At 70.9% G+C, this 115,054-nt stretch carries 97 protein-coding genes, 1 tRNA gene and 2 pseudogenes (2 of these 100 cut by a window edge); 43 read left to right on the forward strand and 57 right to left on the reverse strand.

What is annotated here, in order from left to right:
- The 3 genes from ACFYY7_RS08560 to ACFYY7_RS08570 form a co-directional block, all read right to left on the reverse strand.
- Positions 1–1,479 carry the 5' portion of a protein kinase gene (locus ACFYY7_RS08560; protein ID WP_388658740.1) on the reverse strand. It extends 1,032 nt beyond the left edge of the window, so the window shows 1,479 of its 2,511 coding nt (coding positions 1–1,479); it begins with the start codon at positions 1,477–1,479; the stop codon falls past the left edge of the window.
- 270 nt (positions 1,480–1,749) lie between these two features.
- Complete coding sequence (meaB, locus tag ACFYY7_RS08565) at positions 1,750–2,709, reverse strand: methylmalonyl Co-A mutase-associated GTPase MeaB (RefSeq protein ID WP_266729654.1); 960 nt, start codon at positions 2,707–2,709, stop codon at positions 1,750–1,752.
- Positions 2,710–2,776: 67 nt separating this feature from the next.
- Complete coding sequence (locus ACFYY7_RS08570) at positions 2,777–3,979, reverse strand: acetyl-CoA C-acetyltransferase (RefSeq protein ID WP_388658743.1); 1,203 nt, start codon at positions 3,977–3,979, stop codon at positions 2,777–2,779.
- A gap of 134 nt (positions 3,980–4,113) precedes the next feature.
- Here ACFYY7_RS08570 and mce point away from each other — a divergent pair, with 134 nt between their 5' ends.
- The 7 genes from mce to ACFYY7_RS08605 all read left to right on the forward strand — a co-directional run bounded on the left by mce (position 4,114) and on the right by ACFYY7_RS08605 (position 13,791).
- The gene (gene mce, locus ACFYY7_RS08575) at positions 4,114–4,542 is read left to right on the forward strand and encodes a methylmalonyl-CoA epimerase (protein WP_072486742.1); all 429 of its coding nucleotides are present in this window, start codon (positions 4,114–4,116) and stop codon (positions 4,540–4,542) included.
- Between the two features lie 164 nt (positions 4,543–4,706).
- Positions 4,707–8,600, forward strand: coding sequence for a polarized growth protein Scy (gene scy / locus ACFYY7_RS08580; RefSeq protein ID WP_388658746.1), 3,894 nt, complete (start codon positions 4,707–4,709; stop codon positions 8,598–8,600).
- 184 nt (positions 8,601–8,784) lie between these two features.
- Positions 8,785–9,723, forward strand: coding sequence for a cellulose-binding protein (locus ACFYY7_RS08585; RefSeq protein WP_266729657.1), 939 nt, complete (start codon positions 8,785–8,787; stop codon positions 9,721–9,723).
- 97 nt (positions 9,724–9,820) lie between these two features.
- Positions 9,821–10,822, forward strand: coding sequence for an ABC transporter ATP-binding protein (locus ACFYY7_RS08590; RefSeq protein WP_376307678.1), 1,002 nt, complete (start codon positions 9,821–9,823; stop codon positions 10,820–10,822).
- A gap of 5 nt (positions 10,823–10,827) precedes the next feature.
- Positions 10,828–11,607 (forward strand): ABC transporter permease subunit, encoded by a 780-nt coding sequence (locus tag ACFYY7_RS08595; RefSeq protein WP_388658749.1) that lies wholly within the window; start codon positions 10,828–10,830, stop codon positions 11,605–11,607.
- A gap of 196 nt (positions 11,608–11,803) precedes the next feature.
- Positions 11,804–12,922, forward strand: a complete 1,119-nt coding sequence (locus ACFYY7_RS08600; RefSeq protein WP_388658751.1) for an ABC transporter ATP-binding protein — start codon at positions 11,804–11,806, stop codon at positions 12,920–12,922.
- Entirely contained in the window at positions 12,919–13,791 is an 873-nt protein-coding gene (locus ACFYY7_RS08605; protein WP_388658754.1) for an ABC transporter permease subunit, read from the forward strand. Before ACFYY7_RS08600 ends, ACFYY7_RS08605 begins: the two co-directional genes overlap by 4 nt.
- A 25-nt stretch (positions 13,792–13,816) precedes the next feature.
- On the opposite strand, the gene ACFYY7_RS08610 is transcribed toward ACFYY7_RS08605, so the two are convergent.
- A complete protein-coding gene (locus ACFYY7_RS08610) occupies positions 13,817–14,146 on the reverse strand; it encodes an ATP/GTP-binding protein (RefSeq protein WP_266729662.1) in 330 nt (109 codons plus the stop codon).
- Between the two features lie 220 nt (positions 14,147–14,366).
- Between ACFYY7_RS08610 and ACFYY7_RS08615 the strand changes: the two genes are divergently transcribed.
- Positions 14,367–15,410 (forward strand): LLM class flavin-dependent oxidoreductase, encoded by a 1,044-nt coding sequence (locus ACFYY7_RS08615; protein ID WP_388658757.1) that lies wholly within the window; start codon positions 14,367–14,369, stop codon positions 15,408–15,410.
- Positions 15,411–15,484: 74 nt separating this feature from the next.
- Here the strand turns inward: ACFYY7_RS08615 and ACFYY7_RS08620 are convergent, their stop codons facing one another.
- On the reverse strand, positions 15,485–15,877 hold the full coding sequence (locus ACFYY7_RS08620) for an SCO5389 family protein (protein ID WP_124716348.1): 393 nt from the start codon (positions 15,875–15,877) through the stop codon (positions 15,485–15,487).
- 270 nt (positions 15,878–16,147) lie between these two features.
- On the opposite strand from ACFYY7_RS08620, the gene nucS reads away from it, so the two are divergent.
- Positions 16,148–16,819, forward strand: coding sequence for an endonuclease NucS (gene nucS / locus ACFYY7_RS08625; RefSeq protein WP_259931854.1), 672 nt, complete (start codon positions 16,148–16,150; stop codon positions 16,817–16,819).
- A 92-nt stretch (positions 16,820–16,911) separates the two neighbouring features.
- Here nucS and ACFYY7_RS08630 read toward each other — a convergent pair whose 3' ends face one another.
- The 4 genes from ACFYY7_RS08630 to ACFYY7_RS08645 all read right to left on the reverse strand — a co-directional run bounded on the left by ACFYY7_RS08630 (position 16,912) and on the right by ACFYY7_RS08645 (position 21,850).
- Entirely contained in the window at positions 16,912–19,395 is a 2,484-nt protein-coding gene (locus tag ACFYY7_RS08630) for an ATP-binding protein (protein WP_388658760.1), read from the reverse strand.
- Between the two features lie 239 nt (positions 19,396–19,634).
- Complete coding sequence (locus ACFYY7_RS08635; RefSeq protein ID WP_072486732.1) at positions 19,635–19,958, reverse strand: STAS domain-containing protein; 324 nt, start codon at positions 19,956–19,958, stop codon at positions 19,635–19,637.
- Between the two features lie 234 nt (positions 19,959–20,192).
- The gene (locus ACFYY7_RS08640; RefSeq protein WP_388658763.1) at positions 20,193–21,041 is read right to left on the reverse strand and encodes a 3-hydroxyacyl-CoA dehydrogenase family protein; all 849 of its coding nucleotides are present in this window, start codon (positions 21,039–21,041) and stop codon (positions 20,193–20,195) included.
- A 167-nt stretch (positions 21,042–21,208) separates the two neighbouring features.
- On the reverse strand, positions 21,209–21,850 hold the full coding sequence (locus ACFYY7_RS08645) for a TetR/AcrR family transcriptional regulator (protein ID WP_388658765.1): 642 nt from the start codon (positions 21,848–21,850) through the stop codon (positions 21,209–21,211).
- 99 nt (positions 21,851–21,949) lie between these two features.
- Here ACFYY7_RS08645 and ACFYY7_RS08650 point away from each other — a divergent pair, with 99 nt between their 5' ends.
- From ACFYY7_RS08650 to ACFYY7_RS08660, 3 genes are read left to right on the forward strand one after another with little or no spacing between them, the layout of a single operon-like run.
- Positions 21,950–22,750 carry an ABC transporter ATP-binding protein gene (locus tag ACFYY7_RS08650; protein WP_388658768.1) on the forward strand — a complete coding sequence of 267 codons (801 nt, stop codon included), beginning with the start codon at positions 21,950–21,952 and terminating at the stop codon, positions 22,748–22,750.
- Between the two features lie 36 nt (positions 22,751–22,786).
- The gene (locus ACFYY7_RS08655) at positions 22,787–23,536 is read left to right on the forward strand and encodes an ABC transporter permease (protein WP_388658770.1); all 750 of its coding nucleotides are present in this window, start codon (positions 22,787–22,789) and stop codon (positions 23,534–23,536) included.
- Positions 23,537–23,575: 39 nt separating this feature from the next.
- A complete protein-coding gene (locus tag ACFYY7_RS08660; RefSeq protein ID WP_259931864.1) occupies positions 23,576–24,148 on the forward strand; it encodes a cob(I)yrinic acid a,c-diamide adenosyltransferase in 573 nt (190 codons plus the stop codon).
- Positions 24,149–24,181: 33 nt separating this feature from the next.
- Here ACFYY7_RS08660 and ACFYY7_RS08665 read toward each other — a convergent pair whose 3' ends face one another.
- A complete protein-coding gene (locus tag ACFYY7_RS08665; protein ID WP_388658774.1) occupies positions 24,182–24,733 on the reverse strand; it encodes a hypothetical protein in 552 nt (183 codons plus the stop codon).
- Positions 24,734–24,883: 150 nt separating this feature from the next.
- Between ACFYY7_RS08665 and ACFYY7_RS08670 the strand changes: the two genes are divergently transcribed.
- The 4 genes and pseudogenes from ACFYY7_RS08670 (at position 24,884) to ACFYY7_RS08685 (ending at position 29,955) form a co-directional block, all read left to right on the forward strand.
- Entirely contained in the window at positions 24,884–26,080 is a 1,197-nt protein-coding gene (locus tag ACFYY7_RS08670; RefSeq protein ID WP_388658777.1) for a sensor histidine kinase, read from the forward strand.
- On the forward strand, positions 26,077–26,727 hold the full coding sequence (locus ACFYY7_RS08675) for a response regulator (protein WP_388658780.1): 651 nt from the start codon (positions 26,077–26,079) through the stop codon (positions 26,725–26,727). Before ACFYY7_RS08670 ends, ACFYY7_RS08675 begins: the two co-directional genes overlap by 4 nt.
- Positions 26,728–26,897: 170 nt before the next feature.
- Positions 26,898–28,775, forward strand: coding sequence for a glycosyl hydrolase family 18 protein (locus ACFYY7_RS08680; RefSeq protein WP_388658783.1), 1,878 nt, complete (start codon positions 26,898–26,900; stop codon positions 28,773–28,775).
- Between the two features lie 200 nt (positions 28,776–28,975).
- Positions 28,976–29,955, forward strand: a pseudogene (locus ACFYY7_RS08685) (IS5 family transposase).
- A gap of 19 nt (positions 29,956–29,974) precedes the next feature.
- Here the strand turns inward: ACFYY7_RS08685 and ACFYY7_RS08690 are convergent.
- The 25 genes from ACFYY7_RS08690 to ACFYY7_RS08810 form a co-directional block, all read right to left on the reverse strand.
- Positions 29,975–30,421 (reverse strand): DUF2550 domain-containing protein, encoded by a 447-nt coding sequence (locus ACFYY7_RS08690; protein ID WP_266733551.1) that lies wholly within the window; start codon positions 30,419–30,421, stop codon positions 29,975–29,977.
- Positions 30,422–30,562: 141 nt separating this feature from the next.
- Complete coding sequence (locus ACFYY7_RS08695) at positions 30,563–30,937, reverse strand: F0F1 ATP synthase subunit epsilon (RefSeq protein WP_259931878.1); 375 nt, start codon at positions 30,935–30,937, stop codon at positions 30,563–30,565.
- 110 nt (positions 30,938–31,047) lie between these two features.
- The gene (gene atpD, locus ACFYY7_RS08700; RefSeq protein ID WP_388658785.1) at positions 31,048–32,490 is read right to left on the reverse strand and encodes a F0F1 ATP synthase subunit beta; all 1,443 of its coding nucleotides are present in this window, start codon (positions 32,488–32,490) and stop codon (positions 31,048–31,050) included.
- Positions 32,490–33,404, reverse strand: coding sequence for a F0F1 ATP synthase subunit gamma (locus ACFYY7_RS08705; RefSeq protein WP_351260794.1), 915 nt, complete (start codon positions 33,402–33,404; stop codon positions 32,490–32,492). The genes atpD and ACFYY7_RS08705 overlap by 1 nt, the downstream gene beginning before the upstream one ends.
- Positions 33,405–33,407: 3 nt before the next feature.
- A complete protein-coding gene (gene atpA, locus ACFYY7_RS08710; protein ID WP_093543999.1) occupies positions 33,408–34,979 on the reverse strand; it encodes a F0F1 ATP synthase subunit alpha in 1,572 nt (523 codons plus the stop codon).
- A 138-nt stretch (positions 34,980–35,117) separates the two neighbouring features.
- Positions 35,118–35,933: a F0F1 ATP synthase subunit delta gene (locus tag ACFYY7_RS08715; protein ID WP_351260796.1), complete on the reverse strand. Its 816-nt coding sequence runs from the start codon at positions 35,931–35,933 to the stop codon at positions 35,118–35,120.
- Positions 35,930–36,475 carry a F0F1 ATP synthase subunit B gene (locus tag ACFYY7_RS08720; protein WP_388658790.1) on the reverse strand — a complete coding sequence of 182 codons (546 nt, stop codon included), beginning with the start codon at positions 36,473–36,475 and terminating at the stop codon, positions 35,930–35,932. The genes ACFYY7_RS08715 and ACFYY7_RS08720 overlap by 4 nt, the downstream gene beginning before the upstream one ends.
- 38 nt (positions 36,476–36,513) lie before the next feature.
- Positions 36,514–36,741 (reverse strand): ATP synthase F0 subunit C, encoded by a 228-nt coding sequence (gene atpE, locus ACFYY7_RS08725; RefSeq protein ID WP_030386954.1) that lies wholly within the window; start codon positions 36,739–36,741, stop codon positions 36,514–36,516.
- A 72-nt stretch (positions 36,742–36,813) separates the two neighbouring features.
- Complete coding sequence (gene atpB, locus ACFYY7_RS08730) at positions 36,814–37,650, reverse strand: F0F1 ATP synthase subunit A (protein ID WP_259931969.1); 837 nt, start codon at positions 37,648–37,650, stop codon at positions 36,814–36,816.
- A 210-nt stretch (positions 37,651–37,860) separates the two neighbouring features.
- A complete protein-coding gene (locus tag ACFYY7_RS08735; protein WP_388658793.1) occupies positions 37,861–38,298 on the reverse strand; it encodes a hypothetical protein in 438 nt (145 codons plus the stop codon).
- 262 nt (positions 38,299–38,560) lie between these two features.
- A complete protein-coding gene (locus tag ACFYY7_RS08740; protein WP_388658796.1) occupies positions 38,561–39,949 on the reverse strand; it encodes an MraY family glycosyltransferase in 1,389 nt (462 codons plus the stop codon).
- 120 nt (positions 39,950–40,069) lie between these two features.
- Positions 40,070–41,335, reverse strand: coding sequence for a serine hydroxymethyltransferase (gene glyA / locus ACFYY7_RS08745; RefSeq protein ID WP_388658799.1), 1,266 nt, complete (start codon positions 41,333–41,335; stop codon positions 40,070–40,072).
- Positions 41,336–41,649: 314 nt separating this feature from the next.
- Positions 41,650–42,291 (reverse strand): protein-tyrosine-phosphatase, encoded by a 642-nt coding sequence (locus ACFYY7_RS08750; RefSeq protein WP_388658802.1) that lies wholly within the window; start codon positions 42,289–42,291, stop codon positions 41,650–41,652.
- The gene (locus tag ACFYY7_RS08755) at positions 42,288–42,935 is read right to left on the reverse strand and encodes an L-threonylcarbamoyladenylate synthase (RefSeq protein ID WP_266729677.1); all 648 of its coding nucleotides are present in this window, start codon (positions 42,933–42,935) and stop codon (positions 42,288–42,290) included. Before ACFYY7_RS08755 ends, ACFYY7_RS08750 begins: the two co-directional genes overlap by 4 nt.
- 64 nt (positions 42,936–42,999) lie before the next feature.
- The gene (prmC, locus tag ACFYY7_RS08760) at positions 43,000–43,845 is read right to left on the reverse strand and encodes a peptide chain release factor N(5)-glutamine methyltransferase (RefSeq protein WP_326767849.1); all 846 of its coding nucleotides are present in this window, start codon (positions 43,843–43,845) and stop codon (positions 43,000–43,002) included.
- Positions 43,846–43,885: 40 nt separating this feature from the next.
- Positions 43,886–44,962 (reverse strand): peptide chain release factor 1, encoded by a 1,077-nt coding sequence (gene prfA, locus ACFYY7_RS08765; RefSeq protein WP_356088300.1) that lies wholly within the window; start codon positions 44,960–44,962, stop codon positions 43,886–43,888.
- 155 nt (positions 44,963–45,117) lie between these two features.
- Positions 45,118–45,342, reverse strand: a complete 225-nt coding sequence (rpmE, locus tag ACFYY7_RS08770) for a 50S ribosomal protein L31 (protein WP_003966263.1) — start codon at positions 45,340–45,342, stop codon at positions 45,118–45,120.
- 142 nt (positions 45,343–45,484) lie between these two features.
- Entirely contained in the window at positions 45,485–46,588 is a 1,104-nt protein-coding gene (locus ACFYY7_RS08775; RefSeq protein ID WP_388658806.1) for an LCP family protein, read from the reverse strand.
- A 389-nt stretch (positions 46,589–46,977) separates the two neighbouring features.
- Positions 46,978–48,993: a transcription termination factor Rho gene (gene rho, locus ACFYY7_RS08780; RefSeq protein ID WP_388658808.1), complete on the reverse strand. Its 2,016-nt coding sequence runs from the start codon at positions 48,991–48,993 to the stop codon at positions 46,978–46,980.
- Between the two features lie 384 nt (positions 48,994–49,377).
- Positions 49,378–50,295 carry a homoserine kinase gene (gene thrB / locus ACFYY7_RS08785; protein ID WP_351260809.1) on the reverse strand — a complete coding sequence of 306 codons (918 nt, stop codon included), beginning with the start codon at positions 50,293–50,295 and terminating at the stop codon, positions 49,378–49,380.
- Between the two features lie 320 nt (positions 50,296–50,615).
- Positions 50,616–51,686, reverse strand: a complete 1,071-nt coding sequence (gene thrC / locus ACFYY7_RS08790) for a threonine synthase (RefSeq protein ID WP_388658812.1) — start codon at positions 51,684–51,686, stop codon at positions 50,616–50,618.
- A gap of 6 nt (positions 51,687–51,692) precedes the next feature.
- On the reverse strand, positions 51,693–52,994 hold the full coding sequence (locus ACFYY7_RS08795) for a homoserine dehydrogenase (RefSeq protein WP_384751820.1): 1,302 nt from the start codon (positions 52,992–52,994) through the stop codon (positions 51,693–51,695).
- Between the two features lie 95 nt (positions 52,995–53,089).
- Positions 53,090–54,481: a diaminopimelate decarboxylase gene (lysA, locus tag ACFYY7_RS08800; RefSeq protein WP_388658815.1), complete on the reverse strand. Its 1,392-nt coding sequence runs from the start codon at positions 54,479–54,481 to the stop codon at positions 53,090–53,092.
- Between the two features lie 26 nt (positions 54,482–54,507).
- Positions 54,508–55,506 carry an ArgS-related anticodon-binding protein NrtL gene (gene nrtL, locus ACFYY7_RS08805; protein ID WP_388658818.1) on the reverse strand — a complete coding sequence of 333 codons (999 nt, stop codon included), beginning with the start codon at positions 55,504–55,506 and terminating at the stop codon, positions 54,508–54,510.
- Positions 55,507–55,561: 55 nt separating this feature from the next.
- Positions 55,562–55,975: a response regulator gene (locus ACFYY7_RS08810; protein WP_388658821.1), complete on the reverse strand. Its 414-nt coding sequence runs from the start codon at positions 55,973–55,975 to the stop codon at positions 55,562–55,564.
- 240 nt (positions 55,976–56,215) lie between these two features.
- Between ACFYY7_RS08810 and ACFYY7_RS08815 the strand changes: the two genes are divergently transcribed.
- The 4 genes from ACFYY7_RS08815 to ACFYY7_RS08830 all read left to right on the forward strand — a co-directional run bounded on the left by ACFYY7_RS08815 (position 56,216) and on the right by ACFYY7_RS08830 (position 59,836).
- A tRNA-Arg gene (locus ACFYY7_RS08815) sits at positions 56,216–56,287 on the forward strand.
- A gap of 149 nt (positions 56,288–56,436) precedes the next feature.
- A complete protein-coding gene (locus ACFYY7_RS08820; RefSeq protein ID WP_388658824.1) occupies positions 56,437–57,069 on the forward strand; it encodes a hypothetical protein in 633 nt (210 codons plus the stop codon).
- 93 nt (positions 57,070–57,162) lie between these two features.
- On the forward strand, positions 57,163–58,203 hold the full coding sequence (locus tag ACFYY7_RS08825) for a helix-turn-helix transcriptional regulator (RefSeq protein WP_388658827.1): 1,041 nt from the start codon (positions 57,163–57,165) through the stop codon (positions 58,201–58,203).
- A gap of 202 nt (positions 58,204–58,405) precedes the next feature.
- Positions 58,406–59,836 carry an MFS transporter gene (locus ACFYY7_RS08830; protein ID WP_388658830.1) on the forward strand — a complete coding sequence of 477 codons (1,431 nt, stop codon included), beginning with the start codon at positions 58,406–58,408 and terminating at the stop codon, positions 59,834–59,836.
- A gap of 15 nt (positions 59,837–59,851) precedes the next feature.
- Here the strand turns inward: ACFYY7_RS08830 and ACFYY7_RS08835 are convergent, their stop codons facing one another.
- On the reverse strand, positions 59,852–60,229 hold the full coding sequence (locus tag ACFYY7_RS08835) for a hypothetical protein (RefSeq protein WP_351260820.1): 378 nt from the start codon (positions 60,227–60,229) through the stop codon (positions 59,852–59,854).
- 266 nt (positions 60,230–60,495) lie between these two features.
- On the opposite strand from ACFYY7_RS08835, the gene ACFYY7_RS08840 reads away from it, so the two are divergent.
- A complete protein-coding gene (locus ACFYY7_RS08840; protein ID WP_388658833.1) occupies positions 60,496–62,697 on the forward strand; it encodes an ATP-binding protein in 2,202 nt (733 codons plus the stop codon).
- 421 nt (positions 62,698–63,118) lie between these two features.
- Here ACFYY7_RS08840 and ACFYY7_RS08845 read toward each other — a convergent pair whose 3' ends face one another.
- On the reverse strand, positions 63,119–64,372 hold the full coding sequence (locus tag ACFYY7_RS08845; protein WP_388658836.1) for a hypothetical protein: 1,254 nt from the start codon (positions 64,370–64,372) through the stop codon (positions 63,119–63,121).
- A 360-nt stretch (positions 64,373–64,732) separates the two neighbouring features.
- On the opposite strand from ACFYY7_RS08845, the gene ACFYY7_RS08850 reads away from it, so the two are divergent.
- Complete coding sequence (locus ACFYY7_RS08850) at positions 64,733–67,957, forward strand: BTAD domain-containing putative transcriptional regulator (RefSeq protein WP_388658838.1); 3,225 nt, start codon at positions 64,733–64,735, stop codon at positions 67,955–67,957.
- A gap of 35 nt (positions 67,958–67,992) precedes the next feature.
- Here the strand turns inward: ACFYY7_RS08850 and ACFYY7_RS08855 are convergent, their stop codons facing one another.
- Both ACFYY7_RS08855 and ACFYY7_RS08860 read right to left on the reverse strand, forming a co-directional pair.
- On the reverse strand, positions 67,993–68,193 hold the full coding sequence (locus tag ACFYY7_RS08855) for a hypothetical protein (protein ID WP_388658840.1): 201 nt from the start codon (positions 68,191–68,193) through the stop codon (positions 67,993–67,995).
- Positions 68,194–68,348: 155 nt separating this feature from the next.
- Entirely contained in the window at positions 68,349–68,507 is a 159-nt protein-coding gene (locus ACFYY7_RS08860; protein WP_388658842.1) for a hypothetical protein, read from the reverse strand.
- A 208-nt stretch (positions 68,508–68,715) separates the two neighbouring features.
- On the opposite strand from ACFYY7_RS08860, the gene ACFYY7_RS08865 reads away from it, so the two are divergent.
- Positions 68,716–70,677, forward strand: coding sequence for a protease pro-enzyme activation domain-containing protein (locus ACFYY7_RS08865; RefSeq protein ID WP_388658845.1), 1,962 nt, complete (start codon positions 68,716–68,718; stop codon positions 70,675–70,677).
- 118 nt (positions 70,678–70,795) lie between these two features.
- On the opposite strand, the gene ACFYY7_RS08870 is transcribed toward ACFYY7_RS08865, so the two are convergent.
- The gene (locus ACFYY7_RS08870) at positions 70,796–71,869 is read right to left on the reverse strand and encodes a Ku protein (RefSeq protein ID WP_388658847.1); all 1,074 of its coding nucleotides are present in this window, start codon (positions 71,867–71,869) and stop codon (positions 70,796–70,798) included.
- A 61-nt stretch (positions 71,870–71,930) separates the two neighbouring features.
- Between ACFYY7_RS08870 and ligD the strand changes: the two genes are divergently transcribed.
- The 8 genes from ligD to ACFYY7_RS08910 all read left to right on the forward strand — a co-directional run bounded on the left by ligD (position 71,931) and on the right by ACFYY7_RS08910 (position 81,867).
- The gene (gene ligD / locus ACFYY7_RS08875; RefSeq protein WP_388658850.1) at positions 71,931–72,827 is read left to right on the forward strand and encodes a non-homologous end-joining DNA ligase; all 897 of its coding nucleotides are present in this window, start codon (positions 71,931–71,933) and stop codon (positions 72,825–72,827) included.
- Between the two features lie 216 nt (positions 72,828–73,043).
- Positions 73,044–75,227, forward strand: coding sequence for a HEAT repeat domain-containing protein (locus tag ACFYY7_RS08880; RefSeq protein WP_388658853.1), 2,184 nt, complete (start codon positions 73,044–73,046; stop codon positions 75,225–75,227).
- Positions 75,224–75,547: a zinc-ribbon domain-containing protein gene (locus tag ACFYY7_RS08885; protein ID WP_388658856.1), complete on the forward strand. Its 324-nt coding sequence runs from the start codon at positions 75,224–75,226 to the stop codon at positions 75,545–75,547. Before ACFYY7_RS08880 ends, ACFYY7_RS08885 begins: the two co-directional genes overlap by 4 nt.
- 120 nt (positions 75,548–75,667) lie before the next feature.
- The gene (locus ACFYY7_RS08890) at positions 75,668–76,468 is read left to right on the forward strand and encodes a hypothetical protein (RefSeq protein WP_388658859.1); all 801 of its coding nucleotides are present in this window, start codon (positions 75,668–75,670) and stop codon (positions 76,466–76,468) included.
- Positions 76,469–76,521: 53 nt separating this feature from the next.
- Positions 76,522–77,829 carry an ATP-binding protein gene (locus ACFYY7_RS08895; RefSeq protein ID WP_388658862.1) on the forward strand — a complete coding sequence of 436 codons (1,308 nt, stop codon included), beginning with the start codon at positions 76,522–76,524 and terminating at the stop codon, positions 77,827–77,829.
- Positions 77,830–77,964: 135 nt separating this feature from the next.
- Positions 77,965–79,344, forward strand: a complete 1,380-nt coding sequence (locus ACFYY7_RS08900; RefSeq protein WP_388658865.1) for an FtsW/RodA/SpoVE family cell cycle protein — start codon at positions 77,965–77,967, stop codon at positions 79,342–79,344.
- Positions 79,341–80,798 (forward strand): peptidoglycan D,D-transpeptidase FtsI family protein, encoded by a 1,458-nt coding sequence (locus ACFYY7_RS08905; protein WP_388658867.1) that lies wholly within the window; start codon positions 79,341–79,343, stop codon positions 80,796–80,798. The genes ACFYY7_RS08900 and ACFYY7_RS08905 overlap by 4 nt, the downstream gene beginning before the upstream one ends.
- Positions 80,799–80,802: 4 nt before the next feature.
- Positions 80,803–81,867, forward strand: coding sequence for an amidase family protein (locus ACFYY7_RS08910; protein ID WP_388658870.1), 1,065 nt, complete (start codon positions 80,803–80,805; stop codon positions 81,865–81,867).
- A 25-nt stretch (positions 81,868–81,892) separates the two neighbouring features.
- On the opposite strand, the gene ACFYY7_RS08915 is transcribed toward ACFYY7_RS08910, so the two are convergent.
- Both ACFYY7_RS08915 and ACFYY7_RS08920 read right to left on the reverse strand, forming a co-directional pair.
- Positions 81,893–82,789 carry an ADP-ribosylglycohydrolase family protein gene (locus tag ACFYY7_RS08915; protein WP_388658872.1) on the reverse strand — a complete coding sequence of 299 codons (897 nt, stop codon included), beginning with the start codon at positions 82,787–82,789 and terminating at the stop codon, positions 81,893–81,895.
- 222 nt (positions 82,790–83,011) lie between these two features.
- A complete protein-coding gene (locus ACFYY7_RS08920; protein WP_376628107.1) occupies positions 83,012–84,121 on the reverse strand; it encodes a ferritin-like domain-containing protein in 1,110 nt (369 codons plus the stop codon).
- 177 nt (positions 84,122–84,298) lie between these two features.
- Between ACFYY7_RS08920 and ACFYY7_RS08925 the strand changes: the two genes are divergently transcribed.
- The 5 genes from ACFYY7_RS08925 (at position 84,299) to ACFYY7_RS08945 (ending at position 90,547) form a co-directional block, all read left to right on the forward strand.
- A complete protein-coding gene (locus tag ACFYY7_RS08925) occupies positions 84,299–85,234 on the forward strand; it encodes a diiron oxygenase (protein WP_376314242.1) in 936 nt (311 codons plus the stop codon).
- Between the two features lie 39 nt (positions 85,235–85,273).
- Positions 85,274–86,026: a TetR/AcrR family transcriptional regulator gene (locus ACFYY7_RS08930; protein ID WP_388658877.1), complete on the forward strand. Its 753-nt coding sequence runs from the start codon at positions 85,274–85,276 to the stop codon at positions 86,024–86,026.
- Between the two features lie 17 nt (positions 86,027–86,043).
- Entirely contained in the window at positions 86,044–86,310 is a 267-nt protein-coding gene (locus ACFYY7_RS08935) for a hypothetical protein (protein ID WP_189542227.1), read from the forward strand.
- Between the two features lie 84 nt (positions 86,311–86,394).
- Positions 86,395–89,058, forward strand: coding sequence for a PQQ-binding-like beta-propeller repeat protein (locus ACFYY7_RS08940; RefSeq protein WP_388658880.1), 2,664 nt, complete (start codon positions 86,395–86,397; stop codon positions 89,056–89,058).
- Between the two features lie 319 nt (positions 89,059–89,377).
- Positions 89,378–90,547, forward strand: a complete 1,170-nt coding sequence (locus tag ACFYY7_RS08945; protein ID WP_388658883.1) for an NlpC/P60 family protein — start codon at positions 89,378–89,380, stop codon at positions 90,545–90,547.
- 224 nt (positions 90,548–90,771) lie between these two features.
- Here the strand turns inward: ACFYY7_RS08945 and ACFYY7_RS08950 are convergent, their stop codons facing one another.
- The 6 genes from ACFYY7_RS08950 to ACFYY7_RS08975 all read right to left on the reverse strand — a co-directional run bounded on the left by ACFYY7_RS08950 (position 90,772) and on the right by ACFYY7_RS08975 (position 96,529).
- The gene (locus ACFYY7_RS08950; protein WP_388658886.1) at positions 90,772–92,010 is read right to left on the reverse strand and encodes a tyrosine-type recombinase/integrase; all 1,239 of its coding nucleotides are present in this window, start codon (positions 92,008–92,010) and stop codon (positions 90,772–90,774) included.
- A gap of 455 nt (positions 92,011–92,465) precedes the next feature.
- Entirely contained in the window at positions 92,466–92,687 is a 222-nt protein-coding gene (locus tag ACFYY7_RS08955) for a helix-turn-helix domain-containing protein (protein WP_344509030.1), read from the reverse strand.
- 251 nt (positions 92,688–92,938) lie between these two features.
- Positions 92,939–94,633, reverse strand: a complete 1,695-nt coding sequence (locus ACFYY7_RS08960; RefSeq protein ID WP_382926445.1) for an ATP-binding protein — start codon at positions 94,631–94,633, stop codon at positions 92,939–92,941.
- Positions 94,630–95,364, reverse strand: coding sequence for an HNH endonuclease (locus ACFYY7_RS08965; RefSeq protein WP_382926448.1), 735 nt, complete (start codon positions 95,362–95,364; stop codon positions 94,630–94,632). Before ACFYY7_RS08965 ends, ACFYY7_RS08960 begins: the two co-directional genes overlap by 4 nt.
- Entirely contained in the window at positions 95,358–96,149 is a 792-nt protein-coding gene (locus tag ACFYY7_RS08970; RefSeq protein ID WP_382926451.1) for a hypothetical protein, read from the reverse strand. Before ACFYY7_RS08970 ends, ACFYY7_RS08965 begins: the two co-directional genes overlap by 7 nt.
- Positions 96,146–96,529 (reverse strand): hypothetical protein, encoded by a 384-nt coding sequence (locus ACFYY7_RS08975; protein ID WP_382926454.1) that lies wholly within the window; start codon positions 96,527–96,529, stop codon positions 96,146–96,148. Before ACFYY7_RS08975 ends, ACFYY7_RS08970 begins: the two co-directional genes overlap by 4 nt.
- A gap of 153 nt (positions 96,530–96,682) precedes the next feature.
- Between ACFYY7_RS08975 and ACFYY7_RS08980 the strand changes: the two genes are divergently transcribed.
- Positions 96,683–97,453 (forward strand): GntR family transcriptional regulator, encoded by a 771-nt coding sequence (locus ACFYY7_RS08980; protein WP_382926457.1) that lies wholly within the window; start codon positions 96,683–96,685, stop codon positions 97,451–97,453.
- A gap of 23 nt (positions 97,454–97,476) precedes the next feature.
- Positions 97,477–98,022: a GNAT family N-acetyltransferase gene (locus tag ACFYY7_RS08985; RefSeq protein WP_382926459.1), complete on the forward strand. Its 546-nt coding sequence runs from the start codon at positions 97,477–97,479 to the stop codon at positions 98,020–98,022.
- A gap of 210 nt (positions 98,023–98,232) precedes the next feature.
- On the opposite strand, the gene ACFYY7_RS08990 is transcribed toward ACFYY7_RS08985, so the two are convergent.
- Together ACFYY7_RS08990 and ACFYY7_RS08995 are read right to left on the reverse strand one after the other, a co-directional pair.
- Positions 98,233–98,451, reverse strand: coding sequence for a YozE family protein (locus ACFYY7_RS08990; protein ID WP_382926462.1), 219 nt, complete (start codon positions 98,449–98,451; stop codon positions 98,233–98,235).
- Positions 98,452–100,031: 1,580 nt separating this feature from the next.
- A complete protein-coding gene (locus ACFYY7_RS08995) occupies positions 100,032–100,463 on the reverse strand; it encodes a hypothetical protein (RefSeq protein WP_382926465.1) in 432 nt (143 codons plus the stop codon).
- Positions 100,464–101,777: 1,314 nt separating this feature from the next.
- On the opposite strand from ACFYY7_RS08995, the gene ACFYY7_RS09000 reads away from it, so the two are divergent.
- The gene (locus ACFYY7_RS09000; RefSeq protein WP_388658894.1) at positions 101,778–102,629 is read left to right on the forward strand and encodes a hypothetical protein; all 852 of its coding nucleotides are present in this window, start codon (positions 101,778–101,780) and stop codon (positions 102,627–102,629) included.
- Between the two features lie 385 nt (positions 102,630–103,014).
- Here the strand turns inward: ACFYY7_RS09000 and ACFYY7_RS09005 are convergent, their stop codons facing one another.
- From ACFYY7_RS09005 to ACFYY7_RS09025, 5 genes are all read right to left on the reverse strand, one after another.
- On the reverse strand, positions 103,015–104,253 hold the full coding sequence (locus ACFYY7_RS09005; protein WP_356088322.1) for a styrene monooxygenase/indole monooxygenase family protein: 1,239 nt from the start codon (positions 104,251–104,253) through the stop codon (positions 103,015–103,017).
- Positions 104,254–104,615: 362 nt separating this feature from the next.
- Positions 104,616–105,266 (reverse strand): ATP/GTP-binding protein, encoded by a 651-nt coding sequence (locus ACFYY7_RS09010; protein ID WP_266729720.1) that lies wholly within the window; start codon positions 105,264–105,266, stop codon positions 104,616–104,618.
- Positions 105,247–105,657 (reverse strand): DUF742 domain-containing protein, encoded by a 411-nt coding sequence (locus ACFYY7_RS09015; protein WP_266729721.1) that lies wholly within the window; start codon positions 105,655–105,657, stop codon positions 105,247–105,249. Before ACFYY7_RS09015 ends, ACFYY7_RS09010 begins: the two co-directional genes overlap by 20 nt.
- Complete coding sequence (locus ACFYY7_RS09020) at positions 105,654–106,130, reverse strand: roadblock/LC7 domain-containing protein (RefSeq protein WP_383715133.1); 477 nt, start codon at positions 106,128–106,130, stop codon at positions 105,654–105,656. Before ACFYY7_RS09020 ends, ACFYY7_RS09015 begins: the two co-directional genes overlap by 4 nt.
- A complete protein-coding gene (locus ACFYY7_RS09025) occupies positions 106,127–109,012 on the reverse strand; it encodes a nitrate- and nitrite sensing domain-containing protein (protein WP_388658898.1) in 2,886 nt (961 codons plus the stop codon). Before ACFYY7_RS09025 ends, ACFYY7_RS09020 begins: the two co-directional genes overlap by 4 nt.
- A 365-nt stretch (positions 109,013–109,377) precedes the next feature.
- On the opposite strand from ACFYY7_RS09025, the gene ACFYY7_RS09030 reads away from it, so the two are divergent.
- Positions 109,378–110,160, forward strand: a complete 783-nt coding sequence (locus ACFYY7_RS09030) for a hypothetical protein (RefSeq protein WP_388658901.1) — start codon at positions 109,378–109,380, stop codon at positions 110,158–110,160.
- A 115-nt stretch (positions 110,161–110,275) separates the two neighbouring features.
- On the opposite strand, the gene ACFYY7_RS09035 is transcribed toward ACFYY7_RS09030, so the two are convergent.
- A complete protein-coding gene (locus ACFYY7_RS09035; protein WP_266729725.1) occupies positions 110,276–110,758 on the reverse strand; it encodes a MarR family winged helix-turn-helix transcriptional regulator in 483 nt (160 codons plus the stop codon).
- 242 nt (positions 110,759–111,000) lie between these two features.
- Here ACFYY7_RS09035 and ACFYY7_RS09040 point away from each other — a divergent pair, with 242 nt between their 5' ends.
- The 3 genes and pseudogenes from ACFYY7_RS09040 to ACFYY7_RS09050 form a co-directional block, all read left to right on the forward strand.
- Positions 111,001–111,855, forward strand: coding sequence for a lysozyme (locus tag ACFYY7_RS09040; RefSeq protein ID WP_388658904.1), 855 nt, complete (start codon positions 111,001–111,003; stop codon positions 111,853–111,855).
- Between the two features lie 257 nt (positions 111,856–112,112).
- Positions 112,113–112,871, forward strand: a complete 759-nt coding sequence (locus ACFYY7_RS09045; RefSeq protein WP_388659758.1) for a polysaccharide deacetylase family protein — start codon at positions 112,113–112,115, stop codon at positions 112,869–112,871.
- A 67-nt stretch (positions 112,872–112,938) separates the two neighbouring features.
- Positions 112,939–113,322 (forward strand): annotated as a pseudogene (locus ACFYY7_RS09050) (hypothetical protein); the annotation flags it as partial.
- Positions 113,323–113,547: 225 nt separating this feature from the next.
- Here ACFYY7_RS09050 and lon read toward each other — a convergent pair.
- Positions 113,548–115,054, reverse strand: the 3' portion of a protein-coding gene (gene lon, locus ACFYY7_RS09055) for an endopeptidase La (protein ID WP_388658907.1). Its footprint extends 917 nt past the window's final position; 1,507 of the gene's 2,424 nt are visible here — the last part of the coding sequence; the start codon falls outside the window, past its right edge; the stop codon is at positions 113,548–113,550.

Genomic DNA, 115,054 nt, shown 5'->3' on the forward strand with positions numbered 1-115,054 from the left:
CGTCTCCCCCGTGTCCAGCGTCCACATCCGGTGCCCGTCCGCCGCCGACAGCGCCTCGTACGTGCCGTCCGTCTTCCGGCAGACCACGACGTCCCGGCCCGCCGCGCAGCCGATCGGCGACCCGGTGAACTTCCCCTTCCAGGGCTTCTTCCACCCCGCCGGGCGGGCGTCGCGGCCGTAGGGGACCGTGCCCGAGGCGTCCGGGCCGCCGTTCTCGTCCACGCCCGCCACGATCTTGACGCCCTCGGCCGGACCACCGCCCCGGCCCGTCCCGCCGGGAGTGCCGCCCTGGGCCGCACCGCCGGGCGTGCCGCCCTTGTCGCGCCAGGCCAGGATCCCGCCCGTCGCCGCGCCCAGCACGATCAGCGCGGCGAGCGCGACGGCCAGGGCGCGACGGGAGCGGCGCGGGGGCGGGGCCTGGGTGGTGCCCGCAGGAGTGGGCGGGGCGAGGCCGGGGCCCTGGGTGGGGGCGCTGTGCGGGTCGGGGGCGACGGGCGGGGTCGGGCCGGGGCCCTGGGTGGGCAGTTGATGGAGGGCCGGGCCGCTCGCGGCGGCCGCCTCGGTGGGGGTGTACCCCGGCAGCAGCGGGCCGCCCAGCGCCATGACCCGGGCCAGTTCGCGCCCGTGCTCGGCGATGTGCTGCGCCACCGGGTCCGGCCACCGGGCCGCCGCGCCGGGGTCGAGCAGCTCCGCGAGTTCGGCGGCGGCCGGGCGGACGGCCGGGTCCTCCACCAGGCAGCGCTCCAGCACGGCCCGCAACGCGTCCGGCACGTCGTCGAGATCGGCCTCGACGTACTTGACCCGGTAGAGCACGGCGGCGACCGGGCCGTCGCCGAAGGGGTCGCGTCCGGTGACGGCGTAACAGAGCACGGAGGCCAGGCAGAAGACGTCCGAGGCGGGCACGACGCGTCCGCTGCCCGCCACGTGCTCAGGGGACATGAACGCCGGGCTGCCGACCATGCGGCTGGTGGTGGTGAGCGGGGTCGCGCCGGAGTCGCGGGCGATCCCGAAGTCGATCAGGCTCGGGCCGTCCGCCGCGAGCATCACGTTGCCGGGCTTCACATCCCGGTGGACGATCCCGGCCGCGTGGACGGCCGCCAGGGCGCGGGCGAGTCCGGCGCCCAGCATCCGTACCTCGGCCTCGTCCATGGCGCCCGCCCGGCGTACCGCGGCGGACAGGGTCGGCCCCGCCACGTATCCAGTGGCGAGCCAGGGCACTTCGGCGTCGGCGTCCCCGTCGAGCAGCAGGGCGAGATGGGGTCCGGCGACGGACCGGGCGACGGTGATCTCGCGGCGGAAGCGGCTGCGGAAGCCGGGGTCCTTGGCCACGTCGCGGCGGACGGTCTTGACGGCGACCGGGTCGCCGCCGCCGTCGTGGACGCCGAGGAAGACCTCTCCCATGCCGCCCGCGCCGAGCCTGGCCCGTATCCCGTACGGACCGATCCGTCTCGGCGAGTCCTCCCGCAGCGGTCCCAACATGCGCCACTCCCCCCGTCGTTACGCATGGATCGGCGGGCATCCCCTGCCCGTGTCCGGCGGTAATCCTGCCACGGACACGTCATCCACGGCAGCGCCGGGCGGCACGGAAGGCGCACGCCCCGGCCATGGCTGACGCGTTCTCGAAGGAGGGGGACGGAAGGGGCGGCCGGACGGTTCCGGAGCGCCGGACGGACACGGACGGGCGGGTCCGGAAGCGGCCCGCACGCCACCCCCGGACCCACCCGTCCGGCCGTACTCCGTCGTTCCGGATCACACCTCGCCGGTGAGCCCCGCCACCAGTTCGTCGGCCGCCGCGTACGGATCGAGGCTGCCCGCCACGATGCGTTCGGCGAGCGCGCCGAGGTGGCGGTCGCCGTGCAGGTCGCCGATGCGCTCGCGCAGCCGGGTCACGGCGATGGTCTCGACCTCGCGGGACGCCCGTGCCGTACGCCGCTCGGCAAGGACTCCGTGCTCCTCCATCCACGCCCGGTGCTTCTCCAGCGCCTCGACGACCTCGTCGATGCCCTCGCCCCGGGCGGCGACCGTCTTCACGATCGGCGGCCGCCAGTCGCCGGGGCCCCGCGATTCGCCGAGGCCCAGCATGTGGTTGAGCTCGCGCGCGGTGGCGTCCGCGCCGTCCCGGTCGGCCTTGTTGACGACGTACACGTCGCCGATCTCCAGGATTCCGGCCTTCGCCGCCTGGATGCCGTCGCCCATGCCGGGTGCCAGCAGGACGACGGAGGTGTCGGCCTGGGAGGCGATCTCCACCTCCGACTGGCCGACGCCGACCGTCTCCACGAGGATCACCTCGCAGCCCGCCGCGTCCAGCACCCGGATCGCCTGCGGTGCCGACCAGGCGAGGCCGCCCAGATGGCCGCGTGTGGCCATGGAGCGGATGTAGACGCCCGGGTCGGAGGCGTGCTCCGACATCCGGACCCGGTCGCCGAGGAGCGCCCCGCCGGAGAACGGCGAGGACGGGTCGACGGCGAGCACGCCGACCCGCTTGCCGGCCTTCCGGTACGCCGAGACCAGCGCGGACGTCGATGTCGACTTGCCGACACCGGGCGATCCTGTGAGGCCGACGACGTACGCGTTGCCGGTCAGCGGCGCCAGGGCCGCCATCACCTCGCGCAGCTGCGGCGACGCCCCCTCCACCAGGGAGATGAGCCGGGCCACGGCCCGCGGCCGGCCCGCACGTGCCTGCTCGACCAGGGTGGGGACGTCCACCATCACCGCTCCGTTCGCTCGCTCACTCGCTGCTCTACGTGTACCGCTTACTGCTACCGCGTACTGCCTGTTACTTGCCCGGAACGCGGATGATCAGTGCGTCGCCCTGACCACCGCCGCCGCACAGCGCCGCCGCACCGGTGCCGCCGCCGCGCCGCTTCAGCTCCAGCGCCAGGTGCAGCACCACACGGGCGCCGGACATGCCGATGGGGTGGCCGAGCGCGATGGCGCCGCCGTTGACGTTGACCTTGTCCGGTGTGACGCCGAGGTCCTTCATCGACTGGACGGAGACGGCGGCGAACGCCTCGTTGATCTCGATCAGGTCGAGGTCGCCGGCCTCCAGGCCCTCCTTCTTGAGGGCGTGCTTGATGGCGTTGGACGGCTGCGACTGGAGCGAGTTGTCCGGGCCCGCCACATTGCCGTGGGCACCGATCTCGGCGATCCAGTCCAGGCCCAGCTCCTCGGCCTTGGCCTTGCTCATGACGACGACCGCGGCGGCGCCGTCGGAGATCTGCGAGGAGGTGCCCGCGGTGATCGTGCCGTCCTTGGCGAACGCGGGGCGCAGCTTGCCGAGCGATTCCACGGTGGTCTCCGGGCGGATGCCCTCGTCCTTGGCGAAGAGGACCGGGTCGCCCTTGCGCTGCGGGATCTCGACCGGGGTGATCTCGGCCTCGAAGAGGCCGTTCTTCTGGGCCGCGGCGGCGCGCTGGTGCGAGAGGGCGCCGATCTCGTCCTGGTCGGCGCGGCTCAGGCCGAGGCGGGTGTTGTGCTTCTCGGTGGACTCACCCATCGGGATGTTCTCGTAGGCGTCGGTCAGACCGTCGTACGCCATGGAGTCGAGCATCTCGATCGCGCCGTACTTGTGGCCCTCGCGGGACTTGGGGAGCAGGTGCGGGGCGTTGGTCATGGACTCCTGGCCGCCGGCGACGACGACGTCGAACTCACCCGCGCGGATCAACTGGTCGGCGAGCGCGATCGCGTCGAGCCCGGAGAGGCACACCTTGTTCACGGTGAGCGCGGGAACGTTCATCGGGATGCCCGCCTTGACGGCGGCCTGGCGGGCCGGCATCTGGCCCGCACCGGCCTGGAGCACCTGGCCCATGATCACGTACTCGACCTGGTCGCCGCCGATGCCGGCCCGGTCCAGCGCGGCCTTGATGGCGAAACCGCCGAGGTCGGCGCCGGAGAAGCTCTTCAGCGAGCCGAGGAGGCGGCCCATGGGCGTACGCGCGCCCGCGACGATCACTGAGGTGGTACCGGTCGTTCCAGACATGAGGGGCGCCCCTTGGGATGAGGAGTGAACGAGGGTTTACTTGAATGTACTGAGCGGTACCTCGCCCGTCATCCGGCAGCGGGTGTGACGGCGCGCACGTTGCGTAACCATCCGTGTGGCGCTGCACTGGTTCCATGCTGACGCGAATCGATCACATCGGGATCGCCTGTTTCGACCTCGACAAGACCGTCGAGTTCTACCGCTCGACCTACGGGTTCGAGGTGTTCCATTCCGAGATCAACGAGGAGCAGGGCGTACGGGAGGCCATGCTCAAGATCAACGATACGTCCGACGGCGGCGCTTCCTACCTCCAGCTCCTGGAGCCGACCCGGGAGGACTCGGCCGTGGGCAAGTGGCTGGCGAAGAACGGGGAGGGTGTCCACCACATCGCCTTCGGCACCGCGGACGTCGACGCGGATTCCGCGGACATCCGGGAGAAGGGGGTCAGGGTGCTGTACGAGGAGCCCAGGACGGGTTCGATGGGGTCCCGGATCACCTTCCTGCACCCCAAGGACTGCCACGGTGTCCTCACCGAACTGGTCACGTCCGCAGCGGAGCACTGACCTCCGGATACCCGGCCCGGTAGAGTGGGCTGTTCCGGGCCGGGGCCGGGTCGGGGCCGCGCCGCGTCCCCAGCCGTTGATCTGTCACCATTCCCCGGGGGACCGTTCACCGGTGAACGGTACTCGTTGGAGAGTTGCGACCAGGGGACGGATGGGACCGCGCAGTGCGGGGCTACGAACGCCAGGAGAGCCACCGAGCTGAAGACGACCATCTCTCGCGGTTCGAAGCCGAGATGGACCGGCTGAAGACCGACCGGGAGAAGGCCGTCCAGCACGCCGAGGACCTCGGTTACCAGGTCGAGGTCTTGCGCGCCAAGCTGCACGAGGCTCGGCGCAATCTCGCGACCCGTCCCGCGTACGACAGCGCGGACATCGGCTATCAGGCCGATCAGTTGCTCCGTAACGCCCAGATCCAGGCGGATCAGCTGCGGACCGACGCCGAGCGGGAGCTCCGCGACGCCCGCGCGCAGACGCAGCGGATCCTCCAGGAGCACGCCGAGCACCAGGCGAGGCTCCAGGCCGAGCTGCACAACGAGGCGGTGCAGCGGCGCCAGCGGCTCGACCAGGAGCTGGCGGAGCGCCGCCAGACCGTCGAGTCCCACGTCAACGAGAACGTCGCCTGGGCCGAGCAGCTCCGGGCCAGGACGGAGTCCCAGGCCCGCCGGCTGCTGGAGGAGTCCCGGGCCGAGGCCGAGCAGTCCTTGTCGGCGGCGCGCGCCGAGGCGAGCCGGCTGGCGGAGGAGACCCGGCAGCGGCTCGGTTCCGAGGCGGAGACGGCCCGGACCGAGGCCGAGGCGATCCTGCTGCGCGCCCGCAAGGACGCCGAACGGCTGCTGGACGCCGCCTCCAGCCAGGCGCAGGAGGCCACCAGCCACGCCGAGCAGCTGCGTACCTCGACGACGGCCGAGACGGAGCAGACCCGGCAGCAGACGGCCGAGCTGAACCGCGCCGCCGAGCAGCGCATGCAGGAGGCCGGGACCCAGCTGCGCGAGGCCCGGCTGGAGGCCGAGAAGGTCACCGCCGAGGCGAAGGAGGCCGCGGTCAAGCGGCTGGCCGCCGCCGAGTCGCAGAACGAGCAGCGCACCCGTACGGCCAAGTCGGAGATCGCCCGGCTGGTCGGCGAGGCCACCAAGGACGCCGAGACGCTCAAGGCGGAGGCCGAGCAGGCGCTCGCCGACGCCCGCGCCGAGGCGGACCGGCTGAAGTCCGAGGCGTCCGAGAAGGCCCGCACGGCCGCCGCCGAGGACACCGCGGCGCAGCTCGCCAAGGCCGCCAGGAGCGCCGAGGAGGTGCTGACCAAGGCGTCCGAGGACGCGCGGTCCACCACCAGGGCGGCGAGCGAGGAAGCCGACCGGATCCGCCGCGAGGCGGAGGCCGAGGCGGACCGGCTGCGCGGCGAGGCCGCCGAGCAGGCCGACCAGCTCAAGGGCGCGGCCAAGGACGACACCAAGGAGTACCGGGCCAAGACGGTCGAGCTCCAGGAGGAGGCACGCCGGCTGCGCGGCGAGGCCGAGCAGCTGCGCTCCGAGGCGGTCGCCGAGGGCGAGCGGATCCGCGGCGAGGCACGCCGCGAGGCGGTCCAGCAGATCGAGGAGGGCGCGAAGACCGCCGAGGAGCTGCTGGCCAAGGCGAAGGCGGACGCGGAGGAGCTGCGGTCCGCCGCGGGCACCGAGAGCGAGCGGGTCCGCGGCGAGGCGGCCGAGCGGGCCGGCGCACTGCGCAAGCAGGCCGAGGAGGCCCTGGAGCGGGCCCGAGCCGAGGCCGAGCAGCTGCGTACGGAGTCCGAGGAGCAGGCCGCTTCGACCACCACCGCGGCCGAGCGGGCGGCGGCGGAGCTGCGCGAGGAGACCGAGCGTGCGGTCGCGGCCCGGCAGGCGGAGGCGGCCGAGGAGCTGACCCGGCTGCACACCGAGGCCGAGACCCGGGTCGCCGGCGCCGAGCAGGCGCTCACGGACGCGCGCGCCGAGGCGGAGAGCCTCAGGCGCGAGACGAACGAGGAGTCCGAGCGGCTGCGCGCGGAGGCCGCCGAGCGGATCCGGACGCTGCGCGAGCAGGCGGAGACCGAGGCGGAGCGGCTGCGCGACGAGGCCGCGGCGGACGCGTCGCAGTCGCGTGCGGAGGGCGAGGCCGTCGCCGTACGGCTGCGTTCCGAGGCGGCCGCCGAGGCGGAGCGGCTCAAGTCCGAGGCGCAGGAGAGCGCCGACCGGGTGCGGTCCGAGGCCGCCGCCGCCGCGGAGCGGGTGGGCACGGAGGCCGCCGAGGCGCTGGCCGCCGCCCAGGAGGAGGCCAACCGGCGCCGCCGGGAATCCGAGGAGACCCTCGACGCGGCGCGCACCGAGGCGAACCAGGAGCGCGAGCGGGCCCGCGAGCAGAGCGAGGAGCTGCTCGCCTCCGCCCGCAAGCGGGTCGAGCAGGCGCAGGCCGAGGCGCAGCGCCTGGTCGAGGAGGCGGACAGCCGGGCGACCGAGCTGGTCTCCACGGCCGAGCAGACCGCCCAGCAGGTGCGGGATTCGGTCAGCGGGCTGCAGGAGCAGGCCGAGGCGGAGATCGCCGGGCTGCGCTCGACCGCCGAGCACGTGGCGGAGCGGACGAAGTCCGAGGCGCAGGAGGAGGCGGACCGGGTCCGTACCGACGCGCACGCGGAGCGGGAGCGGGCCGGCGAGGACGCGTCCCGGATCCGCCGGGAGGCTCAGGAGGAGTCCGAGGCCGCGAAGGCGATGGCCGAGCGGACCGTCGCGGACGCGATCGCCGAGTCGGAGCGGCTGCGGGCGGACACCGCCGAGTACAGCCAGCGGATGCGCACCGAGGCCTCCGACGCGCTGGCCTCGGCCGAGCAGGACGCCTCGCGCAGCCGCGCCGAGGCCCGCGAGGACGCCAACCGGATGCGTTCCGACGCGGCGGCCCAGGCCGACCGGCTGGTGGGCGAGGCCACGAGCGAGGCCGAGCGGATCGGCACGGAGTCGACGCAGCGGGCCACCGGCCTCGTGGAAGAGGCGACGCAGCAGGCCACCGGCCTCGTGGAAGAGGCGACGCAGCGGGCCACCACGCTGGTCGACGAGGCGAAGCAGCAGGCGGCCCGGCTGTCGGACGAGGCCGCGGACGAGGCGGAGCGGCTGCGCGCGGAGGCGGCGGCCACCGTCGGCTCGGCGCAGGAGCACGCGGCACGCACCCGCGAGGAGGCGGAGCGGCTGCACACGGAGACGGAGTCGGCGGCCGAGCAGATGCGCGCGGAGGCCCGCCAGGAGGCGGACCGGCTGCTCGACGAGGCCCGGGAGGCCGCGGCGAAGCGCCGGGCCGATGCCGCGGAGCAGGCCGATCAGCTCATCAACAAGGCCCAGGAGGAGGCGCTGCGCGCCGCCACCGAGGCGGAGAAGCAGGCCGACACGATGGTCGGCGTGGCCCGCAAGGAAGCCGTGCGGATCACCTCGGAGGCCACGGTCGAGGGCAACTCCCTGGTGGAGCAGGCCCGTACGGACGCGGACGAGCTGCTGGTCGGCGCGCGCCGGGACTCCACCGCGATCCGGGAGCGGGCCGAGGAGCTGCGGGCCCGGATCGAGGGCGAGATCGAGGAGCTGCACGACCGCGCCCGGCGGGAGACCTCCGAGCAGATGAAGACGGCGGGCGAGCGCGTCGACAACTTGATGAAGGCAGCGACGGAGCAGCGCGACGAGGCGGCGGCCAAGGCCAAGGAGCTGCTGGCGGACGCCAATTCGGAGGCGAGCAAGGTCCGGATCGCCGCGGTGAAGCGGGCCGAGTCGCTGCTGAAGGAGGCCGAGCAGAAGAAGGCCACGCTGGTCCGCGAGGCCGAGAAGCTGCGGGCCGACGCCGAGGCCGAGGCGAAGCGTACGGTGGACGAGGGCAAGCGTGAGCTGGATCTGCTGGTGCGCCGGCGCGAGGACATCAACACCGAGATCTCCCGTGTCCAGGACGTGTTGGAGGCGCTGGAGTCCTTCGAGACGCCGACGGGCGGCGGCAAGGGCGCGGGCGGTTCCACCGGCGGCGTCAAGGCCGGCGCCTCGGCGGGCACTCGATCGAGTGGCAAGTCGTCCGATGGGTAGTCGCCTTGCCTTTTCCCATGCTCCGTCAAGAACGTTCAACCCTCCGAGTGGCAAGGGTTACAGGGCTCAGCCACTCAAAAGAGGTGTCATTCTCCAGATCAAAAGCGCATCCGCTCGGTGACACGCCGTTCCGGCCCCTAGGATTCCCCCTAACACCTCACCGGTCTCATTCGACAGGAACCCCATGAGCGACCCTTCCTCCCCCTTCGGCTTCGAGCTCGTGCGACGTGGATACGACCGCGGTCAGGTGGATGACCGCATTACCAAGCTCGTCGCCGACCGTGATAGTGCCCTGACCCGCATCACCTCTCTGGAGAAGCGCATCGAGGAGCTCCACCTCGAAACGCAGAACGCCCAGGCCCAGGTGAACGACGCGGAGCCGTCGTACGCCGGACTCGGCGCCCGCGTCGAGAAGATCCTCCGCCTGGCCGAGGAGGAGGCGAAGGACCTGCGTGAGGAGGCCCGTCGCGCCGCCGAGCAGCACCGTGAGCTCGCCGAGTCGGCCGCCCAGCAGGTGCGCAACGACGCCGAGACGTTCGCCGCCGAGCGCAAGGCGAAGGCCGAGGACGAGGGCGTCCGCATCGTCGAGAAGGCCAAGGGTGAGGCCGGCTCGCTGCGCACGGAGGCCCAGAAGGACGCCGCGCAGAAGCGCGAGGAGGCGGATGCCCTCTTCGAGGAGACCCGCGCCAAGGCCGCCCAGGCCGCCGCGGACTTCGAGACCAACCTGGCCAAGCGCCGCGACCAGTCGGAGCGCGACCTCGCGTCCCGTCAGGCCAAGGCCGAGAAGCGCCTCGCCGAGATCGAGCACCGCGCCGAGCAGCTCCGCCTGGAGGCCGAGAAGCTCCGTACGGACGCCGAGCGCCGGGCCCGTCAGACGGTGGAGACCGCGCAGCGCCAGTCCGAGGACATCGTGGCCGACGCGAACGCCAAGGCCGACCGGATCCGCAGCGAATCGGAGCGCGAGCTGGCGGCGCTCACCAACCGCCGCGACTCGATCAACGCCCAGCTGACCAACGTCCGCGAGATGCTGGCCACGCTGACCGGTGCCGCGGTCGCCGCGGCCGGCGCCCCCGCCGACGACGAGCCGGTCACCCGTGGTGTCCCGGCTCAGCAGGGTCGCTGACCCCCGGGTACTGCAGCTGTACCCCTGGAACGACACTGACGCGCCCGGTTCCGCCCTTGTGGTGGCGCCGGGCGCGCGGCCGTTCTAGCGTGAACGCATGATCGAGCTCGATGGCCTCACCAAGCGCTTTGGCAACAAGGTTGCCGTCGACCGGCTGTCCTGCCGGGTCAGGCCCGGAATGGTGACGGGTTTTCTGGGGCCAAACGGGGCGGGCAAGTCCACGACGATGCGGATGATGCTCGATCTCGACAACCCGACCAGCGGTTCGGTGCGCATCGACGGCAAGCACTACCGCGACCTCGAAGAACCCCTGAAGTACATCGGGGCGCTGCTGGACGCCAAGTCGATGCACGGCGGACGCAGCGCGTACAACAATCTGCTCTGTCTCGCGCAGAGCAACCGCATCCCGGAGAGCCGGGTCGCGGAGGTGCTGGACACCGTGGGGCTGACCGCGGTGGCGAAGAAGAAGTCGAAGGGGTTCTCGCTCGGCATGGGCCAGCGGCTCGGCATCGCGGCGGCGCTGCTCGGCGACCCGCAGGTGCTGCTCTTCGACGAACCGGTCAACGGCCTGGACCCCGAGGGCATCCACTGGATCCGCAATCTGATGAAGGCGCTCGCCGCGGAGGGCCGGACAATCTTCGTCTCCTCGCACCTGATGAGCGAAATGGCCCTCACCGCGGACCACTTGATCGTGATCGGCCAGGGCAGGCTGCTCGCCGACACCTCGATGGCCGACTTCATCCATCAGAACTCCCGCAGTTACGTACGGCTGCGCTCGCCGCAGCAGGAGCGGCTGCGCGACGTACTGCACGAGGCGGGGCTGATCGTGGTCGAGACCGGGGGCGGCACGCTGGAGATCGACGGCGCCACGACCGAGGCGCTGGGCGAGCTCGCCGCGCAGCACCAGATCGTGCTGCACGAGCTGAGTGCCCAGCGGGCCTCCCTGGAGGAGGCGTTCATGCAGATGACCGCGGACTCCGTGGAGTACCACGCGCACTCCGACCATGCCGCGGCGCCACCGCCGACGGGCCCGCAGTGGGGCGAACAGTGGAACCAGCAGACCGGTGGCGCCGCCGCCGGCAGCGGCAAGGAGGTGTGACGACGATGGCATCGGTACCCGCGGTCCTGACCTCCGAGTGGACCAAGATCCGTACGGTCTCCTCGACCGTCTGGACGCTGATCTCCGCGTTCGTCGTCACCGTCGCGATGAGCGCGGCGCTCTGCGCCCTGATGAACTCCCAGTTCGACGAGCTCCCGGTGGCGGAGAGAGTCACCTTCGACCCGACCCTGATCAGCTTCTCCGGCATGGTCCTCGGTCAGCTGGCCATGGTCGTCTTCGGGGTGCTGGTGGTCGGTACGGAGTACAGCTCCGGCATGATCCGCACCTCGCTGGCGGCGGTGCCCCAGCGCGGTTCGTTCCTGTTCAGCAAGATCGCGGTGGCCGGGGCGCTGGCCCTGGTGGTCGGCATCGCGACCAGCTTCGTCTCGTTCTTCCTCGGGCAGGCCCTGCTCGGCGACCACCACACGGACATCGGCGCGGACAACGTGCTGCGCGCGGTCGTCGGCGGCGGCATCTACATGGGGCTGATCGGGATCTTCTCGATGGGCGTGGCGACGATGCTGCGCAGTTCCATGCTGTCGCTCGGCATCCTGATGCCGTTCTTCTTCCTGGTCTCCCAGATCCTGTCGGTGGTGCCGGGGACGGAGAAGGTCGCCCGTTACTTCCCCGACCAGGCCGGCTCCAAGATCATGCAGGTGGTCCCCGACGCGATGAACAGCAACCCGGCTCCGTACGGGCCGTGGGGCGGGCTCGGGATTCTGGTCGCCTGGGTGGCTGCCGCGCTGATCGGCGGCTATGTCGTACTGAAGAGGCGGGACGCGTAACGGCCGCCTCGACGGCGTCGGCGGGCGGTGCCCGCGGACTGCCCGGAAGCCTCCCGTCCGCTCCGACCGGACCGACGCTCAACCGCAACGGCTTGGCCGGAACCGTCAAGGCCTGGATATCCTCCTAACTCTTACGGGGGCGTGCGGCCGGACGGCCTGGGCCCCGACGACAGATGTGAGTCGATGGGGCTGGAGCATGATCGAGGCAGTCGGCCTGACCAAGCGCTACGGCGCGAAGACGGCCGTGCACAACCTTTCCTTCCAGGTGCGGCCGGGCGCCGTCACCGGATTCCTCGGTCCCAACGGGTCGGGCAAGTCCACCACCATGCGCATGATCCTGGGCCTGGATCAGCCGACCTCCGGCCATGTGACGATCGGCGGCCACCCCTTCCGCAGCCTGCCGAACGCACCGCGCCAGGTGGGTGCGCTGCTGGACGCGAAGGCGGTGCACGGCGGGCGCAGCGCCCGTAACCACCTCCTCTCGCTCGCCCAGCTCGCCGGGATCCCGGCCGCCCGGGTCGACGAGGTACTCGGCGTCGTCGGCCTCCAGGACGTCGCCCGGAAGCGGTCCAAGGGGTTCTCGCTCGGCATGGGCCAGCGGCTCGGCATCGCGGCGGCGCTGCTCGGCGACCCGCAGGTGCTGCTCTTCGACGAACCGGTCAACGGCCTGGACCCCGAGGGCATCCTCTGGGTCCGCAATCTGATGAAGATGCTGGCGTCCGAGGGGCGTACGGTCTTCGTCTCCAGCCACCTGATGAGCGAGATGGCGCTCACCGCCGACCATCTGATCGTGATCGGCCGGGGCCAGCTGCTCTCCGACATGAACATCAAGGACTTCATCTCGGCCAACTCGGCCGACTTCGCCCGGGTGCGGGTCGCGGACGGCCTCGCGGAGCGGCGCGAGAAGCTGACGGCCTCGCTCACCGAGGCGGGCGGACAGGTCATGTCCGAGCCGGACGGGGCGCTGCGCGTCACCGGGCTGCCGCTGCCGCGGATCAGCGATGTGGCGCACGAGGCGGATGTCCGGCTGTGGGAGCTCTCGCCGCACCAGGCCTCGCTGGAGGAGGCGTACATGCGGATGACCCAGGGCGCCGTGGACTACCGCTCGACGGCGGACCAGAAGGCGGGTCTGCAGCAGCCGGTGCCCGACGGGTACGCGCAGCAGGGGTACGCGCCGCAGCCTCCGGAGATGCCGCAGCAGAACTGGTACGCCCCGCCGCCGCCCGGACAGAACCCGTACGCGGCGGCCCCGGCCACCCCGGCCCCGGCCACTCCGGACCTGACCAAGCGCGAGACCAGCGAGGACGCCCGATGACAACGCCGCCGACCCCGCAGGCGCCGTACCAGCAGCAGGTCCCGGCCCCGCCGCACAGCCCGTCGGCCGCACCGGCCGGCATGTACACCTCACCGATCCCGGTGCGCCCGGCCACGCTCGGCGATGCGATCGCCTCCGAGTGGACCAAGATCCGCTCGGTGCGCTCCACGATGTGGACGCTCGGCATCATGATCGTGCTGCTGCTCGGGATCGGGCTGCTCGCCGCGGTCGCGGTCAACGCCTCCGGGAGCGGTCTCGACGCGACGCCGGTGCTCAGCTTCGGCTTCTTCGGGGTGCTGCTGGGCTCGATCTGTGTGATCACGCTCGGCGTGATGACCATCGCGTCGGAGTACGGCACGGGCATGATCCGCACGACGCTGACGGCCTGCCCCAGCCGGGCCCGGGTGCTGAGCGCGAAGGCGATCGTCTTCTTCCTGCTCACCTTCGTGATCACGACCGTGACGACCGCGCTGGTCGCGGTGTTGCAGACGGCGATCATCGACAGCGCACCGCCCTCCGGCGGCGACTGGCTGCGCGCGACGGTCGGTGTCGGCCTCTACATCGCGACGCTGGGGCTGCTCTCGCTCGCGGTCGGCGCTCTCATCCGGCACTCCGCCGGTGCGATCACGATCATGATCGGCGTGGTGCTGCTGCCGCTCGTGATGGCCATGTTCATGTTCGCGGAGTCCCTCTCCGGCCTGCGGATGAAGCTCTTCGAGTACTCGATCCCCAACCAGCTCAGCGCGTTCTACTCCACCTCGGTCGCCGAATCGGGGCCGTCCGGCTGGGACCCGCTGTGGATCATGCTCGGAGTCACGGCCGTGGCGCTGCTCGGGGCGTTCGCCGCTCTGGACCGCCGGGACGTGTGACCCTTCCGGGCCCGTCCCGAAGGGCTCAGTAGCGAGGCGCGTTCCTGGACCGCTGCACCTGTGTGGTGCGGCGGTCCTTCGCGTTCCAGCAGGCCTTGTGCCAGTGCCTGCGGTCGTCGATCCCGCCGTACTCGGACCAGGCCACCAGGTGCGGGACGCCGGACGGGATCTCCTGGTCGCAGCCGGGGCAGCGGTACCGCTTGCCCGCCGCGCTCGCGCCGCTGACCGGGCGGACCGACCACTGCTCGCCCTGCCACTCCTCGGCACGTCCGCCGCCGCCGTACCGGCCCAGCGGCTCCGCTGTGCTGTCGTGGGGACTCTCGCCGCCTCGGGGGCGGTTGCGGCGCGGGGACACGTGACACCTCACGGGGCAGGCTGGGCAGTTCCCGTCCAGCGTAGGGCCATTCGGCCGAACCGGTCGTCCGGAGCCTCCTGGGCGGGGTCACGGGAGCTCCCGGGAGGGGTGAGTTACCGGAAAATCGCAACAACCTGCCGGTGGACCGTGCCTTTGGCACGTGTCAGACGTTGTTGCTGAATAGAGGAGAGCCGCGTCGGCCGCAAGGAGGCAATTGGCGATGCGTGTGGGAACGTTCGTACTGGCAGCCCAGTTTCCGGGGCAGGGGCCGGGTGAAGCGCTGCATCGCGCTGTCCGGTCCACCGAGGTGGCGGAGGAATCCGGCCTCGACTCGGTCTGGCTGGCAGAACATCATTTCGTGCCGTACGGGGTCTGCCCGTCCGCCGTCACGCTGGCCGCGCTGCTGCTCGGCCGCACCCGCAGGATCCGGGTGGGCACGGCGGTGAGCGTGCTGTCGACCCAGCATCCGGTGGCGCTCGGCGAACAGGCCGCGCTGCTCCATCTCACCAGCGGCGGCCGGTTCACGCTCGGCGTCGGCCGGGGCGGCCCCTGGGTGGATCTGGAGGTGTTCGGCGGGGGCCTGGAGGCGTACGAGAAGGGCTTCCCGGAATCCCTGGAGCTGCTGCTCGACTGGCTGGGCAGCCCGAAGGTGGCCGGGCGCGGCGAGCGGTACGGCTTCCGCGAGGTCGCCGTGGTCCCCCGGGCCGACGAACTGCTCGCCGAGGACGGCGGCGAGAGCCCCGGCGGCCCCGAGGTGGTCGTCGCGTGCACCTCTCCGAAGACGGTGAAGCTCGCCGCGGAGAAGGGCCTGCCGATGCTGCTCGGGATGCACTGCGGGGACCAGGAGAAGGCCGACATGGTCGCCCTGTGGCGCTCCACCGCGCTCGCCGCGGGCCGCTCGCCCGAGAGCGTCCGCGAGGCCGGGCACGTGTCCGCGGGGGTGGCCCAGATCGCCGACCGTCCCCAGGAGGCGGTGGAGACGTTGGTGAAGGCGATGCCGGGCTGGATGCGGCAGGGGCTGGATGCCCATGTCACGGTCGACGGCCGGCACCGGGTGATGCGCGATCCGGTCGCGTACACGGAGCTGCTGTGCGGTCTTCATCCCGTGGGCCCGCCCCGGCTCGCCGCCGACCGGCTCGCCGCCACCGCCGAGCGGACGGGCATCACCCGCTTCGCGCTCCTGGTGGAGGGGTCGGGAGATCTGGCGGCCACGGAGGAGAACGTAGCGCGGCTGGGCACCGAAGTGCTCCCGCTGCTCACCTGACAGGTCGTCGGAGGTGCGGGGGCTGCCGCTCCGGAGCGAGTCGCACGGTCTCGGCCCGGAACGGCAGCAAGCGTTCAGCAGTCCCGCAGTTCGGGCGACTGGTTGAGCAACTGGCCCCTCACCGAGGTGAAGCGGGCCAGACGCTCGTCGACCGACGGGTCCAGCGGGAACACCGCGACGCGGTGGCAGTTCTGGAATGCCAGGCGCACCCCGAAGTGCCGCTGGAGCGCGCCGCGGATCGCATCACTCGCGAGCGCGCGCAGCAGCTGACCACGTGCCTGCTCGTCCGGCGGGGGCGTCTGGTTGTCGGCGAACTCTCCACCGTCCACCTTCAGCTGAGCCACCAGAGAGCTGATCATCTCCCATGCGTAGGGCAGGGAGGTCCGGACGCAGTCGACGAAGTCGGCTTCGTCGACCTCGCCTCGCTCGGCCTGTTCCAACAGCGCCGGTGAGACGTCGAGCGACATGGGTTCTCCTCTCGCGACCCCGACGCCGGGCCGGGGCCTTACGGGCAGGGAAGGAGGACGGCGACGCAGCGTACACAGACGGCGACCTCCTGCTTACACGGTAAGGGTGCGGTCCGGGCCGCACCAGGAGATTGGGAACACAACCGGCCAATAACGAAGGGGCGCAAAGAGGGGCAAGCCCCGACTGCGCCCCTTGGACGAAAGCGGGGTGACGGGAGTGGCAGGGGGAGAATCGCGTGGAACACCCCTCGTCGAGTAGCGTTGCCGACCATGCGTCTCGTCATCGCCCGCTGCTCCGTGGACTACGCCGGCCGGCTCACGGCCCACCTGCCCTCCGCTCCCCGTCTGATCCTGGTGAAGGCGGACGGGAGCGTGTCGATCCACGCCGACGACAGGGCGTACAAACCCCTCAACTGGATGTCACCGCCCTGCACTCTGAAGGAGGGCACCGGCGACACCGCGGACGTCTGGACCGTGGTGAACAAAGCGGGCGAGAAACTCATCATCACGATGGAGGAAATCCTCCACGACTCGTCCCACGAGCTGGGTGTCGACCCGGGCCTGATCAAGGACGGCGTCGAAGCGCACCTGCAGGAACTGCTCGCCGACCGGATCGAGATCCTCGGCGAGGGCTACACCCTGATCCGCCGCGAGTACTTCACCGCCATCGGGCCGGTCGACATCCTGTGCCGGGACGCCGACGGCCAGACCGTCGCCGTGGAGCTGAAGCGGCGCGGCGACATCGACGGCGTGGAGCAGCTGACCCGCTATCTGGAGCTGCTCAACCGCGATCCGCACCTCGCCCCGGTGAAGGGCGTCTTCGCGGCCCAGGAGATCAAGCCCCAGGCCCGGGTGCTGGCGACGGACCGCGGGATCGGCTGTGTCGTGCTCGACTACGACGCGATGCGCGGCATCGAGGACGACAAGCTCCGGCTGTTCTGACCCGCCCCGCTGCCCCTGTTCCCGCTTCCTTTCCGGTCCCCCCGACGCCGGACGTGCCCGTCACGTCCGGCGTTCGTCGGTTCCGGGGCGGTTCAGGCGATGGCCGGACCGCTGTCCGCGCTCGCCGACGACGACGACGAGGAGGGGCCGCTCGCCGAGTCGGAGGTGTCGGGCGAGGACGGCTCGGGTTCGGTGGCCGTGTCCGTCGGGCTCGGGGACTCGGTCTCCGTCGGGCTGGCGGTCGGGCTGGAGGTCTTCGTCGGCTTGGGCGACTTCGTCGTGGTGGGCGACGTGGTCGGCCTGTGCGACGGCGGCCTGCTGCCGGACGACGTGTCCGAGGACGGGGTGCCGCTCGGTTCCGTCGGGTCCGTGGACGGTGTGCCGCTGCCGCTCGGCGTGATCTCGCTGCCCGACGGACCGGGCGTGGCCGGACTGCCGCTGGATGCCGGGTCGGCGGAGGTCGAACCGTCAGCCGGGCCGTCGGCCGGCAGTTCGTCCTCGCCACCATCCTGGCTCTGCGACTGTTCGGTCGTGACGTCCTGGTTCCCCTGGACGTCGTCGTCGCCGGAGGTCAGCCCCAGTCCGACCACCGTGCCGAGCACACCGGTCAACAGGACGCCCGCGGCCGTCGCGACCAGATTGCGCCGGGCCCCGGCGAGCAGCCCGAAGCGGCCTCCCCGCGCGCCCCCGGCGGCCTTGGGCGCGCTCTGCCGCGAGATCACCGCGGTGGCACCCTCGTACGGCCTCGGCAGCGTCTGCGTCATGGACGGCCTCGTACCGGCGGGCGGCGTCGCAGGCTCCTCGGCCCGCGAAACCGGCAGCTCGTCCCCGGGCGGGGTGAGGACGATGGGCAGCGGGCCGCCGGAACGGTCCGCGACCAGGGCGAGCGCGCGCCGTCCGGCCACCGCCCCGGACTTGTCGGCCAGCGCCCCGCGCATGCTGATCGAGGTCTCCAGCTCGGCCCTGGCCCGGTCCGGGTTTCCGGCCAGGAGCGCGAGTACGCCCAACTCGTGGTGGAAGTAGGCCTCTTCGGCGACCTCCCCGGCGATCCGGGCGGCCTCCTGGCCGATCCGCAGCGCCTTCTCCCAGGCCCCCCAGTGCAGGCCCGCCGCGAAGGCCGGGGTGGCACTGCGGGCCAGCAGCACGGCCACGCTGGTCTGCCCCGCCCCGTCGCCGGGCACCAGCTGCGCCATCGCCGCGATGACGGCGTCGCCCTCGGCCGTCACCCGCTCGGGGGTGACCGAGGGGTGACCGGCCCACCAGGCGTAGTGCTGGGCCGCGGTACGGGCCCGCTCGGTGGCGTCCTCGCCGTATCCGGCGGCCTCCAGCTGGGTGACGACACCGGCGGCGAGCCGGTAGCGCGAACCGGCCGGGGAGAGCAGCCCGCAGCCGGCCAGTTCGCCGAGCGCGGCGTCCGCGTGGGTGTCCCCGATGAGCGCCGGCAGATGCGCCTGGTGCGGCACCTCGCCGCCCAGGGCCACCGCGAAGCGCAGGGTGTCGCGGGCGGGTCCGCTCAGCCGTGAGGCGAGCAGCGCGGCGGGCGCCGCCCCCTCGCCGAGGCTGGGCAGCGGTATGTGGACCCCGTCGACGGCCTGGTCGTGCCCGAAGGGGGCGTCCGCGGGCAGGCCGTCGCGGCCGCCGTACTCGCCGTACGCCTCGGGGTCGGTACGCAGCAGATCGCGCTGGCGCAGCAGGGCGGCCGCCTGGACGAAGCGCAGCGGCAGCCCCTCGGACTCGAACCAGAGGTCTCCCGCCCAGTTCGCCTCCTCGTCGGTGAGCGGGCGCTCGACGGCCCGCTCCAGCAGGTCGACCGCGGTGCTGCGGCCGAGGCCCGCGAGGAAGACCTCTTCGAGGTGCGAGTCCGTGGTGGGCGCGGCGACGTCCGGAACCGTCGCGAACAGGAAGGCGCACTCCGGTGTCGCGTCGAGCAGTTCCTCCAGCGCGGCCCCGCCGAACTCCAGATCGTCGAGCAGCACGACGGCGCCGATGCTCCGGACCCGTTCGAGCAGCCGGTCACGGTCGGGGCGGTGCAGCGGCGCGTCGTGGACGGCCTCGAAGAGCCCGTACAGCAGGTCGGTGGCGCTCCGCTTGTAGCCGCTGAGCCGTACGACTCCGTCCGGTGCGAGGTCCGCGCAGTCGGCCGCGACGGCGTCGAGCAGTGCCGTACGGCCCGATCCGGCGGGTCCGGTGAGCCGCACCGAGCGGCCCCGGGACAGCAGGCGCACCAGCCGTTCGCGCTCCTGCGCGCGCTCCAGGAGCGGCAGTTGGGGGGCGGGCGGGCCGGGTGGTACGGGCGGCGCGGTGGCGCGTTCGCGGTCGGCGCGGCCGGTCGCGGTGCGCCGGGCGGGCGGGCCGGGCTGCTCCCCCGGCGGGCACAGCTCGACCTCGCTGCCGTCGATCGGGTTGACGGTGAGGAGGTAGTCGCCCGCTATGAGCCGGACGACGCGTGCCTGCGGCGTCGGCTGGCCGGGCTCCGGGGTCAGCTGGTCACGGGCCGGCCGTCTGCGGCCGGCCCCCTCGCCGAAGCCGCCGTTGTCCCGGCCGTACTCTTCCGGTCCCCGGTGTGTCGGGTCCATCGCCAAAGCCCCCAGACGCGTCGCGCACGATTGCCCCTCCGGCCTCGCACGCCCCGCTGTCGCTTCCGGTCCGGTGTCCGCCCGGTGGGTTCGTCAATCGGCGGACGGGCGAACCCTAGACCGTCGCGCCGGGTCCCTGCACAGTCGGGGGGTCACGCCGCCCGAAGCGCACGTTCTCGCGCGGATTGTGTGCTTTCGGCCTCGGCGGACGACCAGGGCGCGCACCCCGGCGTACGCCGCTACACGCGCGGCAGTGAGTCCGCGGCGATTCCGCCTTCGATGGCCAGGATGCGGTGCAACCGGGTCGCCACCAGCAGGCGCTGCATCTGCGGCGGCACGCCGCGGAGCACCAGCCGACGCCCGGCCCGTCCGGCCCGGCGGTGTGCGCCCATGATGACGCCGAGTCCGGTGGCGTCCCAGGAATCCAGCTCGGTCAGGTCGAGCACCAGGTCGCCGACGCCGTCGTCGAGGGCCGAGTGCAGGGCCGTACGGGCGTCCGCCGCGCTTCGGACGTCGAGGCGGCCCCCGACGACCAGCTCGGCGTGGTCGCCCCTGATGTGCATATGCGCTCCCCTGGAATGCTCCGTGGCAAAGTTCGTCTGTCTGTTCTGTCTCTCCCACAACTGACTGCGGCAGCGACAGGGAAGTTGCCGTCTGTAAGCGAACCGATACCGAATTCACCCCGTGGAGTGACCGAGGCGCGGCGAGGGCCCGCTCGGACCCGCTGATTCCGGGAGACTCCCCCGGATCTCCGGGCCTGACCGACGGCAGATCAGGCAACCGGAGACCGAAAACGATCAGTACGTGTAGAAGCCCTGCCCGCTCTTGCGGCCGATGTCACCTGCATCCACCATCCGGCGCATCAGCTCCGGAGCGGCGAACTTCTCGTCCTGCGACTCGGTGTAGATGTTGCTCGTGGCGTGCAGCAGGATGTCGACGCCGGTCAGGTCCGCCGTGGCGAGCGGGCCCATGGCGTGGCCGAAGCCCAGCTTGCAGGCGATGTCGATGTCCTCGGCCGAGGCGACGCCCGACTCGTACAGCTTGGCGGCCTCGACGACGAGCGCCGAGATCAGCCGGGTGGTGACGAAGCCGGCGACGTCGCGGTTGACGACGATGCAGGTCTTGCCGACGGACTCGGCGAACTCCCGCGCGGTGGCGAGGGTTTCGTCGCTGGTCTTGTAGCCCCGTACGAGTTCGCAGAGCTGCATCATCGGGACCGGCGAGAAGAAGTGCACACCGACGACGCGCTCGGGGCGCTCCGTCACGGCCGCGATCTTGGTGATCGGGATGGCGGAGGTGTTGGAGGCGAGCACCGCGTCGTCCCGGACGATCTTGTCGAGCGCCCGGAAGATCTCGTGCTTGACCTCCAGCTTCTCGAAGACGGCCTCGACGACGACATCCGCGTCGGCGACCGCGTCGAGGTCGGTGGTGGTCGTGATGCGGGCGAGCGCGGCCTCGGCGTCGGCGGCGTCCAGCTTGCCCTTGGAGACGAACTTGTCGTACGACGCCTTGATGCCGTCACGTCCACGGGCCAGGGCCTCGTCGGTGACATCGCGCAGCACCACGTCCCAGCCCGCCTGGGCGGAGACCTGCGCGATGCCGGACCCCATGAGTCCGGCTCCGATGACGGCAAGCTTCCTGGCCACGTCTGCACCCCTTGGTTTTCTGCCCGCCTCTGCAGCTGGTCCCTGCACGGCCGGGTCTCGACGGTTCTTCACATGCTCTCCGGCGGAGATTAGTACCGTTGGGGGGCCCTGGGGCCGTGAAGAGATGCGCGTCACGTCTCACATGACGGACATCACACCGGGACCCCTCATTCAGCGGCGCGCCGGGCGTAGTTGAGGACCTTTTCGCCGAGCAGGTCCTCGATGTCGTCGAGCAGGACGAGCGCGTCCCGGGACACCTCGCCCGCCTTGCGGCCGTCCACCATCTCCCGGCCGATGTACGCCATGAGCGTGCTGTGCACCCAGGAGAGCTGACCCGCCACCAGGATCGGCGTCGGGTCCCCGGGCTCCGTCCCGCACTCCTCCTGGAGCGTCGTCTCCAGATGCTGAAGGGCCTCCTGCTGTACGTGCCAGAGGCGGGCCTTGAGGCCGTCCGCGCCCTCGATGACCCGCATGAAGCGCTCATAACCCTCCATCAGGCCGACGGTGGGTGACACGCCCTCCACCTGGATGCGCAGTTCGCGCAGGACGGCGTCGGCCGCGGACTCACCCCTGTCCCGGCCCCGGACGTACCGCGAGAGACGGTCGACGATGCCGCGACTGCGGTCGAGGAAGAGGTCCTCCTTGGTCGGGAAGTAGTTGTAGACCGTGTTCACCGAGACGTCGGCGGCGCGGGCGATCTCGGCGATCGTGACCGCGTCGAAGCCCCGCTCCAGGAAGAGACCGGTGGCCACGTCCGAGAGGTGCTGCCTGGTCTGGCGCTTCTTGCGCTCCCTGAGTCCCTCAGCCATGGCCCCATCGTAGGACTCCCCTGGGGTTCCTGAATATTTGGTGCTCCACAATATTTGGTGTCATTGCAATTTTTCATCGACTCTGTTTTTGTGGTCGGCATGCCAATCATCAGCACGGCCGGGCTCGCCCGGACCTTCGACACCAAGGGCGGTCCGGTCCAGGCCGTACGTTCCATCGACATGACGGTCGCGGCCGGCGAGATCGTCGGTCTCCTCGGGCCCAACGGAGCGGGCAAGACCACCACTCTGCGCATGCTCACCACGCTGCTCGCCCCCACCGGCGGCGCGGCCACCGTGGCCGGCCACGATCTGCTCGCGGACCCGGCGGGCGTACGTAAGAAGTGCGGGTACGTGGCCCAGTCGGGCGGCGTCGACCCCCACATCAGCGTCCGGGAGGAGCTGGTCACCCAGGGCCGCCTCTACCGGCTCGGCAAGGCGGCGGCAGCGTCCCGGGCCGCCGAACTCGCCGCCGAACTGGGCCTCTCGGAGCTGCTGGACCGCCGGACGGCCACCCTCTCCGGTGGCCAGCGACGGCGGCTCGACATCGCCATGGGGCTCACCCACCGCCCGGCCGTGCTCTTCCTCGACGAGCCGACCACCGGGCTCGACCCGGGCAGCCGCGCCGACCTGTGGGAGCTGGTGCGCCGGCTGCGGGACACCCACGGCACGACCGTCGTGCTCACCACCCACTACCTCGACGAGGCCGACGCGCTCGCGGACCGGCTCGTCGTGGTCGACGGCGGCCTGGTCGTGGCCGAGGGCACACCGGCCGCGCTGAAGACCCGGCACGCGGGCTCCCCCGCCGCCTCGCTCCAGGAGGCGTTCCTGGCGATCACCGGGCGCTCCCCCGCACCGGCCGACGCCGCTCCCGTCGCCATCCAGTCCGTCCAGTCCGTCTGATCCGGCTGGTCCGGCTGGTCCGTCTAGAGGAATCCGATGCTTCTCCACGACACCGCGCTCGTCTTCGGGCGGTACGCCCGGCAGACCCTGCGCTCAAAGTTCCAGATCCTCTTCGGCATCCTCATGCCGCTGCTCTACCTGCTCTTCTTCGGCCCGCTGCTCACCGGGCTGCCGCTCGGCTCGACCGGTGACTCCTGGCAGGTCCTGGTCCCCGGACTGCTGCTCCAACTCGGCCTGTTCGGCGCTTCGTTCGCCGGGTTCGCCATCATCATCGACAAGTCGACCGGGGTCGTGGAGCGGATGCGGGTGACCCCGGTCAGCCGGCTGGCGCTGCTCCTGGGCCGGGTCCTGCGCGATGCCCTGCTGTTCATGTTCCAGGCGGTGCTGCTGGTGCTCGCCGCCGTGCTCATGGGGCTGCGCGCGCCCCTGCCCGGGGTGCTGATCGGCTTCGCGTTCGTCGGCCTGCTGACGATCTCGCTGGCCTCGCTCTCGTACGCCCTGGCCATGAAGGTCAGCACCCCGCAGGAGTTCGGCCCGGTGATCAACTCGATCACCATGCCGGCCATGCTGCTCTCCGGTCTGATGCTGCCGATGACCCTGGGCCCCGGCTGGCTGGACGTGCTCTCCCATCTCACGCCGTTCCGCTACCTCGTGGACGCGGTGCGGGACGCGTACGTGGGTTCGTACGCATCCGCCCACATGCTCTACGGGGTGCTGGTCGCGCTCGGATTCGCGGCGATCGCCGTGGCGGTGGGCACACGCGTCTTCCGGCGGGCGGGTGCCTGACTAAAGGGCTGTCCCGTGGACAGCCCTTAGGCTGACCGCATGGTCAATCTGACACGTATCTACACGCGCACCGGCGACCAGGGCACCACCGCCCTCGGCGACATGAGCCGGACCGCAAAGACCGATCTGCGGATCTCCGCGTACGCCGACGCCAATGAGGCCAATGCCGTCATCGGTACCGCGATCGCGCTCGGGCAGCTCCCCGAGGACGTCGTGAAGGTCCTCGTCCGCGTGCAGAACGACCTGTTCGACGTGGGCGCGGACCTGTCGACCCCGGTCGTCGAGGATCCCAAGTACCCTCCGCTGCGGGTGGAGCAGAGCTACGTCGACAAGCTGGAGGCGGACTGCGACCACTTCCTGGAGCAGCTGGAGAAGCTGCGCAGCTTCATCCTGCCGGGCGGCACCCCGGGGGCCGCGCTGCTGCACCAGGCGTGCACGGTGGTCCGGCGCGCGGAGCGGTCCACCTGGGCGGCGCTGGAGGTGCACGGCGAGGTGATGAACGCGCTGACCGCGACGTATCTCAACCGGCTCTCCGACCTGCTGTTCATCCTCGCCAGGACGGCGAACAAGGAGGTCGGCGACGTGCTGTGGGTGCCGGGCGGCGAGCGGTAGCCGTCCCGGTCCGCGGACCGGGACGGGCCGGGGTCAGCTCGACGGCCCCGGCCCCGGCGCCGTCTTCGGGAACAACGTGTAGCTCCCCGCGATGACCACGTTGATACCGATCACGAACAGCATCTTCTCCTGCCACGCCTGCAACGACGACACATCGCCGTCCCCGCCCACGTACCAGACGGCCGCCTGGAGCAGCGCCAGCGCGGTCACCGCCGCGGCCGTCCAGCGCGCCGCGACCTTCCACTCGTGCACCGCGCGCGCCATGCCGTACTTCGGCGGCTTCACCGGCGGCGGCCCGCCCGCGAAGCGGTGCGCCACCCGGGCGTCGACCCAGCGGATCGTGGAGTGGCCGAGCCCCACGGTGAAGCCGATGTAGACCGCGGCGAGTCCGTGCTTCCAGTCGGGCTGAGCCCCGTTCTTCAGGTCGATGGCGGTCACCACCAGCAGTACGACCTCCAGCAGCGGCTCGCACAGCAGCATGGCCGCGCCCAGCCTCGGTTTCTTCGCCAGGTACCGCAGCGCGAGCCCCGCGGCCAGCAGCACCCAGAAGGCGACTTCGCAGAGCACGATCAGCGTGACGATCACGGCCCTCTCCTTTCCGTCTCCCCCAGCCTCCCGGCCGCCCGGCCCGGATTCGTCGTCTGCGATGACGAACCACGACTGCATCCTTCGATGTACTCGCGCCTCGCCCCTGGTACGGAGGTCCGGGCGCGGGCCGCCGTGTTGGATGGGAGGGTGCTCTCCCTTCCCCGGCCGCACCGCCACGACGTGCTCCTGGCGGTCATCGGCCTCTTCGGCGGCCTCGTCCTGTGGATGCTCGGTCTGAACATCCAGGGCGACCGGAGCTTCGTCGCCCCGTGGGTGTCCCTGCTGCCGCTCGCCGTCGTGTCGGCGCTCGAACTGGTCCGCCGGACCGCCCCGCAGACCGCCCTGGTCATCGGCACGGTCGCACTGGTCGCGGACCAGTTCACGGTCGGGAACCTGGCGACGGTGCTGATGTTCACGGACCTGATGTACGCGGCCGTGCTGTACGGGAAGCCGTCCGCCGCCCGCCGCATCCCGGTGACCACGTTCCTGATCACGATCGCGGTCACCATCGGGTTCCTGGCCTGGTTCCGCAACCCCCAGGCACTGCTCATCGGCGTCGTCACCGCCATGGTCTCGTTCCTGCCCGCCATCACCGGGGTCAGCGTCCGCAACCACCGCGACGCCGCCGAGACGGCCCGGTTGCACGCCGAACAGACCGCACTGCTGGCCGAGATGGACCGGACCCAGGCGGTGACCGCCGAGCGCACCCGGATGGCCCGCGAACTCCACGACATGGTGGCCAACCACCTTTCCGCGATCGCCATCCACTCCACCGCCGCGCTCTCCATCGACGACCCGGCCACCTCCCGCGACGCGCTGGGGGTGATCCGGGAGAACAGCGTCGACGGGCTCGCCGAGATGCGGAGGCTGATCGGGCTGCTGCGCACCGGCGGCGGTGGCCTGGAACCGGCCGCCTCGCCCACCCTCGCCTCGCTGGACGCCCTGCTGGAGCAGACCCGTACGAACGCCGCGTCGAGCGGCCTGACCTGTACGTTCGAGGACGAGCGGGGCGAGGGCGGCGCACTGCCCACGCCGGTCGAGCTGGCCGCGTACCGGATCGTCCAGGAGTCCCTGACGAACGCGCTCAAGCACGCCGCGCCCGGCCCGGTCACGGTGCGGCTCGGGCAGTCCGGGCAGCTGCTCATGGTGGAGGTCAGCAGTGTGTTCGGGGACCGCCCCGGGCCGCGTGCACCCGGCTCGGGGGCCGGTCTGGTGGGGATGCGGGAGCGGGTGGCACTGCTGGGCGGCGCGATCGAGGCCGGTCCGTCAACCACCGGCGACGGTACGAAGATCTGGCGGGTACGGGCCGAACTGCCCGTGGAGGAAGGGGCGTCGAGGACATGACGATCCGGGTTGTGGTAGCCGAGGACCAGTCGGCCGTCCGGGCGGGGCTGGTGCTGATTCTGCGCAGCGCCCCCGACATCGAGGTCGTGGGCGAGGCCGGGGACGGCGAGGAGGCGGTGCGCCTGGCCCGCGAGCTGCGGCCGGACCTAGTGCTGATGGACATTCAGATGCCGCGGCTGGACGGGGTGTCGGCGACCGGGCAGGTGGTGGCCGAACGGCTCGCGGACGTGCTGGTGCTGACCACCTTCGATCTGGACGAGTACGTCTTCGGGGCGCTGCGGGCGGGGGCCGCCGGCTTCCTACTGAAGAACACCGACGCGCGCGATCTGCTCGACGCCGTACGGACGGTGGCGCGCGGCGAGGGGCTGATCGCCCCGGCCGTGACGCGCAGGCTGATCGCCGAGTTCGCCAGGGCTTCTCCCGTACGGCCCGCGAACGCGCCCGATCCCGCGGTGCTGGACGCGCTCACCCGGCGGGAGCGGGAGGTTCTGGGCTGCCTCGGCGAGGGCCTGTCGAACGCCGAGATCGCGGTCCGGCTCTCCGTGGCGGAGGCGACGGTGAAGACCCATGTGAGCAGGCTGCTGGGCAAGCTGGAACTGCGCAGCCGGGTCCAGGCGGCGGTACTCGCACAGGAATTGGGAGTCTGAAGGTTTAGTCGCGAACTTTGGTCCAGACCTCTTGACGATTGGTCCAGACCTTCCTAATCTCACCGAGCACACTGCGGTGAGCACGCCATGACAAGGCGGGCTCAGGGCGGCGCAGGGTTTGCAGTCCACGGACCACCCCCGATTGTCCGGACCTCACCCGAGGAGCACCGTTGAGCACTGAAACCCCCCTACGCCGGACCCGATTCAGACTCGGGACCGGAAGAGCCACCAGATCCAGAGCAGTCGCCGGTGTCACCGCGCTGCTGCTTCCACTCGCCGCGATGGTCGGCCTGGCCTCCCCCGCCGAGGCCGCCACCTCGGCGACCGCCTCCTTCGTCAAGAAATCCGACTGGGGCAGCGGCTTCGAGGGCCAGTGGACGGTGAAGAACACCGGCACCACCGCCCTGTCCTCCTGGACCATCGAGTGGGACTTCCCCTCCGGCACCGCGGTCGGCTCCGCCTGGGACGCCACCGTCACCAGCTCCGGAACCCACTGGACCGCCAAGAACCTCGGCTGGAACGGTTCGGTCGCCCCCGGCGCCTCCGTCAGCTTCGGCTTCAACGGCACCGGCCCCGGCGCCCCCACCGGCTGCAAGCTGAACGGCGCCTCCTGCGACGGCGGCAGCGTCCCCGGCGACAACGCCCCCTCGGCACCGGGCACTCCGACCGCGAGCGCCGTCACCGACACCTCGGCCAAGCTGAGCTGGTCCGCCGCGACCGACGACAACGGCATCAAGAACTACGACGTGCTGCGGGACGGCACGGTCGTCTCGACCGTCACCGGCACGACGTACACGGACTCCGGCCTCAAGGCCGGCACCGACTACTCGTACACCGTGCAGGCCCGTGACACCGCCGACCAGACCGGTCCGGTCAGCGGCGCGGTGAAGGTCCACACCACCGGTGGCGGCGGCAACCCCGACCCCGGCACCGGCGGCAAGGTCAGCCTCGGTTACTTCACCGACTGGGGCGTCTACGGCCGGAATTACCACGTCAAGAACCTGGACACCTCGGGTTCCGCCGCGAAGATCACGCACATCAACTACGCCTTCGGCAACGTCCAGGGCGGCAAGTGCACGATCGGTGACTCCTACGCCGACTACGACATGGCGTACACCGCCGACAAGTCCGTCGACGGCGTAGCCGACACCTGGGACCAGCCGCTGCGCGGCAGCTTCAACCAGCTGCGCAAGCTCAAGGCGAAGTACCCGCACATCAAGGTGCTGTGGTCCTTCGGCGGCTGGACCTGGTCCGGTGGCTTCGGCGAGGCCGCGAAGAACCCGGCCGCGTTCGCCGACTCCTGCTACAAGCTGGTGGAGGACCCCCGCTGGGCCGATGTCTTCGACGGCATCGACATCGACTGGGAGTACCCCAACGCCTGCGGCCTGACCTGTGACACCAGCGGCCCGGCCGCGCTGAAGGGCCTCACCACCGCGCTGCGCACGAAGTTCGGCAGCAGCAACCTGGTGACGGCCGCCATCACCGCCGACGGCTCCGAGGGCGGCAAGATCGACGCCGCCGACTACGCCGGCGCCGCCCAGTCCCTGGACTGGTACAACGTGATGACGTACGACTTCTTCGGCGCCTGGGCGGCCAAGGGCCCGACCGCCCCGCACTCCCCGCTCACCTCCTACAACGGCATCCCGCAGGCCGGCTTCAACTCCGCCGACGCCATCGCCAAGCTGAAGGCCCAGGGCGTCCCCGCGTCCAAGCTGCTCCTCGGCATCGGCTTCTACGGCCGCGGCTGGACCGGCGTCACCCAGGACGCGCCCGGCGGCGCCGCCACCGGCGCCGCACCCGGCACCTACGAGGCGGGCATCGAGGACTACAAGGTCCTCAAGAACAGCTGCCCGGCCACCGGCACCGTCGCCGGCACCGCGTACGCCCACTGCGGCACCAACTGGTGGAGCTACGACACCCCGGCCACCATCACGTCCAAGATGAGCTGGGCGAAGAGCCAGGGCCTGGGAGGCGCGTTCTTCTGGGAGTTCAGCGGCGACACCGCCAACGGTGAACTCGTCGGCGCCATCAACAGCGGCCTGAAGTAGCCCTCACGGTCTGAGGCAACCCCCCACCAGCACCACGCACCACCCCGGAAAGCAGCCGGGGAGACGGGTCCGCCCCCCGTCTCCCCGGTTCTTCCGTCTTCTGGGCCGTGCCGAGCGCTCGTGCTAGGGCCTGTGTGATGTCGTGATCAGTTGCCGGGTTCTGTGCTCTTCGTGGGGTGGAGCCCGGTAGGACTGTGGTCGTGACGCGTAGGCAACTCACCCATGCTCAGTGGAAGTTCATCGAGCCGTATCTGCCGATCGGTAGGTACGGCCCGTATCCGGAGCGTTTGCGGGAACAGTTCGAGGGGGTGATCTGGCGGTTCCGCTCCAGCGGTCAGTGGCGGGAGATGCCTGCCGAGTTCGGCCCATGGGCCACCGTCTACGGACGTTTCCGCGTCTGGCGGGACGCCGGTGTGTTCACCGCCCTGCTGGAAGGTCTGATCGCTCAGGCAGCCCGCGCGGGGCAGACAGACTTGTCGCTGGTCAGCGTGGACTCCACTACTGTCCGCGCCCACCACGACGCCGCGGGGCTCCGCGTCAGCAAGCACCTCATGTCGGCCCTGGAGGAAGCCGCGCAGGAGCAGGAGACAGCCCGGCAAAAGGGGGTGGCACGGAGGAACAGAACGGACAGGACGAGCGCCGGCGCATCCGGCGCCGACGCAAGCTCCGCCTGAAGCAAGCCCTGCTCGGCCGGTCCCGGGGCGGCCTCACCAGCAAGATTCATCTCGCGGCGGACCGCAGATGCCGTCCGCTCGCGTTCGTCCTGACCGCCGGGCAGGCCGCGGACAGTCCGCAGTTCATCGCCGTGCTCGAGAAGGTGCGAGTCCGTCTGCCGGTCGGCCGTCCCCGCACCAGACCCGGCGCAGTCGCCGGCGACAAGGCCTACTCATCGCGCGGGAACCGCCGCTACCTGCGAAAACGCAACATCAAAGCAGTCATCCCGGAGAAGAAGGACCAGGCCGCAAACCGCAAGAAGAAGGGCTCACGAGGCGGCCGGTCCATCAGCCACGACGCCGACCTCTACAAGGAACGGAACACCGTCGAGCGCCTGATCAACAAGCTGAAAGCCTGGCGAGGCATCGCCACCCGCTACGACAAGTCGCCCGACAGCTACCTCGCCGGCCTCCACCTGCGAGCCTCCATGATCTGGATCGACGACCTGCTCAAGACCACCGCGTGATCACGACATCACACAGGCCCTAAGCCACGTTGACCCGCTGGCCGGGCGGAGCCGCCTCCAGCCAGGCGAGGAATCCGGTCAGCGCGTCGTCGCTCATGGCCAGCTCCAGGCGGGTCTCCCCGTGGAGACAGCCGAGCACCACGGCGTCGGAGAGCAGCGCCAGCTCCTCCTCGCCCTCGGGCAGCCGCCGGGCGACCACCTCGATCGCGGAACGCTCCAGGACCCGGCGGGGTCGAGGAGCGTAGGAGAAGACGCGGAACCAGTTGATCCGGTCCTCGCTGTACCGGGCGACCCCGTAGACCCAGCCCTTGCCCGAGAGATCGGGCTCCTCGGACACGTTCCATCGCAGGCTGCAGTCGAAGGTCCCGCCGGAGCGCTGAATCAGCCGCCGGCGCAGACCGAAGAAGAAGAGTCCGATCAGGACCAGTGCGACGAGCAGCCCGCCCACCCACAGCGCGAGGAACATCTCCACCGACCTCCTCGCGTCGTCGAGTAACGGATACCACCAGAACTACAACCGCACCTGCATCGCCTCAGCCGCGACACGGTCTGGAGTGGTCTCCAGCTCGGGCCGCGGCTGAGGGTAAAGCTACGTGGTAGCGGGGCGCTAGCGCACCGCCACCGCACGCAGTCGGACTTCGGCGCGCCGCTCGGAGGCAGCGTCCGTGTCCGACTTCGCGCGCTCCAGCGCACGCTCGGCGCGCTGGACATCGATCTCGTCCGCCAGCTCCGCGATCTCGGCGAGCAGCGAGAGCTTGTCGTCCGCGAACGAGATGAAACCGCCGTGCACAGCGGCGACCACGGTCTGGCCGTCGCTCGTACGGATCGTCACCGGGCCCGATTCCAGCACACCCAGAAGCGGCTGGTGACCGGGCATGACGCCGATGTCGCCGGACGTGGTGCGCGCGACGACCAGGGTGGCCTCGCCGGACCAGACACTGCGGTCCGCGGCGACCAGCTCGACGTGCAGCTCAGCAGCCAAGGGTGGCTCCTCGGGTCACCACCCGGCCGTTCGAGCCGGGTGTTGGGTCAATTCTACGGGGCGTGGTGAGGGGGACGGGACACACCCGCCCCCCTCGGTGAGCCAGGGGCTCAGGAGACGCCGAGCTCCTTGGCGTTGGCCTTCAGGTCCTCGATGCCACCGCACATGAAGAACGCCTGCTCGGGGAAGTGGTCGTACTCGCCGTCGCAGATCGCGTTGAACGCGGCGATCGACTCGTCGAGCGGCACGTCCGAACCGTCCACGCCGGTGAACTGCTTGGCGACGTGGGTGTTCTGCGACAGGAAGCGCTCGACACGACGGGCACGGTGGACAACGAGCTTGTCCTCCTCGCCCAGCTCGTCGATACCGAGGATCGCGATGATGTCCTGGAGGTCCTTGTACTTCTGGAGGATCCCCTTGACACGCATGGCCGCCGCGTAGTGGTCCTCCGCGATGTAGCGGGGGTCCAGGATGCGGGACGTGGAGTCCAGCGGGTCCACGGCCGGGTAGATGCCCTTCTCGGAGATCGGACGGGAGAGAACCGTCGTCGCGTCGAGGTGGGCGAAGGTGGTGGCCGGGGCCGGGTCGGTCAGGTCGTCCGCGGGGACGTAGATCGCCTGCATCGAGGTGATCGAGTGACCACGGGTCGACGTGATGCGCTCCTGCAGCAGACCCATCTCGTCGGCCAGGTTCGGCTGGTAACCCACCGCGGACGGCATACGGCCGAGCAGGGTGGACACCTCGGAGCCGGCCTGGGTGTACCGGAAGATGTTGTCAATGAAGAAGAGCACGTCCTGCTTCTGCACATCGCGGAAGTACTCCGCCATGGTCAGACCGGCCAGCGCGACGCGGAGACGCGTGCCCGGCGGCTCGTCCATCTGACCGAAGACAAGCGCCGTCTTGTCGATGACGCCCGAGTCGGCCATTTCCTCGATGAGGTCGTTGCCCTCACGGGTGCGCTCACCGACACCGGCGAACACCGACACACCGTCGTGGTTGTTGGCCACGCGGTAGATCATTTCCTGGATCAGAACAGTCTTGCCGACACCGGCACCACCGAACAGACCGATCTTTCCACCCTTGACGTACGGGGTGAGCAGGTCGATGACCTTGACGCCGGTCTCGAACATCTCGGTCTTGGACTCGAGCTGGTCGAAGTTGGGCGCCTTGCGGTGGATCGGCCAGCGCTCGGTGACCTCGGCGTTCGCCTCGGGCTTGTTCAGGATCTCACCGAGGGTGTTGAACACCTTGCCCTTGGTGATGTCGCCGACGGGGACCGTGATTCCGGTGCCCGTGTCGGTCACCGCGGCCTGGCGGACCAGACCGTCGGTGGGCTGCATCGAGATCGCGCGGACCACGCCGTCGCCCAGGTGCTGGGCGACCTCGAGGGTCAGCGTCTTGAGCTTGCCGTCCTCGGCCGGGTCGGCCACCTCGACGGTCAGGGCGTTGTAGATCTCCGGCATCGCGTCGACGGGGAACTCCACGTCGACGACCGGGCCGATGACCCGGGCGACGCGGCCCGTGGCAACGGCCGTCTCAACTGTGGTCGTCATTACTTGTCACTCCCCGCGGTCGCGTCGGCCAGCGCACTGGCACCACCGACGATCTCGCTGATTTCCTGGGTGATTTCGGCCTGGCGGGCCGCGTTGGCAAGCCGGGAGAGCGTCTTGATGAGCTCACCGGCGTTGTCGGTGGCCGACTTCATCGCGCGGCGGCGGGCGGCGTGCTCGGAAGCAGCGGCCTGCAGCAGCGCGTTGTAGATCCGGCTCTCGACGTACCGCGGAAGCAGGGCGTCGAGGACGTCCTCCGCCGACGGCTCGAAGTCGAACAGCGGCAGGATCTCTCCCTTGCCGGCGTCTTCCTTCGTGGCATCGAGGCTGAGCGGCAGCATCCGGTCGTCGACCGGGTTCTGCGTCATCATCGACACGAACTCCGTGAAGACGATGTGCAGCTCGTCCACGCCGCCCTCGGCGGTCTCCTGGGTGACCGCCTCGATCAGCGGGGCCGCAGCCCGCTTCGCATCCGCGTACGTCGGGCTGTCGGTGAAGCCGGTCCACGAGTCCGCGAGCTTGCGCTCACGGAAGCCGTAGTAGGCGACACCCTTGCGGCCGATCACATAGGTGACGACCTCCTTGCCCTCGCCCCGGAGCCGCTCGGTCAGTCGCTCCGCGGCCTTGATGGCGTTGGAGGAGTAACCGCCGGCCAGACCGCGGTCGCTCGTGATGAGCAGGATCGCGGCCCGTGCCGGGGTCTCGGCCTCGGTGGTCAGCGGGTGCTTGGTGGTGGAGCCGGTCGCCACCGCGGTCACCGCACGGGTGAGCTCGGTCGCGTACGGCGTCGACGCCGCCACCTGGCGCTGTGCCTTGACGATGCGCGAGGCGGCGATCATCTCCATCGCCTTGGTGATCTTCTTCGTGGCGGTGACGGAGCGGATGCGGCGCTTGTAAACGCGAAGCTGAGCGCCCATCGATCAGCCCTCGCCCAGGAGCTTGCCGTCCGAGGTCTCGAACTGCTGCTTGAAGGCGGCGACGGCGTCGGCGACCGACTGCAGCGTGTCGTCCGACATCTTGGCGCCCTCGGCGATGCTGGTCAGGAGGTCCTTGCGCTCACGGCGCAGGTACTCCAGCAGCTCGCTCTCGAAGCGACGGATGTCCTCGACCGGGACGTCGTCCATCTTGCCGGTGGTGCCGGCCCAGATGGAGACGACCTGCTCCTCGACCGGGTACGGGGAGTACTGCGGCTGCTTCAGCAGCTCGACCATGCGCTTACCGCGCTCCAGCGACGCCTTCGAGGCCGCGTCCAGGTCGGAACCGAAGGCGGCGAACGCCTCCAGCTCGCGGTACTGGGCGAGGTCCACGCGGAGACGGCCGGAGACCTGGCGCATCGCCTTGTGCTGGGCGGAGCCACCGACGCGGGAGACCGAGATACCGACGTTCAGGGCCGGACGCTGGCCGGCGTTGAACAGGTCGGACTCCAGGAAGCACTGGCCGTCGGTGATGGAGATGACGTTGGTCGGGATGAACGCCGACACGTCGTTCGCCTTGGTCTCGACGATCGGGAGGCCCGTCATCGAACCGGCACCCATGTCGTCGGAGAGCTTCGCGCAGCGCTCCAGCAGACGCGAGTGGAGGTAGAAGACGTCGCCCGGGTAGGCCTCACGGCCCGGCGGACGGCGCAGCAGAAGCGACACGGCGCGGTAGGCGTCGGCCTGCTTCGAGAGGTCGTCGAAGATGATCAGGACGTGCTTGCCCTGGTACATCCAGTGCTGACCGATGGCCGAACCGGTGTACGGCGCAAGGTACTTGAAGCCGGCCGGGTCGGACGCCGGGGCGGCGACGATGGTCGTGTACTCGAGCGCGCCGGCCTCTTCGAGGGCACCGCGCACGGAGGCGATGGTGGAGCCCTTCTGACCGATGGCGACGTAGATGCAGCGCACCTGCTTGTTCACGTCGCCCGAGCGCCAGTTGTCGCGCTGGTTGATGATCGTGTCGACGGCCAGAGCGGTCTTACCCGTCTGACGGTCACCGATGATCAGCTGACGCTGGCCGCGGCCGATCGGCACCATGGCGTCGACGGCCTTGTAGCCGGTCTGCATCGGCTCGTGCACCGACTTACGGACCATGACGCCAGGGGCCTGCAGCTCGAGGGCGCGGCGGCTGTCGGTCGCGATCTCGCCGAGACCGTCGATCGGGTTGCCGAGCGGGTCGACGACGCGGCCGAGGTAACCCTCGCCGACGCCGACGGAGAGCACCTCACCGGTGCGCTGCACCGGCTGGCCCTCTTCGATGCCGCTGAACTCGCCGAGGACGATGGCACCGATCTCGCGCTCCTCGAGGTTGAGGGCGAGACCGAGGGTGCCGTCCTCGAACTTCAGCAGCTCGTTCGCCATGGCCGAGGGAAGACCCTCGACCTTCGCGATGCCGTCGCCGGCAACGCTGACCGTACCGACCTCCTCGCGCGAGGCCGCGTCCGGCTTGTACGACTGGACAAAGTTCTCCAGCGCGTCCCGGATCTCCTCCGGCCGGATCGTGAGCTCCGCCATCTGGGTTCCCTGCTCTCCTTGTTGGGCCCGAAGTTTCTTAAGGGGGTCTGGGGGCCGACCCCCAGGAATCTTCTGCAATTTCTGCACGGCCCAACCGGGCCGCTGGTCTTGCTCTGTTCTGTTGCTGCGCTGCGTCGGTCAGCCGGCCATGCGTCGGGTCGCCTCTTCGAGGCGCTCCGAGATGGTGCCGTTGATGACCTCGTCACCGACCTGCACCGCGATCCCGCCGAGGACCGTCGGGTCCACGTCGAGGTTCAGGTGCATCGGACGGCCGTAGATCTTCGCCAGTGCGGCGCCGAGGCGCTGCTTCTGCCGATCACTGAGCGGCACGGCCGAGGTGACCACGGCGACCATGCGGTCCCGGCGCTCCGCGGCGAGCTTGGAGAGGGACTCGAGTCCCGCTTCCAGGCTACGTCCACGCGGCTGGGTGACAAGCCGCGTGACGACGCGCTCGGTGGCGGGCCGCGCCTTGCCGCCGAGCAGGCTGCGCAGCAGCTGCCCCTTGGCGGCGGTGGACGCGGACCGGCTGGTGAGCGCGGCGCGCAGCTCCTTGTCGGAGGCGACGATCCGGCCGAACCGGAACAGCTCGTCCTCGACGTCGTCGAGGTCTCCGCTGCGCTGGGCGGCGGTGAGGTCTGCGATGTTCGCCAGTTCCTCGACCGAGTCGACCAGGTCGCGCGACTGCGACCAGCGGGAGCGGACCATGCCGGAGATCAGGTCGACGGTCTCGCCGCCCACCTGACCGCGCAGCAGTCGTCCGGCCAGCTCCGCCCGGGCCTCGCCGGCCTGCGACGGGTCGGTCAGGACCCGCCGCAGTGAGACCTCGCGCTGGAGCAGCGCCGTCACGGCGGCCAGCTCCTCGGCGAGCTTCGCCGCGTCGACCGACGTGTTGTCGGTCAGCGCGTCGAGCGACTCACGTGCGGCAGCCAGTGCCTCGCGGCTCGCGCCGTTCATCGGACAGCCTCGGCCTTCGCCTCGAGCTCGTCGAGGAAACGGTCGACGGTGCCGCTCTGCCGGGCGTGGTCCTCAAGGGACTCGCCGACGAGCTTGCCGGCCAGGTCGGTGGCGAGCTTGCCCACGTCCTGACGCAGCGCGGAGGCCGCGGCCTTGCGGTCGGCCTCGATCTGGGCGTGACCGGCAGCGATGATCTCCTCACGCTGCCGCTGACCTTCCGCCCGCATCTCCTGCAGGATCACAGCGCCCTGCTCCTGCGCCTCCTGGCGCAGTCGCGCGGCTTCGTGGCGGGCCTCGGCGAGCTGGGCCTTGTACTGCTCAAGGACGCTCTGGGCCTCGGTCTGGGCCGCATCGGCCTTCTCGATACCGCCTTCGATGGCCTCGCGACGCTCTTCCAGAACCTTGTTGATGTTCGGGAGAAGCTTCTTGGCAAGGAAGCCGAAGACGATGACGAAGGCGATCAGACCGATGACGAGCTCAGGGATCGGCGGGATGAGGGGGTTCTCCACCTCGGAGGCCGCGAGCTGAACCAGGGGGTTCACATCAGTGCCTTTCGTCGGAACGGACTAGTCGCGGTTCGTCAGCTGTAGACGAACGGCATGACCAGACCGATGAGGGCGAGCGCCTCACAGAAGGCGAAGCCGAGGATCTGGTTGGCGCGGATCAGACCGGCAGCCTCGGGCTGACGGGCGAGAGCCTGCGTGCCGTTACCGAAGATGATGCCGACGCCGACGCCGGGGCCGATGGCAGCCAGGCCGTATCCGACGGAGCTGAGGGAACCGGTGACGGCGGCAAGGGTCTGGGACATGCCAGTTCTTCCTTCTCTTTCACGGACCGGTGGGGGTTGGCCACCGGACGACTGGGGGTATGGGAGGCGCGATCAGTGGTGCTCGGCGACAGCGCCCTGGATGAAGCTGCACGCCAGGAGCACGAAGACGTACGCCTGAACAGCCTGGATGAAGAGCTCGAAGGCCGTCATCACGATGACCATCACGAACGAGACGCCCGCGTAGGCGATACCGATGCCGTTGAGCAGGTACCAGCTGGCGATGGTGAAGAGCAGCAGCAGCGTGTGACCGGCGAACATGTTCGCGAAGAGTCGGACCGCGTGCGTGAAGGGCCGGACAACGACGTTCGAGAAGAACTCGATGACCATGACCATCGGGAGCACCGGGCCGAGCGACTTGTCGTAGCCCGTCAGGTTCTTGAAGCCGCCGACGAAACCGTGGCGCTTGAAGGTGATGCTCATCCAGAGGACGTAGACGATCAGGGCCAGCCCGGCCGGGTAGGCGATGACCGACGTCACCGGGAACTGGGCGAGCGGGATGATCGACCAGAGGTTCATCATCCACACGAAGAAGAAGATCGACACCATCAGCGGGACGTACTTCTCGCCCTCGCGCTTGCCGAGCGTCTCGTAGACGATTCCGCGGCGTACGAAGTCGTAGCCGGCCTCGGCAACCATCTGCAGCTTGCCCGGAACGACCTTCGGCTTACGGAAGGCGGCCCAGAAGAAGCCGACGATGATGACCGTACCGAGGAGCGCCAGCAGCATCGTCTTGTTGAAGTAGATGTTGCTGTCCGCGTCACCGAAGATCGGCTCGAACAGGAAAGAGTGCAAGCCAGGACCCGGGAAACCACAACCGGAGAAGATGTGGCAATCGGTCTCGAAGGCGAGCACCTGTGTCGGGTCAGCACTCACCGCGGGCTCCTTCAGCGTGGCGCATAGGTACGGCAACCTCGTTGTGTCGGCGCGGCGCGCAGCCGCGGTTCGGCACTGGACTGGTGTTACGGATGTGTGAGCGGCAGTCAGGCATTGAGCCTCGCGATCGAGCAGGCGTCAGCTCACATGCCCGCGCCCGCAGTGCCGCAGTTGGAACCGGACGATAGCAGGGTCTTGAACCTGCACTTATCCCGCCCCTACCCTTCACGACTTCGAGCCCGTGTTCTTGGGCTTTTCCGCCTTGTCGGACTCGGGTTCGACGTAAAGGATCTTGGCCTTCATGTGTGCACGCGTCTGTGCGCCGATCCACACGAGGGTCATCGCGACCAAAGTGATCGCGAACGCCTTCGGGTTGAACATCGTCGTGTTCTTGAAAGCGGCGACGAAGATGAACAACAGGAGAAGCTGAGCCGTGTACAGCATCAGCCCCATCGCCTGGAACAGGTGGGGCAACGACCGCGCGGTCCGCTGCAGGACCAGCAGGCCGATTCCCATGAAGAGGATCACCACGATCGTCGCAACACCTGCGCCGAGGGCTCCCTTGCCGCCCGCGACACCAGCGCTGACAGCAACGGCGACAACGCCGGCGGCAGCGGTGGGTACAGCGGCTTGAAGGAGAGTCCGGGCGTCGTTGGACGGCATGGCGGCAGCTCCGCTTGCAGGGGGTGGGCAGTGTGTCGTCATGGACGAGCGTAGGCCCGGTCCGAATCGATGCCTCGGGCCAATGGACCGTGCTACTCAAGTCCTTCGGCTCCGTCACCGGGCTTCGTGAACGGTATCACAAACTATTTGATGAGGTCTTTACCAAGAAAGTGTGCTTACAGTCACACGTGAGAGTGAATTCGCGCATGTGAGCAAGGCAACTCAATTACTTGTCTGGTATTGCCCCGCGGTGCCCGAATTCTCAGCGTGTGGATTCAGCCCTGTCTCTGTCCGAAAAACGCGAACGGGGGCCGATGGCGGTCGCCCCGTTGACGCCGGACACCCCCACGACCACCGGGGTGCGCTCCTGTGACTCGGGCCCCTTCTGCCCCATCGGCGCCTCCAGGGGCCCCTGTTGGCGCCCGGCCCCGGACGAGGGGGCCGTCCCTTCCGCCGCCTCGCCCTTGTCCCGGATCCGGCGGTAGCGGGGCGGTACGAAGCGTTCCGCCCAGTACGGAGCCCTCGGCGTGAAGCGCGGCAGCAGCAGCAGTACGAGACCCAGCGCGCTCATCCCCATGATCACCAGCACGATCCACAGGGACGTCGAGTGCACGGAGTAGCCGACCGCGCCGAAGGCGATCAGGGCCGACCAGAAGTACATGATCAGCACGGCCCTGCTGTGCGAGTGGCCGATCTCCAGCAGCCGGTGGTGCAGGTGGCCGCGGTCCGCCGCGAACGGCGACTGCCCGTTCCACGTCCGCCGCACGATCGCCAGCACCAGGTCCGCGGCCGGGATCGCGATGATCGTCAGCGGCAGCAGCAGCGGGATGAAGACCGGCAGCATCGCGTGGGTGGCCTCGCGCTCACTGCCGGCGAAGAGCCTCATCGTGTCCGGGTCGACCCGGCCCGTCACCGAGATCGCACCGGCCGCGAGCACCAGGCCGATCAGCATCGAACCCGAGTCGCCCATGAAGATCCGCGCGGGATGCATGTTGTGCGGCAGGAAACCCAGGCACATGCCCATCAGGATCACCGTGAAGAGCGCCGCCGGGGCCGCCGCCTCGATCATGTGCCCGTACCAGAGCCGGTAGGTGTACAGGAAGAACGCGGCGGCGGCGATGCACACCATGCCCGCCGCGAGACCGTCCAGGCCGTCGACGAAGTTGACCGCGTTGATGGTGATGACGACCAGGGCGACCGTGAGCAGCGTGCCCTGCCACTGGGTGAGCGCGACGGTGCCCACACCGGGGATCGGCAGCCACAGGATCGTCAGACCCTGGATGACCATGACCGCGGCGGCGATCATCTGCCCGCCGAGCTTGATCAGCGCATCGATCTCGAACTTGTCGTCCAGGACACCGATCAGCCAGATCAGCGCGGCGCCGGAGAGCAGCGCCCGCGGCTCGGTGGAGAGCTGGAAGACCCAGTCGAGGTTGTGGAGATGGGCCGCGACGATCAGTCCGGCGCACAGCCCGCCGAACATGGCGATGCCACCGAGCCTCGGTGTCGGTTCTCGGTGGACGTCACGCGCACGGATCGCGGGCATCGCCCCGATCGCGATGGCGAACTTACGCACCGGACCGGTCAGCAGATAGGTCACCGCGGCCGTGACACAGAGCGTCAGCAGGTAATCACGCACGGGCTGCCCCATAGATTTCGCCGGCCATCTCAGCCCACACCCTAAACCGTCCTGGCATCAGGGACGGCCGCGCTGCACGGGCCTCATGACCGAGGACACAGCGATCGGGTCCATCGGTTCCGCATCGGACGGCTACCCCGGGTAAGGCGGATGGCTCTCCGCCAGTTCGCGCACCTCCGCTCGGACGTCGGCCTCCTCACGCACCGCCGTTCCGAAGAGCACCGCCAGCCGGGCCATGTCCGCGTCGTCCATGCCCTGGGTGGTGACGGCCGCGGTGCCCAGCCGGATGCCCCGGGCGTCCCCGTACGGCAGCGCGCAGGTGTCCAGCACCAGGCCCGCCGCCGCCAGCCGGGCGCGGGCGGTCCGCCCGTCGACGCCCAGCGGGTCCGGGTCCGCGACGATCAGGTGGGTGTCCGTGCCGCCGGTGGTGACCTCGAAGCCCTCCGCCTCCAGACCGGCCGCCAGCACCCGGGCATGGGCCACCACCCGGTGCGCGTACGTCGTGAACGCCGGGGTGGCCGCCTCACCGAACGCGACGGCCTTCGCGGCGACGGTGTGCATCTGGGCACCGCCCTGGGTGAACGGGAAGACCGCCCGGTCGATCCGCTCCGCCAGCTCCGCGCCGCACAGGATCATCCCGCCGCGCGGCCCGCGCAGCACCTTGTGCGTGGTCGCGCAGACCACATCGGCGTACGGCACCGGGCTCGGCGCCGCTCCCCCGGCGATCAGCCCCATCGGGTGCGCGGAATCGGCGATGAGATACGCGCCCGCCTCGTCGGCGATCTCCCGGAACAGCTCGTAGTCGGGATGGCGGGGGTACGAGATGGAGCCGCTCACGATCGCCTTGGGGCGGTGGGCGCGGGCCAGCGCGCGGACCTGCTCGTAGTCGATCAGGCCGCTCTCCGGGTCCACCCCGTAGCCGATGAACTCGAACCAGCGGCCGGAGAAGTTGGCGGGCGAACCGTGGGTGAGGTGTCCGCCGTACGGGAGTCCCATCGCGAGCACCGTGTCGCCGGGACGGAGCAGGGCGGCGTAGGCGGCGAGGACCGCGGAGGAGCCGGAGTGCGCCTGGACGTTGGCGTGCTCGGCGCCGAAGAGCGAGGTGGCGCGGCGGCAGGCGATGCGTTCGGCGGCGTCGGCCTGTTCGCAGCCGCCGTGGTGGCGGGCGCCGGGATAGCCCTCGGCGTACTTGTTGGCAAGGGGTGAGCCGAGGGCGGCGAGGACCGCGGGCGAGGTGAAGTTCTCGGCGGCGGTCAGCTGCAGGGTGCTGGACTGGCGGTGCAGCTCCCCCAGCAGCACGGCGGCGACCTCCGGATCCTCCCGGAGCAGGGCATCGAAGTCCTGCGGCAGGGCGGCCTGGGGGACGGAGGGCGGTGCGGCTGGAGTGGTGACCGGCATCGATGGGCTCCGGGCCTGGAGAGGGGTGCGCTGGCGTCAGATCCAATGTAGGCCCGCGACGGGCCTCCTGCGCGCTGTGCGGCGCCGTCGTGCACCCGCCCGGCCCTCCCGTACCCGGACGGTGCGTACGCCCGTCAGGGTGGCGTGGACGGCCCGCCCGTCAGTGCTCCACGGATACGCCGGTGAGCGCGGTGACGCCCGGGTCGAGCACCATTCCCGACGCGCCCCTCGCACCGCTCGGCCCCGGCGGGCCTCCCGGGCTTCGGCGCGCTGCGCCGGTCTCCGGCCGTCGGGCGGGCGGCAGGTCCGCAGCCTCAGCGGTGGGTCGCGACGCCCGTCAGCGCGGTGACGACCGGGTCGAGGGCCTGGTTGATCTCGTCGCCGACGGAGCGGAAGAACGTGATCGGGGCGCCGTACGGGTCGTACACCTCGTCCGCCTCGGCGGTGGGGGCCAGCAGCCAGCCGCGCAGCGCGGCGGCGGCGCGGACCAGTGCGCGGGCGCGCTCGACGACGCCCTCGTCCCGCGGATCGGGGAGCGTGGCCGGGTCTATCGCCCGGACCAGCCGGGTGAATTCCTTGAGGGTGAACGTGCGCAGGCCGGCCGAGTGACCCATCGAGATCACCTGCGCGCGGTGGTCGCGGGTGGCGGTGAGCACCAGGTCGGCGCGGATCACGTGCTCGTCGAGCAGTTCCCGGCCGACGAAGCCGGTGGTGTCGGCGCCGAAGTCGGCGAGGACCGTCTCGGCGTTGGCCTCCATGGGGGCGCCTTCGTGGCCCCAGGTGCCCGCGCTCTCCACGATCAGTCCGCCGCTGAGCGGATCGCCGAGGCGGTCCATCAGGGCATGGCGGGTCAGCCGCTCGGTGATGGGCGAGCGGCAGACGTTGCCGGTGCTGACGTGGAGGATGCGGAAAGTGTCGGCCCGCCCCGCTATGCCACGCCCCTCAGGGGCGGTCAATTGGCCACCTCGAGGTCGGGTACCACCTTGCGGAGCTCCTCGACGGAGAGCGCGCCGGCCCGCAGCAGCACGGGGACCTTGCCGGTCACGTCGACGATCGACGAGGGCACGATGCCGGGCGTCGGGCCGCCGTCCAGGTAGACGGAGACGGAGTCGCCGAGCATCTCCTGGGCCGCGTCGCAGTCCTCCGGGGACGGGTGGCCGGTGAGGTTGGCGCTGGAGACGGCCATCGGGCCGACCTCCGTGAGCAGCTCGATGGCGACCGGGTGCAGCGGCATCCGGATGGCGACGGTGCCACGGGTGTCCCCGAGGTCCCACTGGAGCGACGGCTGGTGCTTGGCGACGAGCGTGAGGGCGCCGGGCCAGAAGGCGTCGACGAGCTCCCAGGCCTGCTCGGAGAAGTCGGTGACCAGGCCGTGCAGGGTGTTCGGGGAGCCGATCAGGACGGGCGTCGGCATGTTGCGGCCGCGGCCCTTGGCGTCCAGCAGGTCGGCGACGCCCTCGGAGCTGAAGGCGTCCGCACCGATGCCGTACACGGTGTCGGTGGGCAGCACGACCAGTTCGCCACGGCGGACGGCCGACGCGGCCTCACGCAGACCCGTCGTACGGTCGGTCGCGTCGTTGCAGTCGTATCGCCGTGCCATCAGCCGGCCTCCTCAAGCGTGTACGGGTGTCGCGGGTACGGGTCGTGCGGGTGGTGGCCGCCGGTCACGGCATGGCCTTGCGGGCCGTTGCGAACCGGGGCCGGTTGTTCAGGTCGGGGTGGTCGGCCGCGTCCGCCCAGCCGCGCTCCTCGGTGAAGATCCACGGCACCTGGCCGCCCTGGGTGTCGGCGTGCTCGATGACGACGAGGCCGCCGGGGCGCAGCAGGCGGTGCGCGGTGCGTTCGATGCCGCGGATGGTGTCGAGGCCGTCCTCGCCGGAGAAGAGGGCCATCTCCGGGTCGTGGTCGCGGGCCTCGGGCGCCACGTACTCCCATTCGGTGAGCGGGATGTACGGCGGGTTGGAGATGACCAGGTCGACCTGGCCGTCGAGCTCGGGGAGGGCGGTCAGCGCGTCCCCCTGGTGGACGGTGACCCGGGAGCCGTCGGCGTTCTTCCTCGTCCACTCGATGGCGTCGTCGGAGAGTTCGACCGCGTGCACCCGCGAGCGCGGCACCTCCTGGGCCATGGCCAGGGCGATGGCGCCCGATCCGCTGCACAGGTCGACGACGGTCGGCTCGACGACGTCCATCGCGCGCACCGCGTCTATCGCCCAGCCGACGACCGATTCGGTCTCCGGGCGGGGGACGAAGACACCGGGTCCGACCTGGAGCTCCAGGTAGCGGAAGAAGGCGCGGCCGGTGATGTGCTGGAGCGGTTCGCGGGCCTCGCGGCGGGCGATGGCCTCCCAGTAGCGGGCGTCGAAGTCCGCGTCCGGCACCCGGTGCAGCTCGCCCCGCTTGACGCCGTGGACGAACGCGGCGAGTTCCTCCGCGTCGAATCGCGGCGAGGGCACACCGGCGTCGGCCAGCCGCTGGGTGGCCTGGGCCACCTCGGCGAGCAGCAGGTTCATCGCGGTTCTCCGTACGGTTTACGGGCTGGGCGGGCTTTGCTTAAGCGGCGGCGAGCTTGGCTGCGGAGTCGGCGTCGACACACGCCTGGATCACGGAATCCAGGTCGCCGTCGAGCACCTGGTCCAAGTTGTACGCCTTGAAGCCGACTCGGTGGTCCGAGATCCGGTTTTCCGGGAAGTTGTACGTACGGATCTTCTCGGAACGGTCGACCGTACGCACCTGGCTGCGCCGTACGTCCGAAGCCTCCTGCTCGGCGGCTTCCTGGGCGGCGGCGAGCAGTCGCGAACGCAGGATGCGCATGGCCTGCTCCTTGTTCTGGAGCTGGCTCTTCTCGTTCTGGCAGGAGGCGACGACGCCGGTCGGCAGATGCGTGATGCGGACGGCGGAGTCCGTGGTGTTGACGGACTGGCCGCCGGGACCCGAGGAGCGGTAGACGTCGATGCGGAGGTCGTTGGCGTGGATCTCGACGTCGACCTCCTCGGCCTCGGGCGTGACGAGCACACCGGCGGCGGAGGTGTGGATGCGGCCCTGCGACTCGGTGGACGGGACGCGCTGCACGCGGTGCACGCCGCCCTCGTACTTCAGCCGGGCCCACACGCCCTGGCCGGGCTCGGTGGCGCCGTTGCCGCCCTTGGTCTTCACGGCGACCTGGACGTCCTTGTAGCCGCCGAGCTCGGACTCGGTGGAGTCGATGATCTCGGTCTTCCAGCCGACGCGCTCGGCGTAGCGCAGGTACATGCGCAGCAGATCGCCGGCGAACAGCGCGGACTCGTCGCCGCCCGCGCCGGCCTTGATCTCCAGGAGCACGTCCTTGTCGTCGCTGGGGTCGCGCGGGACCAGGAGGAGGCGGAGCTTCTCGGTGAGCTCTTCGCGCTGCTTCTCCAGGTCCTTGACCTCGGCGGCGAAGTCGGGGTCGTCGGCGGCGAGCTCGCGGGCCGTCTCGATGTCGTCGCCGGTCTGCTTCCAGGAGCGGTACGTCGCGACGATCGGGGCCAGCTCGGCGTAGCGCTTGTTGAGCTTGCGCGCGTTGGCCTGGTCGGCGTGGACCGCCGGGTCCGCGAGCTTCTTCTCCAGATCGGTCTGCTCGCCGATCAGTTCCTCGACCGCCTCGAACATCTTCGGGCTCCTGGTTTCTTCACTCGTGCGTGCCTGCTGGACGGCGTGATGCCGGCCGGGCGGGGGTACGGAACGGGGCCGCGTACCCCCGGCCGGAAAAAACGCCGGTCCCGGCGCCCCCACAAGAGGGCGCCGAGAACCGGCGCAGTGGCTCGCTACTTGCTGGCGGAGCCGGCAGCCTTGCCGAAGCGGGCCTCGAAGCGGGCCACGCGGCCACCGGTGTCGAGGATCTTCTGCTTGCCCGTGTAGAACGGGTGGCACTCGGAGCAGACGTCGGCACGGATGGTGCCGTTGTCGATGGTGCTCCGGGTCGTGAACGACGCGCCACAGGTGCAGCTGACCTGCGTCTCGACGTACTCGGGGTGGATGTCGCGCTTCAAGGGTTTCTCCTAGGTTCGGGAGGGCGCCGGGTCGTACGCGCGGATTGCGCGTCCGTGAACCGGGGCCGACGTACCAGTCTGCCAGGACCGGCCGTATCTCCCAAAACCGGGGGCGGGCCGCAACTATTCCCGGCCCGCCGGGTCACCGCACGACGCTGCCGGCTTCGCCCTTGTCGCCCGCCGACTTCTCGGTGGCGGAGGCGGGGATGGCCTTGTCGTGTGCGAGCGCGGACCAGACCTGCCGCGCGGACTCCTCCAGCGGTATGACGCGGTTCGGGTCGGCCGGGTCGTACTCGACGGGCAGGGTGACCATGTGGACGTTATTCGAGCCGAGCCCCTTGAGGCCGTTGGCGAAGGCGGTGAGCTCGGAGACCGAGCCGAGGTCGGAGTCGGTGGTGACGGTTTTGGTGGCCGTGTCCGCGAGGTCGTAAAGGGTCTTCGGGTTCGAGAACACCCCGACGGTCTTGACCTGCTCCATCAGCGCCTTGATGAACGCCTGCTGGAGCTGGATGCGGCCGAGGTCGCTGCCGTCGCCGACGCTCTTGCGGGTACGGACCAGGCCCAGCGACTGCTCGCCGTCCAGGGTGTGGGTGCCGGGTTCGAGCTTCAGATGGCTCTTGGGGTCGTCGATCGCCGCGGTGGTGGTGATCTCGACGCCGCCCAGTTCGTCGATGAGCTTCTTGAATCCGGTGAAGTCGACTTCGAGGTAGTGGTCCATGCGGATGCCGGACATGGCTTCGACAGTCTTGACCGCACAGGCCGGCCCGCCGACCTCGTACGCCGTGTTGAACATCGCGCGCTGCTGGCCCGCGACGGTCTGCCCGTTCGTGTCGCTGGTGCAGTCGGGGCGGGTGACGAGGGTGTCGCGCGGGATGGAGACGACGGAGGCCGTCTTGTGGCCCTTGTTGATGTGCACGACCATCGCGGTGTCGGAGCGGGCCGTGCCCTCGTCGGCGCCGTACTCGGAGTTCGCGCCGGACCGGGAGTCCGAGCCGAGCACGAGAATGTCCTGGGAGCCGTTGTCGATGTTGTCGGGGCGGTCCTTGCCGAGCGCCGCGTTGATGTCGACGGCCTTGAGATTGCCGTTGAGCTTGAAGTAGGCGTATCCCAGACCGGCACCACCGACGACGACCGCGCCGGCCAGGGTCCAGGCGGCGATCACGGTCGCCCTGCGGCGACGGGAGGGCTTCTTCCGGCGCTTGCCGGTGGGGCGTATTCGGCCCCCGCTCCCGTTCTGCTCGGTCATGGGTCTCCTTCGGTCGTCAGCTTTTCCCGGCCCGGCCCTGTCCGGCCCCCGAGCAGCGGTGTTCGGGCATGGCAACGTCGACATGTCGGTACCGCGTACGACGCCGTGGCACGAAGAAGGGTTGCACAGCCACCTGTCGTTCCCGTGTGAGGGACGAAACGGACAACAACCCGGCCCAACAGCCGGTGACCCCGCGCTCACCTGCGGTTTCTTGCTCGGTACAGCCATCGCCTCGCCGCCCGCGGGGGCCCGGCATGTGGCAAAGGTCTCGAAACGGCCACGGGGGCGCCGGGTCGGCTGCGTCACACCCGCGCCGCCCATGACACAGGGCCGCCCCCGTCACCGAAGTGACGGGGGCGGCCCTGTGGTTCGGCCGGTCCGGGGCGACGTCAGTCGTTGCCGTTGCCCGGGGCCGGCGTCGTCTTCTGGATCTGGAGCAGGAACTCCGCGTTGGACTGGGTCTTCTTCATCCGGTCCAGGAGGAGCTCGATCGCCTGCTGCTGGTCGAGCGCGTGCAGCACCCGGCGCAGCTTCCAGACGATCGCCAACTCATCGCTGCCCAGGAGGATTTCCTCCTTGCGGGTGCTGGACGCGTCGACGTCCACCGCCGGGAAGATGCGCTTGTCCGAGAGCTTCCGGTCGAGCTTGAGCTCCATGTTGCCGGTGCCCTTGAACTCCTCGAAGATCACCTCGTCCATGCGCGAGCCGGTCTCGACGAGCGCGGTGGCCAGGATGGTCAGCGAACCGCCGTCCTCGATGTTGCGCGCGGCACCGAAGAAGCGCTTCGGCGGGTACAGCGCGGTCGAGTCGACACCACCGGACAGGATGCGGCCGGAGGCGGGGGCCGCGAGGTTGTACGCGCGTCCCAGACGGGTGATGGAGTCCAGCAGGACGACCACGTCGTGACCCAGCTCGACGAGACGCTTGGCGCGCTCGATGGCCAGCTCGGCGACGGTGGTGTGGTCCTCGGCGGGGCGGTCGAAGGTCGAGGAGATGACCTCGCCCTTCACCGACCGCTGCATGTCGGTGACCTCTTCCGGACGCTCGTCGACCAGGACGACCATCAGGTGGCACTCGGGGCTGTTGACGGTGATCGCGTTGGCGATCGCCTGCAGGATCATGGTCTTGCCGGTCTTCGGCGGGGCCACGATCAGCCCTCGCTGGCCCTTGCCGATCGGGGCGACCAGGTCGATGATCCGCGTCGTCAGGACGTTGGAGTCGGTCTCCAGACGGAGCCGGTCCTGCGGGTAGAGCGGAGTCAGCTTCTGGAACTCCGGGCGGCCGCGGCCGGTTTCGGGCGCCATGCCGTTCACCGAGTCGAGGCGGACCAGGGCGTTGAACTTCTCCCGGCGCTCGCCGTCCTTGGGCTGGCGCACCGCACCGGTGACGTGGTCACCCTTGCGCAGGCCGTTCTTGCGGACCTGGGCGAGCGAGACGTACACGTCGTTCGGGCCCGGCAGGTAGCCGGAGGTCCGGATGAACGCGTAGTTGTCCAGGATGTCCAGGATGCCCGCGACGGGGATCAGGACGTCGTCGTCGGAGACGGGGACCTCGCTGGCGAAGTCCTCGCGGCCACGGCGGCCACGGCGGTCGCGGTAGCGGCCGCGGCGGCCACGGCGGCCACCGGCCTCGTCGTCGTAACCGTCGTCCTGCGGGCCGCCGCCCTGCTGCTGGCCCTGGCGCTGCTGGCGCTGGCCGCCCTGCTGGCCCTGGCCACCGCCCTGCTCGTCGCCCTTGCCCCGGCGGTCGCGCTGACGGTCACGGCGCTCCCCGCGCTCGCCACGCTCCTGACGGTCGCCGCGCTGACCGCGGTCCTGGCGGTCGCCGCGGCGGCCCTCGGCCGTATCGGCGGCGGCTTCGGCCTTGGCGTCGGCGCGGTCGTCGCCCTTGGGCTCGGCCTGCGTGTCCGCCTTGGCCTCGGCGGGCTTGCTGTCCGCCTTGGTCTCCGGGCTGCCCGCCTGCGCGGTCGCACGGCGCCGACGGCGCTCGCCCGCGGGCTGGTCGTCGCTGGCCGGCTGGCCGGGGATGTCGATCTGCTGCTGGGCCGCAGCCTTCTCGGCGGGCGCCTCGGCGGCAGGCTCGTCCCCGGAGCGCGCCTTGGAGGTGGCACGGCGCTTCGGCTTGGTCTCGGACGCCGCAGCGGGCGCGGCGGCCTTGGGCGCGGCGGAGCTACCGGCCTGCGCCTCCTTGATGACCTCGATCAGCTGGCCCTTGCGCATCCGCGCAGTGCCCTTGATGCCGAGGCCGGACGCGACCTGCTGCAGCTCGGCCAGGACCATGCCGTCAAGGCCGGTGCCGGAGCGGCGGCGCCGTGCGGTGGTGCCAGTGGCAGCACCTTCGGCGGGCGCGGCGCTGTCGACGGTCTTGTCGGCAGTCACGCCCATCAGATCGGTGGTGTCGCTCACGAAGGGTCCTTCCCTGGAGCGGACGTCGGCCTTCTGGCTCGGCGACCGGTTGTGCTGTCCGACTGCGGTCTTTTCTTGCGGACCGTGCCGGGGCGGTGGTCCGCCGGGTACGGCGGAGAGATGAAGGTGTGCATGGGCCCGGCGCGAGCATCCCCCTGCTCGGCCCACTCCTGGACAAGCGAGGGGTGTCGTGCCGGTTCCGGAGCGTGCACGAAACTGCTCAGGCAGGCTGCTCAGGCAGTTGGGGAGGCTCCCGGAAGAATTGGTGGTCCCGGAAAGGGACACGAAGCAACGCGCCACATAGACGTCGGTTGCAGACTTGAGGTTAACACTACCGGCTCCAACAAACATTCCCCCTCTCACTCACCGGCAATCACTTCTCGGCTACGGGGCGAGCGGCAGCACACTCGCGCCCGGGGCGTCGAGAGCGAGGCGATTGGCCGCCCACCCCTCGCCCGCCAGCTGTGCGACCTTGTCGGCCGCACCGTCCTCGGCCAGTGCGAGCACGGTCGGCCCGGCACCGGAGATGACCGCGGGGACGCCGTCCGCGCGCAGTCGGTTGACGAGTTCCACGCTCTCGGGCATCGCCGGGGCGCGGTACTCCTGGTGGAGCCGGTCCTCGGTGGCGGTGAGCAGCAGCTCGGGGCGCCTGGTGAGGGCCTCGACGAGGAGCGCGGCACGGCCGGCGTTGAAGGCGGCGTCGACGTGCGGGACCGTGCGCGGGAGCAGTCCGCGGGCGGTCTCGGTGAGGACCGGCTTGCCGGGTACGAAAACCACCGGAACGATGGATTCTGCGGGATCCATCCTGATCGCGCGTGCCGTGCCGCCGTCCATCCACGCGAGGGTGAACCCGCCGAGCAGGCATGCCGCGACGTTGTCGGGGTGACCCTCGATCTCGGTGGCGAGCTCCAGCAGCGCCGCTTCGTCGAGCCGGGCGTCGCCGCCGGTCGTCACGGCGCGGGCGGCGACGATTCCGGCGCAGATGGCGGCCGAGGAGGAACCGAGGCCGCGTCCGTGCGGGATGCGGTTGGCGCAGACGATCTCCAGGCCCCGGGGCTGTCCGCCGAGCAGGTCGAAGGCCGTGCGCAGGGAGCGTACGAGGAGGTGGCGCTCGTCGCGGGGCAGCGTGTCCGCACCCTCACCCGCGATGTCGATGTGCAGTCCGGAGTCGGCGACGCGGACGACGACGTCGTCGTACAGCCCCAGCGACAGGCCGAAGGCGTCGAAACCCGGGCCCAGGTTGGCGCTGGTCGCGGGGACGCGCACCCGGACGGCGGCGGCTCGGAAAGCGGGACCGGCCATCGGTTGGAGGACTCTCCTTGTGAGGCAGCGGGGGTGGTGAAGCGGTTTCGTGGTGGCGGGAGGTCGTGGCGCGGCGGGGAGTGGAATTCCGGTGAACCCGACGGCCACAACGGCCCATGCACCGCGGCAGATGCGGCGGGGCGGGTTGGGTACAGCTTATCGAAGGAAGGTTCTGCGGCGACATAGGGCGCACAGGAGGCGCACGATGCGTGTCGCACGCCTCCTATGCGCTCTCCGACCCGAAAAGGGGTGGTTGAGCTGGGTTCTCACCCCGGCCCGTCGGGCACGGCCGACGGGCCGGGGCAGGCCCTGAGCGGGCCCTAGACCAGGCCCAGCTTCTCGGCGGCGGTGGCCGCGTCGACCGGGACCGTGACCGGCTGCGGTGCGCCCGCGACCGCCCAGTCGGGGTCCTTGAGGCCGTTGCCGGTGACCGTGCAGACGATCTTCTGGCCGCGGTCGACCTTGCCCTCCTCGGCGGCCTTCAGCAGGCCGGCGACGGAGGCGGCCGAGGCGGGCTCGACGAAGACGCCCTCCTGGGAGGCCAACAGCCGATAGGCGGACAGAATCTGTCGGTCCGTCACCTCATCGATGAAACCGCCCGATTCGTCCCGGGCGTCCAGCGCGTACTGCCAGGAGGCCGGGTTGCCGATCCGGATCGCGGTGGCGACGGTCGACGGGTCCTTGACGATCTCGCCGCGCACGATGGGCGCGGAGCCGGAGGCCTGGAAGCCCCACATGCGCGGGGTGTGCGTGGCGAGGCCGTCGGCCGCGTACTCCTTGTAACCCTTCCAGTACGCGGTGATGTTGCCCGCGTTGCCGACCGGGAGGACGTGGATGTCCGGGGCGTCGCCGAGCGCGTCGACGATCTCGAACGCGGCGGTCTTCTGGCCCTCGATGCGGACCGGGTTGACCGAATTGACCAGCGCCACCGGGTAGTTGTCCGAGAGCGAGCGGGCCAGCGTCAGGCAGTCGTCGAAGTTGCCGTCGACCTGGAGGATCCTGGCGCCGTGCACCAGCGCCTGGCCCATCTTGCCGAGCGCGATCTTGCCCTGCGGCACGAGGACGGCGCAGACCATGCCGGCCCGCACCGCGTACGCGGCGGCGGAGGCGGAGGTGTTGCCGGTGGAGGCGCAGATGACCGCCTTCGCGCCTTCCTCCTTGGCCCGGGTGATGGCCATCGTCATGCCGCGGTCCTTGAAGGAACCGGTGGGGTTGGCGCCCTCGACCTTGAGGTGGACCTCGCAGCCCGTGCGCTCGGAGAGGACCTGGGCGGGTACGAGCGGCGTACCGCCCTCACGAAGCGTGACGACCGGCGTCGTGCTCGTGACCGGAAGGCGGTCCCGGTACTCCTCGATGATGCCGCGCCACTGGTGGGTGCCCTTGCTGGTCATGGGTCCTTACTCCCCTTCAACACGCATGATGCTGGCGACACCGCGCACGGTGTCGAGCTTGCGCAGCGCCTCGACGGTCGCCGAGAGGGCGGCGTCGGACGCGCGGTGGGTGACGACGACGAGAGATGCCTCGCCGCCTCCGTCCGGTCGACCTTGCTGGCGTACCGTATCGATCGATACGCCCTTTTCGGCGAAGACCGTCGCGACCTGGGCGAGCACGCCAGGCTTGTCGGCCACGTCGAGACTGATGTGGTACCGCGTGACCACGTCGCCCATGGGGCTGACCGGCAGGCGCGTGTACGCGGACTCACCGGGGCCGGTGGCCTCGTTGAGCTTGTTGCGGCAGACCGCGACCAGGTCGCCGAGGACCGCGGAGGCGGTCGGCGAGCCACCGGCGCCGGGGCCGTAGAACATGAGCTGCCCGGCCGCCTCGGCCTCCACGAAGACCGCGTTGTACGCCTCGCGGACAGAGGCCAGCGGGTGGCTCAGCGGGATCATCGCGGGGTGGACCCGGGCGGTGACCGACTGCCCGTCGGCGGCACGCTCGCAGATGGCGAGGAGCTTGACGGTGCAGCCCATGCGGCGGGCGGAGGCGATGTCGGCGGCGGTGACCTCGGTGATGCCCTCGCGGTGCACGTCGCCGATCCGTACCCGGGTGTGGAAGGCGATGCCGGCGAGGATCGCGGCCTTGGCGGCGGCGTCGAAGCCCTCCACGTCGGCGGTCGGGTCGGCCTCGGCGTATCCGAGGGCGGTGGCCTCGTCGAGCGCCTCGGAGTACCCGGCTCCGCTCGTGTCCATCTTGTCGAGGATGAAGTTGGTCGTGCCGTTCACGATGCCGAGGACCCGGTTGACCTTGTCACCGGCGAGCGACTCGCGCAGCGGCCGTACGAGCGGGATGGCACCGGCCACGGCGGCCTCGTAGTAGAGGTCCCGGCCGTGCTGCTCGGCGGCGGCGTGCAGCGCGGCGCCGTCCTCGGCCAGCAGCGCCTTGTTGGCGGAGACGACGCTCGCGCCGTGCTCGAAGGCGGTGGTGATGAGCGTACGGGCGGGCTCGATGCCGCCGATGACCTCGATGACGACGTCGATGTCGCCCCGTTTGACCAGGGCCGTCGCATCGGTGGTGATCAGTGCGGGGTCGATGCCCTCGCGCACCTTGGAGGGCCGGCGCACGGCGACACCGGCGAGCTCGACCGGCGCGCCGATGCGCGCGGCGAGGTCGTCGGCGTGCGTCGTCATGATGCGCGCCACCTCTGAGCCGACCACTCCACAGCCCAGCAGCGCCACCTTCAGCGGACGCGTACGCATCATCCGACCTCGTTTCCTTTACATCTGATGTGTGGACCAGTCTCACTCACCGGACGGGAGTTTCTGCCACCCGTCCGGATCCTGAGACATCTATTTCATCAGCCGACATCGAGACGCAGGAGATCTTCCTCCGTCTCGCGCCTGACGATGACACGAGCCTGTCCGTCGCGCACGGCGACTACCGGCGGACGCAGGGCGTGGTTGTAGTTGCTCGCCATGGAACGGCAGTACGCACCGGTGGCGGGCACGGCGATCAGATCGCCGGGGGCGAGGTCGGACGGCAGGAACGCGTCCTTGACCACGATGTCGCCGCTCTCGCAGTGCTTGCCGACGACGCGGACGAGCATCGGCTCGGCGTCGGAGGTGCGCGAGGCGAGCGCGACGGTGTACTCGGCGTCGTACAGCGCGGTGCGGATGTTGTCCGACATGCCGCCGTCAACGCTGACGTACGTACGCAGCCCCTCCAGGGGCTTGATGGTGCCGACCTCGTACAGCGTGAAGGCGGTCGGGCCGACGATGGCGCGCCCCGGCTCGACGGAGATCCGCGGGGTGGCGAGCCCGGCGGCCTCGCACTCGCGGGTCACGATGTCGCCGAGCGCCTTGGCGATCTCGTGCGGCTCGCGCGGGTCGTCCTCGGAGGTGTACGCGATGCCGAGCCCGCCGCCGAGGTCGATCTCGGGCAGCTCCACCCCGTGCTCGTCACGCACCTCGGCGAGCAGCTGGACCACGCGGCGGGCGGAGACCTCGAAGCCGGCCATGTCGAAGATCTGCGAGCCGATGTGCGAGTGGATGCCGATGAGCTCCAGGCCGTCGAGGGTGAGCGCCCGGCGCACCGCCTCGGCGGCCTGTCCCCCGGCCAGCGCGATCCCGAACTTCTGGTCCTCGTGCGCGGTGGCGATGAACTCGTGGGTGTGCGCCTCGACGCCGACGGTCACCCGGATCTGTACGCGCTGCCGCCTGCCGAGCCGCTGCGCGACGTGCGCAACCCGGGCGATCTCCTGGAAGGAGTCGAGCACGATCCGCCCGACGCCGGCCTCGATGGCCCGCTCGATCTCCGCGACGCTCTTGTTGTTGCCGTGGAAGGCGATGCGCTCGGCCGGCATCCCGGCGTCCAGCGCGGTGGTCAGCTCGCCGCCGGAGCAGACGTCGAGGTTGAGCCCCTCCTCCTGGAGCCAGCGCACGACGGCGCGCGACAGGAAGGCCTTACCGGCGTAGAACACGTCGGCGTCCGGCCCGAAGGCGTCGGCCCAGGCGCGGCAGCGGGCCCGGAAGTCGCTCTCGTCGAGGAAGTAGGCGGGGGTGCCGAACTCCTCGGCCAGCCGCGTCACTTCGATGCCCCCGACGGTGACCGCGCCGTCCTCGTCGCGGCTGACGGTGCGGGCCCAGACCTTCTCGTCCAGGGCGTTGAGATCGGCGGGCGGGGCGGTGTAGTGCCCCTCCGTCATGACATCGGCGTGACGGGGCCCGGCGGGGTGTGCGGATCGGCTCATGGTGTTGCTCTGTTCTCTCGGATCTCTCAGAGGACTTCGGGTGTGCTGATGCCGAGCAGGGACAGGCCGCCGGCCAGCACCGTCCCGGCGGCTTCGGCAAGAGCGAGCCGGGAACGGTGGGCGGCCGAGGGTTTCTCGTCACCGACGGGCAGCGGCGAGGCGCTGTCGTGGAAGTCGAAGAATGCCTGCGCGAGGGCTTCCAGCTGCCGGGCGACCCGGTCCGGCTCGCGGTGCCGGGCGGCGGCGGCGAGCACCCCGGGGTGGTCGGCGAGCAGCTCACCGAGCACGGGCGCGTCCACGCTCTCCTCGTACGCCGCACCGAACCCGAGCTGCCGGGCGTTCCGGCCCAGCGCACGGATCCGGGCGTGCGCGTACCGCACCCGGAACAGCGGATTGCTCTCCTGCTGTACGAGCAGCTCACCGCTCCCGGTGCCCCGGGGCCGGTCGTGCGGAGCGGCCCGCAGCAGCGACCACCGCGCGGCGTCGCTCCCGAGGCGCTCGAAGAGATCACGGTCGGCGGCCGGCACCGGCAGCACGTGCAGCGCCTCCCCGCCCGCCGTCCGCTCCCCGGCCTCGGCACCCTGGGCCCGGAGCAGCCGCTCGACGGTCCCGGTGACGACCCGGGCCCGGATCTCCTCGACGGGCGCGAACGAGACCTTCGTACCGGCGAGGGCGTCCCCGTGCCCGTACGCCGTACCGCGCTCGGCGACGCTCCGCACCACCGCGCCGAGGCCGCGCGCCCCGGCTCCCAGCGTGAAGTTCAAAAACCCCGGCCCGGTGACCTCGACGTCCCCGATCCCCGGCGCGCCCAGCACTCGTACCCGGAGGATCTCGGCCACGTCCCTGGCCGGCAGCGCGGCGGGCCCGGCCAGCTGGAGGGCGACGGCACAGGCGTAGTCCCCACGCCCGCCGGGTCGCGTCCGCTCCACCCGCACACGCGCGGGAACGGGGGCGCGCAGGGCGTCCTCGTCGACCGCGCGGCGCACGGCGTGCAGCACGGTCCTGGAGAGATCGGCGGGGGTCACAGGACAAGCGTATGGGAGGAAGGGGGCCACCCCGCGACCCTGTTTCGCCATGCGGTCACCCCGCGGCGCGCTCCGCCGTCCCGGCGCTCCGTCTGCCGTCGAGCGACGGCTGGTCCTTCCGCTTCATCAACTGCCGCACGAGCCGCACCAGCTCGGTCGGCTCGAAGGGCTTCTCGAGGAACGCGTCGACCCCCGCGGCCACTCCGCTGTCCACCTCGTACGGCGTGCAGGCGCTGATGATCGCCACGGGCAGATGTCTGGTCCGGGGATCCGAGCGCAGTCTGGTGGCGGTCTGCAGACCGTCCAGCCTGGGCATGACGACATCGAGCGTGATCACATCGGGGCGGACCCGATGCACCAGATCAAGACACTCGACACCATCGGCCGCGGTCACGACCTCGAAGCCCTCAAGCTCCAGGTTGACCCTGATCAACTGCCGGATGACCTTGTTGTCGTCGACAACAAGCACGCGGCCACACGCCCCTGACACACTCCGAGAGTAGGGGCGACTCCGTGGCTGCGTCCGGGTTTTACCCACTTCCGCCCCCGGACGGGTGGCGCGAGGGGTGGCCGGATGCATCCGGAACACACTGCACGCCCCCTCCGCCCGGCCCCGAACCGCGCCTCCGGCGGGCCGGGAAATACCTGTTCACGGACACCCCGCGGAAGCTGGTAGTGTTTCACCCGTCGCCGAGCAACACAGCGATACGCCCTCGTAGCTCAGGGGATAGAGCATCGGCCTCCGGAGCCGTGTGCGCAGGTTCGAATCCTGCCGAGGGCACCTGAGAAAGACCCTCCGACCAGCGGAAAAGCTGAGCGGGGGGTTTTTTGCATGCCTACTGGAGGCTGCGGGATGGCGGCCGTCACCCTTGGCGTTCCGGACCCGGACCCTGGCCGCGAACAACAGGAAGGGCGACAGGAATCCACCCGATGAACAGCTCCAGCCGGAATACCGCTGCCGAGCAACCCGCGCGTCGCCGACGGCGGCTGCCGGTCGCCGCCGTCATCGTTCTGGCATTCGTCGCCTGCGTCGCCGCTGCGGTCGGCGTGGTCGCCCACGTTGCCGATGATGCGTCGTCGGACCTGTCGGACCAGGAGATGAACTGCTGCTGGGAGGAGGGTGCCACCCCGGCCTGGATGAGCAAACAGATGGGCATCCGCATCCCGGAGGCGGCTTCGGACCGGCGTGCGGGCTACAAGGCCGGGCAGCGCTACGACACCGGGTTGCTGTCCTTCGTTCTGCCCGGCAAGGAGGCGGACGCCTACACGCGCCGGCTCGTCCGGGAAAGCACCGAGATGATCGGGAACTCTCATCCCGAGAAGAAGGGATACCGGCCTGCTGCCGCTTTCTCCCGTCTCGGGCTGGCCGAGCCGGAGACGTTCGTCGAAGGACTGCGGAAGACCAGCCTCTGCCCCGATGAACTCGACTCCCCCGAAGGCAAGTACCTCCGGCGCTGCATCGACCTGTTCGCGCACGAATTCAGGCCTGCCACCACGCGGATCTACGTGAGGTCGACCATCGAACCAGCGGTGACACCGCCGCCAGTGAGTCCCGGCCCATAGAGCACACTCCGCGCCCGGCCGGAGGACCGGAGAAGAACTCAGGCTACCCTAATCAGAGGCGTGAGGGTTGTTCACCACGACTCTGGAGGCGGTGTGACCAGGCGCTTCTCTCTCACGTCCGCACGTGGGTACGCGGATCTCGGACGGCAGTACCGGGACTTCTACGCGGCGATCGGGGACTGCCGCGGCGGTGGCGCCCAGGGCACCCGGGTGTACGAGCTGCGGTCGGAGACCGGGGCCGGGAGCATCACCGTCCATGAGCTGCTCCACGGGGTCACCCTCACCTTGTACGACCTGACGTTCCACGACGAACTGGTCCTCGACTTCGATCTCGCGGGCGACTACTTCGAGCTGGAGTACTGCGTCGACGGGCTGATGCACCTGGAGGAGCGGGCGACCGGGGCGACGGTCTTCGGGGCGAACGAGCTGTCGATATCGCACTCGCGGGCTTCGGCGGGGCGGCTCGTCCGGCCTGCCGGGCAGCGCTATCGGGGTGTGTCGATCGCGGCCCGCCGGGAGGCGCTCACCGCCTATTTCGGGAGTCTGGGAGCGGCGGCCTGGGAGGAGAGCGTCGAGGAGATGTCCGCCGAGTCGCGCGACGCGCACTATCTCGGGCGGCAGGCCCCGCCCGAACTCGCGGCCTCGTTCGCCGACTTGTTCACCTGTGCGCTGCCGGCCCGGTTCCGGGCGCTGTATCTGGAGTCGAAGGTCATGGAGATCCTCGCCCGGATCGTCGCGGGCACCGAGCCCCCGCGCGGCACGGCCCGGCCGCCGATGGCGGAGTACGAGATCGAGCGGATCCGGAAGGTTCCGGAGCTGCTGATGGAGAACCTCCACGAGCAGCACACCGGGAAGTCGCTCGCGCGAGCGCTGGGGATGACCACCAAGCGGCTGAACGAGGGGTTCAAGCAGCTCTACGGCGACACCGTCTTCAGCCACCACCGCAACGCCTGCCTGCGCCGGGCCTCGCTGCTGCTGGTGGAGACCGACCTCAGCGTCGCCGTCGTCGCGCTCAGGTGCGGCTACTCCAGTCCCAGCAATTTCTGCCACGCGTTCAAGAAGCGCTACGGGCGGACGCCCCGGCAGTACCGGGTGGCACGGGCCGCGGCCGGTGCCCGGGAGGCCCGTTCCTGATCCCGCCGGGGTGCCCGCTCCACATTTCGTGGTCGCGCTCTCCGTACACGTGCCACCGCGTTCGTTCCGAGGATGGGTGGGCGCGGCCGGCGAGTACGAGGCCTGCCGGAACCCGGTGACGGGCCGGCTCGCCATGGCCGGCCCGACGGGCACGGCCGGTGCCCGGACGCGTACGAACGGCCGTTCCGGAGGAACCGAGTCCATGGCACCCCGTCGCTTCGCTCCCCTGATCGTCGCCTGCACGGCGACGTTTCTGCTGCTCGCGTACGCCACGGTCGTGACCGTGGCCATTCCCGCGATCGCCGCCGATCTGCACACCGATTTCGCGGCGTTGCAGTGGGTCGTGGATCTGTACACGCTCGCGCTCGCGGCGCTCCTGATCGTCTGCGGGGCGGTGGGCGACGCGTTCGGCCGGCGCCGGGTCTTCCTGGCCGGGTTCGCTCTCTTCACGGTGTCCTCGCTGGCCTGCGGGCTGGCGCCCGGGGTGCGGGAACTCGTTGTGTTCCGGGGTGCGCAGGGGGTCGGCGGGGCCGCCATGTTCGCGACGACGCTGCCGCTGATCAGGGCGTCGTACCAGGGGCGGGAACAGCACCGGGCCTTCGCCGTCTGGGGCGCCGTGGCCGGGCTGGCCGCCGCTGTCGGCAATGTCTGCGGCGGACTGCTCGCCGAGGCCCTGGGCTGGCGGTGGATCTTTCTGCTCGCCGTGCCGGTGGGGGCGGCCGGGCTGGGGCTCGCCGTCGTGTTCCTGCCCCGTGATCCGGAGCGCCGGGCCGGGCGGATGGACGTACCGGGGTCGGTCCTGCTGAGTGCGGGCATCGCCGCCCTGGTCGTCGGCGCGCTCCTCTTCGGCGAGGACGGGACGGGGGCGGGCCCGGGGCTCGCCGCCGTCGTGGCGGCCGTGGCCATGCTCGCCTTCTTCGCGTACGAGCGCCGTACGACGGATCCCGTCATCGATCCGGCGCTGTTCCGCCATCCCAGGTTCGTGGCCGTGGTCTCGGTGGCGTTCGGCTACTACTTCGCCGCGTTCGGACCGCTGACGGTGATGTCGTCCTGGTTCCAGGACGGTGCGGGCCTGGACGCGGTCGACACCTCGCTGTTGCTGGCCCTCCAGCCCGCGGTCTTCTTCGTCGTCTCCGCCCTGTGCGGGGCGGTGCTCCAGCGCGTGGCGCTGTGGATCCCGCTGGGCGTCGGCACCGCGCTCGTCGCGGCGGGGTGTGCGGGTTTCGCGCTGCTGGGCGTCTCGTACGGGCCGGTGGCGCTCGTGCCGTCGCTGCTGCTGACCGGGGCCGGTGCGGGCATGGTGTCGCCGGTGCTTCCGTCCGCGGCCATGCGGGACGCCGACCCGTCCCGCGCGGGCACGGCCGCGGCCGTGGCCAACACCGCCCGTCAGGTGGGTCTCGCGCTGGGCACCGCGGTGTGCGGCGGGCTGTTCGTCGGGCTCTCCGCCCCTGGGCGGCGGGAGTACACGGCCGCGGTCGGGGATGCGGGGGCCGTCGCGGCGCTGGTCGCGCTGGCCGCCGCGGCGGTGGCGGTGATCCTGCTGCGGCGCGCGGACACGAGGGCGCGCGGGGCCTGCGGGACGGGCGGTGGGGTGCGACCGGCCCGTTCCCGGGCGGGTTCGGGCGAGCCGTAGGGCTCTTGCGTACGCCTACGCCCCCGCGTCGTCCGGTCCGTCGGAGCCGATCTGTTCGGCCCGCAGGGCCAAGTCCTGGAGTACGTCGGCGGAGGTCACGTCCGTCTGCCCGGAGTCGTGCACCTGGGCCAGCATCGCGAAGGCCAGGGTGAACGCGCCGACCAGCTGCTCCACCGCACCGCCGACCTCCCGGCCGACCAGCGTCGCGACCTCCTCGATCGAGGCGTCCTCGGGGACGGTGATCCGGGGCATCGTCTCGTTGAGGAGCACGGTCACCACGCTGGGATCGGTCTCCAGGTCGTCGCGGTCGACGTTCTCTTCGAGCAGCCGACGGATCTCGCCCGCCTCCGTGAGGATGCCCACCACCCGCTTCACCACTTCGCTCTGCTCCATCCGGCGAGCATAGGCGCGCAGCGGTGCGGGCGGTGATCAATCGGCCCTTCCCGTCGGCGTTCCGTGCCGGACGGGGGCGTTCGCCTCGGGTTCGGGGGCGTCGCGAGCTGTCTTGAATATGCCTTCGGCACATCGATGAAGCGGGACCCTGGGCAATATCAGGACATGCGGGAGGGTCCGACCCCCGGCGAGCCGGATACTTCGCTCGCCTGTGCGGAAAGGATGTTCTCCAGGAGATTGCCGGATGGCCGTCCGGAGGGGGACCGGTGCTGGGGCACGAGCGCAGTGACAACGACTTGAGCGGTACGGTGCACGGTCCCGCGATCCAGTCGGGGAAGGTGTACGGCGGCATTCACTTCCATACGGAGGCCGCCCCGGAGGCCCGCGGGCCGAAGCCGCCCTGGCAGCTCCCGCCCTCGATCCGGATCACCGGCCGTTCGGCGGAGGTGCGCACGCTGGAGGGGCACCGTGCCCGTGCCACCCGGGAGGGGCATCCGACGCTGGCCGCGGTCAGCGGGCTGGGAGGTGTCGGCAAGACCGCGGTCGCGCTGGCCTGGCTGCACACCATCCGCCCGCACTTTCCCGGCGGTCAGCTGTACGCGGATCTGGGGGCCCAGTCGCCCGGCGGCCCGGTGGACCCGGGCGAAGTGGTCGGGCGGTTCCTGCGGGCCCTGGGCGTGCCGACTCCGCAGGTGCCCCCGGTCCTCGCCGAACGGATCGCGCTGTACCGGTCGTTGACCGCGGACCGGCGGCTCGTGGTCATGCTGGACGACGCGGCGACCGCAGCGCAGGTCCGGCCCCTGTTACCGGCGGGTCAGTGTGTGACCGCGGTGACCAGCCGACGGCGGCTGCCGGGGCTGAGCGTCGACGGGGGCCATGTGATCCATCTGGAGCCGCTCGGGCCGGAGGCGGCGGTGGAGCTGCTGGATTCCACCCTGGCCGACGGCCGGGTGGCCGCGCAGCCCGAGGAGGCACGGGCCCTGGTGGATCTGTGTGCGGGGCTGCCGCTCGCGGTGCGTATCGCCGGTGCCCGGCTGGCGTCGCGTCCCCGCCACGGCATCACCACGATGGTCCGGGCACTGGCCGAGGAACGCGACCGACTGGAGGCGTTGGCCATCGACGGCGACCACGATGTGCGGGCGGCGCTGGACCTCTCCTACCAGGGGCTTCCGGCCGGGGCCGCCCGCCTCTACCGGCTGCTGGGGCTGCATCCCGGGCGGGAGTTCGGCGGGCCGGTGGCCGATGCGGTGCTGGGCTCGGACGCCGCCGACGCGCTCGATGTGCTGTACGACGCGAGCCTGCTCATCGACGCCGGTCAGGCGGCCGGGGCCGAGCGCTACCGCTTCCACGACCTGGTACGGCTGCACGCGCTGGCGCAGGCGGACCGGGACGAGTCCGCCGAGGAGCGGGCCGCGGCGCTGCGCCGCATCGGCTACCACTACCTGGCCAACGCCACCCGTGCGGAGGAGGTCATCGACCCGCAACACCGCACCATGGCCCGGAACTTCGGCCCCGGCCCGGTCGTGGACGCGGGCTTCGGTGACGGCTCCACCGGCGACGGCGCGGGGGCGGCGGACGCCGCGCTGGACTGGCTCGAACACGAACTGCCCAACCTCATGGCGGTGCTCCGGCTCGCCCGGACGGCCGGAATCCCGGCGCTGGGCTGGCAGTTGGCCGACGCCATGTGGCCGCTGTTCCTGCGGCGCAAGTTCTACCCGGAGTGGCGCGAGGCGCACCGGGAGGGGCTGCTCGCGGCCGAGGAGTGCGGCGACGCGGCGGCGGTGTGCCGGATGCTCACCTCGGGCGGCCTGGGCGAACTCGACATGGACTGCCCGGAGCAGGCGCTGGGGATGTTCGAGCGGGCCGCCGATTCCTTCCTGCGCACCGGGGACACGCTCGGGCACGCCCGGACGCTCAACTACCGGGGTCTGGCCCACCAGCGGCTCGGTGAGCCGGACCGGGCCGCCGAGTTCTTCGGCCGGGCGGCCGCCGGGCTGCCGGACTGCGGTGACCGCAGGGCCGGTGCGCTGGCGCGGTTCAACCTCGCGGATGTCGCGCTGTCGCGCGGGCGGTACGAGGACGCCGCCCGCGAAAGCGAGGCCGCCCGCGCCGTGTTGCGGGAGGCCGGTGACACGTACAACACCGCCCGCGCCGACGCGCTGGCCGGGCGGGCGCACCTCGGCCTGGGCCGGCTCGACCGGGCCGAGGCCGGTCTGCGGGCGGCGCTGGACACGTTTCGGCCCATGTCCGCCGACTACGAGACGGCCCGCGCGCTGGGAGGCCTGGCCCTGGTCTCCGAACGGCGCGGGCAGCCCGAGATCGCCCGGCAGTGCTACCGGGAGGCGCTGATCCTGTACTCCGCCGTCGGCGGGCCGGACTCGGCCGACGCGCGGGAGGTGCGGGGCAGGCTGGGCGCGCTGGAACCGGAGGCCGGGCAGAACGGCGCCACGGGGACCGGCGCCGGCTGAGTGCGCGCGTTCCCGATGACCCGTACCGCCGTCGTGCCGAACTCCGCCACGGGCAGCCCGGCCACCACCCAGGCGTGGGCAACCGAGGCCCAGACCGCCCACGGCGTACCCGGCCGGCGCCCGTCCAGTTCCACCGGGGCGCCTTCCCCGCCGAGGAGCAGCCAGCACCGGGGGCCCCGGTGCACGGCCACCACCAGGGCCCCGGGGTGGCGGGCGGCCAGCGCCGTCGCGGACCGGGGCCCGTCTCCCCTGGCAACGAGCACGTCGGCGAGCAGCGGCAGCGGGGACGGGGCGGGCAGCCGGACGCGTACGTGCTCGTCCAGGACCGGGGCCCCGGTGTCCGGGTGCAGCAGGGTGACCTCGGTGCGGCGGACCGGGCCCCGGGCGCAGGGGTCCTCGTACAGCGCCATGGTGAGCGCGGTCATCGCACTCCCCCGGCCCGCTCGTCGTACCGCACGCCGAACGGCAGCGGTGCGTGTTCCGGGGCGAGTCGCACCGCGGGGGCGCGCAGCCGGAGCTTGCGGTAGATCAGCGCGCGCATCCTGGTGGCGAACCGGCCGGGTTCGGAGGTGATGCGGTCCGCGATCCGCTCGTACCGCTGCCGTCGGTAGAGCGCGGAGGAACGGGCGAGCTGGCGGCCGAGCGGGCGGTCGCCGTGCAGCCTGGGGACGAGCGAGGCCAGTTCGGCCACCGGTGAACCGGGGTCCACGTCCGCCTCCGGTGCGCCCGCCATCAGTACGGGGACGCCGGTCATCGATCCGTAGAGCGAGACGGATCCGTGGTCACCGACGATGTAGTCGGCGGCGACGAGGGCACCGACCCAGTCCGCGTGCTGGCTGATCACGGTGAGGCCCATCCTGCCCAGGGTCGCCAGCCAGCTGCGGATCTGCCATTCCCCGTGGGCGTTCCAGATGTTGGGGTGGAGCAGGACGGCGACCCGGTGGTCGTCCCGGGGCAGTTCGGTGACCAGCCGTTCCAGGAGTTCCGGGCTCTGCCCGAACAGGGAGCGCGGTCCCCAGGTGGAGCAGGCGAGCACCAGCCGCTGCCGGGCCCTGGTGTGCAGTGCCTCGCGGTAGAGCGCCCGCAGGGGCATGCTCGCGGCGATGCGATCGAAGCAGGGGTCGCCGACCACCTCCGCGGCGGGCAGCGCCTCGGGGCACTCGCGGCCGAGGCGGGTCAGTTCCTCGTGGTGCGCCAGCACGATCGACTCGGGCACCAGCCTGCCGTCCTGGACGAGCCACTGGCGGTTCAGCCCGTACACCCCGCGTTCCGCGACCGGGCGCCCGCGCTGCCCGCCCGGGACCAGCTTGTTGTGTCCGGCTCCGTGCGGCAGCACGATCACCGGGGCGTGCAGGTCGTTCAGCCCGCCGTGGGCAGCGGACAGGGCCAGGTCGAAGGGCATCTGGACCGCCTGGTGCCAGGGCAGGACCAGGCCGCCGAGCTCCGCCAGGAAGGAGTCCACCCCGTGGCTGAACACGTCGGGGGCCGCGGTGAAGAACACCTGCACCCGGGCGTCGCCCTCCAGCAGCCGCACCGCGTCCAGCAGCCGCTGCCCGGCGGTCACCGTATGCACGACGGCCAGCACCCTCCGGCGGATCTGCCGGGTGGCCCAGCGGTCCACGTCCAGACGCATCGGCACGTGCGGCCGATGTGTTTCGGCCATTGTCAGAGTCATTGAATCGATCCCCCGATTCCTCGTCCCGGACCGGTGCGCCCGTCCGGGGCGGCCGCGTCGTTTCGCGGCGCACGCCGAAGACATGCCCCACGTGTTTGACGGGTTGCTTGCAGGAATCCTGCACTCCGGGTGCGGGCGGTTCCGGGCCCGCTCCGGGCCGGTTGCCATCGGCTTCCGGGCCGGTTGCCGACGGCTCCCGAGCAGCTCTCGGGCGTTCGGAACGGCGGTGGGGAGATGCGCCCTGTACGCGCCCGTGCGCCCCTGCCTGCTCCCCGCACCCGGGGTGACAGTGGAAGGTCCTGCACACAGGTGCGGGCGCTGCCGTCGACGGCAGGAAGCAGCGCACCCAGCGGGGGCGATGTGGAACTTCTTGCTCTGGGACCTCTTGAACTATGGCATCAAGGACAGCAGTGCGGGCTCGGATCGGTGAAAACGCGCTGCGTACTGGCCGTTCTGGTGCATTCGCTCGGTGAGCCGGTCTCCATGGACGCTTTGATCGACCGGGTCTGGGGCGATGATCAGCCCAAGTCGCCGGTGGACACCATGCAGAGCTATGTGTCGAAGCTGCGCAGGCTGCTGCACGACTCGGTCGGCGACCTCGTCCAGGTGGAGCGCCCGTCGCCGCGTCAGTACCAGCTCCGCATCGACGCCCGTACCGAGGTCGATGTCTCGCACTTCCAGCGGCTGCGCAAAGAGGCCCGCGCGGCGGCCGGGCAGGGCAAGCGGGAGCTGGCCATCGGTCTGCTGCGCACGGCCGAGGACAGATGGCGCGGGGAGCCGTTGCCCGAGTCCAGGAGCGACTGGGCCGCCTCGGTACGGGGCCGGCTGGTCGAGGACCTGCGCCGGGTGCGGGAGGAACGCATCGGGCTGGAGCTGGAGTTGGGGCGGCACGCCGATCTCGTCGGTGAACTGCAGGGACTGGCCTCGGAGAATCCGCTGGCCCAGCAGGTGATCGCCGATCTGATGGTGGCGCTGTACCGGTCCGGGCGGCACGACGAGGCGCTCGCCGTCTTCCGCACCACACGGACCCGGCTGCGCACGGAGCTCGGCATCGAGCCGGGTTCGGACCTGCAGGAGCTCCACCGGCGCATCCTCGGCCAGGACCGTACGCTCCTGGAGATGGCGGTACGCGCCGACCGGCCGGCGGACCCCGGGCCGCGCACCAACCTTCCGCGCGACAGCCGCGACTTCACCGGCCGCGCCGCCGAACTCCGGCTGCTGCTGGGCGAATCGGCGCAGCGGGACGGCTCCGCCGCACACGATCGCGGGCAGCCGGCGGGCTCCGTCACGCGCGGTTCCGGGCAGCCGGACGGCTCCGCCGCGTACGCCATGCCGCTCACCGTCATCCACGGCATGCCCGGCATCGGCAAGACCACGCTCGCGGTGCACGCCGCCCACCGGCTCCACGACGCCTATCCGGGCGGCCGGCTCTACGTCGATCTGCACGGCTTCGGCGGGCAGGCGCCGTACGACCCCGCCGAGGCCCTCGCGGTGCTGCTGCACGCGGCCGGGGCCGGCGGTGACCTGCCGGACTCGCTGGACGCGCGGGCGGCACGGTGGCGCGAGTGGACGGCCCGCCACCGGGTGCTCGTGGTGCTGGACAACGCGCGGGACGCGGCCCAGGTGCGTCCGCTGCTGCCCGGCGCCGCGAGCTGCCGGGCGATCGTGACCAGCCGGAACCGGCTCGCCGGGCTCGACGGTGCCTCCTCGCTCCTGGTGGAGGGGTTGTCCGACGAGGAGGCCGCCGCCCTCTTCACCCGGATCGCGGGCGCCGCCCGGGTCCTGGCCGACCCCGAGGCGCTCGCGCTCGTGATCCGGGCCTCCGGCTGCCACCCCCTTCTCCTCCACTGGTTCGCCAGCCGCTTCCGGCACCGGGAGTCCTGGACCCTGCGCCATCTGCTGGACCGGCTGGCCGAGGCGGCCGACCCGCTTGACGAGTTCGACGACGGCGAGCTCGTCTCCGCGTTCCGCTTCTCGTACACCGAACTGGCGTGCCCCACCCAGAAGTTGCTCCGCCATCTGGCGCTTCATCCCGGCCCGGACATCACGGTCGCCGCCGCCACGGCTCTGGTCGGCGCGGACCCGGACAGCACCCGGATCCGCCGCGGTCTTGACGAACTCCACGACTTCCACCTCCTTGAGGAGCCCACCCCGGGCCGGTACCGGCTGCACGATCTCACCAGGGCCTTCGCGCTGCGCATGTTCGGCCGGGCGGAGCCGGAGGAGTCCCGGGCCCAGGCGGTCGGCAGGCTGTTCGGCCACTACCTCACCACGGCGCACCACGCCGACCTGCACACCCGGCCGCACCGCCGGAGACTGCCCGCGGGGCCGGAGTGCACCTCGGCGTACGCCACCGGATTCGGCGACGCCGACAGCGCTTCGGCGTGGCTGGTCCAGGAGCGAGCCAACCTCCTCGCGGTCGCCCGTACGGCCGCCGACGAGGCTCCCGCGTACGCGGCTCTCTTCCCGCACGTGCTCGCTCCGGTGCTCAAGCGCTGGGGCACCTGGGCCGTCACCAACGAGCTCTACGGAGCGGCCGTTCACGCCCTGCGCGCCCTCGGCACCCCGCACGCCCTCGCGCAGACGCTGGTCGAGGCCGCCGACGTACTGGCGCAGACCCGCCCCGACGAGGCGTTGAACTGTGCGGGCGAGGCGCTGGAGCTCTTCCGCGGTCTCGGCCGTCCGCACGGCTGCGCGGACGCCCTCTTCCAGGCGGGCCGGGCACATCTGGCGGCGGGGCGCGGAGGGGCGTCCCTGCGCGTCCTCGACGAGGCCCTGACCGGGTACCGGCAGGCCGGGGACCGCGAGGGCGAGGCGGGTGCGCTGAACGTCCAGGGCGCGGCGTTCTTCCATGCGGGCCGTTACGGGGAGGCGCTGGCCAGGGCGCGGGCGATTCTCGGCATCTACGAGGAGACCGGAAACCTGCTCGGGCAGATCCACGCCCAGAACAATCTGGGCGAGTTCCATCAGAGCCAGGGGCGGTACGAGGAGGCCCTCGCCCACTACGAACGCTCCCGGGCGCTGGCGGAACGGCACGGCGGCCGGCAGGAACTGGACATCCTGGATACGAACATGGGGGCGGTGTACCAGGCGACCGGGCAGACCGCGCGGGCCCTGGTCTGCTTCCGGCGGTCGCTGGAGTCGCACCGCGCCCACGGGGATGCCTTGGGGGAAGCCAACGCGCTGATCAGCATGGGGACGATGTACGCGGAGACGGGACGCACCGGCGATGCGCTCACCCACTTCCGGACGGCCGGGGAGGTGGCCCGCCGGATCGACAGCGGTTACGAGTACATGCGGGCCCTGCTCGGTGCGGCCGATGCCCTTCGCGTGTCGGGGCAGTTCGCCGCGGCCTGGGAGAGCTACGAGCTGGGCCTGGCGGAGGCCAGACGAACGGGGTCACTGCTCGGTGCGGCACAGGCCCTCGCGGGACTGGCCCACACCGCGCTGGTCACACACCGCTGGGGCCCGGTCCGGCGCTACGGCACCCGGGCGGTGGCGCTGTACCGGAGGCTGGAGGCCTGGGAGGAGGCGGACGACCTGCGCCGCCTGCTCCTGGAACACCCCGAGGTGGCCGGCTCCTGAGCGCCCGCGCTCGGGCGCCGGCCACCGTCAGGCGTCTACCACATCCACTGCTTCGTCCACATCCACTGCTCCGGCTCGGCGCGCGCCGTCACGACGAACGTGTCTCCGGTCCTCGGCTGTTCGGCCACGGACCGGAGACCGGACATCGCATCGCCCTGCGCATGGGCGAGGCCGAAGGCGACGGCGGCAACGGCGGTGACAGACACCGCGAGGGTACGGAACCGGTTCTGCTTCATTGCGGTAACGTCCTTGTTGGGTACATGAGTTGAAGCCTTCCCGGCCGTTTTGACCGGGATGCGGTTCGAGACGTTACCGCGATCATGACAGGACGCACCAATACATTTGTGCGGGCGTTCAGCACGTGCTAGCGAAGGCCGCCCCGGCGGGACCGTCACCCCACCGGCAGCCCCGGCGCCGGATACCCGTCCATCAACTCCTTCACCTCCGCGCGCACCTTCGCGATCGTGGACTCACCCCCGGTGCGGGCGGCCTCGACGACCCGGTCGATCCACTGCCAGGCACGCGCCAGTCGCGGCACCGGCCACTTCATCGGACACGGGGTCGCCCCGATGAAGGCTCAGCAACAGCACATTTCGTGGATTTCTCGGCGAACTGCCCTGCACATTGGTTCACTTGGCCGATTCTTGGTCAGTACATGCCCCATACATGAGGCGTTCCTCGCCAGAGTGGCGCATTACATGTGCACAACATCCAGCACATGTAATCCACACGCGTAGACCCACATCGCAGGGGGTTGTATGAGAACCAGCCGCGCGAGAAGTCGCGCCGCGCTGAGCATGGCAGCGACGCTGCCGCTGCTGGCCGGCGCGCTCGCCCTCGGGATACCGAACGCCAGCGCCGACTCCGCGCCGGGCGGGCGGGACGCGCTGCAGGGCACCAAGCCCGCCTGGGCCACCGCCGGGGCGGATCTGGGAGCCACGCCCGACAGCGGCAAGGTAAGCGTCCGGGTCCATCTGGCCGGACGGGACGCGAAGGGGCTGGCCGCCTACGCCGCCGCCGTCTCCGACCCGCAGTCCGCCTCGTACGGGAAGTATCTGAGCGCCGGTCAGGCGCAGGCCCGGTTCGGGGCGACACAGCAGCAGATCGACCAGGTCAGCATGTGGCTGAAGTCGAACGGGCTGACCGTCACCGGCACCAACCAGCACTACGTCTCGGCCACCGGTGAAGTCGCCGCCGCCGAGAAGGCGTTCGGCACCCAGCTGCGCAACTACCGCAAGGGCGGCCGCACCTACCGCGCCCCGGCCTCCACCGCCTCCGTGCCCGCCGCGCTGAGCGACGCCGTGCTCGCCGTCTCCGGCCTGGACAACGCGCCGCACAAGTCGAGCCACGACGAAGCCCTGCCGCCGCCGGACGGGGTGTTCCGCAACTCCGGCCCCTTCTCCACGTACTACGGCTCGAAGACCGCGTCGTCGCTGCCCAGCGCCTACGGGTCCAGGGCGCCGTACGCCGTGAAGGGGTACACCGGCAAGCAGCTGCGCGCCGCCTACGGCGCCGGAAGCTGGACCGGGAAGGGCGTCACCGTCGCGATCACCGACGCGTACGCCTCGCCGACCATCGCGAAGGACGCCGCCGAGTACGCCGAGCGCAACGGCGACGCGCCCTACCGTCGTGGCCAGCTGACCCAGGTGCTGCCGGACGACTACACGAGGACCGAGGAGTGCGGGGCCTCCGGCTGGTACGGCGAGGAGACCCTCGACGTGGAGGCCGTGCACGCGGTCGCACCCGCCGCCGACATCGTCTACGTGGGCGGCGCCTCCTGCTACGACGCCGATCTGCTGGACTCGCTGAACAAGATCGTCGACAACCGGCTCGCCGACATCGTCTCCAACTCCTGGGGCGACATCGAGGCCAACGAGACCCCGGACGTCGCGGCCGCGTACGACCAGGTCTTCAAGATGGGCGCGATCGAGGGCATCGGCTTCTACTTCTCCTCCGGCGACGACGGCGACAACGTCGCGTCGACGGGCACGAAGCAGATCGACGTGCCGTCCAACTCCGCCTGGGTGACCTCCGTCGGCGGAACCGCGCTGGCGGTCGGCAAGAACGACAAGTACCAGTGGGAGACCGGCTGGGGCACGCTCAAGTCGAACCTCTCCGACGACGGGAAGAGCTGGGCCGGCTTCCCCGGCGCGTACACCTCCGGCGCGGGCGGCGGCACCAGCTCGTCCGTGAAGCAGCCGTTCTACCAGCGCGGTGTCGTGCCCGACTCGCTCGCGCAGGCCAACGGCAAGCAGCGGATGCGCACGGCCCCGGACATCGCGGCCGTCGCCGACCCGAACACCGGCTTCCTGGTCGGCCAGACCCAGACGATGCCCGACGGATCGCTCGGCTACGACGAGTACCGCATCGGCGGTACGTCACTGGCCGCGCCGGTCATCGCCGGTGTCCAGGCGCTCGCGCAGCAGGCCCGGCACGGGCTGCCGATCGGCTTCGCCAACCCGGCGATCTACGCCCGGTACGACTCGAAGGCGTACCACGACGTCACCGACCACCCGCTGGGCGCGAACCGCGATCTCGCGGTGGTCCGGGTCGACTACGCCAACGGCGTGGACGCGGCGGACGGTCTGCTGACCTCGCTGCGCAGCCTCGGCAAGGACGCCTCGCTGAAGGCGGTCAAGGGATACGACGACGTGACGGGGGTCGGGACTCCGGCGGCCGGTTACGTGAACTCGTACCGCTTCCCGTTCCGCAGGCACTGAGCCACCACCGGTCCGGTGCCGACGGCATCGGACCGGTACCGACGGCGGTCCCGGGGCTCTGCCTCCGGGGCGGCCGTCGGCCACGTTTGCGGGGGGTGCGGAGGGCGCGTGCCGGGGCTCAGGCCGAGGCACGTTTGCGGGGAGCCGCCTTCTTCGCCGCCGGCTTCGGGTCCGACTTCGCGGTGGCCTTCTTCGCCGCCGACTTGGTGGTCTTCTTCGCCGTCGACCGCGCCGCGGTCTTCTTGGCGGGCGCCCTGCCCGATGCGGACTTCTTCTTCGTGGCAGCGGCCGTCTTCTTGGCGGCGGCCGTGGCCTTCTTCTTCGCCCCGGTGCCACCGGACTTCCTGCGGCCGCTGAGGGAGGTGACCTCGGCGACGGGAGCGTCCTCCTTCTCCTCCCCGGCTTCCGGCCCCTCGCCGCGGGCCTCCTTCGCCGCCCGGACGCTGCTCTCCAGGGCCGCGATCAGGTCGATGACCTTGCCGCCCGAGTCCTCCGCCTCCGCCGGCTCCAGCGTCCGGCCCTCCGCCTTCGCGGCGATGAGCTCCTCGACCGCCTCGCGGTAGTCGTCGTGGAGCGAGTCCATGTCGACCTCGCCGAGGGTGTCCATCAGCGCGTCGGCCAGGTCGAGTTCGGCTTCCCGGACCTTGACGTCGGTCTCCGGGGCGACGCCTTCCGGGCTGCGGATCTCGTCCGGCCAGAGCAGGCCGTGCATGGCGATCACGTCGTCGACCACCCGCAGCATGCCCAGCCGCTCGCGGCCGCGCAGCGCGTACTTCGCTAGGGCGACCTTCTGGCTCCGCTTCAGCGCCTCGCGGAGCAGGGTGTACGGCTTGGCCGCCGGAACCCCGTTGGCGGAGAGGTAGTACGCCGCATCCATCTGGAGCGGGTCGATCGAGGCGGCCGGCACGAAGGCCACGATCTCGATCGTCTTGGCCGTGGGCAGCGGCAGCGAGCCGAGGTCCTCGTCGGTGATCGGGATCATCGAACCGTCGGGCTCCTCGTACGCCTTCCCGATCTCGGCGGCGGTGACCTCCTCCTCGTCGATCTCGCAGACCTTCCGGTAGCGGATCCGGCCACCGTCGGCGAGGTGGATCTGGCGGAAGGAGATCGAGTGGTTCTCCGTGGCGTTGACCAGCTTGATGGGGATGCTGACCAGCCCGAAGGAGATGGCGCCGTTCCAGATGGACCTCACCGTTCACCCCTTGTGTCCGCATGGATACCAGTACGTTCTCAAATCATGTGATTCTTATCGTATGACGCCGATCACAGAGGTGGAGGGGCGACGGCTGGCGCTCAGCAATCTCGACAAGGTGCTGTATCCGGCCACCGGGACCACCAAGGGCGAGGTGCTGCACTATTACGCGGCCACCGTCGCGGGGGCCCTGCTCACCCATCTGCGTGACCGGCCCGTCTCCTTCCTGCGCTACCCGGACGGGCCGGACGGGCAGCGCTTCTTCACCAAGAATCCGCCACCCGGTACGCCGTCCTGGGTACGGACCACTCCGGTGCCGCACCGCGAGGACAAGAGGGCCAGACAGGTGGTCGTGGAGGATCTGGCCTCGTTGATGTGGGCGGCGAATCTGGTGGTGGAGTTCCACACCCCGCAGTGGCGGGCCGGTGCTCCGGGGATCGCCGACCGGATGGTCCTCGACCTGGATCCCGGCCCGCCCGCGACGGTCGTGGAGTGCTGTGCGGTGGCGCTGTGGCTGCGTGAGCGGCTGACGGCGGACGGGCTGTGCGCGTACGGGAAGACGTCCGGATCGAAGGGGCTGCATCTGCTCGTACCGCTGGAGCCGACGCCCTCCGCCCGGGTGTCGGCGTACGCGAAGGGTCTGGCCCTCCGGGCGGAGCAGGAGCTCGGGGACCTGGTCGTGCACCGGATGAAGCGGGCGCTGCGGCCGGGGAAGGTCTTCGTCGACTTCAGCCAGAACGCGGCGGCGAAGACCACCGCCACCCCCTACACACTGCGCGCCCGGCCCGAACCGACCGTGTCCGCGCCCGTCACCTGGGCGGAGATCGAGCGGTGCCGGGCCCCCGGGGAGCTGGTCTTCCTGCCGGACGGGATGGGGGCGCGGCTGGAGCGGTACGGGGATCTGCTCGGCCCCCTGGCCGACCCGGACCGGGCCGGCCGCCTGCCTGTCGCCCCGTAGTCTCCCCTCGGTCTGTCGCCCCGCAGTCCCTCCCCTCCCCGGCCTGTCGCCCCGTCACCCGAAGCGGCCGATTCTCGCCGGTCAGCCGTTAGCGCATGGCACAGACATTTGTCATGCTCGCCAGGAAAAGACCGCATGTGGAGGGCGGATCGTCCGACCCGTGGTGCACACTCCTCGCAGACACTGCTTCGTTGAAATGCGTGGGGAGGCGATGGGGTGTTCGCAGGGATCGACGAGGTCGACTGGGCCTCGATGGAGCACGCCTACGGGCCGGCCGGTGATGTGCCTGCGATGCTGCGGGGTCTCGCGTCCACCGATCCGGCGGAGCGCGAGGCGGCGCTGGACGGGATGTACGGGGCGGTTCACCACCAGGGGGACGTCTACGCCTGCACGCTGGCCAGTATTCCGTTCCTCTTCGAGCTGGTCGTGGATCCGGGCATCCAGGACCGGGGCAGCATCGTCGAACTGCTCACCAGCATCGGCGGTATCGATCTGGACGAGGACGACGAGGACGAGATCGACGAGGACGAGATCGAGGGCGCGGCCAACTACGCGATGGCGGCGACCGCCGTCACGGCGGGCGCCGGGGTCTTCTTCGAGCTGATGGCCGACGAGGATCCGGGGGTACGGCTCAGCGCGCCGCTGGCGCTCGCCGCGCTCCACGGCCATCCGGACAGGGTCCTCGCGTTGCTGCGGGAACGCCTGCCGATCGAGCCGGACGAGGAGGTGCGGCTCGCCCTGGTCGAGGCCGCGGGACGGGTCGCGCTGCGCCACCGGCTGCTGGCCGCGGAGGCGGCGGCCTGGCTGAGCCGGCTGACGGGCGAAGGATTCCCGCCCGGACTGCGGCTGGCCGCGCTGGCCCAGCTGGCCCGGTGCGCACCGGACGCACTGCCCGGCGATGTCGTACGGGTGGTGACGGGGCTGCTGCGGCAGCTGCGCTCGGTACCCGGACGCCGGTCCGGGACGGCCCCCGCCCTCGACACGCCGGCCGGTGCGGCCGCTGCGGGCGAGGCGGTCGCGGCCGTCGACGCCTACCCGGACGCCGCCGGGGAGCCGCCCGCCGAGGAGCGGGCCCAGCCGGTGGCCCGGGTGAGCCAGTTGCGGGCGCTGTCCGACGAGGAGGCGCCGGTGCGCACCGGGCCCTGGACGGCGGACCTGCTGCGCACGCTGCACGTGGGGCTCGACGACCGGGTCGCCGAGCGGACGGCGCTGCTGACGGATCAGCTGCGCAGCCCGGACCGCTGCCAGCGGATCGAAGCGCTGCGGATGTGCGGCGGGCTGATCCGGACCTGGCGGGGCTCGTACGAGGAGCTCGTCCGGCTGGTCGGTGAGCAGCTCGCCACCCCCGACCCACGGCTGGCCGAGGCCGCCGCGCATGTGCTGGAGGAGCTCTTCGGGCTCGCCGCGCCCGCCGCGGACGCGCTGGCGGCCCGGGTGGCGGCGGATCCCGGGGCCTGGGTGCGGGACTGGCCGAGCGGGCCGCCGTCGCTGGGCAGTGCGGTGAAGGCGCTGGCCAGGCTGGGCGACGCCCGTGCCGTGCCCGCGCTGACCGCCGCGCTGGAGCGGCCCGAGGTGCCGCACGACGTGGGGTTCGCGATCGGCTGCCTGGGGGCGGCGGCGGCCCCGCTGGCCGGGGTGCTGCGCCGCCGGCTCGGCGAGGTCCCGCTCGACGAGCGGGTGCACGACCGGGCGGGCCCGCTGCTCACCGGCCTGGCCGCGCTGCGGGCGGACGAGGCGCTGCCCGAGGTGCTGCGGGTGCTGCACGGCGCGCCGGAGTACCGGGGCGAGTGGGTGCGTACGGAGGCGCTGCGGGCGCTCGGCTCGTTCGGGCCGGCGGCGCGCGGCGTCCTGCCGGAGCTGCGTGCGCTGATGCGGAGCCCCGGGGCCACTTCGGCGACCGAGGCCGCGAAGGCTCTGTGGGCGGTCGAGGGGGACGCCGAGGCCGTGCTGCCGGTGCTCATCGAGGGCCTGCGGGCGGAGCGCGTGCACGAGCTGCGGTCCGCGGTCGACGCGCTGGGCCGGCTCGGGGCGCGGGCGTCGGTGGTCGCGCCGAGGCTGCGCGCGCTGCTGGCCCACGACGAGCTGTGGCTGCGGGTGGACGCGGCGATCGCGCTGTGGGAGGTGTCCGGGCGGGCCGACGAGTCCGTACCGGTGCTCCTGGCGGCCTGGGAGCAGAACCGTCATGTGCGCGTCCGGGTGGCGGAAGGCCTGGCGCGGATGGGTGCCGTTGGTGCAGGGTCGGAAGCGGCACATGTGCTGCGCGCCGAGCTCACCTCCGTACGCCGTCACAACGCGATGGACGGCGGGTACGGCAGCCATGACACATACGAGGACGAGAAGCTGCTGGCGCTCTGCCGGCGAACGCTTCAGGGAAATACGGGGAAGGGACCCGCAACATGATCATTTTCGGTACGCGAGGCTATCTGTACCAATTGGCGATACTGACGCTGGTCTGCGGGTGGTGCGGCAACCCGGCCGCGCACACGCTGCGCAAGAGGGTCACGAAGTTCACGCTGTTCTTCGTGCCGCTCTTCCCGTTCTCGACGAAGTACGCGACCCAGTGCACGTTCTGCGGCGGGGAGCAGCAGATCCCCAAGGAGCAGGCCGAGCAGCTGCTGGCCCAGCACGCGGCCTCGCAGCAGGGCAATCCGTACGGGCAGCCGCAGGGGCAGCCGGGGTACGCGCCGAACGGGCAGGGACAGAACCCGTACCAGAGCTGACCGGAGCCGGCAGGCCCCTTGCCGGTACGAAAACGCACGCCCTTGCCCGTATTAAATAGGCATTACGGACTTCCTTCCGAATAGGGTCTTGAGACCTGGGCCTCGGGAAGGGAGGGAGTCATGCGTCCGCGTCACGGGGTGCGGTGCCGCACGGCGGCGGCCCTCGGGGCCGTCGCCGGTATGGCGCTGCTGTCGGCCGGCTGCGGCAACGGCGGCGGGCTGCGGAGCGCCGGGCCGACCCCGACCGCCGTCGGTCCCGCCCGCCTGTGGCCCGAGCTGCCGCCCGCCTCCGCCGCGCCGTACGACTACGGCGAGGGCGAGACCGCGCGCATCCCCGGGATCGAGGTACCGGACGGCGATGTGCACCGGCTGGATCCGGTGGCGGTGGTGCAGGCCGGCCTGCGGGCCCGGCCCAACCGGTCCAGCGGCACGGCCGACCTGCCCGCCGACACCGTACGGAAGATCAACGCCTGCCGGACCGAACCGGCCGCCTGCCCCGTGCTCCGGCCCTACTACCGCGATCTGACGGGCGACGGCAGGGACGACCTGGTGCTCGGCATCCGGCTGCCCGACCACCAGCTCTCGGTGCGGGTCTACATGCCGGAGGCGGGCGGGCTGACCCGGATCCTGTCCACCTCGGACGCCGTGATCAGCGTCGAGCTGGCCGGGCGGGACCTGACCATGCGGGCGCCGTCCGCGATCACCGGGTACGAGTACCGCACCGTCTGGTCCTGGGACGCCCGGCAGCGGGCGATGCTGCCGACGCAGGACGAGATCCAGCGCATCCCGTCGTCCCGGGCGCCGCGCCCGCAGCTCACGACCGCCCCGCCGAGCGCCGCCCCCGTCGCACCCACCGGCCCCGTCAGCCCTGTCAGCCCCACCGCGACGCCTTCCGACGGTGTCTCCGCGGAGCGCCGGTGAGCCGGCCCGGCGCGGGCGGGCCGCGAGCGCGGCGGCGTCCGCGTCGGCTCCGGGTGCCTTCCTGGGCCGCGACGCTCACCTGGAAATCGACCGTCTTCCTCACCGTGATGTGCTGTGCGCTCGCCGCGCTGCTGGGCGCGCTGGTCCACACCGAGGTGACCCGGCAGACCGTCGGCCGGGCCCGCGAGAAGGCCCTGTCCCGGCTGGCGGACGTCACCGCCGCGTACGAGACCGGCGAGGCGCTGCCAGCGGGTGCCGGGATCGATCCCCCGGAACTGCCCGCCGCCCTGCGCACCCTGGCCGCCGGCGGCGATCGCGGCACGCTCGTCGGTGAGTACGACGGGCGTCCGGCCATGTGGGCGGCGGGCCCGGCGGACGGCCGCGCGCTGGCCACGCAGGTGGACTACACCCAGAGCGCCCGCACCATCGACAGCCTCGACGGGGCGATCCTCGGCTCCTCCCTGCTGGCCATCGGCGCCACCGTGCTGGTCGGCGCCTTCTCGGTCACCCGGGTCACCCGGCGGCTGCACCAGACGGCCCGGGTGGCCCGCCGGATCAGCGCCGGGGACCTGGACGCCCGCGTCGGCGACCCGCGTACGGCGGACCCCTCGCGCCCGCAGGACGAGGTCGCGATCGTCGCCGGGGCACTGGACACGATGGCGTCCACGCTCCAGCGCAAGCTCCAGACCGAGCAGCGTTTCACCGCCGATGTGGCTCACGAGCTCCGCACCCCGCTGACCGGTCTCTCGGCCGCCGCCGAGCTGCTGCCGCCGGGGCGGCCGTCCGAGCTGGTGCGGGACCGGGTCCGGGCGATGCGGGCACTGACGGAGGATCTGCTGGAGATCTCCCGGCTCGACGCCCGCACGGAAGCCGTCGATCTCGATGTGTACGAACTGGTGCCGCTCGTGGAGCGGGTGGTGCGCGCGTCCGGGACGGCGACCGCGATCCGCATCGAACACCCGGAGGGATCCGCGCACCTGCGCACCATGACCGACCGGCGGCGCCTGGAACGGGTGCTGGGCAACCTGATCTCCAACGCGCACAGGCACGGCCGGCCCCCGGTGGTGCTGACGGTCGACGGACCGGTGGTGACCGTACGCGATCACGGCCCGGGTTTCCCGGACTATCTGCCCGCCGACGGCCCGCAGCGGTTCCGCACCGAGGCCGGCGGCAAGGGGCACGGCCTCGGGCTGACCATCGCCGCCGGGCAGGCCGCGGTGATCGGCGCCCGCCTGGAGTTCCGCAACGCCCCGGACGGCGGGGCGGTGGCCCGGGTGACACTGCCCGAGTACACCGGACCGGACGCCGGGACGCCGGACGACGGGACCAGCATGAAGTCCGCGCCCCGTCACGAGGAATGACGGCCCGTCGGAGCGCACTCCGACCGCCGCCGCCCACCGCCGCCGGCCACCGGGCGGCCGTCCACCACTGCACCTTCGGACATACCTACTACGACATAAGGGAAATAGTCACCAGCTCTTGCTACGTTGCCTGGCATGACCGCAACGACGGCGGACGCACCCCCGCCCGATCTACGTCTGCCCAAGCGGCGCGGAGTCGAGCTGCTGCTCCTCATCGGGGCCGTCCTCATCTCCGTCTACGGCTACGCCGCCGTCGGCCTGGCCAAGAACAACGCGGTCCCGCCCGATGTCGCCGCTTACGGCGCGGGGCTGGGGCTGCTCGCCCTCCTCGCCCATCTCTCGGTCCGCTTCCGTGCCCCGTACGCCGATCCGCTGCTGCTGCCCATCGCCGTACTGCTCAACGGGCTCGGCCTGGTGCTGATCTACCGGCTCGACCTGGAGACGCCGAAGGACCAGGCGGCCCCCACCCAGCTGGTCTGGTCCACGCTCGGGGTGGCGCTGTTCATCGCGGTGGTCGTCCTGCTGCGCGACCACCGGGTGCTCCAGCGGTACGCGTACCTCTCGGTCGCCACCGCGCTGGTCCTGATGATCGTGCCGATCTTCTTCCCCGCGGTGAACGGCGCCAAGATCTGGATCCGGGTCGGCGGATTCTCCTTCCAGCCGGGCGAGTTCGCCAAGATCCTGCTCGCGGTGTTCTTCGCCGCGTACCTCGCCGCGAACCGCAACGCGCTCGCCTACACCGGCCGCCAGATCTGGAAGCTCCAGCTCCCCACCGGCCGGGTGCTCGGCCCGATCGTGGCGATCTGGCTGCTGAGCGTCGGCGTGCTGGTCCTGGAACGCGACCTGGGCACCTCGCTGCTCTTCTTCGGCCTCTTCGTGATCATGCTGTACGTGGCCACCGGCCGGACCGGGTGGATCGCGGTGGGTCTGCTGCTCGCCGCGGTCGGCGCGTTCGTCGTCGGCTCCTTCGAACCGCATGTGCACAGCCGGGTCCAGGACTGGCTCGACCCGTTCGCCTCCATCGACGCCGGCCAGGGCCCCGGCCAGCTGGCCCAGTCACTGTTCGCGTTCGCCGCGGGCGGGATGCTGGGCACCGGACTCGGCCTCGGCCACTCCATCCTCATCGGCTTCGCCGCCAAGTCCGACTTCATCCTGGCGACCGCGGGCGAGGAGCTCGGACTGACCGGGCTGACCGCGATCTTCCTGCTGTACGCGCTGCTGGTGGCGCGCGGATACCGGGCCGGACTCGCCCTGCGCGACCCCTTCGGGCGCCTTCTCGCGATCGGTCTCGCCTCGATCCTGGCGCTCCAGGTGTTCGTGATCGCGGGCGGGGTGATGGGGCTGATCCCGCTGACCGGCATGGCGATGCCCTTCCTCGCCCAGGGCGGTTCGTCCGTCGTCACCAACTGGATCATCGTGGCGCTGCTGATCCGGGTCAGCGATCAGGCCCGCAGACCTCAGCCCGGCCAGGCGGAGACCGGGATCATCGCAGCGGTCGCGCGGGACGAGCGGTGATCCGCTACATCCGGCGGGCCGCCGGGCTCCTGCTGGTGCTGCTCGTGGCGCTGCTGCTGAACGCCGCCCGCATCCAGGTCCTCGACGCCGAGAGCCTGGACAACAACCCCGCCAACCGCCGCCTCACCATCGCCCGTTACGACCAGCCGCGCGGCAACATCCTGATCGGCGGCAGGTCCGTGACCGGCTCGAAGAGCACCGGCGAACAGCTCAAGTACGAGCGCACCTACGTCAACGGCCCGCTGTACGCGCCGGTGACGGGCTACGCCTCGCAGACGTACGGCACGACCCTGATCGAGAACGCCGAGGACTCCGTCCTCTCCGGATCCGACTCGATGCTCGCCCCGTTCCCGCTGTGGAACGAGATCACCCGGAGCCGGCAGCCCGGCGGCGACGTCGTCACGACCATCAAGGACTCGATGCAGCGCGCCGCGTACGAGGGGCTCGGCGGCCGGCGGGGCGCGGTCGCCGCCGTCGAACCGTCCACCGGGAAGATCCTGGCGCTGGTCTCGACCCCCTCGTACGATCCCGGGCAGATCTCGGGCACCGGTTCGTCCGTCACCGACGCCTGGGCGCGGCTGAACTCGGCGAAGAGCCTGCCGATGCTCAACCGGGCGATCCGGCAGACCTATCCGCCGGGCTCCACCTTCAAGATCGTGACCGCGGCGGCGGCGCTCGACGCGAGGGTCGTCACCGATCCGGACGCGGAGACCGACACCCCGTCCCCGTATGTGCTGCCGGGTACGTCGACCACGCTGCCCAACGAGGCACCGGGCTGCGAGAACGCCTCGCTCGCCGAGGCGATCCGGGTCTCCTGCAACACCGTGATGGCGGATCTGGGGGTGCGGGTCGGGCTCGACGGCATGGTGGACGCGGTACGGAAGTTCGGTTTCAACGACACCGGGCTGAGGATCCCCTCGGGGGTGGCGAAGAGCAACTTCGACACCGACATGACCAAGGACCAGCTGGCGCTCTCGTCGATCGGGCAGTTCGACACGACGGCGACCCCGCTCCAGATGGCGATGGTGGCGTCCGCCGTGGCCGACGGCGGTGATCTCAGGTACCCGCACCTGGTCGACCGTACGACCACCCACAGCGGCTCGACCGTCCACCAGACCGGTTCGCGCACCTACCACCGGGCGATGAACCCGCGCACGGCGATGCAGCTGCGGGAGATGATGGTGGACGTCGTGGAGAACGGCACCGGGTCCAACGCCGCGATCGACGGGGTGACGGTCGGCGGCAAGACCGGCACCGCACAGCACGGCGTCGACAACTCGGGCCTGCCGTACGCCTGGTTCATCTCCTGGGCGCAGGCGCCGGATTCCGCTCAGCCCGCGGTCGCGGTCGCGGTGGTCGTCGAGGACGCGGCGGCGGACCGGGCGGACATCAGCGGCGGCGGCAGCGCGGCCCCGATCGCCCGTTCCGTCATGGATGCGGCCCTGCGAGACTGACCGGATGGATGAGGCCGGGGCGGTGCGACGGGCGCTGGAGCGCATCGCGCGGGAGGATCCCCGCCTGTGCGCCTTCATCGAGGTGTGGCCCGAGCGGGCGCTCGCCGACGCCGCGCTGGCCCGTGAACTGCCTCTGGCCGGGCTGCCGTTCGCGGTCAAGGGGCGTACCGGCATCCGGTCGTACGCGGCCCGGCGGCTGATCGCGGCCGGTGCGGTGCCGGTCGGCGCGACGTCGGTGCCCGGACCCGGAACGCCCTGGCAGACCTGGGGGCTTGGCGCCCACGGCCGTACGGTCAATCCGTGGCGCCCCGACCGCACCCCCGGTGGCTCGTCGGCGGGTTCGGCGGTCGCGGTCGCGGCGGGCCTGGTGGGGCTGGCGACCGGCAGCGACGGGGCGGGTTCGGTGCGGATCCCGGCGGCGTGGTGCGGGGTGTTCGGCCTGAAGACGACGAACGGTCTGCTGCCCTCCCCCGACCGCACCGGACTGGCCTCCGCCGGGGTGCTGACCCGGTCGGTGGCCGGGGCCCGGACCTATCTGCGCACCGTCCTGGACGTGTACGAGCGGGTGCCGCCCGTCCTTCCCGTACCGGCCGTCTTCAGCCCCGGTCTGGGGTACGCGGATGTCGACCCGGAGGTCGCGGCGGTCGTCCGGGGTGCGGTGGAGCGGCTGGTGGCGGCCGGGGTGGTGCGGCTGGTGGACCGTACGTGCGAGCTGCTCGACCCGTGCGAGGCGTGGTTGTCGGTCCGGGGCGGGTCGCCGTCGCCGCGCGCCGAGGAGATCAGGCACGCGAACGACACGGTGCTGGACGCCCTGTTCGCCCGTACGCCGCTGCTGCTCACACCGGTCACGCCCAACCGCCCGCACGGTCACGACGGTCCGGGCGAGCTCTACTCGACCGCGCTGACCTGGGCCTTCAACCTGAGCGGCCACCCGGCGGCCAGTGTGCCCGCCGGGTTCACGGCGGACGGCTGCCCGGTCGGCCTCCAACTGGTCGCGGAGCGCGGGGCCGACGTCCCGCTGCTCGGGGTGGCCGGTGCGGTGGAGGACGCGCTGACCGCGAAGGGCTGACCGGGTCGTGCGCGGGCGCGCGGCCTCAGTCCAGCGGTTCGCGGCGCTTCAGCCAGGTCTCGGGCACCCCGTCGACCCCGGTGGCCGCGCCTACGACGCCGCCGGTGATGGCGCAGGTCGTGTCGACGTCGCCGAGGCCCTCGGCCGTCGCCCAGAGCGCCGCCTCCAGGTCGTCCGGGTGCCGGGCCGCCGTCCACAGGGCGAACGGGACGGTGTCGTCGGCGCGGATCCGCTGACCGTTGCCCAGCAGATCGGCCGCCTTCCACGGCTCGGTGGCGAAGGGTACGTCCACGGCCCGGCGCAGCCCGTCCCGTACGAGCCCTTCCGGGGTCCGGTCGGCGACGGCGGCCAGGGTGAACTCGCCGCGCACCGAGAGCGCCGCCGCGACGGCGACCGCCACCGCGCCCGCGATCCCCTCCGGGTGCGCGTGGGTGACGGCCGCCTGGAGTGCGGCCTGCGCGGCGGCGAGTTCGACGTCCTGGTGGAAGTGGGCGCCGAGCGGTGCGACCCGCATCGCCGCGCCGTTGCCGAGGCTGCCGCCCTCGAAGAGCTCGGGCGCCAGGGTGCGCCAGTCGGCCGGCGAGGTCAGCAGTTCGGGCAGCAGGATGTGCATGCCGTGCCCGTAGCCGCGGGCCGGGTCCGCCTCGAAGGCGAGAGCGAAGCAGAGCGCGAGGCGGTCCTGCTCGACCCGGCCGTGCTCCGCGACGACACGCATCAGGGCCCGCGCGAGCGCGGTGTCGTCGGTCCAGTGCCAGACCGGCTCCTCGGGGGTGCGGCGCGCCTTGATCTCGTCGAACGCCCGGCGGGGCTCGCGGAAGAGCGGGAACCACCGCTCGCCGAACGCGTCGCCCAGGGACAGTCCTTCGAGGCTCCGGCGGGCGGCCGCGGGGCCTGCGGCGGGGTGCGGGGTCGAGGTCGTCATGCCCGACATACTCCCCCGCACGGGCCGATGGCGTACATACGACCGGGGGGGGGGGGGGGGGGGGGGAACAACTACCCCCCCCCCCCCCCCCCCCCCCCCCCCCCCCCCCCCCCCCCCCCCCCCCCCCCACACCCCCCCCCCCCCCCCCCCCCCCCCCCCCCCGGGCGCGCCCCCCCCCCCCCCCCCCCCCCCCCCCCCCCCCCGCGAAGGCGCCGCTTCCGGTCACTCGCCGGGTGCGCCCTGGGCTATCGCCTCCTCGACCTCGGCGACCCTGGCCTGTTCCTCCGCCGCGAAGCGGTCCCGGTCCAGCTGTTCGGCTATCTCCTCGTCCTGGGCCATCAGCAGGTCCAGGTTGGAGTCGCCGAGGTCGAAGACGCCCATGTCGACGTAGGCCTTCTGGAGCCGTTCGCCCCACAGGCCGATGTCCTTGACGCACGGCACTATCCGGCTGAACAGCAGCTTCCGGAAGAGCTGCAGGAACTCCGAGTGCTCGGAGAGGTCCTTGGCCTCCTGCTTGGCGATGCCGAAGTTCTCCAGCACCTCGACGCCGCTGAGCCGGTCCCGCATCAGGTAGCAGCCCTCGATGACGAACTCCTCGCGCTCGCGCAGTTCGGCGTCGCTCAGCTGCTTGTAGTAGTCGCGCAGCGCCATCCGCCCGAACGCGACGTGCCTGGCCTCGTCCTGCATGACGTACGCGAGGATCTGCTTGGGCAGCGGCTTGGTCGTGGTGTCGCGGATCATGCCGAACGCGGCCAGCGCGAGGCCCTCGATGAGGACCTGCATGCCGAGGTAGGGCATGTCCCAGCGGGAGTCGCGCAGGGTGTCACCGAGCAGGCCCTGGAGGTTGTCGTTGATCGGGTAGAGCATCCCGACCTTCTCGTGCAGGAACCGGCCGTATATCTCCGCGTGCCGCGCCTCGTCCATGGTCTGGGTCGCGGAGTAGAACTTCGCGTCCATGTCGGGGACGGACTCCACGATCCGGGCCGCGCAGATCATGGCGCCCTGCTCGCCGTGGAGGAACTGGCTGAACTGCCAGGAGGTGTAGTGCTTGCGCAGCTCGCCCCGGTCCTTCTCGGTCATCTTCGCCCAGTGCGGGGTGCCGTACAGGGTGAGGACCTCGTCGGGGGTGCCGAGCGGGTCGGTGGGGTCGACCTCCAGGGACCAGTCGATGCGCTTGTTGCCGTCCCACTGCTTGTCCTTGCCCTTCTGGTAGAGGGCGAGCAGGCGTTCGCGGCCGTCGTCGTAGTCCCAGCTGAAGCGGGCGGCGCCGGAGGCGGGCACCTGCCACGACGGCGCTGCGGGGGCGGTGGTGTAGAGGTCGTGAGTCGACACGGACGGCTCCTTCGCCTGGCGTGTTCCGGCAATTCCCTTGGCGGTTGCGTCAGTTGGCAGGTTCACACGTTGGTAGACACCGGGTCAACAAGTCGCGCGCAAGGGATTGACGGTCCTGCTGACGAGGAGTCTCATAAGAAGTGACCGCCGGTAACCCATGTGCGAGGTGCCCCCAGCATGACCACAGTGAGCGAACGCGACGTCCAGCTGCTTCGCGACGCACTCGGCCCGCTCCGGGACCGCGAACAGATCGCCGAGCGGCTGCTCGACTCCTCGGCCAAACACTCCTTCGACCCGGACAAGGAACTCGACTGGGACGCGCCGGCCGAGGACGGCAAGTGGTTCTGGCCGCCCGAGCTGGTCTCGCTCTACGACACCCCGCTGTGGCGGAAGATGTCCGAGGAACAGCGGATGGAGCTGTCCCGGCACGAGGCGGCCTCGCTCGCCTCGCTGGGCATCTGGTTCGAGATCATCCTCATGCAGCTGCTGGTCCGGCACATCTACGACCGGCCGGTGACCAGCAATCACGTCCGCTACGCGCTCACCGAAATCGCCGACGAGTGCCGGCACTCGATGATGTTCGGCCGCATGATCAAGTGGGGCGGGTCGCCCGACTACCCGGTGCCGCGCGTCTATCACAACCTCGCGCGGGTGCTGAAGACCATCTCCACCACTCCCGGTTCGTTCGCCGCGACCCTGCTCGGCGAGGAGATCCTGGACTGGATGCAGCGGCTGACCTTCCCGGACGAGCGCGTCCAGACGCTGATACGCGGCGTGACCCGCATCCATGTGGTCGAGGAGGCGCGGCACGTCCGCTACGCCCGCGAGGAGCTGCGCCGCCAGATGGTGACCGCCCCGCGCTGGGAGCGCGAGCTGACCCGGGTGAGCTGCGGCGAGGCGGCCCGCGTCTTCTCCGTCTGCTTCATCAACCCCCGGGTGTACGAGAACGTCGGCCTGGACCGCCACGAGGCGGTCGCCCAGGTGAAGGCGAGCGGCCACCGGGCGGAGGTCATGCAGTCGGGCGCGAAGCGGCTGACGGACTTCTTCGACGACATCGGGGTGCTGAACGGGGTGGGACGCAGGCTGTGGAAGAGCTCCGGGCTGCTGGCCTGATCCGGTCCGGTACGAGGGAAAGGGCCTAGGCTTCGGCATATGACCCCTGCTGCCGCCACCGCGCCGCCGGCCCGCGCGTACCGAAGGCTCGGCGTCGAGGAACGCCGCGCCCAGCTCCTCGGCGCGGCCCTCACCCTCTTCGCCCACCGGGCCCCCGACGAGGTCTCGCTCGACGAGGTCGCGACGGTCGCCGGGGTTTCCCGCCCGCTCGTGTACCGCTACTTCCCTGGCGGGCGGCAGCAGTTGTACGAGGCGGCGCTGAGGTCCGCCGCCGAGCAGCTGATCCTGTGCTTCACCGAGCCGCCGGTGGGTCCGCCCACCGAGCGGGTGACCCGGGTGCTCGACCGCTACCTTGCCTTCGTCGACGAGCACGACACCGGTTTCAGCGCGCTGCTGCGCGGCGGCTGCGTCGTCGAGACCTCCCGTACGTCGGCGATCGTCGACGAGGTGCGGCGGGCGGCGGGCGAGCAGATCCTGCTGCACCTGGGCAGCGGCGAGGCGGCCGGCCCGAGGCTGCGGATGATGGTGCGCACCTGGATCGCGGCGGTCGAGGCGGCGTCGCTGATCTGGCTGGACGAGGGGAAGCAGCCGGCCGCGGCCGAGCTGCGCGACTGGCTGGTCGACCAGTTGATGGTGCTGCTGGCGGCCACCGCGGCGACGGACCCGGAGACCGCGTCGGCGGTGGCGGCGCTGCTGCCGCTGGAGACCGCCGCGAGTCCGGCCGGACGGCTGGCACAGCGGCTGGTGCCGGTCCTCGGCGAGGCGGCCCATCTGCTGCCCGAGGACGGCTGATCGGTCAGACTGGGGCGGTGCGAAGCGAGAACACCGCCTTCACCGGCGGCCCCCTGGACGGCCGGGTACTGCCCGTACTCGTCGGCCCGACCGGCCATCCGCCCAAGTGGTACGAGGTCCCGGTACCGGCCGCCGACGGCGGTCCCGCCACCGTGTACGCGTACCGCAGGGTGCCGGCCGGTCACAGCAAGCGGCTGGGGCTGCCGCGCGGCTGGGTGTACGAGTACGCCCCCGGCGGCCGTGAGCGGCACAGCCCCAAGTGGCCCTGGTCGAAGCCGGACTGAGGGTATGCGGTCCGTCGGGGCACCGGTCACTCGGTCTAAGATCGACGCTCTGGTGCTCAGGCACGGTCAGCGAGGGGGTGCGCCATGGAGGCGCTGCGTCAGGACGATCCACGCCGCTTCGGCCCGTACACCGTGCTTGCACGGGTACGCGAGACCGCGAGCGCCGTGCAGTACCTAGCGCACGTCGCGGCCTCGCAGGACGCGGTGGTGATCACCGCCGCCCGCCCCGAACTCGCCGCGCTGCCCGCCTTCCGGCGCCGTTTCCAGGCGGAGGCCCGCACCGCGGACCGGCTGACCGGCGGCTGGGTCCAGCCGCAGCTGGGCGGCCCGGAAGATGCCACGGACGACGCCACGGACGAGGACCTGCTGTGGACGGCGGGACCGTACGTGCCCGCGCTGACGCTCGCCGAGGCGATCGAGGCCACCGGACCGCTTCCCGAGCGTGCCGTGCGGATACTGGGCGCGGGGATCGCCGAGACCCTCTCCCGGGTCCACGCCACCGGAGCCGTGCTCCAGGGCCTGGCCCCCCGGACGGTGCTGCTGGCCGGGGACGGGCCGCGCCTCACCGCGTTCGGCCCGCTGGGCGCGGCGGCCGCCGCCGAGGCCCGGTCCGGCGGCCAGTTGTCCGTACGGCTCGGCTATCTGACCCCGGAACAGGTCACGGGCGAGGAGCCCGGACCGGCTTCCGACCTCTTCGTGCTGGGCCTGCTGCTGGCGTACGCGGCGACCGGCACGACCCCGCTCGCCGACGGCCCGGCCGCCGAGGGCGCCGAGCGGATCGCCCGCACCGCGCCCGAACTCGGCGCGGTTCCCGAGGAGTTGCGCGACCTGATCGCCCGCTGCCTGGAGAAGGACCCGGCCGACCGGCCGAGCGCCGGGACGGTGGCGGCCGAACTCGCCCTGGAAGGGGCGGCGGGCCTGGCGAAGGGCGGCTGGCTGCCGGAGGCGCTGGCGGCCGCGGTGGCGGAGCAGGGCGCGTGGGCCCGGGAGACGGTCGCGGCCGGCGGACCGGTGGACGGGCCGCCCGCCGAATCGGCCGAAGGCCCCGTGGACACCCCGGCGGACACCCCGGTGGACGCCCCTGAGGACGCCCCGCCCCGCGAGCCGGTGGACACCCCGCCGGGCGCACCGGCCGACGAGGCCGAGGCCGTCGAGCCGCTCCCGCTCCCGGACACGCGGACCGCCCAGTTCGGGAACCTCGCGCACCGGGCCCCCGGGACCGACCGGCCGACGACCCAGCTCTCCGTTCCGCCCGAGCTCACCGGCCGCCCGGCCTCGCCCGCCCCGGCGCCCCTCCCCTCCGGACCCGCCGGACCTGCCTCGGCGCTCCCCGGCGGGGTGCCCGCCGTGCCCCCGCCGATGGTCGCTCCGGCCCCCCTGCCGATCCCCGCAGGGCGCTCCGCGCTCTCCGCCGCACGGCCCGCCTCCCCCGACGCCGGCCGGCGCACCCTGCTCATCGGGCTCGCCGCCGGGGCCGCCGGGCTGGTCGTCGGCGGAGGCGGTGCCCTCGCCCTGGGCGGCGGCGACGGGACGGCCGACGACCCCAAGCCCGCGCCCAGCCACAGCGGCCCCACCGTCGCGGGCCTGCCGCCGCAGCCCCGCTGGGTGTACACGCATCCGGCGGCGGAACCGGCACCGCTCACCGCCGCCGTCTGGAACGGCCGGCTGCTCGTGCTGACCGGGAAGAACGGCGCGACCGCCGTCGACCTGCGTACCGGGCGCCGGGCCTGGCAGAACACGGACGCCGCCGACGGGCAAGCCGCCCTCCCCGCCGGCAAGGACCTCTGCTTCGTCGCCACCCCCTCCGGCTTCCTCTGGCTGTCGCCGAAGGACGGGAAGACCGCGCACCGGGTGGAACACGCGGCACTGTCCCCCGAGATGCCGAAGCTGTCCGCCCCGGCGTTCGTCGGCGCGTCCGGGCCGGTGATCTGGTTCACCGGCTCCGAGACGGTCACCGTCAAGGCCCCGCCGCCGAAAAAGGGCAAGAAGCGCGGCAAGGACAAGCAGGTGGTCAGGGCCTATCTCTTCGCGTACGACATCGTGCGGCGCGAGCAGTTGTGGCGGGCCCCGGTGCCCGCCGGACGCGCCCCCGGCACCCCCGTCCACCGGCTGATCGCGGTCGGCCGGAACGACCTGGTGGTACGTCAGAGCCCGGCCACCCTCACCCCCGGCGACGTCAGGGCCGCCAAGGGCAAGGCCGTCTTCCGGAGCTTCGACCGCAGGACCGGCAAGGCGCTGTGGACCAAGCAGTTCGGCACCGTCGCCCCGGACGCTGCGGCCATGAGCGACGACCAGGGCCTCCTGTACGCGGCGGTGGGCGACGACCTCCAGGCGTTCGAGACCCCGGCCGGCAAACCGAAGTGGACGCTGAACGGCACCAGCGGGACCCCGTACGGCACCCCCGTGGCCACCGGCGCCGTGCTGCACACCACCAACCGCAACCAGGAAGTCGGCGCGGTCGAGCGGGAGACCGGGCGGCTGCGCTGGCGCCGCTCGACGGAGGCCGCGATCGGCACCGCCGCACCCGCCGTCACCCTCAGCACGACCGGCCGCACGCTGCTGGCCTCGGACGGCTCCCAGGTCACCGCGTTCGCGGCCGAGGACGGCCGGCGGCTGTGGAAGTTCCAGGACATCGGCACCCAGGACCCGAAGGGCCCCACGGTCACCGCCCCGTACCGGGTACTGGCCTCCGGCCGGACCGCCGTCGTACAACGCGACCGGGTCTTCTACGCGTTCCCGGTTGCCTGAGGGCTGTCCCGTAACCCCTGGTGGATCAGCGTGCGGCGTCGGACGCGGTGCATCGCAAGGCGGAGGGACGCCCGAATACTGGGTGTATTCGGGCGTTCCGACAACGCGGCGAGGTGCCGTGGCTATGCCGGGCTCGCGGGGTCCGGCCTGATCCAGACGAAAGACCCTAGGCCCGGGCCGCCCTGTGGAGCGTCCGGGCGAACCCGGCCACCGCCACGCCACGCAGTTCTTGCATCTCCCGACACCGAGTGAGCATATTGTCCCGTTGCGCCCACTTATGGGGTAGCCCCATGGTCGCCCCGTCATCGGAGGTGATGTCGTGTCGGGCGGAGTCCTGCGTTCGGTCTGTACCGCGGCCCTGGCCGCAGTGGTCGCGGCCTCACCGGCGGCCGCCGCGGCCCCGGCCCCGGGCCCGGCCGCGGGTACGAACAGGAGCGTCGCGCAGCTCCTGTCCGAGCTGCGGAAGCTGTACCAGCAGGCCGAGGAGGCCACCGAGACGTACAACGGGACCAACGCGGAGCTGAAGAAGCGCGCGGCGCAGGCGAAGAAGCTCGAAGCCGAGCTCGTCACCGCCCGGACCGCGCTGGCCGACAGCCACGACGAGGCCGGGCAGCTGGCCCGGGAGCAGTATCAGGGGCGGTCCGGCTTCTCCGCGTACATGCGGCTGCTGCTGTCCCGGGATCCCGGACACCTGCTGGACCAGGAACATGTGATCCGGCGTGCGGCGACCGCACGGGCGGCGACGGTGAAGCGGCTCACCGGGGCCGAGAAGCGTGCCGACGAGCTGGCCGCCGAGTCCCGCAAGGTGCTCGACCGGCAGCAGGTCCTGGCCGCGAAGCAGAAGAAGCAGCGGGACACGGTCCGGGCGCGGCTCAAGGCCGTCGAGTCGATGCTGGCCAAGCTCTCCGGCTCGCAGCTCACCGAGCTGTCCCGGCTCGAACAGCGGAACGTGGAGAAGGCGCAGGGCGCCCTGGCCGCCTCGGGGGCCCTGTCCTCGACCCGGCCGCCGTCCGAAGCGGGCGGGGAGGCGGTGAAGTACGCGATCGCGCAGGTCGGCAAGCCGTACGTGTGGGGCGCGGAGGGGCCAGACTCGTTCGACTGCTCGGGGCTCACCTCGCGGGCCTGGGCGAAGGCCGGCCAGGTCATTCCGCGGACCTCGCAGGAGCAGTGGCGGCAGCTGCGGAAGATCCCGGTGAACGCGCTGCGCCCCGGTGACCTGGTGATCTACTTCCCCAAGGCCACCCATGTGGCGCTGTACATCGGCAACGGCCTGGTGGTGCAGGCGCCCCGGCCGGGCTCGAAGGTGAAGGTCTCGCCAGTCGCGTCGAATCCCCTGCTCGGCGCCGTACGGCCCGACCCGCGGAACGCGGCGCTGTCCTCGTACAGGCCGCCGCGGCTCCCGCAGGGGGCCTCGGCGGGCTCGGACGCGGGGTACAGCTCCTCGTCGGCCCCCTCGGCCTCCTCGGCCTCCTCGGCCTCCGGGAAGTAGGCGGCGGGGAACGGAACGCCGGCAGGGCCGGGTCCGGTCGGTTGTCCGACGGGAACCGGCCCTGCCGCGGCGATCGGGCGCTTACGCCGCGCCGGAGACCTCGGCGAGGTACGCATTGGTCTTCTCCGGGTCGGAGAAAACGGCGAACAGCCCCGCATGGGCTCTACCAGCGGGTTTCCCTCAACTGGCGTGCCCGAGAGGGGCCGTGGGCCGTCTGTGGGCCGTCAGGACTCGCACCGGGCTGCGCCGTAGACGCTTGCGATGGCGCCCCGCGTGCGCTCCTGACTGCTCGGCATGAGGTGGGCGTAGATTCGCAGCGTCAGAGCCGCATTGCTGTGCCCCAGGTACTCACTGACCGCCTTGATGTTCTCCCCTCCGTCCAGGAGGGCGGAGGCGTAGAAGTGCCGCAGTGCGTGCATCCCGTGCTCGCGGGCGGCCTGGTGCCGGTCTTCCTTGGTCTTCGGCGGGGCAATGACGCCCGCTTCTGCAAGGGCGGGCTTCCACGCTTCCTCGTTCAAGGAGGTGCGCCAGACGTGGTTGCCTCCCGACGCCATGAAGACGAGCCGCTTGGTCACCTTGGGCCCGTCGGCGGTCCTCCAGGGCAGCGTGATCTCTACGGGCGGGTGCAGCTTCATGTGTGCCTTGAGGATGTCCGCCACGGGCCCGGGCAGCGGCACGTCTCGGACCTTGCCGCCCTTGGGGAGGGCGAACACGGGCTTGCTGTAGCTGAGTTTGAGCTGCTGGCCGACATGGAGCGTCTGGGCGTCGAAGTCGATGGCGTCGACCGGCACGCCTAGGATCTCCCCCTGCCGCATCCCGCACCCGGCGCCGAGGTCGACCATGGCGCGGTACCGCTCGGGCATGGCCCGCCGCACGGCGAACACCCTCTCGGCGGTCCAAGGCACGACACGCTTCGCATCGAGTGCCGGCGGCCTGACCGACCCTGCAGAGAAGGGGTTGCGGGCCAGGTGTCCATCGTCCACGGCCGCGCTGAACGCGGCGCGGACGTTCGCGTAGATGGTCCGCCCGTACGACCCAGCCACGGACTCTTCGAGCACCGCCACCCACTCCCGGATGTGGCCCGGCTGGAACGAGCCGAGAGGGCGTGAGCCGATGTGCGGGAAGGCGTGGAGCTTGAGTTGCGACCGCATGGACTCCATCGTCACCGGATCCACGCTGTGCGACTTCAGCCACTTCTCCGTGTACTGCTGGAAGGTGGTCTTGGCCGCACGCGGATCGACGTACTGCCCGCTGTCCATGTCGGTCTCGGTCTTGCTGAGCCACTTCTCGGCGAGGCGCTTCTGCCCGTCGCGGAAGCTCTTGGACTTCTCGGTGCCGTCGGGGCCGATGTAGCGGGCACGGTAGCGGAGTCCGGTGCCGTATCGGTCGCTCTTGACCCGGCTCTCCTTGCCGTTGGCGTCGGCCTCGGTCTTGTACCAGCGGTCTTGGACGTGGCCAGCCATGTGGGCTGACTCCTCTCGGTAGGTGGTGCCTGCTCTTGTCAGGGAGGGAGGCAAGGGGGTGCCGTGGAAGTGGCTGCAGAGGGAGCTTCGGGATGGTTGAGGGAGGTGCCTCCCTGCCTCCCTGAATGGGTGTTTGTGCTGGTCATCACCAGGGAGGTGAGGCAGGGAGGCAGTCAGGGAGTTCTCCCTGCCTCCCTCGTCCGGCGGGGGCGCCTCCCTGCGTGCCTGGCGGTGCTGGGATGGCCTTCACGAAGGGGGGCGCGGGCCCCCTTTACCGGCCTTACCTTGCAGGTCAGGGGCCTTTACCTGCCCCTCTACCGGGGTAAAGGGCCCCCTCTACCGACGGGCGCCAGTGGGGCCGCTGTCGGCGGCCGGTTCGGCCGGCGGACCGGGGCCCGGGTAGAGGGGGAGGGCTTTACCGCGCGCTTTCCGCGCGCCTGCCGTGCGGTTCGCGGTCAGGCGGCGTCGTGGGCAGTCTGCTGGTCGATCCAGGTGCGGACGGCGGCGGGGTCGTAGCGGACGTGGCGGCCGACGCGGAAGCCGGGCGGGCCGGTGCGGCGCTTGCGCCAGTGGTAGACGGTCTCGATCGGGACGGCGAGCAGTACGGCGATGTCTTCGGGGGTGAGGTAGCGGTCGGGGAGTCCGGCGCGGAGGGTCGCGCGGGGGTCGGTGGCCATGGTGGTGGTGACTCCTCGTGTCCGTGGTTCGGTGCGTGGGAGTGGTGCCGGTCGCCGTCCTAGAGAGTTGCTGTATCTCAGCGTCCGCAGCGCACCAGCGTCCGCAACCTTCCGTTTTCGCAGGTCAGTTGGGGTGAGAGGTGTGGACGCTAGTGCGGACGCTACGGGCGCTGGACGGCTTCAGCGTCCGCAGCGGGTGACGTGTCCGGGCCGCTGTTCTGCGGCCCGGCCCGGCGGGTCTTCCGGCTACGTCAGTGCTGGTCAGAGGGCGTGTGCCCCGACCCTGGCGGGGTCACGTCGGGCCACAGGGGGCCTTGTTCGGATGCGGACGCTGACTCTTCCTCGTCGGGGGTGCGGGACAGCGTGAGGAGGCGGTGCCGGTGCCGGTCGGCACTACGCTGCGTGTCGTCCACCGTGATCCCGATCGAGCGCAGCAGTGGAGCGAGGCGTTTGACGCGTCCGCTGGCTCGGGTGGCGTCCTTGGGCCAGTTCGGTGGCCTGACCAGTGGTGCGGGCAGTGCTTCGAGCAGTTGCCCGGCGGTGCCCTGCCAGGTGCCTGCCTGCTCGACCAGGTGGGCGAGGGCCATGGCGAACGGGTCGCCTTCCATCGCGTCGGTGGCGACGTTGGCTGATGTGGCTAGGTAGTCGCCCAGGGTGTTCCAGCCCTGTGTCTGGTCGACGGCTGCCAGGACGCGGGCGAAGTCGGCCATGCGCGGCATGGACTCCAGCCGCACCGACGGCAGCACCGCGAGCACGCACGCCAGCACATCGAACAGGGCCGCGAGCACAGCAGGCCGTACCGCCTCGAAGGCGTTGTCCAGCTCCTCTTCGGAGCGGCGCCGTTCGGAGTCGATGAGCTGCAGGTCCAGCATGAGGACGCGTTCGGCCAGGTCCCCGGCGAGAGCTCCCGCATCGATGGTGGTCATGGCCAGCACCCGCTTGAAGGTGAGGACGACCACGTCGTCATCGGTGTACAGGGCCCGGTCGACCACGCCGTCGCCGGTAACGGCCTTGCACAGGGTGTCCGACAGCCACGGCGGGATGGTGCTGATGTTGTCCAGGCACAGCGCCCATGAGCTGAACGCCTGCCGCGACCACGCCTTTTCGTCGCGGGGCTGGCTGCGCTTGGCGGCCGGGGACGGGTCGACGAGGTTGATGAACATCTGCGCGGCCTTGGACTTGCCCGTGCCCTGCTCGCCCTTGCACACCAGGGCGGGGTGCGGGATGTCCGGGATCCAGGCCGCAACGAGCCAGCCCACGAGCTGACGGAACGCGGACTCGTCCATGTTCAGCAGCGCGTGCAGCTTGGCCAGGCCGTCACCGTCCAGCACAGGGGCGGGCATGGGTGCCATGGCCCCGGAGCGGCGGAAGAGCACCGGTGCCCGGTCGACGACGTTCCACCCGGTTGCGGTGACCACGACCGCCCTGCCGTCGGCGCTGCCGAGGTCGACCACGACCGCGCCGGCGGGGTCGCGCCCCACCCGCAGGTGCACCGGTTCGGGGTCGGTGTCCTCCGCGATGCCTTCCAGGACGGTCATGGCGTCCGCGAGCGCGGACTGCGAGGCCACCTCTCCGGGGTAAGCGTCGGCGAACTGCCGGGCCAGCCGCTGGCGCAGTCCGCCCTTGTTCCGCAGCGGGAGCGCGACGTTCGGGCCGTCCAGGGCGACCGCGTAGGGGCGGCCGTCGGGGGACGTCACGAACCGGTACTGCTCACGCGCCATGGCCACGACCCGGGCCGCCGCGGGCGGCTTCTTCCCTCCCCCATCTCCGTCGCCGCTGCCCGATCGGCTCGTGTTCACCGGCGGCGGGTCGGTGTTCACGGGACCGGCCTTGGCGTTCACGGGGCCGGGCGGGGTGTTCATGTCGGCCGGGTGGGTGTTCATGGTGCGGGCCCGGTTGTTCACGGTGCCGTTCACGGCGTTCACGGGCTCGGTGGGGATGTTCATGCGGTCGTCCTTCCGTCCCCGGACCGGCGGGAGGTGGCCGTGCGGGTGGCTGTGCGGGCATGTCGTACGGGCAGGTCACACCCCGATCGTTCAGGCGATCGGGTGCCCGATCGGGTGCCTGTGCGGGCGGCTGCCGAGGGTGTGCGGATCGGTGTGCGGGTGGCCGTGCGGGGTGTGCGGGTGGCCGTGTGGTGGGCGTGCGCGAGGCGAGCCAGCAACCGCCAGTCGACCGGGGTGGACAGGGTGGAAACCCGCTCGCCGTCCACCCGACTTCCACCCGACCCGACCAGTCGACTCCCGCGCCGATCGACCGACCCGGGGGCCCGGCCGGGGGGCGCGGTGAACACGGGGTGGACACCGTGAACGTCCCCCTCGTCCACCCGATCCACCGGGTGGACGGTCGGCCGGTCGGTGTGACGCGGGGCGTGACGTCGGGTGTGACGCGGTTGGTCACGCTGGTCACCGACCTGGGACCAGACGAGCAGGAGGGCCATGGACAGCGGGAGCCGGTCGGCCTTGGCCTGGTTGCACGGGCGGCACGCGAGCGTCAGGTTCACGACCGACCAGGTCCGGTAGAGCGACACCGGCACGATGTGGTCCAGGGTCGCTTCCCGCGGCGACCTGAACGGGCGGCGGCAGTACGTACAGCGCCACCCGCGACGGCGGGCCAGCTGCTCCTTGCGGGTGCGCCGACGCGGCGCGGAGAGGTGCTGAGTGCCCACGCCTACCACTCCGCCCGCATCGTGCGCAGCCGCATCCCGTCCGGGCCCGCAGGCGGGGTGAGGCCGATGACGTGCCCGCCAGCGTCCGGGCGGACGACCAGCGGCATGGGCTGCGCCTTCGGGCCGATGGCGCGCAGCAGGTCGAAGCAGAAGCGGCGCCGGTGGTAGTCCGGCAGGGCCTGCTTGTACAGCCACTCCTCATCGCGCCGCCGGTCGGCCGTCGGGCCTCCCAGTTCGGCGGCCATGAACGCGCCGAGCCGGATCAGGGTTTCGGTCGGGACTGCGGTCATGCCCTCGTGGAGGGAGCGGGAGATCAGCAGGTCCCGGTAGGGGAGCTTGCGGAACTCGGCGTGGCGGTAGCGGTGCAGGGGCGACAGGTACAGGGCAACTGCGGCTTCTCCGATGCTCATGGGGCGGGAGCGGGCTCCGGCGTACCAGAAGGAGAGGGCGAGGCGGTAGGCGAAGCGGCGGCACTCGCGGACTTCGGGGAACTCGTCCTCGGGCAGGCCCGCGAAGACCCCGGAGGCGTCCGCGACCCCGGCCGGGCCGAGGGCCGCCACGGCGGTCCGCAGGGTGGCGTAGAGGGTGTCCGTGGAGGGGACCGGGTAGGCGAAGCCATCGGCCATGACCTCAAAGAGAGCGGCAGCGGCCTCGTTCACGTCCAGCTCCAGACCGGCCACGGGGATGGTGGGTAAGTCGCTCCCCTCCCGGCGGCGGTCCATCTCCGCCAGGCAGAACACCGGCCCCGGCGACGGCGCGACGTGCGCGTACAGGGCATCCAGGGGCGTCGTCATGCCGACACCCCGAAGACGCGGGTGACGGCCACGGCCACGCGGCACACGTAGCCCGCCGCGCCCTCGTCGCCGTCCATCGGGTGGCCGAGGTAGACGGCCATGGCCCGGCCCGCGTACTGGTCCATCGCGGTCAGGTCCGTGTCGAGCACCGCGTACTGCAACGACTCCCGGATCACCGCCTCGTCCTCCAGCTCCTCGAAGAGCGGGGCCGCGTTGGTGAAGGACAGCAGGCCCAGGATCTCGGCGAACGTCAGGCACACGGGGATCTGCACGGCCACCCGGACCGGCGCCCCCTCCTCCGGCTCCCGGCCGCCGAACACATCGACGCCCTGAAGCAGCGGCTCACGGTGGGAGTGCGGAGCAAGGATTGCAGGCATCATGGAACTACCCCTTTCGGGTCGGGGAGCGGCGGCTTTGCTGGCAGGCGGGACGCCGCCCCCAGTGGCTTGAGCCAGTTACTGGCTTGAGCCAGTTGAGCATGAAGAAGAAGAGCGCGTCAAGCCACTGGCTTGAGCCAGTTGTATGCTGGTTGCATGACGACCCACGAGAGCGCCCAGCAGCCCGCGAGCAGACGCATCGCTGAAGCATTGCGGTCGGCTATCGAGTCCGGCGAGCTACGCGCCGGCGACAAGCTTCCGTCAGAAAGGGCGCTGGCCGAGCAGTACGGCGCCGCTCGCAACACGGCCCGCGAAGCCGTTCGCCTCCTGGCCGAACAGGGCCTGGTAACCGCCCGACACGGACGCGGAGTCTTCGTGCGCGAGCCTCGTCGACTTTTCCGCTTCGGCAGCGACCGCTACTCGTTGAAGAACCGCGACACCGGGCTAACCCCATTTCGCCTAGAAGCCAAGCGGCAGGGGAAAGTTGCGCGGATCGAAGTACCTTCGATCGCAAGGGAGAATCCTCCGGCCGACGTAGCGGAGCGCCTGATTGTGCCCGTTGGCGAAGAAAGCGTGGTTCACAGAGAGAACCACTACTTCGCGGACGATGAACCCGTCCAAATCGTGTCCACCTATCTCCGGTGGGACGAAGCACAAGGGACGCTTCTCATGGAGAAGAAGAGCGGCCCTAACGGCATCTACGGGCGCCTCGAAGAACTTGGGCATGTCATGACATCAATTCGAGACGAGATCACTGCTCGCATGCCAACGCCGCACGAAGCATCGGTTCTTCAGCTTCCTCCCGGTGTGCCCGTCCTCGAAGTCCTCCACACAAGCCTGGACCAGGATGAGACGCCTTTCGAGGTTTCTCGTTACGTACACCGAGCTGACCTGACCGGACTCAAGTACGAACTGCCCGTCCAGTGAAGACAGCCACGGGAGAAGAAGCATTGGAGAACAGCATCGAGGCCGAGGTTTCCATTCGGCCGCGCATCGCCTCGGACATCCTTGAGGCCGCTGCGGGGCTTAAGGAGGTACACAAGAGCGACGGCTATCCAGTCGAGGGGGTGGAACACCCCACCGAATGGCTGACGCCAAGTGGACTGCTCGGGGCTTGGGTTGCCGAAGCCGCCGGACGCGTCGTTGGCCACGTAGCATTGACAGAGCCGACAGACGAGGAGGCCGTTGCCCTTTGGGCCGACCTCAACGGCGGAGACGCAGGCAGGATTGGCGTCCTTGCTCGCCTATTCGTTCTCCCTGAAATGCGGGGGCGGGCCATCGGCGAACGTCTGACTCGCACCGTACAGGCGTACGCGAGTTCTGCGGGCCTGCGGCTCGTACTCGACGTGATGACGAAGGACTCAGCGGCGATTCAACTCTACGAGCGCCTTGGCTGGCGGCGAATTGGCCGTATCGACCACAAGTTCGGAAATGGACGCAAAGTGGACGCATTGGCCTACACATACGCGGAAAGTGACACGTCCTCCAGCGTGTGAGTCGACTACCTCCTAGCAACAGGCAACCGCTGCCGAAAAGGCCCTGGATTCCCCAGATCCAGGGCCTTTCCCGTGCCCACCGCTAGACGCTAGCGCGCAGGTCAGCGCTGCAATCTGCTGCTAGCGGGGGTGCTAGACCTAGCGGCGGCGGGTGCTAGACCTAGCACCCCCGCTCGGGTGCTGGATCGTTCGAAGAGGCAGCAGGGGCTATCAGCGCTCCCTTTCGCTGTAAAGCCGCCAAGCGCGCTCCAGCGTCTCGACGGCGGCAGGGACGGCGCCCACCTCATGGAGATAGTCCCTCTGCCCTTTGAGTTGCTTCCCAGTGGGCCAGTCAGGATCTGCAGCCACGTCACGGGCCAAGTCGCCGATGGCACTGTCGTCCTTGGCATGGGTCTTCAACCATGCAGTGAAGCTCTGAGTACTCGTCATACAGGCATCATTCCCTTGCCTCAGAGAGCAATCCAGGGGCGGGGCTGGATGCCCTCAAGCACCGATGCCCTCCGCCCCCTGGATGGCTCTGGGCGGCATTTCAGAGGAGGCTCGCAGGCGGGAAGGGGCCAGCGGCAAGTCTGTCCGAGGTCTGGATTTCTGCGTCATCGCGTCATCAGCGTCACCTATACCCCCTGAGCTGCGGTTTTGTGGTGACGCAGAGGTGTGAGGGTGCGTCATTGGTGACGCAGGCGTGTGTCACCAATGACGCACGTGGTGACGCAGGTGACGCAGGATGACGCAGGCGAAGCCGTTCTGCGTCACCCCTATCACGGCAGGTCAGGGGCTGTTTTGCGCCCTTTGGTGACGCGGTGACGCAGAGCTTTCCTACTTAGGAAAAAGAAGGGGGTTTCTGTTGTCGTACAGCGCCGCCTCGCGCGCTCGCCGAACAGCAAGAAGAGCACCCCGGCGGCTGGGCGGGCGGGTGCTCCTCTTGCCTGGAGACAGGAAGCGGAAGATCACGCATGGCACGCCCCGCCCCCCTCGTCAGGGGTCAGCGTCCGTAGCGTCCGCAAGCTCTTTCGCTTAAGAGCCGTCTTGACCTGCGGTGATGCTCTTAAGAGGTGGCGGGGCGTGCGGACACTGCGGACGCTGGCGGACGCTAGACATTTCGTTTAGCGTCCACAAAGAAAGCCCAGGTCAGGGGCCACACCTGACAGGTCGCGGACGCTGCGGACGCTATTCCCTCTCAACTCTCTAGTAAGAGATGTAATGAGAGCCAAGCGGAACACCCGCCCCCTCTGAAATGCCTCGGCGATCAATCCAGGAGGGGCGGGGGCCGGATGCCCTCAAGCTCCGATGCCCTCTGCCGCCCCTGGATTGCTCTGGGCGGCATTTCAGGAGGGGCGAGCTCGCGGCCGGGGAGATCTGCGCGGCCGCAAGCAAGAAGAGCACCCGCCGGCGGCGAGGCGTGCTCCTCTTGCTTGTGCGAGCAGAGGAAGAGACCACGGCCGCCGAGCGGGTGGTCTCTTCGACCTCGATTGTGCCGAGCGGGGAGCACTGGGTGCAGCCGCCGACTAACTGCTGAACCGGCCTGCTGGTAGCCAGGGCCAGTTACCCTCCGTGCTCGTGGCTACTGGCTACTGGCTAGTGCCCTGCTGAAAGGGCCTGTATGGACAGTAGAGGCCCGTTCTACTGGCCAGTGGCAAGGTTGGCAGTAGCCACTAGCCAGTAGCTGCGTGTACTCAGGCATGGTCGAGGGCGACTACCCGATCCCTTTCCTGTGCGCCTGCTCGACAAGAGACCACGTGCGGTTACAACTGCTCCAGCGGCCGTTGACGACTGCTGCTATTCGGTGCTGTTGGTGTCAGTCGCTGATGCCAACTCCGCCCGCCTGCGGATGTGCCGTCGGTGCAGCTTCCGTAGTGCCACTCCCACCAGGCTGACGAGTGCGCCGCTCAGGATGTTGATGGATAGATCGCGGATCAAGGGTCCCATGAAAGCGTGGATGCGCTAAAGGGCCGGATCACGCATCGCGCTCCTCGTATGCCGAGATCAGATGATTGGAAGGCGACGCTGGCTCAGCCCCGGCCCGAAGCAGCCACCAGCGGGAACAGCGACTCAGCGCTGTCCCAGCTGGACTCTGTGCTCAGGCGTTCGGATCGAGGGCAGGCCAGCGGTGCGTGCCGCGATCGTCGCTTCGACCGCGCTCGACCAGCGGATGCATCTGCAATGGCGCTCTGCCGCTGAGCAGCGGTGCGAACACCGGCAATCACCGCCTGCCGCGAAAACGGCTCCGTGACACCTGCACGCTTGATCACAATCGCCGTCTCAACGGTCGTGAACAAGAACGTGCAGGCAGAACACCGACGACGACGCCGGATTGAAAGGCCGTCTTCGGAGTCTCTACGCGCCACTACGACGGTAGGGGCAGCACACGAGGGGCACTGCACGAGCGCCTCCTCCGTGATGGCCGTTGGGAAGTAACACAGTAAGCCAGCCGCCTGGCCCATGTACGACGAACGGGATTAGTTCACAACTGGGTTGCCGCAAGAGACCGCGGCCGGCGCGGGGAGGTGGTCTCTTCGACCGCCGCCGGGTGGTGACGGTCCCTACGACTCCGTCACTGCCACGGGGAGTAGGAGAGTTTCCAGTTTCCCGGTTTCCAGCGGGGCCCCTACGCGTGCGCGCGCGAAACGCGAACCTGCCGTCACGCAGCATCGCTACGGGCCTTCTGGTGAACTACCGGGGCCCGGGGGTCTCGAACCACCCGGAAGAAGGGTGCGAGGCTCTGCGGGCCGTGTACGGGTTCGGGTGGTGCGAGGCCGGGATGCCCGGCGCCTTTCATGAGGATCGGGGCGACCGCTTTTGTTAGAAGGCATCCATAAGATATCTGTGTCCCGCAGGCGCCCACGACCCTCCGGGAGCTCCCAGGGAAGGCGCCCGAGGGTCGCCCGCCCAAAGGGCGGTCTACTCTGCCCTTCCCCCTGAGCTCCTGCACCCGCGCGGCGAGCGGAGTGACGGCGCTGTGATGCGGGTGTGCGGGTCGGTGTGACGCGCCCGTCACACCCGCTCCCGCCTAAGGGTTTGGGTGTGACGGCCCCGTCACACGTGACGGCTGTGCGGGGGTGTGACGAGCACCGAACAGCGGGCACCCGAAGACCATCCGACGAACTTCATCTTCATCACCGCTACAGGGTCGGGGCGGGGCCGAGGCGGGCGCGCGAACACCCGGCCCGCTACCTACTGTCAATCCCCTCTGGAAGGTTCACGGACGACAAGAGCCGACGCGGCCAAGAGGGCTGGCCCTGCGGGTGTCAGGCAGTGTCACGCGGGCGGCAGGGCCTGGTGTCAGGCATCAGGCAGAAGCCATCCGCGAGCCCGCGGTGACGTTACACATCACCGGCGGGGAGCCACTTGCGTCAGACGCGGGGCCGAGCGTGCTGGGAGCCAGCCTGTCACTTCTGCGTCTCGCTGCCGTTGGAATGGGCGAGAATGCCGGGGTGTTGAAGGTTATTCTCATCGTGAGTATCGAGCTGGCAGTCGCAGCGATCATTCCTCTGGCCGCTTTTGATGGGCCATTTCGGCGTTGGTGCCTGCGGTCATTGGAGCGTTTCGAACGTCTGCGCGCAGCCTCGGGAATGAGCCGAGCTGCTCCGCTCCTAGGCCAAATACTCCTGCTGCCACCTCGAATACACGATCGAGTAGACGGCCATGGTTTGGCCCCTGGATACGTCGTGCGTTGGTGGTGCGCTCGCCCCCTGGCCAGGCCGATGAAGGTACTCGGGTTCTTTTTATCCCTATACGTCTTAGTTCGCGTCGACGACGTGGCCGACTGGCAGCATCTGCGGCTGAGTGCGGATCCGGGACCGAGACCCGGTGTGGTGCAGGCGCTGCTCAGCGGCTTCGTTGCGATGCCGACATCAATGCGCAACTGGGACGCAGTTGGCACATTTGTGAATCTTCTGGCATTCGCTCTGTTACTGCTCGCTGAAGTGCGCTTTTTCAAGCGCGCAAACCTCACCAGTTCCGGCGACGGCGCGACGCATGCTGCCTATGACCTGGCGGCTTTCGATGGGTACCCCGAGAAGAGGGGTCCGCGAATGGAGTACCGGCGTTGCTGGCCGGTCGTTGTACTGTTGACCGTCGCGGCCCAGTGCGCCACGGTTCTCCGTCGCTGGGAGGAAACGCAGCCGGATTGCCAGGTCCCGCGAGTCTCCATAGAGCCGGTTGAGCAAGCCATCTGGAGGGCGCATCGCACCCGTCGGGCCAGAGCCAGACGGCACAACGAGCGGCAGCTCAAAGAGCATGCCGCACTCGTAGTGGGCGCGCTACGCAGGGCTGAAGCACGGCAGGACTCCGAGCCGGGCCGCGCTCTTGAAGATCTCACCGTGATGCTACTGACGATCGCCGAACGCTACGCCGAGGGCCGCGTCAATGACCTTCTCGACGCGGATCAACTCACCGGCGTGACTCCGGCTGCACCGAAGGAACGGTTGCGGATGATCGTGGTAGGGGTCGTGGTCGTTCTGGTCATGGCCGGTGCCGCCATCCTCGGGTTGCCCGATGCCGCACTGGTGCCTTTGCTGCCCCTGGTGGTCTTGTTCGTCGCGGTCGTCTTCAACCGGGGCCGGGTACCAAACTCAGGGCAGCTCACCGACTTGATTATTCCTCGGTGAGGCTGAGGAGCACGCCGCCCGTGGCTGACAGTGACCAGATTGCTTGTGGTGGGCCCCACAAGCAGACCCCCACAAGAGTTGCAGCAGAGAGTGGCGGTCGCGTTGCCCGCCTCGCCGCAGCGGCGGGCCAGGCCGTGAGCCGTCGGTCGGCCGGCGGGGCGCCAGGAGGGGCGGGCCCCGGGTGTCACGCGGGTGTCAGGGTCTGGTGTCAGGGCGCGTGACACCCGCTCCCGCCTAGGGGTTTGGGTGTCACGCGCCCCCTGACTGTCACGAGGTGTCAGGGCCGTTCCCCGGGCTGGTGGCCGGGCCGTCTGTGGGCCGTCGGAGGGCGGCCCACAGTCACCAACGTTCACCAACGTTGACCGCTGCTCCGCAGGTCAGATGCCTACGCGGCGCCGGTGACCTCGGCGAGGTACGCGTTCGTCTTCTCCGGGTCGAAGAAGAAGTTCTCGAAGTCCGCCGGGTTGTTGAAGCCGTTGGCGAAGCGGTCGGCGACCGGCTGGAGCTGGCCGGCGGCGCCGATCAGGTTCAGCACGTGCTCCGGCGGAACGCCGAGCATGGCGTTCGTCCACTTCGTGACGTGCTGGGCGGTCTCCCAGTAGCGGTCGAAGGTGGCCTGCATCCAGTCCGCGTCGAACTCCCGGTCACCGTGCTCGATGATCGAGTCCAGGTACGCGTTGGCGCACTTGGAGGCCGAGTTGGAGCCCTGGCCGGTGATCGGGTCGTTGGCGACGACGACGTCCGCGACGCCGAGGACCAGACCGCCGCCGGGCAGCCGGCCGATCGGCTTGCGTACGGTCGGCGCGTAGCGGCCCGCCAGGGTGCCGTTGGCGTCGGTCAGTTCGACCTTGGTGGCGCGGGCGTACTCCCACGGCGTGAACCGCTCCATGAGCTCCAGCGTCTTCGCCAGGTGCTCGGAGGGGTCCTTGATGCCCTGGAAGACGTCGAGCGGGCCGCCCGGGACGCCCTCCCAGAACAGGATGTCGGCGCGGCCGGACGTGGTCAGGGTCGGCATCACGAAGAGCTCGCCGACGCCGGGGACCAGGTTGCAGCGGACCGCGTCGAAGTCGGGGTGCTCCGGGCGCGGGCCCATGCCGTGGACGTACGCGACGGCCAGGGCGCGCTGCGGGGCGTCGAACGGCGAACGGGAGGCGTCCCGGCCGAACATGGAGACCAGCTCGCCCTTGCCCGCGGAGACCATCACCAGGTCGTAGGTGCGGGAGAAGTAGTCCAGGTCCGAGACGGCCGCGCCGTGGATGACGAGCTGTCCGCCGCGCTGGGCGAACGTCTCCATCCAGCCGGCCATCTTCACGCGCTGGTCGACGGACTGGGCGAAGCCGTCCAGCTTGCCGACCCAGTCGACGGCGCGCGAGGAGTCCGGCGCCGCGACGGAGACGCCGAGGCCCTCGATGCGCGGGGCCTGGGACTCCCAGAAGTTGAGCTGGTAGTCACGCTCGTGCTGGAGCGCGGTGTGGAACATGCACTGCGTCGACATGACCCGGCCGGAGCGGACCTCGTCGGCGGTGCGGTTGGACATCAGGGTGACTTCGTACCCCTTGGACTGCAGTCCGAGGGCCAGCTGGAGCCCGGACTGGCCGGCTCCGACTATGAGTATCTTCCGCATCGCGGTTCTCCGTTGTATGTGGCTAGGTCGGGTCGTCGGACTGCCGCCGTCGCCCGAAGGGCGGCCGCGCGGCGTGCGGTGCCTGCGATCGCAAGGCGCCGGAAGGTCCTCGGACGGGGTCTCCCCCGCTCGAACGCAGTTGAGAACTCGAGGAAGGAGTTACTGGGGCATTTCGGCAACGCCGCGAGCGTGCGTGCCGGACGCCGCGCGGCAGACGGCAGTCCGACGACCCGGCCTGAGGGCTGTCCCGCAATCACTGGTGGATCAGCGTGCGGCGTCGGACGCTTCCCCTGCTCGAGCGCAGCCGAGAGCTTGGGGAAGCGTCTGACGTAGAACGCCCGCCAGGGATCACGGGACAGCCCTCAGGCGGGGGTGGCGTCCAGGGCGTGGCCGACCAGGGCCAGCAACGACTCGACGACGGTGATCCTGTTGCGCGCGTCCATGATCACAACAGGTACGTGCGAGGGGACGGTCAGGGCCTCCCGGACATCTTCGGCCTCGAATCCGGGCGTTCCCTCGAAGTGGTTGACGGCCACGATGTACGGCAGCCCGCAGCTCTCGAAGTAGTCGAGTGCGGGGAAGCAGTCGGCGAGCCGGCGGGTGTCGGCCATCACCACGGCGCCGATCGCGCCGCGCACCAGGTCGTCCCACATGAACCAGAAGCGCTGCTGGCCCGGTGTGCCGAACACGTACAGCACGAGGTCGTCGTCGAGCGTGAGCCGGCCGAAGTCCATCGCGACGGTCGTGGTGACCTTGTCGGGCGTCGCGGAGAGATCGTCGGTCTCCTCGCTGGCCTGGGTCATCATCGCTTCGGTCTTCAGCGGGGTGATCTCGGAGACCGACCCCACGAAGGTCGTCTTGCCCACGCCGAAGCCTCCCGCGACCACGATCTTCGTGGCGATGGGAGCCCTGGTGTGATCCAGCTGCCAGGCCTGGAGCGATTCCTCGGCCTGGTCCTTGGCGCCCGGCTGACGCGGGGCGAAGAGCGGCGACTCAGAGACGGCGGAGTCCATTGAGCACCCTTTCGAGCAGTGCGCGGTCGGGCTGGCCGGTGCCGTGACCGGTCCCGTACACGCGGATCTTTCCTTGATCGGCCAAGTCGCTGAGCAGTACCCGGACCACGCCGAGCGGCATCTTCAACAGGGCCGAGATCTCCGCGACGGTACGCATCCGGCGGCAGATTTCGACGATGGCCTGGAGCTCCGGCATGATGCGGCCCAGGTTGCCGTTGGTCAGCTCGCGGCGTTCCTCGGGCGCTTCGAGCGCGGCGACGAACGTCTCGACGAGCAGGACGTGGCCGAAACGGGTGCGTCCGCCGGTGAGCGAGTACGGACGGACCCGTGCGGGCCTTCGGTCGGCCCCGCGGACGGGGAGCCTGCGGGCGGTTTCAGCAGCGGGCTTCACTGGGTGCTCTCCATCGATTTGCGCAGTTCACTGCGGAGTTCGGGGGTGAGTACGTGTCCGGCCCGGCCGACGAAGAGCGCCATGTGGTAGGCGATGACGCTCATGTCGCAGTCCGGGGTGGCGTGCACGCCGAGGAGCGAGCCGTCGCTGATCGACATGACGAAGACGCTGCCTTCGTCCATGGCGACCATCGTCTGCTTGACGCCGCCGCCGTCCATCAGCTTGGCGGCGCCGATGGTGAGGCTGCCGATGCCGGAGACGATCGTCGCCAGGTCGGCACTGGAGCCCCTGGGGCCGCCCTGGCCGCCGGTCCGGGCGATCAGATGGCCGGGGTCGGAGGAGAGCAGCATCAGTCCGTCGGACGAGACGACGGTGACCGAGTGGACCCCTGGCACCTCCTCCACGAGATTGCTCAGCAACCAGTGAAGGTTACGGGCCTCGGTACTCAGCCCGAATGTGCTGGGCGCAGTCAACTGCGTGCCTCCTCGACTGTGTCCCCCGTCTCGTCCGTCCGATCGGTCCGGCCGCCATGGAGGCCGGCCGCCTCACTGTGTTCGGTCTGTGCGGGGCGTGCACCGGGTACGGCGGCTCCCGGGAACGTGCCGGTGACCGTGCTCTCGGCGATCTCCGCCTCGACGTCCCGGCGGCCGTCCTTCGCGCCTTGGTGGAAGCCGCCGAGCCGGCGGCGCAGCGCCTCCTTGTCCAGGCTGCTCTTGCGCTCGGCGGTGGGTGCCGTGGTGGGCTTGACGACCTTGGGGGTGCGCTTGGGCAGCCCCTTGTCGGTGATGCGTTCGGCGGGCTGCTGGGGCTGCTGCTCCGGCTGCCGGGGGCCGGGCAGGGCGTCGGCCACGGGGGTGTGCGCCGGAGCGGCGGGGCGCGGCTCCGGGGCGCCGTCCGTGGTGCGCTCGTGGCGGTCGGGGCCGATGGTGTACGGGTCGGGGGCCTTGGCCCGGGGGGCGTCCGCGGACTCCGGCACCACCGGGAGCCGGACCTGCATCGTGACCTCGGCCTCCGTCTCGGCCGGGGCCGGGGCGGGGGCCTGCTCCTGGGCGGGCTCGGGGGCAAAGGCGGGGGCCGGTTCGGCCTCCGCCTCGCGGATCGTCTGCTCGGCGGCGGCGATCAGCGGGTCGTCGGGCAGCGCGAGCGTACGGCTCGGCAGCGCGTTGGAGTTGGCCTCGGCGACCGACCCCGGCAGGTTCAGCGCGGGAGCGTCCCCGGGGACCTTCACCGGCGGCGGGGCGGCGGCCGGGGGCGCCTTCGGCAGCAGGGCCTGCGGCAGCACGACGACCGCCGTGACCCCGCTGCCCTTGTGCTCGCGCAGCTGGACCCGGACGCCGTGGCGCGCGGCCAGCAGGGAGGTGACCTGGAGGCCCAGGCCGGCCCCGTCCGCTCCCTGGTCCCCCACCTCGAAGAGCGTGGGGTCGGCGAGGCGGGTGTTGAGCTCGCCCATCCGTACGGCCGACATCCCGATGCCCTCGTCCTGGACGGAGAGCATCACCTCGCCGCTCTCCAGCAGCCAGCCGGAGAGCTGGACGTGGGAGTCGGGCGGTGAGAAGGAGGTGGCGTTCTCCAGGAGTTCGGCGACCAGGTGGCTGAGGTCGTCGGCGGCGAAGCCGGCGATCTGGGCGTGCGGCGGCAGGGACTGGATGGTGACCCGCTCGTACCGCTCGATCTCCGACACGGCCGCGCGCAACACGTCGACCAGCGGGATCGGCCCCGCGTGCCCGTGGCCGTGCTCGGCGCCCGCGAGGACCAGCATGTTCTCGCTGTGCCTGCGCATGACGGTGGCCATGTGGTCGAGCTTGAAGAGGGTGGCGAGCCGCTCCGGGTCGTGCTCGCGCTCCTCCAGGCTCTCGATGACCCCGAGCTGGCGCTCGACGAGGCCGAGGGTGCGCAGCGAGAGGTTGACGAAGGTGTGGTGGACCGTGTTCTTCAGCCGCTCCAGCTGGGCGGTGAGGTCGGAGGCCAGGACCTGGAGCTCGGCGCGCTGGAGGGTGAGGGCCTCGCGCCCGGCGAGCAGCTCGCCGTGCTCGGCCCGGAGGGTCTCGTAACGGCCGTTGAACTCGGTCAGGAGCCCCTGGAGCCTGCCGTGCAGGCTGTTGAGGGACCGTACGACCTGGGCGAACTCGTCGTTGCGGCCGGTGTAGCGGATCGGCTCGGCGGTGTCGGGCTCGGTGGCGATGCGGGAGGCGCCGATCCGCAGCACGGCGAGCGGCTGGGTGAGGGTGCGGGCCACCGCGGTGGAGACGCCGACGGCGATCAGCAGGCAGCCGCCGAGCAGCGCGATGCGCAGTTCGAGCGCGGTGACGTCGTCGTCGCGCAACTGCTCCAGGCCCTGGATCTGTTCGGTGCCCAGGGCGGATTCGACGCTCCGCATCCGGTCGATCCGCGCGGAGAGCGCCGCGCCGGCCTTCTTACTGCTGGTCCGCTGGTCGGAGTCGGACAGCTCGGGGCGGTCGGTGAGGGTGTTGAGGTACTTCTCCGCGCTGTTGACCTCGGGCCCGGTGACGGTGGACGACAGCTTGTCGCGGGCGGTGGACCCGGCGGCCTGGTCGAAGTCGGCGAGGGCGGCGAGTTCGCGGACCCGGGTCTGCTGGGCGGCGGCGCTCAGCTCGTCACGGGTGCGGTCGTCCTTGTCGCTGCCGCTGTCCTGGGTCGGCACCGGCAGTCCGGTCACCGGGTCGATCTGCGGGACGGTGACCTTGCGGGGTACCGAGAGCGCGGCAATCAGCAGCCCGCGGGTGGCGGAGGCCTGCTCGGTGGCCTGGCCGAGGGCGAGCGGGGCCCGGGTGGCCTCGGCCGCGCGCGGCGGGGTCTTCTCGGCGAGTTCGTCCGCGAGCGCGTGGAGCTTGGCGATGACCTCGGAGTAGGCCTGGTGGGCCTCCAGTGCCGTGCCCTTGCCGCTGAGCGCGTCGCGGCGCAGGGACGGGATCGTGGAGAGGTCCCGGCGCAGCGCGGCCGGGGCCGTGGGCCGGATCTCGTCGACCTGCTGGTCGACGCGGGCGCTCCGGCTGCGGGAGTCGTCCTTGCCGCCGGACGCCTCGTCACTTCCGGACGCGATCCGGGCGGTGACGTCGTCGCGCTCGTCCGCGAGGGCGTGGGCGAGGGCGATGGCCTGCTGGTTCAGCTCGGCGAGGGTGACCAGCCGCTGCGATTCGTTCAGTTCGGAGGAGGCGGCGAGGATCGCGGGGGTGCCCGCGGCGATGACCGTGATGCCGACCACCGCGACACCGGCGACCAGCCGGCTCCGCACCCGCACGGGGCGCCGGGTGCTCCCGCTCTCGGCAGGTGCCGGTGGCGTCACCCCGGAACCACTCTGCTTGCCGCCCTTGCTCCGAGGCCGCTTCTTCTGCACCGGTGCTCGCAATCTTGACTCGTCCGCCCTTGAAGCAGAGGTGACGCACGGTCACATGTAACGAGCGCCCCGTCCCCTGGTACGGCTTCTGACCATTCCAGTGCTTTTGGGAGGGGGGCGTGCATCAACCACTCCGCCACCTGAACGAGTGAACATCACTCCAGAGTTGGCGAACAAGTTTGCCCCGGCGGCACCTCGGCCACACCTGGCGCTTGGGCTGGAACTTCCGCGCAGGCTTTGGCAGGATGCCCGCCCGCACGCCCAACGGAGCCACCCCTTCCGCTCCAGGTGCTCACCTGACCTGCTGGTACAAACCAATTCCGGCCGGGTGCAGGGCTCGTGAAGGCGCCGTGCAGACTGGTCGCATGCGCATCGAACTGGCCACTGTCGCCGGCAGCCCGGAACGCCCGAACGAGGACTGGGCCGCCACCTCGCTTCCCGCTTCCGGCCAGGGTGGGGCGCTGGTCGTGCTCGACGGGGTGACACCGCCCCGGGGTGACGACGGTTGTGTGCACTCGGTCACCTGGTTCACCGCCCGACTGGGCGGCGCGCTGATCGAACTGTCCGGTTCGCGGCGGGATCTGACCCTTCAGGAGATCCTGGAGACGTCCATCCGACGCACCGCCGACACACACCGCCCCCTGTGTGACCTTTCTCACGTACGTACGCCTCAGGCGACGGTCGCCATGGCGCGCTGGGACGACCACGGGGTCGAGCATCTGGTGCTCTCCGATTCCGTACTCCTGCTCGAGGCGCAGGACGGGAGCGTGCGCCCCCTGCTCGACGACCGGCTCGACCGCCTGCCGCCCGGTTCGCTGCGCACCGAGGCCCTCGCCGACTCCTTCCGGAACAAGGAGGGCGGCTTCTTCACCGCCGCCGCCGACCCTTCCGTGGCGGCCCGCGCGATCACCGGGCACACCCCGCGCGACCGGGTGCGGGCGATCGCCGCGCTGACCGACGGGGCGGCCCGCTGGACCGAGATGTTCCACGAGGGCGACTGGGCGGACTGCTTCGGGATTCTCCACAAGGACGGGACGCAGGGGCTGATCGACCGGGTCAGGGCCCTGGAGGACGCGGACACCGAACGCAGGCACCTGCGCCGCAGCAAGACCCACGACGACGCGACGGCGGTCTACGCGGTGCTGTGACGGGCGCCCGCGCAGGCCGCCATGACGGCGGCCTGCGCGGCGCCGTGGCGACGCACCGGGAGGCCGCACTCCGGTGCGCACGTCAGCCCTCGGCGCGCGCCATCCCCCGACCCGCTCAGCCCTCGGCCCGCTCGTTCAAGTGGTGCAGCAGCCGGGCCAGTTCGGCCACCTCGGCCCGGTCCCAGTCGTCGAGCTTGCGGACATAGCGCTCACGGCGGGCGTCGCGCACGCTGCGGTAGCGGGCCAGCCCCTCGGCGGTGAGGCGGACCAGGAAGGCGCGGCCGTCGGCCGGATCGGGTTCACGGGCCACCAGCCCGAGGTCTTCCAGGGCCCGCAGTTGACGGCTCATGGTCGCCTTGCCCACCCCGAAGTAGGCTGCCAGATCGGTGGCCCGCTGCTGCCCGGCCGACTCCAGCCGGACGAGCAGTCCGTACGCGGCAGCCTCCAGATCCGGATGGACCTCGCGCGCCATCTCACCGGAATTGGACCGCGCCCTGCGCAGAAAGACGGCCAACTCCCGCTCCAGGGCGAGGAATGCGTGGTCCACACCACTTCCGCCGGTCGCGCCGGGTTCACTACCGCTTTCGCTCCCGTGCACGTCAACACCCCTCGTGAGCTTTCCTGTCGCTGAAAATTTCTTTCGCCGCTGGTCATCGCCGCAGCTCCGCCAGTATTTCGCAGGCGTAGACCAACGGCAGCTACCAGGCCCCCTTCCGCAGCACGGGTCTACGTGCGTAGCGTCAGTCCTGGCATGTTCACACCATTACATGCCGGCAGGGGTGCGCTCCGCGTCCCCCTGGGATCAGCACGTCCCCCCACCACGTCCTCGGAGGCACTCCCATGCCGGTGCTCAGATCCACTTCCAGAACATCCCGACGCTCCCGCTTCGCGGCGGCCGGGACCCTGCTCGCAGCCCTCTCGCTGCTCCTCACCCTGCCCGGCGCGGCGAGCGCCGCCGGCACCCAGGACGCGGCGGCCGCCAAGAAGCCCGCCCGCGGCACGGCCACGATGGGCATGGGCGTCATCGCCCATGACGGCCAGGGCGGACTGCCGCGGGACACCCGCGCCGTCCAGACCGAAGGCGTCGACGTCTCGGGCCACCAGGGCAACGTCGCCTGGTCGACGCTCTGGAGCAGCGGGGTGAAGTGGGCCTACACCAAGGCCACCGAGGGCACGTACTACAAGAACGAGTACTTCGCCCAGCAGTACAACGGCTCCTACAACGTGGGCATGATCCGGGGCGCGTACCACTTCGCCACCCCGAACACCACGAGCGGCGCCACCCAGGCCAACTACTTCGTGAACAACGGGGGCGGCTGGTCGCGGGACGGCAAGACGCTGCCCGGCGTGCTCGACATCGAGTGGAACCCGTACGGCGACCAGTGCTTCGGCCTGAGCCAGGCAGGCATGGTCTCGTGGATCCGCGACTTCGTGAACACGTACAAGGCGCGCACCGGACGCGACGCGGTCATCTACACCGCGACCAGCTGGTGGAAGACCTGCACCGGCAACAACGCGAGCTTCGGCGCGACCAACCCGCTGTGGGTGGCCCGCTACGCCTCCACCGTCGGCGAGCTCCCGGCCGGCTGGGGCTTCTACACGATGTGGCAGTACACCTCGTCCGGCCCCACGGTCGGCGACCACGACCGCTTCAACGGCGCCCTCGACCGCGTACAGGCCCTCGCCAACGGCTGAGTCCGCCCGCCGCGTCCTCACGGCCCACCGCTTCACACGTACCTTCACACCGCAGAGCCCCGGTCACCCGCCGGGGCTCTCACCTTTCGCCCACCCCCGCGGACTTCACCCCCGCGACCAGGGATTTCCGCCCTCTTTCCCGGAAGCGGCCCCCCTATACACGCGATGTATACACCCTATGTATAGTCCTTCTCTGCCGCCGCACACCGTGCGCCGTGTCCAGCTGTTCAGCAACGGAGGAGTGACCCGCCTTGCCCATGAAGATGAAGTCCATCGGTACGGGGTTGGCCGCCGCCCTTGTGACGGCGCTCACCCTCACGCTGAGCGGGTGCTCCATGCAGACCACGGCGCCCGCCTCGGCACGCGGCGACGCCGGCTCCGACGCCAAGGGCTCCTTCGGCCCGGTGGACTGCCGCAAGGCGAAGTGCATAGCGCTGACCTTCGACGCGGGACCGGGCGAGGACACCCCGCACCTGCTGGACATACTCAAGGAGAAGAAGGTCCACGCGACCTTCTTCCTGCTGGGCAAGAACCACGTCAAGAAGCACCCCGACACCGTGCGCAGGATCGCCGCCGAGGGGCACGAGGTGGCCAACCACACCTGGACCCACCAGGTCCTGACGGACCGCAAGCCGGCCGAGATACGGGCCGAGCTGGAGAAGACGCAGAACGCGATAGCGGACGTCACCGGCAAGAAGCCCCGCCTGATGCGCCCTCCGCAGGGCCGCACCGACGACACCGTCTCGGACATCAGCAAGGACCTGGGGCTCTCCCAGATCCTGTGGAGCGCCACGGCGAAGGACTACTCCACGACCGACTCGGCGCTGATCAAGAAGCGCATCCTGGACCAGGCGAGCAAGGACGGCGTCATCCTGCTGCACGACATCTACAAGGGCACGGTGCCCGCGGTGCCGGGCATCATCGACGAGCTGAAGAAGCAGGGCTACACCTTCGTCACCGTCCCGCAGCTGATGGCGCCCGCCGAGCCGGTCCCGGGGACCATCTACCGCCCCTGAGCCCGGCAGTTGTGAACCGGCGGGCCCCCGGCGCGCGGTGCGCCGGGGGCCCGCCGTGCGTTGGAACAGGGTCGCCCCGGGCGTGCCGACCAAGCTGATCATCGTGGACGGACGGATCACCCTGCTGCCACCGAGCAACGCCTCCGACCCGACGGCGTCCGCCCTGGTCATCGGGGACGCGCTGCTGCGCAACGCACTGGTGCCGCTGTTCGAGACGGTGTGGGAGCGGGCGACTCCGCTGGGCGGTTCGGGCGGAACGCTGCCGGAGCCGCAGAAGGAACTGCTCGGACTGCTCGCGGCCGGGCTGAAGGACGAGGCGATAGCGCGCCGGCTGGGCGTCCATGTGCATACGGCCCGGCGCCGGATCAGCGTGCTGCTGGACTCGCTGGACGCCCAGACCCGCTTCCAGGCGGGGGCGCAGGCGACGCTGCGGGGGTGGCTGGAGGTCTGAACCGGGGGCGGTGGGGGGCGGGACCGGGGGAGCGACGTGCACGGTGTCGCGGACGCGGGTCGGCCCGCCCGGTGTCACGCACGCGAAACAGCCCGCCCGGTGTCACGCACGCGGAACAGCCCGCCCCGTGCCGCGGACGCGGAACGGCCCGCCCACCCGTTGCCGGGGAGGCGGGCCGTCCGTACCGGTCGCGTACGCGGTGCCACGTCCGTCACGCCGTGGCGATCACGCCGCGGCCGGGATCCTCTCCTCGGGCCTGGCCGCGGCGGCCGGGGCGAGGGCGATCTCCAGGACCTGGCGGACATCGGTCACCGGGTGGACCTCCAGCGTGTCCAGGACCTCGGCGGGGACGTCGTCCAGGTCGGCCTCGTTCCGCTTCGGGATCACCACGGTGGTGATCCCGGCGCGGTGCGCGGCCAGCAGCTTCTGCTTCAGGCCGCCGATCGGCAGCACCCGGCCGGTCAGCGAGACCTCACCGGTCATCGCCACGTCCGTACGGACCAGTCGCCCGGAGAGCAGCGAGGCCAGCGCCGTCGTCATGGTGATGCCTGCGCTCGGGCCGTCCTTCGGGACCGCGCCCGCCGGGAAGTGGATGTGCACGCCGCGGTCCTTCAGGTCCGCGACCGGCAGCTCCAGCTCCGCGCCGTGCGACCGCAGGAAGCTCAGCGCGATCTGCGCGGACTCCTTCATGACGTCGCCGAGCTGGCCGGTGAGGGTCAGTCCGGACGCCCCGGTCTCCGGGTCGGCCAGCGACGCCTCCACGAACAGCACGTCGCCGCCCGCGCCGGTCACCGCGAGTCCGGTGGCCACGCCGGGCACCGAGGTACGGCGCTCGGCCGGGTCCTGGGCGGACTCGGGCACATGGTGCGGCCGCCCGATCAGAGCGCGCAGATCCGCCTCGGTGACCGTGAACGGTAGCTCCCGGTCGCCCAGTTCGTGCTGGGCCGCGACCTTGCGGAGCAGCCGGGCGACGGCCCGTTCCAGGTTCCGTACGCCCGCCTCGCGGGTGTACTCGCCGGCCAGCTTGCGCAGCGCGGACTCGTCGAGCGTCACCTCGTCCTTCTCCAGACCGGCCCGCTCCAGCTGGCGCGGGAGCAGGTGGTCCCGGGCGATGACGACCTTCTCGTCCTCGGTGTAGCCGTCGAGCCTGACCAGCTCCATGCGGTCGAGCAGGGCCTCCGGGATGGCTTCGAGCACATTGGCCGTGGCCAGGAAGACAACGTCGCTGAGGTCGAGCTCGACCTCCAGGTAGTGGTCACGGAAGGTGTGGTTCTGCGCCGGGTCGAGGACTTCGAGGAGGGCGGCGGCCGGGTCGCCCCGGAAGTCGGATCCCACCTTGTCGATCTCGTCGAGCAGGACGACCGGGTTCATCGAGCCGGCCTCCTTGATGGCCCGCACGATGCGTCCCGGCAGGGCGCCCACGTACGTACGCCGGTGGCCCCGGATCTCCGCCTCGTCCCGCACACCGCCGAGGGCGACGCGGACGAACTTGCGGCCCATGGCGTGCGCGACGGACTCACCGAGCGAGGTCTTGCCCACGCCCGGAGGCCCCACCAGCGCCAGCACGGCACCGCCGCGCCGCCCGCCGACCACGCCGAGCCCCCGGTCGGAGCGCCGCTTGCGGACGGCCAGGTACTCGGTGATGCGCTCCTTCACGTCCTGGAGCCCCGCGTGCTCGGCGTCGAGCACCTGCTGCGCGCCCCGGATGTCGTACGCGTCCTCGGTCCGTTCG

It is taken from the genome of Streptomyces sp. NPDC001933, assembly GCF_042890955.1.
Classification (GTDB): domain Bacteria; phylum Actinomycetota; class Actinomycetes; order Streptomycetales; family Streptomycetaceae; genus Streptomyces.

Bases quoted from the DNA above. Each gene is read 5' to 3' on its own strand.
- glyA (WP_388658799.1), bottom strand. From the start codon at position 41,335: ATGCCGGTCACCACTCCAGCCGCACCGCCCTCCGTCCCCCAGGCCGCC.
- ligD (WP_388658850.1), top strand. From the start codon at position 71,931: ATGACGCCGATCACAGAGGTGGAGGGGCGACGGCTGGCGCTCAGCAAT.
- ACFYY7_RS09030 (WP_388658901.1), top strand. From the start codon at position 109,378: ATGCGCATCGAACTGGCCACTGTCGCCGGCAGCCCGGAACGCCCGAAC.
- ACFYY7_RS08835 (WP_351260820.1), bottom strand. From the start codon at position 60,229: ATGGAGCAGAGCGAAGTGGTGAAGCGGGTGGTGGGCATCCTCACGGAG.
- prfA (WP_356088300.1), bottom strand. From the start codon at position 44,962: ATGTTCGAGGCGGTCGAGGAACTGATCGGCGAGCAGACCGATCTGGAG.
- lysA (WP_388658815.1), bottom strand. From the start codon at position 54,481: ATGAGCCGATCCGCACACCCCGCCGGGCCCCGTCACGCCGATGTCATG.
- ACFYY7_RS09040 (WP_388658904.1), top strand. From the start codon at position 111,001: ATGCCGGTGCTCAGATCCACTTCCAGAACATCCCGACGCTCCCGCTTC.
- ACFYY7_RS08950 (WP_388658886.1), bottom strand. From the start codon at position 92,010: ATGGCTGGCCACGTCCAAGACCGCTGGTACAAGACCGAGGCCGACGCC.
- nucS (WP_259931854.1), top strand. From the start codon at position 16,148: ATGCGTCTCGTCATCGCCCGCTGCTCCGTGGACTACGCCGGCCGGCTC.
- ACFYY7_RS08715 (WP_351260796.1), bottom strand. From the start codon at position 35,933: ATGAACGGCGCGAGCCGCGAGGCACTGGCTGCCGCACGTGAGTCGCTC.
- ACFYY7_RS08995 (WP_382926465.1), bottom strand. From the start codon at position 100,463: ATGGGCCAGGCGGCTGGCTTACTGTGTTACTTCCCAACGGCCATCACG.
- ACFYY7_RS08620 (WP_124716348.1), bottom strand. From the start codon at position 15,877: ATGTCGCTCGACGTCTCACCGGCGCTGTTGGAACAGGCCGAGCGAGGC.
- ACFYY7_RS08925 (WP_376314242.1), top strand. From the start codon at position 84,299: ATGACCACAGTGAGCGAACGCGACGTCCAGCTGCTTCGCGACGCACTC.
- atpE (WP_030386954.1), bottom strand. From the start codon at position 36,741: ATGTCCCAGACCCTTGCCGCCGTCACCGGTTCCCTCAGCTCCGTCGGA.
- mce (WP_072486742.1), top strand. From the start codon at position 4,114: ATGCTGACGCGAATCGATCACATCGGGATCGCCTGTTTCGACCTCGAC.
- ACFYY7_RS08660 (WP_259931864.1), top strand. From the start codon at position 23,576: ATGGTCAATCTGACACGTATCTACACGCGCACCGGCGACCAGGGCACC.
- ACFYY7_RS08860 (WP_388658842.1), bottom strand. From the start codon at position 68,507: ATGAAGTGGCCGGTGCCGCGACTGGCGCGTGCCTGGCAGTGGATCGAC.
- ACFYY7_RS08890 (WP_388658859.1), top strand. From the start codon at position 75,668: ATGCGTCCGCGTCACGGGGTGCGGTGCCGCACGGCGGCGGCCCTCGGG.
- ACFYY7_RS08705 (WP_351260794.1), bottom strand. From the start codon at position 33,404: ATGGGCGCTCAGCTTCGCGTTTACAAGCGCCGCATCCGCTCCGTCACC.
- meaB (WP_266729654.1), bottom strand. From the start codon at position 2,709: ATGGTGGACGTCCCCACCCTGGTCGAGCAGGCACGTGCGGGCCGGCCG.
- ACFYY7_RS09010 (WP_266729720.1), bottom strand. From the start codon at position 105,266: ATGGACTCCGCCGTCTCTGAGTCGCCGCTCTTCGCCCCGCGTCAGCCG.
- ACFYY7_RS08975 (WP_382926454.1), bottom strand. From the start codon at position 96,529: ATGATGCCTGCAATCCTTGCTCCGCACTCCCACCGTGAGCCGCTGCTT.
- ACFYY7_RS08570 (WP_388658743.1), bottom strand. From the start codon at position 3,979: ATGTCTGGAACGACCGGTACCACCTCAGTGATCGTCGCGGGCGCGCGT.
- ACFYY7_RS08915 (WP_388658872.1), bottom strand. From the start codon at position 82,789: ATGACGACCTCGACCCCGCACCCCGCCGCAGGCCCCGCGGCCGCCCGC.
- ACFYY7_RS09045 (WP_388659758.1), top strand. From the start codon at position 112,113: ATGAAGATGAAGTCCATCGGTACGGGGTTGGCCGCCGCCCTTGTGACG.
- ACFYY7_RS08955 (WP_344509030.1), bottom strand. From the start codon at position 92,687: ATGGCCACCGACCCCCGCGCGACCCTCCGCGCCGGACTCCCCGACCGC.
- ACFYY7_RS08735 (WP_388658793.1), bottom strand. From the start codon at position 38,298: ATGCCGTCCAACGACGCCCGGACTCTCCTTCAAGCCGCTGTACCCACC.
- ACFYY7_RS08590 (WP_376307678.1), top strand. From the start codon at position 9,821: ATGATCGAGCTCGATGGCCTCACCAAGCGCTTTGGCAACAAGGTTGCC.
- ACFYY7_RS08820 (WP_388658824.1), top strand. From the start codon at position 56,437: ATGAACAGCTCCAGCCGGAATACCGCTGCCGAGCAACCCGCGCGTCGC.
- ACFYY7_RS08690 (WP_266733551.1), bottom strand. From the start codon at position 30,421: ATGTTCCTCGCGCTGTGGGTGGGCGGGCTGCTCGTCGCACTGGTCCTG.
- atpD (WP_388658785.1), bottom strand. From the start codon at position 32,490: ATGACGACCACAGTTGAGACGGCCGTTGCCACGGGCCGCGTCGCCCGG.
- ACFYY7_RS08740 (WP_388658796.1), bottom strand. From the start codon at position 39,949: ATGGGGCAGCCCGTGCGTGATTACCTGCTGACGCTCTGTGTCACGGCC.
- ACFYY7_RS08595 (WP_388658749.1), top strand. From the start codon at position 10,828: ATGGCATCGGTACCCGCGGTCCTGACCTCCGAGTGGACCAAGATCCGT.
- ACFYY7_RS08885 (WP_388658856.1), top strand. From the start codon at position 75,224: ATGATCATTTTCGGTACGCGAGGCTATCTGTACCAATTGGCGATACTG.
- ACFYY7_RS08845 (WP_388658836.1), bottom strand. From the start codon at position 64,372: ATGACTCTGACAATGGCCGAAACACATCGGCCGCACGTGCCGATGCGT.
- ACFYY7_RS08795 (WP_384751820.1), bottom strand. From the start codon at position 52,994: ATGATGCGTACGCGTCCGCTGAAGGTGGCGCTGCTGGGCTGTGGAGTG.
- ACFYY7_RS08970 (WP_382926451.1), bottom strand. From the start codon at position 96,149: ATGACGACGCCCCTGGATGCCCTGTACGCGCACGTCGCGCCGTCGCCG.
- ACFYY7_RS08615 (WP_388658757.1), top strand. From the start codon at position 14,367: ATGCGTGTGGGAACGTTCGTACTGGCAGCCCAGTTTCCGGGGCAGGGG.
- ACFYY7_RS08865 (WP_388658845.1), top strand. From the start codon at position 68,716: ATGAGAACCAGCCGCGCGAGAAGTCGCGCCGCGCTGAGCATGGCAGCG.
- ACFYY7_RS08960 (WP_382926445.1), bottom strand. From the start codon at position 94,633: ATGAACATCCCCACCGAGCCCGTGAACGCCGTGAACGGCACCGTGAAC.
- ACFYY7_RS08655 (WP_388658770.1), top strand. From the start codon at position 22,787: ATGCTTCTCCACGACACCGCGCTCGTCTTCGGGCGGTACGCCCGGCAG.
- ACFYY7_RS08930 (WP_388658877.1), top strand. From the start codon at position 85,274: ATGACCCCTGCTGCCGCCACCGCGCCGCCGGCCCGCGCGTACCGAAGG.
- ACFYY7_RS08755 (WP_266729677.1), bottom strand. From the start codon at position 42,935: ATGGCACGGCGATACGACTGCAACGACGCGACCGACCGTACGACGGGT.
- thrC (WP_388658812.1), bottom strand. From the start codon at position 51,686: ATGACCAGCAAGGGCACCCACCAGTGGCGCGGCATCATCGAGGAGTAC.
- ACFYY7_RS08910 (WP_388658870.1), top strand. From the start codon at position 80,803: ATGGATGAGGCCGGGGCGGTGCGACGGGCGCTGGAGCGCATCGCGCGG.
- ACFYY7_RS08635 (WP_072486732.1), bottom strand. From the start codon at position 19,958: ATGCACATCAGGGGCGACCACGCCGAGCTGGTCGTCGGGGGCCGCCTC.
- ACFYY7_RS08980 (WP_382926457.1), top strand. From the start codon at position 96,683: ATGACGACCCACGAGAGCGCCCAGCAGCCCGCGAGCAGACGCATCGCT.
- ACFYY7_RS08775 (WP_388658806.1), bottom strand. From the start codon at position 46,588: ATGACCGAGCAGAACGGGAGCGGGGGCCGAATACGCCCCACCGGCAAG.
- thrB (WP_351260809.1), bottom strand. From the start codon at position 50,295: ATGGCCGGTCCCGCTTTCCGAGCCGCCGCCGTCCGGGTGCGCGTCCCC.
- prmC (WP_326767849.1), bottom strand. From the start codon at position 43,845: ATGAACCTGCTGCTCGCCGAGGTGGCCCAGGCCACCCAGCGGCTGGCC.
- ACFYY7_RS08605 (WP_388658754.1), top strand. From the start codon at position 12,919: ATGACAACGCCGCCGACCCCGCAGGCGCCGTACCAGCAGCAGGTCCCG.
- ACFYY7_RS08645 (WP_388658765.1), bottom strand. From the start codon at position 21,850: ATGGCTGAGGGACTCAGGGAGCGCAAGAAGCGCCAGACCAGGCAGCAC.
- ACFYY7_RS08630 (WP_388658760.1), bottom strand. From the start codon at position 19,395: ATGGACCCGACACACCGGGGACCGGAAGAGTACGGCCGGGACAACGGC.
- atpA (WP_093543999.1), bottom strand. From the start codon at position 34,979: ATGGCGGAGCTCACGATCCGGCCGGAGGAGATCCGGGACGCGCTGGAG.
- ACFYY7_RS08650 (WP_388658768.1), top strand. From the start codon at position 21,950: ATGCCAATCATCAGCACGGCCGGGCTCGCCCGGACCTTCGACACCAAG.
- ACFYY7_RS08900 (WP_388658865.1), top strand. From the start codon at position 77,965: ATGACCGCAACGACGGCGGACGCACCCCCGCCCGATCTACGTCTGCCC.
- ACFYY7_RS08940 (WP_388658880.1), top strand. From the start codon at position 86,395: ATGGAGGCGCTGCGTCAGGACGATCCACGCCGCTTCGGCCCGTACACC.
- ACFYY7_RS08585 (WP_266729657.1), top strand. From the start codon at position 8,785: ATGAGCGACCCTTCCTCCCCCTTCGGCTTCGAGCTCGTGCGACGTGGA.
- ACFYY7_RS08855 (WP_388658840.1), bottom strand. From the start codon at position 68,193: ATGAAGCAGAACCGGTTCCGTACCCTCGCGGTGTCTGTCACCGCCGTT.
- ACFYY7_RS09005 (WP_356088322.1), bottom strand. From the start codon at position 104,253: ATGCGGAAGATACTCATAGTCGGAGCCGGCCAGTCCGGGCTCCAGCTG.
- ACFYY7_RS08600 (WP_388658751.1), top strand. From the start codon at position 11,804: ATGATCGAGGCAGTCGGCCTGACCAAGCGCTACGGCGCGAAGACGGCC.
- ACFYY7_RS08830 (WP_388658830.1), top strand. From the start codon at position 58,406: ATGGCACCCCGTCGCTTCGCTCCCCTGATCGTCGCCTGCACGGCGACG.
- ACFYY7_RS08990 (WP_382926462.1), bottom strand. From the start codon at position 98,451: ATGACGAGTACTCAGAGCTTCACTGCATGGTTGAAGACCCATGCCAAG.
- ACFYY7_RS08675 (WP_388658780.1), top strand. From the start codon at position 26,077: ATGACGATCCGGGTTGTGGTAGCCGAGGACCAGTCGGCCGTCCGGGCG.